This is a genomic window from Ruegeria sp. N8 (genome assembly GCF_056531325.1).
On record NZ_JBQFLQ010000001.1, the window covers coordinates 223,959 to 339,301 of the forward strand.

At 59.5% G+C, this 115,343-nt stretch carries 100 protein-coding genes and 5 tRNA genes (2 of these 105 cut by a window edge); 55 read left to right on the plus strand and 50 right to left on the minus strand.

Annotation, left to right across the window (positions count from 1 at the left end):
* Window positions 1-216, minus strand: the start of a protein-coding gene (locus ACR0C5_RS01170) for an ion channel (protein ID WP_170769812.1). Its footprint begins 219 nt before the window's first position; 216 of the gene's 435 nt are visible here — the first part of the coding sequence; the start codon lies at window positions 214-216; the stop codon falls past the left edge of the window.
* Between the two features lie 163 nt (window positions 217-379).
* Here ACR0C5_RS01170 and ACR0C5_RS01175 point away from each other — a divergent pair, with 163 nt between their 5' ends.
* From ACR0C5_RS01175 to ACR0C5_RS01185, 3 genes are read left to right on the plus strand one after another with little or no spacing between them, the layout of a single operon-like run.
* Window positions 380-1,027, plus strand: a complete 648-nt coding sequence (locus tag ACR0C5_RS01175; protein WP_170769813.1) for an ABC transporter ATP-binding protein — start codon at window positions 380-382, stop codon at window positions 1,025-1,027.
* The gene (locus ACR0C5_RS01180; RefSeq protein ID WP_480873938.1) at window positions 1,024-3,438 is read left to right on the plus strand and encodes an FtsX-like permease family protein; all 2,415 of its coding nucleotides are present in this window, start codon (window positions 1,024-1,026) and stop codon (window positions 3,436-3,438) included. The genes ACR0C5_RS01175 and ACR0C5_RS01180 overlap by 4 nt, the downstream gene beginning before the upstream one ends.
* Entirely contained in the window at window positions 3,428-4,468 is a 1,041-nt protein-coding gene (locus ACR0C5_RS01185; RefSeq protein WP_480873940.1) for a lipocalin-like domain-containing protein, read from the plus strand. The genes ACR0C5_RS01180 and ACR0C5_RS01185 overlap by 11 nt, the downstream gene beginning before the upstream one ends.
* On the opposite strand, the gene ACR0C5_RS01190 is transcribed toward ACR0C5_RS01185, so the two are convergent.
* From ACR0C5_RS01190 to ACR0C5_RS01200, 3 genes are all read right to left on the minus strand, one after another.
* Window positions 4,469-4,900 carry a universal stress protein gene (locus tag ACR0C5_RS01190; protein WP_170775899.1) on the minus strand — a complete coding sequence of 144 codons (432 nt, stop codon included), beginning with the start codon at window positions 4,898-4,900 and terminating at the stop codon, window positions 4,469-4,471.
* On the minus strand, window positions 4,897-7,515 hold the full coding sequence (locus ACR0C5_RS01195) for a TRAP transporter permease (RefSeq protein WP_480873943.1): 2,619 nt from the start codon (window positions 7,513-7,515) through the stop codon (window positions 4,897-4,899). The genes ACR0C5_RS01190 and ACR0C5_RS01195 overlap by 4 nt, the downstream gene beginning before the upstream one ends.
* A gap of 106 nt (window positions 7,516-7,621) precedes the next feature.
* Window positions 7,622-8,587 carry a TAXI family TRAP transporter solute-binding subunit gene (locus tag ACR0C5_RS01200; protein ID WP_480719396.1) on the minus strand — a complete coding sequence of 322 codons (966 nt, stop codon included), beginning with the start codon at window positions 8,585-8,587 and terminating at the stop codon, window positions 7,622-7,624.
* A gap of 386 nt (window positions 8,588-8,973) precedes the next feature.
* Between ACR0C5_RS01200 and ACR0C5_RS01205 the strand changes: the two genes are divergently transcribed.
* Entirely contained in the window at window positions 8,974-10,428 is a 1,455-nt protein-coding gene (locus ACR0C5_RS01205; RefSeq protein ID WP_237217533.1) for a BCCT family transporter, read from the plus strand.
* 127 nt (window positions 10,429-10,555) lie between these two features.
* Here the strand turns inward: ACR0C5_RS01205 and ACR0C5_RS01210 are convergent.
* Window positions 10,556-10,641, minus strand: a tRNA-Leu gene (locus ACR0C5_RS01210).
* A gap of 143 nt (window positions 10,642-10,784) precedes the next feature.
* On the opposite strand from ACR0C5_RS01210, the gene ACR0C5_RS01215 reads away from it, so the two are divergent.
* Window positions 10,785-11,363, plus strand: a complete 579-nt coding sequence (locus ACR0C5_RS01215) for a YqaA family protein (protein WP_170774174.1) — start codon at window positions 10,785-10,787, stop codon at window positions 11,361-11,363.
* Window positions 11,360-11,845 carry a disulfide bond formation protein B gene (locus tag ACR0C5_RS01220; RefSeq protein WP_170774176.1) on the plus strand — a complete coding sequence of 162 codons (486 nt, stop codon included), beginning with the start codon at window positions 11,360-11,362 and terminating at the stop codon, window positions 11,843-11,845. The genes ACR0C5_RS01215 and ACR0C5_RS01220 overlap by 4 nt, the downstream gene beginning before the upstream one ends.
* Here the strand turns inward: ACR0C5_RS01220 and ACR0C5_RS01225 are convergent.
* A complete protein-coding gene (locus ACR0C5_RS01225; protein WP_170774178.1) occupies window positions 11,815-12,402 on the minus strand; it encodes an HNH endonuclease in 588 nt (195 codons plus the stop codon). The genes ACR0C5_RS01220 and ACR0C5_RS01225 overlap by 31 nt on opposite strands.
* Window positions 12,403-12,611: 209 nt before the next feature.
* Between ACR0C5_RS01225 and ACR0C5_RS01230 the strand changes: the two genes are divergently transcribed.
* Both ACR0C5_RS01230 and ACR0C5_RS01235 read left to right on the plus strand, forming a co-directional pair.
* A complete protein-coding gene (locus ACR0C5_RS01230; protein WP_170774180.1) occupies window positions 12,612-13,217 on the plus strand; it encodes a pseudouridine synthase in 606 nt (201 codons plus the stop codon).
* A 31-nt stretch (window positions 13,218-13,248) separates the two neighbouring features.
* Window positions 13,249-13,674 (plus strand): VOC family protein, encoded by a 426-nt coding sequence (locus ACR0C5_RS01235; protein WP_170774181.1) that lies wholly within the window; start codon window positions 13,249-13,251, stop codon window positions 13,672-13,674.
* Window positions 13,675-13,676: 2 nt separating this feature from the next.
* Here the strand turns inward: ACR0C5_RS01235 and ACR0C5_RS01240 are convergent, their stop codons facing one another.
* The 3 genes from ACR0C5_RS01240 to ACR0C5_RS01250 are packed head-to-tail and all read right to left on the minus strand — an operon-like array spanning window position 13,677 to window position 15,319.
* Window positions 13,677-13,979, minus strand: coding sequence for a putative quinol monooxygenase (locus ACR0C5_RS01240; protein ID WP_480873948.1), 303 nt, complete (start codon window positions 13,977-13,979; stop codon window positions 13,677-13,679).
* Window positions 13,980-14,024: 45 nt separating this feature from the next.
* The gene (locus tag ACR0C5_RS01245) at window positions 14,025-14,690 is read right to left on the minus strand and encodes an alpha/beta hydrolase (protein ID WP_480873951.1); all 666 of its coding nucleotides are present in this window, start codon (window positions 14,688-14,690) and stop codon (window positions 14,025-14,027) included.
* Window positions 14,687-15,319 carry a DNA-3-methyladenine glycosylase family protein gene (locus ACR0C5_RS01250; protein WP_170774187.1) on the minus strand — a complete coding sequence of 211 codons (633 nt, stop codon included), beginning with the start codon at window positions 15,317-15,319 and terminating at the stop codon, window positions 14,687-14,689. Before ACR0C5_RS01250 ends, ACR0C5_RS01245 begins: the two co-directional genes overlap by 4 nt.
* 97 nt (window positions 15,320-15,416) lie before the next feature.
* Between ACR0C5_RS01250 and ACR0C5_RS01255 the strand changes: the two genes are divergently transcribed.
* Complete coding sequence (locus ACR0C5_RS01255; RefSeq protein WP_480873954.1) at window positions 15,417-16,643, plus strand: MFS transporter; 1,227 nt, start codon at window positions 15,417-15,419, stop codon at window positions 16,641-16,643.
* Window positions 16,644-16,646: 3 nt separating this feature from the next.
* Here the strand turns inward: ACR0C5_RS01255 and ACR0C5_RS01260 are convergent, their stop codons facing one another.
* Genes ACR0C5_RS01260 through cysS form a run of 3 tightly spaced genes read right to left on the minus strand, consistent with a single transcriptional unit; the run spans window position 16,647 to window position 20,457 of the window.
* Window positions 16,647-17,429, minus strand: a complete 783-nt coding sequence (locus ACR0C5_RS01260; protein WP_480873956.1) for a squalene/phytoene synthase family protein — start codon at window positions 17,427-17,429, stop codon at window positions 16,647-16,649.
* Window positions 17,426-19,060 (minus strand): citramalate synthase, encoded by a 1,635-nt coding sequence (gene cimA, locus ACR0C5_RS01265; RefSeq protein WP_480873959.1) that lies wholly within the window; start codon window positions 19,058-19,060, stop codon window positions 17,426-17,428. Before cimA ends, ACR0C5_RS01260 begins: the two co-directional genes overlap by 4 nt.
* A complete protein-coding gene (gene cysS, locus ACR0C5_RS01270) occupies window positions 19,060-20,457 on the minus strand; it encodes a cysteine--tRNA ligase (protein ID WP_480873962.1) in 1,398 nt (465 codons plus the stop codon). The genes cimA and cysS overlap by 1 nt, the downstream gene beginning before the upstream one ends.
* A 260-nt stretch (window positions 20,458-20,717) precedes the next feature.
* Here cysS and ACR0C5_RS01275 point away from each other — a divergent pair, with 260 nt between their 5' ends.
* On the plus strand, window positions 20,718-21,896 hold the full coding sequence (locus tag ACR0C5_RS01275) for a pyridoxal phosphate-dependent aminotransferase (RefSeq protein WP_480873965.1): 1,179 nt from the start codon (window positions 20,718-20,720) through the stop codon (window positions 21,894-21,896).
* A 5-nt stretch (window positions 21,897-21,901) separates the two neighbouring features.
* On the opposite strand, the gene ACR0C5_RS01280 is transcribed toward ACR0C5_RS01275, so the two are convergent.
* Window positions 21,902-22,441: an outer membrane protein gene (locus ACR0C5_RS01280; RefSeq protein ID WP_480873966.1), complete on the minus strand. Its 540-nt coding sequence runs from the start codon at window positions 22,439-22,441 to the stop codon at window positions 21,902-21,904.
* 392 nt (window positions 22,442-22,833) lie between these two features.
* Between ACR0C5_RS01280 and ACR0C5_RS01285 the strand changes: the two genes are divergently transcribed.
* Window positions 22,834-24,378 carry a trimethylamine methyltransferase family protein gene (locus tag ACR0C5_RS01285; RefSeq protein ID WP_480502413.1) on the plus strand — a complete coding sequence of 515 codons (1,545 nt, stop codon included), beginning with the start codon at window positions 22,834-22,836 and terminating at the stop codon, window positions 24,376-24,378.
* A gap of 300 nt (window positions 24,379-24,678) precedes the next feature.
* On the opposite strand, the gene ACR0C5_RS01290 is transcribed toward ACR0C5_RS01285, so the two are convergent.
* Window positions 24,679-28,293, minus strand: coding sequence for a vitamin B12-dependent ribonucleotide reductase (locus ACR0C5_RS01290; protein WP_480873969.1), 3,615 nt, complete (start codon window positions 28,291-28,293; stop codon window positions 24,679-24,681).
* Between the two features lie 531 nt (window positions 28,294-28,824).
* On the opposite strand from ACR0C5_RS01290, the gene ACR0C5_RS01295 reads away from it, so the two are divergent.
* On the plus strand, window positions 28,825-29,259 hold the full coding sequence (locus ACR0C5_RS01295; protein WP_170774202.1) for a hypothetical protein: 435 nt from the start codon (window positions 28,825-28,827) through the stop codon (window positions 29,257-29,259).
* Window positions 29,260-29,266: 7 nt separating this feature from the next.
* On the opposite strand, the gene ACR0C5_RS01300 is transcribed toward ACR0C5_RS01295, so the two are convergent.
* The 4 genes from ACR0C5_RS01300 to pdxH form a co-directional block, all read right to left on the minus strand.
* Window positions 29,267-29,343: transfer RNA gene (locus ACR0C5_RS01300), tRNA-Pro, on the minus strand.
* 43 nt (window positions 29,344-29,386) lie between these two features.
* Complete coding sequence (locus ACR0C5_RS01305) at window positions 29,387-29,854, minus strand: DUF192 domain-containing protein (RefSeq protein ID WP_480873972.1); 468 nt, start codon at window positions 29,852-29,854, stop codon at window positions 29,387-29,389.
* Window positions 29,855-29,860: 6 nt separating this feature from the next.
* A complete protein-coding gene (locus ACR0C5_RS01310) occupies window positions 29,861-30,367 on the minus strand; it encodes a cold-shock protein (RefSeq protein ID WP_174819482.1) in 507 nt (168 codons plus the stop codon).
* Window positions 30,368-30,509: 142 nt separating this feature from the next.
* A complete protein-coding gene (pdxH, locus tag ACR0C5_RS01315; protein WP_170788637.1) occupies window positions 30,510-31,115 on the minus strand; it encodes a pyridoxamine 5'-phosphate oxidase in 606 nt (201 codons plus the stop codon).
* A 136-nt stretch (window positions 31,116-31,251) separates the two neighbouring features.
* On the opposite strand from pdxH, the gene fabI reads away from it, so the two are divergent.
* The 5 genes from fabI to trpE all read left to right on the plus strand — a co-directional run bounded on the left by fabI (window position 31,252) and on the right by trpE (window position 37,258).
* Complete coding sequence (gene fabI / locus ACR0C5_RS01320; RefSeq protein WP_170774209.1) at window positions 31,252-32,058, plus strand: enoyl-ACP reductase FabI; 807 nt, start codon at window positions 31,252-31,254, stop codon at window positions 32,056-32,058.
* Between the two features lie 5 nt (window positions 32,059-32,063).
* The gene (gene gpt / locus ACR0C5_RS01325; RefSeq protein ID WP_170774211.1) at window positions 32,064-32,573 is read left to right on the plus strand and encodes a xanthine phosphoribosyltransferase; all 510 of its coding nucleotides are present in this window, start codon (window positions 32,064-32,066) and stop codon (window positions 32,571-32,573) included.
* Between the two features lie 62 nt (window positions 32,574-32,635).
* Window positions 32,636-33,811, plus strand: a complete 1,176-nt coding sequence (locus ACR0C5_RS01330) for an aminotransferase (RefSeq protein WP_480873976.1) — start codon at window positions 32,636-32,638, stop codon at window positions 33,809-33,811.
* A gap of 84 nt (window positions 33,812-33,895) precedes the next feature.
* The gene (locus tag ACR0C5_RS01335) at window positions 33,896-35,737 is read left to right on the plus strand and encodes a peptidyl-prolyl cis-trans isomerase (RefSeq protein WP_480873979.1); all 1,842 of its coding nucleotides are present in this window, start codon (window positions 33,896-33,898) and stop codon (window positions 35,735-35,737) included.
* A gap of 9 nt (window positions 35,738-35,746) precedes the next feature.
* Window positions 35,747-37,258, plus strand: a complete 1,512-nt coding sequence (gene trpE / locus ACR0C5_RS01340; RefSeq protein ID WP_170782456.1) for an anthranilate synthase component I — start codon at window positions 35,747-35,749, stop codon at window positions 37,256-37,258.
* Window positions 37,259-37,279: 21 nt separating this feature from the next.
* Here the strand turns inward: trpE and ACR0C5_RS01345 are convergent, their stop codons facing one another.
* The gene (locus ACR0C5_RS01345; RefSeq protein WP_480873982.1) at window positions 37,280-38,716 is read right to left on the minus strand and encodes a divergent polysaccharide deacetylase family protein; all 1,437 of its coding nucleotides are present in this window, start codon (window positions 38,714-38,716) and stop codon (window positions 37,280-37,282) included.
* A 194-nt stretch (window positions 38,717-38,910) separates the two neighbouring features.
* On the opposite strand from ACR0C5_RS01345, the gene ACR0C5_RS01350 reads away from it, so the two are divergent.
* From ACR0C5_RS01350 to lexA, 6 genes are all read left to right on the plus strand, one after another.
* Window positions 38,911-39,492 (plus strand): anthranilate synthase component II, encoded by a 582-nt coding sequence (locus ACR0C5_RS01350; RefSeq protein ID WP_480502421.1) that lies wholly within the window; start codon window positions 38,911-38,913, stop codon window positions 39,490-39,492.
* Window positions 39,489-40,508 (plus strand): anthranilate phosphoribosyltransferase, encoded by a 1,020-nt coding sequence (gene trpD / locus ACR0C5_RS01355; RefSeq protein ID WP_480873984.1) that lies wholly within the window; start codon window positions 39,489-39,491, stop codon window positions 40,506-40,508. The genes ACR0C5_RS01350 and trpD overlap by 4 nt, the downstream gene beginning before the upstream one ends.
* Window positions 40,505-41,317: an indole-3-glycerol phosphate synthase TrpC gene (trpC, locus tag ACR0C5_RS01360; protein ID WP_480873987.1), complete on the plus strand. Its 813-nt coding sequence runs from the start codon at window positions 40,505-40,507 to the stop codon at window positions 41,315-41,317. The genes trpD and trpC overlap by 4 nt, the downstream gene beginning before the upstream one ends.
* Entirely contained in the window at window positions 41,317-41,790 is a 474-nt protein-coding gene (gene moaC, locus ACR0C5_RS01365; RefSeq protein WP_480857200.1) for a cyclic pyranopterin monophosphate synthase MoaC, read from the plus strand. Before trpC ends, moaC begins: the two co-directional genes overlap by 1 nt.
* The gene (locus ACR0C5_RS01370; protein ID WP_480873990.1) at window positions 41,787-42,959 is read left to right on the plus strand and encodes a molybdopterin molybdotransferase MoeA; all 1,173 of its coding nucleotides are present in this window, start codon (window positions 41,787-41,789) and stop codon (window positions 42,957-42,959) included. The genes moaC and ACR0C5_RS01370 overlap by 4 nt, the downstream gene beginning before the upstream one ends.
* Window positions 42,960-43,034: 75 nt before the next feature.
* Window positions 43,035-43,733 carry a transcriptional repressor LexA gene (lexA, locus tag ACR0C5_RS01375; RefSeq protein ID WP_170782463.1) on the plus strand — a complete coding sequence of 233 codons (699 nt, stop codon included), beginning with the start codon at window positions 43,035-43,037 and terminating at the stop codon, window positions 43,731-43,733.
* Here lexA and ACR0C5_RS01380 read toward each other — a convergent pair.
* Window positions 43,727-45,760, minus strand: a complete 2,034-nt coding sequence (locus tag ACR0C5_RS01380; RefSeq protein ID WP_480873991.1) for a ComEC/Rec2 family competence protein — start codon at window positions 45,758-45,760, stop codon at window positions 43,727-43,729. The two genes, lexA and ACR0C5_RS01380, sit on opposite strands and share 7 nt — an antisense overlap.
* 78 nt (window positions 45,761-45,838) lie before the next feature.
* On the opposite strand from ACR0C5_RS01380, the gene gltX reads away from it, so the two are divergent.
* Entirely contained in the window at window positions 45,839-47,239 is a 1,401-nt protein-coding gene (gltX, locus tag ACR0C5_RS01385) for a glutamate--tRNA ligase (RefSeq protein WP_480874722.1), read from the plus strand.
* A gap of 121 nt (window positions 47,240-47,360) precedes the next feature.
* Complete coding sequence (gene gltA, locus ACR0C5_RS01390; protein WP_170774233.1) at window positions 47,361-48,656, plus strand: citrate synthase; 1,296 nt, start codon at window positions 47,361-47,363, stop codon at window positions 48,654-48,656.
* Between the two features lie 89 nt (window positions 48,657-48,745).
* On the opposite strand, the gene ACR0C5_RS01395 is transcribed toward gltA, so the two are convergent.
* Window positions 48,746-49,021, minus strand: coding sequence for a hypothetical protein (locus ACR0C5_RS01395; RefSeq protein WP_480873994.1), 276 nt, complete (start codon window positions 49,019-49,021; stop codon window positions 48,746-48,748).
* 157 nt (window positions 49,022-49,178) lie between these two features.
* A complete protein-coding gene (locus ACR0C5_RS01400) occupies window positions 49,179-50,243 on the minus strand; it encodes a PA0069 family radical SAM protein (protein ID WP_480873997.1) in 1,065 nt (354 codons plus the stop codon).
* Between the two features lie 302 nt (window positions 50,244-50,545).
* On the opposite strand from ACR0C5_RS01400, the gene ACR0C5_RS01405 reads away from it, so the two are divergent.
* Together ACR0C5_RS01405 and ACR0C5_RS01410 are read left to right on the plus strand one after the other, a co-directional pair.
* Complete coding sequence (locus tag ACR0C5_RS01405) at window positions 50,546-51,244, plus strand: corrinoid protein (RefSeq protein WP_170774239.1); 699 nt, start codon at window positions 50,546-50,548, stop codon at window positions 51,242-51,244.
* Window positions 51,245-51,325: 81 nt separating this feature from the next.
* Entirely contained in the window at window positions 51,326-51,985 is a 660-nt protein-coding gene (locus tag ACR0C5_RS01410) for a DUF1638 domain-containing protein (RefSeq protein ID WP_170788650.1), read from the plus strand.
* Window positions 51,986-51,991: 6 nt separating this feature from the next.
* Here ACR0C5_RS01410 and ACR0C5_RS01415 read toward each other — a convergent pair whose 3' ends face one another.
* Window positions 51,992-52,402 carry a SufE family protein gene (locus ACR0C5_RS01415; protein WP_170788651.1) on the minus strand — a complete coding sequence of 137 codons (411 nt, stop codon included), beginning with the start codon at window positions 52,400-52,402 and terminating at the stop codon, window positions 51,992-51,994.
* A gap of 138 nt (window positions 52,403-52,540) precedes the next feature.
* On the opposite strand from ACR0C5_RS01415, the gene ACR0C5_RS01420 reads away from it, so the two are divergent.
* Window positions 52,541-53,071, plus strand: coding sequence for a hypothetical protein (locus ACR0C5_RS01420; protein ID WP_480874001.1), 531 nt, complete (start codon window positions 52,541-52,543; stop codon window positions 53,069-53,071).
* A gap of 5 nt (window positions 53,072-53,076) precedes the next feature.
* On the opposite strand, the gene rnd is transcribed toward ACR0C5_RS01420, so the two are convergent.
* The 3 genes from rnd to purM all read right to left on the minus strand — a co-directional run bounded on the left by rnd (window position 53,077) and on the right by purM (window position 55,993).
* Window positions 53,077-54,234 (minus strand): ribonuclease D, encoded by a 1,158-nt coding sequence (gene rnd / locus ACR0C5_RS01425; RefSeq protein ID WP_480874004.1) that lies wholly within the window; start codon window positions 54,232-54,234, stop codon window positions 53,077-53,079.
* 119 nt (window positions 54,235-54,353) lie between these two features.
* Window positions 54,354-54,950: a phosphoribosylglycinamide formyltransferase gene (gene purN / locus ACR0C5_RS01430; RefSeq protein WP_480874007.1), complete on the minus strand. Its 597-nt coding sequence runs from the start codon at window positions 54,948-54,950 to the stop codon at window positions 54,354-54,356.
* Window positions 54,947-55,993 (minus strand): phosphoribosylformylglycinamidine cyclo-ligase, encoded by a 1,047-nt coding sequence (gene purM / locus ACR0C5_RS01435; RefSeq protein WP_480874010.1) that lies wholly within the window; start codon window positions 55,991-55,993, stop codon window positions 54,947-54,949. The genes purN and purM overlap by 4 nt, the downstream gene beginning before the upstream one ends.
* Before the next feature lie 107 nt (window positions 55,994-56,100).
* Between purM and ACR0C5_RS01440 the strand changes: the two genes are divergently transcribed.
* Window positions 56,101-56,177, plus strand: a tRNA-Ile gene (locus tag ACR0C5_RS01440).
* 455 nt (window positions 56,178-56,632) lie between these two features.
* On the opposite strand, the gene ACR0C5_RS01445 is transcribed toward ACR0C5_RS01440, so the two are convergent.
* Entirely contained in the window at window positions 56,633-57,952 is a 1,320-nt protein-coding gene (locus tag ACR0C5_RS01445; RefSeq protein WP_480874013.1) for an ATP-binding protein, read from the minus strand.
* Between the two features lie 44 nt (window positions 57,953-57,996).
* On the opposite strand from ACR0C5_RS01445, the gene ACR0C5_RS01450 reads away from it, so the two are divergent.
* The 3 genes from ACR0C5_RS01450 to ACR0C5_RS01460 all read left to right on the plus strand — a co-directional run bounded on the left by ACR0C5_RS01450 (window position 57,997) and on the right by ACR0C5_RS01460 (window position 59,266).
* Window positions 57,997-58,911, plus strand: a complete 915-nt coding sequence (locus ACR0C5_RS01450; RefSeq protein WP_170774255.1) for an MBL fold metallo-hydrolase — start codon at window positions 57,997-57,999, stop codon at window positions 58,909-58,911.
* A 75-nt stretch (window positions 58,912-58,986) separates the two neighbouring features.
* Window positions 58,987-59,061: transfer RNA gene (locus ACR0C5_RS01455), tRNA-Asn, on the plus strand.
* 130 nt (window positions 59,062-59,191) lie between these two features.
* Window positions 59,192-59,266: transfer RNA gene (locus ACR0C5_RS01460), tRNA-Asn, on the plus strand.
* A 19-nt stretch (window positions 59,267-59,285) separates the two neighbouring features.
* Here the strand turns inward: ACR0C5_RS01460 and ACR0C5_RS01465 are convergent.
* The 4 genes from ACR0C5_RS01465 to zwf form a co-directional block, all read right to left on the minus strand.
* Window positions 59,286-60,905, minus strand: a complete 1,620-nt coding sequence (locus tag ACR0C5_RS01465) for a long-chain-fatty-acid--CoA ligase (protein WP_170774257.1) — start codon at window positions 60,903-60,905, stop codon at window positions 59,286-59,288.
* Between the two features lie 148 nt (window positions 60,906-61,053).
* Window positions 61,054-62,661: a glucose-6-phosphate isomerase gene (gene pgi, locus ACR0C5_RS01470; RefSeq protein ID WP_480874016.1), complete on the minus strand. Its 1,608-nt coding sequence runs from the start codon at window positions 62,659-62,661 to the stop codon at window positions 61,054-61,056.
* Window positions 62,662-62,665: 4 nt separating this feature from the next.
* Window positions 62,666-63,337: a 6-phosphogluconolactonase gene (gene pgl / locus ACR0C5_RS01475; protein ID WP_170774261.1), complete on the minus strand. Its 672-nt coding sequence runs from the start codon at window positions 63,335-63,337 to the stop codon at window positions 62,666-62,668.
* Window positions 63,334-64,782 (minus strand): glucose-6-phosphate dehydrogenase, encoded by a 1,449-nt coding sequence (zwf, locus tag ACR0C5_RS01480; protein ID WP_170774263.1) that lies wholly within the window; start codon window positions 64,780-64,782, stop codon window positions 63,334-63,336. Before zwf ends, pgl begins: the two co-directional genes overlap by 4 nt.
* Before the next feature lie 163 nt (window positions 64,783-64,945).
* On the opposite strand from zwf, the gene ACR0C5_RS01485 reads away from it, so the two are divergent.
* Window positions 64,946-65,899 (plus strand): radical SAM protein, encoded by a 954-nt coding sequence (locus ACR0C5_RS01485; protein ID WP_480874021.1) that lies wholly within the window; start codon window positions 64,946-64,948, stop codon window positions 65,897-65,899.
* 85 nt (window positions 65,900-65,984) lie between these two features.
* The gene (locus tag ACR0C5_RS01490; RefSeq protein WP_480874024.1) at window positions 65,985-67,511 is read left to right on the plus strand and encodes a caspase family protein; all 1,527 of its coding nucleotides are present in this window, start codon (window positions 65,985-65,987) and stop codon (window positions 67,509-67,511) included.
* On the opposite strand, the gene ACR0C5_RS01495 is transcribed toward ACR0C5_RS01490, so the two are convergent.
* Window positions 67,508-67,777, minus strand: a complete 270-nt coding sequence (locus ACR0C5_RS01495; protein WP_170774269.1) for an usg protein — start codon at window positions 67,775-67,777, stop codon at window positions 67,508-67,510. The genes ACR0C5_RS01490 and ACR0C5_RS01495 overlap by 4 nt on opposite strands.
* Before the next feature lie 193 nt (window positions 67,778-67,970).
* On the opposite strand from ACR0C5_RS01495, the gene gyrA reads away from it, so the two are divergent.
* The gene (gene gyrA, locus ACR0C5_RS01500; RefSeq protein ID WP_480874027.1) at window positions 67,971-70,703 is read left to right on the plus strand and encodes a DNA gyrase subunit A; all 2,733 of its coding nucleotides are present in this window, start codon (window positions 67,971-67,973) and stop codon (window positions 70,701-70,703) included.
* Window positions 70,704-70,787: 84 nt separating this feature from the next.
* On the opposite strand, the gene ACR0C5_RS01505 is transcribed toward gyrA, so the two are convergent.
* The 4 genes from ACR0C5_RS01505 to ACR0C5_RS01520 form a co-directional block, all read right to left on the minus strand.
* Window positions 70,788-72,041 carry a DsbA family protein gene (locus ACR0C5_RS01505; RefSeq protein WP_480874030.1) on the minus strand — a complete coding sequence of 418 codons (1,254 nt, stop codon included), beginning with the start codon at window positions 72,039-72,041 and terminating at the stop codon, window positions 70,788-70,790.
* Window positions 72,042-72,120: 79 nt separating this feature from the next.
* A complete protein-coding gene (locus ACR0C5_RS01510) occupies window positions 72,121-73,590 on the minus strand; it encodes a carboxypeptidase M32 (protein ID WP_480874033.1) in 1,470 nt (489 codons plus the stop codon).
* 1 nt (window position 73,591) lies between these two features.
* On the minus strand, window positions 73,592-74,737 hold the full coding sequence (gene ctaA, locus ACR0C5_RS01515; RefSeq protein WP_480874036.1) for a heme A synthase: 1,146 nt from the start codon (window positions 74,735-74,737) through the stop codon (window positions 73,592-73,594).
* A gap of 59 nt (window positions 74,738-74,796) precedes the next feature.
* Window positions 74,797-75,540 carry an RNA methyltransferase gene (locus ACR0C5_RS01520; RefSeq protein ID WP_170752876.1) on the minus strand — a complete coding sequence of 248 codons (744 nt, stop codon included), beginning with the start codon at window positions 75,538-75,540 and terminating at the stop codon, window positions 74,797-74,799.
* Between the two features lie 153 nt (window positions 75,541-75,693).
* On the opposite strand from ACR0C5_RS01520, the gene ACR0C5_RS01525 reads away from it, so the two are divergent.
* The 4 genes from ACR0C5_RS01525 (at window position 75,694) to ACR0C5_RS01540 (ending at window position 78,893) form a co-directional block, all read left to right on the plus strand.
* Entirely contained in the window at window positions 75,694-76,311 is a 618-nt protein-coding gene (locus ACR0C5_RS01525; protein WP_170774279.1) for a thiamine phosphate synthase, read from the plus strand.
* A gap of 45 nt (window positions 76,312-76,356) precedes the next feature.
* Window positions 76,357-77,250, plus strand: a complete 894-nt coding sequence (locus ACR0C5_RS01530) for a PfkB family carbohydrate kinase (RefSeq protein ID WP_170774281.1) — start codon at window positions 76,357-76,359, stop codon at window positions 77,248-77,250.
* On the plus strand, window positions 77,247-78,152 hold the full coding sequence (locus ACR0C5_RS01535; RefSeq protein WP_480874039.1) for a pseudouridine-5'-phosphate glycosidase: 906 nt from the start codon (window positions 77,247-77,249) through the stop codon (window positions 78,150-78,152). Before ACR0C5_RS01530 ends, ACR0C5_RS01535 begins: the two co-directional genes overlap by 4 nt.
* Before the next feature lie 63 nt (window positions 78,153-78,215).
* Window positions 78,216-78,893: a DUF502 domain-containing protein gene (locus ACR0C5_RS01540; protein WP_170774285.1), complete on the plus strand. Its 678-nt coding sequence runs from the start codon at window positions 78,216-78,218 to the stop codon at window positions 78,891-78,893.
* Here the strand turns inward: ACR0C5_RS01540 and ACR0C5_RS01545 are convergent, their stop codons facing one another.
* Both ACR0C5_RS01545 and ACR0C5_RS01550 read right to left on the minus strand, forming a co-directional pair.
* A complete protein-coding gene (locus ACR0C5_RS01545; RefSeq protein ID WP_480874043.1) occupies window positions 78,894-79,919 on the minus strand; it encodes a patatin-like phospholipase family protein in 1,026 nt (341 codons plus the stop codon). It lies immediately after the preceding gene.
* A gap of 65 nt (window positions 79,920-79,984) precedes the next feature.
* Window positions 79,985-80,758, minus strand: a complete 774-nt coding sequence (locus ACR0C5_RS01550; protein WP_170782485.1) for a 3-hydroxybutyrate dehydrogenase — start codon at window positions 80,756-80,758, stop codon at window positions 79,985-79,987.
* A 293-nt stretch (window positions 80,759-81,051) separates the two neighbouring features.
* Here ACR0C5_RS01550 and ACR0C5_RS01555 point away from each other — a divergent pair, with 293 nt between their 5' ends.
* Window positions 81,052-82,866, plus strand: coding sequence for an extracellular solute-binding protein (locus tag ACR0C5_RS01555; RefSeq protein ID WP_480874046.1), 1,815 nt, complete (start codon window positions 81,052-81,054; stop codon window positions 82,864-82,866).
* Between the two features lie 495 nt (window positions 82,867-83,361).
* On the plus strand, window positions 83,362-83,598 hold the full coding sequence (locus tag ACR0C5_RS01560; protein WP_480874049.1) for a hypothetical protein: 237 nt from the start codon (window positions 83,362-83,364) through the stop codon (window positions 83,596-83,598).
* On the opposite strand, the gene ACR0C5_RS01565 is transcribed toward ACR0C5_RS01560, so the two are convergent.
* Window positions 83,587-84,210 (minus strand): helix-turn-helix domain-containing protein, encoded by a 624-nt coding sequence (locus tag ACR0C5_RS01565; RefSeq protein WP_480874051.1) that lies wholly within the window; start codon window positions 84,208-84,210, stop codon window positions 83,587-83,589. The genes ACR0C5_RS01560 and ACR0C5_RS01565 overlap by 12 nt on opposite strands.
* Window positions 84,211-84,275: 65 nt before the next feature.
* Here ACR0C5_RS01565 and ACR0C5_RS01570 point away from each other — a divergent pair, with 65 nt between their 5' ends.
* The 4 genes from ACR0C5_RS01570 to ACR0C5_RS01585 all read left to right on the plus strand — a co-directional run bounded on the left by ACR0C5_RS01570 (window position 84,276) and on the right by ACR0C5_RS01585 (window position 89,448).
* On the plus strand, window positions 84,276-85,793 hold the full coding sequence (locus ACR0C5_RS01570; RefSeq protein WP_480874053.1) for a class I adenylate-forming enzyme family protein: 1,518 nt from the start codon (window positions 84,276-84,278) through the stop codon (window positions 85,791-85,793).
* Window positions 85,790-86,449 carry a DsbA family oxidoreductase gene (locus ACR0C5_RS01575; protein WP_480874056.1) on the plus strand — a complete coding sequence of 220 codons (660 nt, stop codon included), beginning with the start codon at window positions 85,790-85,792 and terminating at the stop codon, window positions 86,447-86,449. The genes ACR0C5_RS01570 and ACR0C5_RS01575 overlap by 4 nt, the downstream gene beginning before the upstream one ends.
* Window positions 86,450-86,524: 75 nt before the next feature.
* Window positions 86,525-87,733 (plus strand): multidrug effflux MFS transporter, encoded by a 1,209-nt coding sequence (locus tag ACR0C5_RS01580; protein WP_170788672.1) that lies wholly within the window; start codon window positions 86,525-86,527, stop codon window positions 87,731-87,733.
* Between the two features lie 56 nt (window positions 87,734-87,789).
* Complete coding sequence (locus tag ACR0C5_RS01585; protein WP_480874059.1) at window positions 87,790-89,448, plus strand: hypothetical protein; 1,659 nt, start codon at window positions 87,790-87,792, stop codon at window positions 89,446-89,448.
* A 137-nt stretch (window positions 89,449-89,585) separates the two neighbouring features.
* On the opposite strand, the gene mfd is transcribed toward ACR0C5_RS01585, so the two are convergent.
* A complete protein-coding gene (gene mfd / locus ACR0C5_RS01590) occupies window positions 89,586-93,044 on the minus strand; it encodes a transcription-repair coupling factor (RefSeq protein ID WP_480874062.1) in 3,459 nt (1,152 codons plus the stop codon).
* Between the two features lie 21 nt (window positions 93,045-93,065).
* Entirely contained in the window at window positions 93,066-93,590 is a 525-nt protein-coding gene (locus ACR0C5_RS01595; RefSeq protein ID WP_480874064.1) for a component of SufBCD complex, read from the minus strand.
* A gap of 108 nt (window positions 93,591-93,698) precedes the next feature.
* Between ACR0C5_RS01595 and hemB the strand changes: the two genes are divergently transcribed.
* The 4 genes from hemB (at window position 93,699) to ACR0C5_RS01615 (ending at window position 98,549) form a co-directional block, all read left to right on the plus strand.
* The gene (hemB, locus tag ACR0C5_RS01600) at window positions 93,699-94,697 is read left to right on the plus strand and encodes a porphobilinogen synthase (RefSeq protein ID WP_480874067.1); all 999 of its coding nucleotides are present in this window, start codon (window positions 93,699-93,701) and stop codon (window positions 94,695-94,697) included.
* Between the two features lie 140 nt (window positions 94,698-94,837).
* A complete protein-coding gene (locus ACR0C5_RS01605) occupies window positions 94,838-95,410 on the plus strand; it encodes a lipid-binding SYLF domain-containing protein (RefSeq protein ID WP_170774306.1) in 573 nt (190 codons plus the stop codon).
* Between the two features lie 173 nt (window positions 95,411-95,583).
* On the plus strand, window positions 95,584-98,046 hold the full coding sequence (locus ACR0C5_RS01610; protein ID WP_480874069.1) for a penicillin acylase family protein: 2,463 nt from the start codon (window positions 95,584-95,586) through the stop codon (window positions 98,044-98,046).
* 107 nt (window positions 98,047-98,153) lie between these two features.
* Window positions 98,154-98,549, plus strand: a complete 396-nt coding sequence (locus ACR0C5_RS01615; RefSeq protein WP_170774310.1) for a nuclear transport factor 2 family protein — start codon at window positions 98,154-98,156, stop codon at window positions 98,547-98,549.
* Between the two features lie 3 nt (window positions 98,550-98,552).
* On the opposite strand, the gene hflX is transcribed toward ACR0C5_RS01615, so the two are convergent.
* The 4 genes from hflX to trkA all read right to left on the minus strand — a co-directional run bounded on the left by hflX (window position 98,553) and on the right by trkA (window position 103,104).
* Complete coding sequence (gene hflX / locus ACR0C5_RS01620) at window positions 98,553-99,824, minus strand: GTPase HflX (protein ID WP_480874073.1); 1,272 nt, start codon at window positions 99,822-99,824, stop codon at window positions 98,553-98,555.
* On the minus strand, window positions 99,824-100,063 hold the full coding sequence (gene hfq, locus ACR0C5_RS01625; RefSeq protein ID WP_005982826.1) for an RNA chaperone Hfq: 240 nt from the start codon (window positions 100,061-100,063) through the stop codon (window positions 99,824-99,826). The genes hflX and hfq overlap by 1 nt, the downstream gene beginning before the upstream one ends.
* A 126-nt stretch (window positions 100,064-100,189) precedes the next feature.
* On the minus strand, window positions 100,190-101,728 hold the full coding sequence (locus ACR0C5_RS01630; protein ID WP_480874076.1) for a TrkH family potassium uptake protein: 1,539 nt from the start codon (window positions 101,726-101,728) through the stop codon (window positions 100,190-100,192).
* Complete coding sequence (gene trkA, locus ACR0C5_RS01635; protein WP_170774316.1) at window positions 101,728-103,104, minus strand: Trk system potassium transporter TrkA; 1,377 nt, start codon at window positions 103,102-103,104, stop codon at window positions 101,728-101,730. The genes ACR0C5_RS01630 and trkA overlap by 1 nt, the downstream gene beginning before the upstream one ends.
* A 96-nt stretch (window positions 103,105-103,200) precedes the next feature.
* On the opposite strand from trkA, the gene ACR0C5_RS01640 reads away from it, so the two are divergent.
* Complete coding sequence (locus ACR0C5_RS01640) at window positions 103,201-103,680, plus strand: hypothetical protein (RefSeq protein WP_170782495.1); 480 nt, start codon at window positions 103,201-103,203, stop codon at window positions 103,678-103,680.
* Between the two features lie 12 nt (window positions 103,681-103,692).
* Here the strand turns inward: ACR0C5_RS01640 and ntrX are convergent, their stop codons facing one another.
* The 5 genes from ntrX to dusB all read right to left on the minus strand — a co-directional run bounded on the left by ntrX (window position 103,693) and on the right by dusB (window position 110,936).
* Window positions 103,693-105,102: a nitrogen assimilation response regulator NtrX gene (gene ntrX, locus ACR0C5_RS01645; protein ID WP_170782496.1), complete on the minus strand. Its 1,410-nt coding sequence runs from the start codon at window positions 105,100-105,102 to the stop codon at window positions 103,693-103,695.
* Window positions 105,099-107,387, minus strand: coding sequence for a sensor histidine kinase NtrY-like (locus ACR0C5_RS01650; RefSeq protein WP_480874079.1), 2,289 nt, complete (start codon window positions 107,385-107,387; stop codon window positions 105,099-105,101). Before ACR0C5_RS01650 ends, ntrX begins: the two co-directional genes overlap by 4 nt.
* Before the next feature lie 99 nt (window positions 107,388-107,486).
* Window positions 107,487-108,854 carry a response regulator gene (locus ACR0C5_RS01655; RefSeq protein ID WP_170774324.1) on the minus strand — a complete coding sequence of 456 codons (1,368 nt, stop codon included), beginning with the start codon at window positions 108,852-108,854 and terminating at the stop codon, window positions 107,487-107,489.
* 34 nt (window positions 108,855-108,888) lie between these two features.
* Window positions 108,889-109,956 (minus strand): two-component system sensor histidine kinase NtrB, encoded by a 1,068-nt coding sequence (locus ACR0C5_RS01660; RefSeq protein WP_170788681.1) that lies wholly within the window; start codon window positions 109,954-109,956, stop codon window positions 108,889-108,891.
* Window positions 109,953-110,936 carry a tRNA dihydrouridine synthase DusB gene (gene dusB, locus ACR0C5_RS01665; protein ID WP_480874082.1) on the minus strand — a complete coding sequence of 328 codons (984 nt, stop codon included), beginning with the start codon at window positions 110,934-110,936 and terminating at the stop codon, window positions 109,953-109,955. The genes ACR0C5_RS01660 and dusB overlap by 4 nt, the downstream gene beginning before the upstream one ends.
* A gap of 183 nt (window positions 110,937-111,119) precedes the next feature.
* On the opposite strand from dusB, the gene ACR0C5_RS01670 reads away from it, so the two are divergent.
* The 5 genes from ACR0C5_RS01670 to ACR0C5_RS01690 all read left to right on the plus strand — a co-directional run.
* Window positions 111,120-112,250, plus strand: a complete 1,131-nt coding sequence (locus ACR0C5_RS01670; RefSeq protein ID WP_480874085.1) for a bifunctional 2-C-methyl-D-erythritol 4-phosphate cytidylyltransferase/2-C-methyl-D-erythritol 2,4-cyclodiphosphate synthase — start codon at window positions 111,120-111,122, stop codon at window positions 112,248-112,250.
* Window positions 112,247-112,744, plus strand: a complete 498-nt coding sequence (locus ACR0C5_RS01675; RefSeq protein WP_170774333.1) for a phosphatidylglycerophosphatase A family protein — start codon at window positions 112,247-112,249, stop codon at window positions 112,742-112,744. The genes ACR0C5_RS01670 and ACR0C5_RS01675 overlap by 4 nt, the downstream gene beginning before the upstream one ends.
* The gene (locus tag ACR0C5_RS01680; protein WP_480874088.1) at window positions 112,741-113,223 is read left to right on the plus strand and encodes a CinA family protein; all 483 of its coding nucleotides are present in this window, start codon (window positions 112,741-112,743) and stop codon (window positions 113,221-113,223) included. The genes ACR0C5_RS01675 and ACR0C5_RS01680 overlap by 4 nt, the downstream gene beginning before the upstream one ends.
* Window positions 113,224-113,368: 145 nt before the next feature.
* The gene (locus ACR0C5_RS01685; protein WP_480874090.1) at window positions 113,369-114,550 is read left to right on the plus strand and encodes an ammonium transporter; all 1,182 of its coding nucleotides are present in this window, start codon (window positions 113,369-113,371) and stop codon (window positions 114,548-114,550) included.
* A gap of 129 nt (window positions 114,551-114,679) precedes the next feature.
* A protein-coding gene (locus tag ACR0C5_RS01690; RefSeq protein WP_170774339.1) for an orotate phosphoribosyltransferase crosses the window boundary here: on the plus strand, window positions 114,680-115,343 show its 5' portion. Its footprint extends 17 nt past the window's final position; 664 of the gene's 681 nt are visible here — the first part of the coding sequence; the start codon lies at window positions 114,680-114,682; its stop codon lies off the right edge, out of view.

Below are 115,343 nucleotides of genomic sequence, written 5' to 3' on the forward strand. Positions count from 1 at the left end.
AACGGCCCATAGCCAGACCTGAAACGTATGAATCAGAACGATAAACGCCAGCGCGGTACATAAAGGTGCTGCGATGGTAAAGAACCGTTTGCTCTGCTCCAACCGCAGAGAAAGCACTCGGATCACCTGCGTACACCAAGTCAGCAGCACGATCTCGATCAGGAAGCAAATCCCCAGATAAAGACTGCCCCAGACAATTTGCTCTGGTAATGTCATGCTCGCCCGTCTCATTGTGACCACTTGACCTCACCATGACGTGTTCAACAGGGCTGAACAACCCCACCTGCCCGGCTGCGACGAAAGGGTGCGAAATCAACTCTGGTCTGGACACCAATGCCGAAGGGTCCACATTGTGACGGACATCGTTAGAGGCTTGGAAATGCTGCTGAAGATCGACGACGTTCGGAAATCCTATCCGGGTGGTCGCCCCGTTTTGCAAGGGGTGACGCTGAACCTTGATCGCGGGCAAACTCTGGCGCTGACGGGCGAAAGCGGCAGCGGCAAGAGCACGCTTTTGAACCTTGTGGGCGCGCTTGATGGGTTCGACGGGGGCGAGATCACGCTGGACGGGACCGCTCTGTCCGGTTTGGACGATCCCGGTCGGGCGGCCTTGCGCCGTGAAAGCGTGGCATTGGTGTTTCAGCAGTTCAACCTGATCCCCTCACTGACCGTCGCGCAGAACCTAGCTTTTCACGCGCGGCTTGCGAACCGGCTGGATGCAGAATGGGTCGGTCATCTGGCCACGCGACTGGGACTGTCCGATTTACTGGACCGATACCCCGAGACCCTGTCGGGAGGCCAGCAGCAACGCGTCGCCATCGGGCGCGCCATGGCAACACGACCCAAGCTGCTGCTTGCGGATGAGCCGACGGGAAATCTGGACGAAACCGCCAGCGCCACGGTGCTGGACCTGATGCTGTCCCTGATCGCGGAAACCAAGGCTGCGCTGCTGCTTGTCACGCATTCACAGGACATTGCCGGGCGACTGGATCATCACGCGCATCTGTCTGGTGGGCGGGTGGCATGACGCGTGTCGTCCTGCTGGCTCTGCTGTCCCATTGGCGGGCGCATCGGTTGCAACTGGCCACATTGCTGATCGGCATCGCGCTGGCCACTGGCCTGTGGTCTGCGGTTCAGGCCATCAATGCCGAGGCGCGGGCCAGCTATCAACGCGCCAAAGATCAACTGCTGCTGGGCCGCTTCGACACGCTACGCAACCCTTCGGGGACGATCCCGATCGAACAATATGCAACGCTCAGACGCGCAGGTTGGCAGGTGGCCGCTGTGCTCGAAGGCTCGGTTCGTATCGGAGAGAACAGGTTCCGGTTGCTTGGTGTTGATATGGTCGCTTACCCGGCCTTGCCCGCTGTTACTCAGGTCGAAGAAGGGGCTGCCCCGCCTGACCCTGCCGATATGCTAACCGCACCGGGTCGCTTGCTGACAACGCCCCCAGTGGCCGACCGGTTGCAAAACCAGCAGTCTCTGCCGCCGGTCCTGATCAGTGACGCCCTGCCACCCGGTTTGATCCTGACCGATATCGGCGTGGCTGAAACCCTGCTGGACCGTCGTGGCCAGATCAGCCACCTGGTCGTATTGCCACAACAACCGAAGGGCCTGCCCGCTCTGCCAGAGATCACCCCCGATCTCGACCGTATCCCCGCTGCGAACCAATTGGACACCGCGCAATTGACCGACAGCTTTCATCTGAACCTGTCCGCCTTCGGGCTTTTGTCCTTTGCAGTGGGTCTTTTCATCGTTCATGGCACGGTTGGGCTGGCCTTCGCCCAACGGCGCGCGATGATCCGCACGGTGCGCGCCCTTGGCGTGTCGATGCGGCGGCTGGTCTGGACCATTCTGGCCGAGTTGGCCTTACTGGCCCTGATCGGCGGCGTGTTGGGTCTGCTGCTCGGGTTCTTTATCGCTGGTGCCCTGTTGCCAGATGTGGCCGCCACGCTGCGCGGTCTATACGGCGCGCCGGTCAGCGGGCAAATCAGCCTGCAACCACAATGGGCCTTGGCAGGACTTGCCATGGCACTGGGTGGTACCTTGCTGGCCAGCGGTCACGCCCTGCTTCGACTGGCCCACATGCCGCTGCTGTCCGGGGCAGGCGTTCAAGCCTGGCGCAGCGCGGCCTCGGGTCGGCGTGTAGTCGCGCTCGTCGGAGTTGCCGCGATTGCTCTCGGTATCGGCGCGCAATTGGCGATCGGAGGATTGATGGCTGGCTTCATCCTTGTCGCGGGCCTTCTGATCGGCTCGGCCCTACTGCTGCCGTTCCTTCTGTCCATCCTGTTACGCGGCTTCGGGGCTCGGGCGAACGGCCCCGTCGCACAATGGGTCTGGTCGGATATGCGCGCGCAACTACCGGGCCTTTCGCTAGCATTGATAGCCCTACTGCTGGCACTGGCCGCCAATATCGGCGTCAGCACGATGGTGTCGAGCTTCCGCCTGACCTTTACCGGCTGGCTCGATCAGCGTTTGGCCTCGGAACTCTACCTGACCGCCGCCGACGATGCGCAGGGCCAAGAGATCGCGCAGTGGCTTGCCCCTCAGGCTGATATGATCCTGCCCATTCGCAACACCGAAATAGCGCATGAAAGCGGTCCATTGTTCCTATACGGCGTTCTGGACCATCCGACTTATCGCGAGAACTGGCCGCTGATCGCCACGTCCGACGGCGCGTGGGACCAAGTGATGCAGGGGCGCGCAGTATTGATCAACGAGCAACTCGCCCGCCGTCAAAACCTCTGGCCCGGCGATGAGTTGGCGCTGACATCGGCGACCACCTTGCCCATCGCCGCCGTCTATTCCGACTATGGCAACCCAACCGGGCAGGCCATTATCGCAATGCCGCTTTTGGACATGATCGCACCGGGGATCGAGACACGGCAATTCGGCATTCGCATACCGCCCGAGCGTGCCTCGGCTCTGGCGCAGGAGTTGCGAGACCGGTTCGATCTGCCGTCGGGCGCCGTGGTTCAGCAAGCGGCGATCAAGGCGCAATCGCTGGCAGTGTTCGACAAGACATTTGTCGTAACCTCGGCACTGAATGTCCTGACGCTGGGTGTGGCCGGGTTTGCAATATTGACCAGCCTGCTGACCTTGTGGACCCAGCGCCTGCCCCAGATCGCGCCGGTCTGGGCGCTGGGGCTAACCCGGAATCGGCTGGCGTGGCTCGAGGTGCTGCGCAGTATCCTGATGGCCGCACTGACAGCAGTGCTGGCGCTGCCACTTGGGCTTGCACTTGCATGGGCCCTGCTGGCCGTCATCAATGTCGAGGCTTTTGGCTGGCGCTTGCCGATGTATCTTTTCCCTGCGGATTGGGCCTATCTTCTGGCGCTGACCATTCTGGCGGCTTTTGTTGCGGCCGCCCTGCCTGCCTTGCGCCTGCTGCGCCTGCCACCTGCGGACTTACTGAGGGTATTTGCCAATGAACGTTAGGGCTTGGTTTCTGATCGCCGTTCTGCTTCTACCCAATTTGGCTCACGCGCAAAGCTATGCGGGCCTAGGCGGATCTGCCGAAGGCTTTGCGATCCCCCAACGCGGATATCAATTTCAATTCCCGGCTGACCACGGCCCTCACCCCGACTACCGGATCGAGTGGTGGTACCTGACGGCCAATCTGCAAGGCGAGGACGGGCGCGATTATGGTATCCAGTGGACATTGTTCCGATCTGCATTGAAGCCCTTTCAAACAGATGGCTGGCAAAACCCACAGCTTTGGCTGGGCCACGCTGCCGTCACAACGCCTGACAACCATTTTCTGGCCGAGCGTCTCTCGCGCGGCGGCATCGGTCAGGCCGGAGTGACGGCCTCGCCGTTCGAGGCATGGGTCGATGATTGGTATATGCGAGGGGATGATCTGAACAGCTTGCAGCTGCGTGCCAGCGGCGCAGAGTTCACGTATGACCTGAGCCTGACAGCCCAAGGCCCGTTGGTGTTTCACGGGGCGGACGGATATTCCGTGAAATCCGCCGAAGGACAGGCAAGCCACTACTACTCGCAGCCCTTCTACAGTGTTGAGGGAACATTGCACCTGCCGGAAGGCAATGTCGCCGTGCAGGGTCAGGGCTGGCTGGATCGAGAATGGTCCTCGCAACCTCTGGCCGCGGATCAGATCGGATGGGACTGGTTCTCGCTTAGTTTTGACGACGGAGACAAGCTGATGGCCTTCCGTCTTCGTGGGACGCAACAAGATTTCACGGCGGCCACATGGATTGGCGCAGATGGCACCACAACCCCGTTGCCGGACGGGTCAACCCGTTTCACCCCGCTGGACACAGCGCGGATCGCAGAGCGAGACATCCCCGTTCGCTGGCGCGTTGAATTGCCTGAACGCGGAGTGGATGTCGAAGTCACGGCCCTGACGCCCAAAGCATGGATGGCAACGCGATTTGAGTATTGGGAAGGCCCGATCATGGTATCAGGCAGTCACACAGGGCGCGGCTACCTTGAAATGACCGGCTATTGATCAGCGCACGACGTAGACTGAGACTTCTGAGTGTCTGACGACGCGTGCTGCGTTTGGGCCGAGGAGGTAGTCTTTGAGGTCGGGCCGGTGTGCGCCGATGACGATCAGGTCGCTGCCTGCTTCTTTGGCCGTGTGCAGGATTTTCTGATAGGCCGTGCCCGTGGCGACCACATGGCGTACCTGTGCGTTGCGCGCTTCGCCCAGGACCGATTGACCCAGCGCCTCGAGCGCTTCTTGCGCTTTGGCCACGGCTTGCTCGTGATGCTCGGGCTCGAAGAAGCTGCCGACAAAGGATTCCCCAAAATCGGGCAGCACCGTAACAACATCAAGCTGAGCATTGTCGAGCTCTGCCAGCCGCGCGGCCTGACGTAGGACCTCGGCATCGGTTTCGGGCTTCCCGGCATCTACGGCACAGAGGACGGATTTGATCATGATGTTACCTCTTGTTCGCTTGTGCGGGCTGCACGGCTGCGTTGCAGGAAGGCGATGAAGCCCAGCAAGATCAGCGCCGGGATGAAGATCAGCTCTTTGGGGGGCTGGTTCTGGGGGGCCTGCACGGTGGTGATGCGGACGGGCTCGTCGGCGTAGTAGTCGAAGTTCGACAGCTCGTCCGAGACCGGGGTGCCGAACAGAGGCTCATCCAGCTTGACCAGGCCGTCCTCCTCAAGCGGCAACAGGCCAAGGGCGTCGATGCGGGCCGCACCATCACCCTCGTCGCCGACCGTCAGGACCACGGTGGTTTCGGTCATGTTGCCGGTGTCAAAATCGGGGCCCGCGACCTCGATCCGCAGGGTGCTGCCCGGTGCGGCGTCGCCCACGGCTTGCTCCAGCTGTGCCGGGTCGATCTGCGCGAAGGGTGGCGCGATGCGGTTCATGAAGAAGTCCGGACGGAACAGCGCAAAGGCGATCAGGATCAGCGCCACGCTTTCGTAGATGCGGTTGCGGGTCAGGAACCAGCCCATGGTGCCGGCGGTGAAGATCAGGATCGCGATGGTCGCAGAGATGGCCACCAGAATGCCCTGCACCCAGCCCACATCAATCAGCAAGAGATCGGTGTTGAAGATGAACACGAACGGCAGCGCCACGGTGCGCAGGCTGTAGAAGAAGGCGGTAAAGCCCGTCTTGATCGCGTCGCCTCCTGACACGGCAGCAGCGGCAAAGCTGGCCAGACCCACGGGCGGCGTCACATCGGCCATGATGCCGAAGTAGAACACAAACAGATGCACCGCGATCAGCGGCACGATCAGACCGTCCTGCGCGCCCAGTTCCACGACCACACCCGCCATCAGCGAGCTGACGACGATATAGTTCGCCGTGGTCGGCAGGCCCATGCCCAGAATAAGGCTGAGCAGGCCCACCAGCGCCAGCATGGCGATCAGGTTGCCGCCCGACAGGAACTCGACCAGATCGGCCATCACCTGCCCCACACCGGTCAGCGTCACGGTGCCCACAATCACGCCTGCAGTGGCGGTGGCCAGTGCGATGCCGATCATGTTGCGCGCGCCGTCGATCAGGCCGTTCCACAGGTCGGCCACGCCAGCCATGAAGGCATTGGCCGTGTCGCTTTCGCCCCGGAAGATCGACTTCAGCGGCTTCTGCGTCAGCAGGATCACGAACAGCAGCGATGTGGCCCAGAAAGCCGACAGACCTGGCGATTTCTGCTCGATCATCAGGAAGTAGACCAGCACGATGATCGGCAGCAGGTAATGCAGACCGGCCTTGTAGATCTCGGCAATGACCGGCAGCTCGACCTCTTTGGCGTTGGGGTCATCGGGGACGAGATCCTCGACGCCCGAGGCCAGTTTCAACAAGATCATATAGGCCACAACAACCAGCGCCGACAGCACCAGACCCGAGGCACCGGGGATCAGCGCAATCACCGCCTTGATCGGGTATTGGATGCCATAGCACAGCCCGGCAAAGCCCACAAAGAACAGCGCCATGCCACCGATCGTGCGGCCCATCGACACCACGCGGTTGCCCAGCGTCGGCATGTTCCGCTTCACCGCCTCCAAGTGCACGATATAGACCAGTGCGATGTACGAGATCGCCGCCGGCAGGAAGGCATGCGTGATCACCTCGACATAGGAAATGCCCACATATTCCACCATCAAAAAGGCCGCTGCCCCCATCACCGGCGGCATGATCTGACCGTTCACCGAAGAGGCGACCTCGACCGAGCCCGCCTGTTCGCTGGAAAAGCCCACCCGCTTCATCAGCGGGATGGTGAAGGTGCCGGTAGTCACCACATTGGCAATCGAAGAACCCGAGATCAGCCCGGTCGCCGCAGACCCCACCACAGCCGCCTTGGCCGGGCCGCCGCGCAGGTGACCCAGCGCGCCAAAGGCCATCTTGATAAAGTAATTGCCCGCACCCGCCTTATCCAAAAGCGCACCGAACAGCACGAAGAGGAAGACGAACTTGGTCGAGACGCCCAAAGCGATGCCAAACACACCTTCGGACGTGATCCACATATGGCTCATGGCCTTTTTCAGGCTGGCGCCCTTCCACTGGATCACCTCGGGCACCCAGGAGGATGAGCCAAAGAACACATAGGCCAGGAAAATCGTGGCAATGATCGCCATCGCCGGGCCAAGCGCACGCCGCGCGGCCTCGAACAGCAACAGCAACCCAGCCAGGGCCACCCATTTGTCCACGTCATCGGCCAACAGGCCATTGTTCACGACTTTTTCGTAGAAAATATAACCATAAAGCGCGATCACCGCACCCACCACGCCCATGATCCAATCCTGCACGGGGATGTAATTGCGCGGGCTGGATTTCAGCGCCGGATAGGCCGCAAAGGCCAGAAAGATCGCAAAGGCCAGATGGATCTGGCGCGAGTTGTTCACCACGCTGCCCGGCAGCAGCACATTCGACAAGGGCGAGGCCAGCACCACCTGAAAGACCGACCACAGCACCGCCACGATGGCCAGAAACAGCCCCACATTCCCCGCCGGATTGCGCGCGCCCGCGTCAGAGGACGCCACCAGATCCTGAAGCTCTTCCTCGGATAGCGGGCGGTTGGATTGTGTGTCGGAACTCATCTGGCGTCTCCCCGTCATATGGCCGTTTCGGCCTTATCGTCCACCCGGCTGCTCCGGGTGCAAAAGGGGCGCGCCCGTCACAGGCGCGCCCCACATCAGGTCCGGCTTACTGCAGCCAGCCTTTTTCCTTGTAGTACTTCTCGGCACCCGGATGCAGCGGCGCCGACAGACCGTCCGAGATCATCTCTTCGGGCTTCAGGTTCGCAAATGCCGGGTGCAGCTTTTTGAAATCGTCAAAGTTTTCAAAGACCGAGCTGACAACCGCATAGACCGCGTCATCGGATACATCCGCCGAGGTCACAAAGGTCGCGCCCACACCAAAGGTCGTGGTGTCGCCATCCGAGCCGCGATACATGCCACCGGGGATGGTCGCGGTGCGGTAGTAGGAATTGCCGTCGATCAGACCATCGATCGCATCGCCGGTCACGTTCACCAGAACGGAATCACACGCAGTGGTCGCCTCCTGGATCGAGCCCGACGGGTGACCCACGGTGTAGATCATCGCATCGATCTGGTTGTCGCACAGCGCCGCCGACTGCTCAGCCGCTTTCAGCTCCGAGGCCAGCTCGAAATCGTCCAGCGTCCAGCCCACGGCCTCAAGCACAACATCCATCGTGCCGCGCTGACCCGAACCCGGGTTGCCGATGTTCACGCGCTTGCCCTTGAGGTCTTCAAAGCTGGAAATCCCCGCATCCGCGCGCGCCACAACCGTGAACGGCTCAGGATGGACCGAGAACACCGCGCGCAGGTTCTCAAACGCGCCCGCATCTTCGAATTTCGAGGTGCCGTTGTAAGCATGGTACTGCCAGTCAGACTGCGCCACACCAAACTCCAGCTCACCCTCGCGGATGGTGTTGATGTTGTAAACCGACCCACCCGTCGATTCCACCGAACACCGAACCCCATGCTCCTTACGGCCCTTGTTAACCAAACGACAAATCGCGCCACCCGTCGGATAATAAACGCCCGTTACACCACCCGTGCCAATCGTGATGAACTCCTCAGCATAAGCCGCAGGCGACAAAAATGCGGCAACGACAGAGCCAAGGGCCAGTTTTCTGCTGTGTTTCATTTGAATAACTCCCATGTTTTTATTGTGTTTGAGAGAATTTTCAGAGCGCCCTGGCCGGGCACATGCACAAGCTTTGCACCGTTCAACCTGGCAACAGGGTCAAACATCTGAATTTTCTACGTCTCCCAACTGCTTCGACGTTTCATTCAGAGACCCGGCTTGTCAACCCCCGCCCGCAGCGCAACGTCCCGGCACCGCATATCTGAGGGCCGATGACGAAAATTCCCCTCAGTAGAACGGTCGACCCCCTTTTCGGCCGCTACGCAGCGCGACACAGTATGTCCCATGCTTTATTTCAAGCCGGGGATGGGATTAACTAAGCCTAACAGACCAGAAGGTGAAAAAACTTGGAAAACAACGGCCCAAGCCCGCTTTTGATTACTGCGTTGCTCCTCAGTGCCGCGATTGCCGGTTGGGGTCTCGCTGACCCTCAAGGGTTGGGCAGATTGGCTGAAACTGCGGTGGCCACTCAGTTCAACAGCCGCGGCTGGTTCATCATGCTTGAGGTCAGCGGCCTTCTTTTCGTGGCTATTTTCCTTGCCCTGTCCCGCTTTGGCGATATCCGTCTGGGAAGCGACGCGACCGAGCCCGAGTTCTCGACACCCGCCTGGATCGCGATGCTGTTTGCGGCCGGAATGGGTGTTGGGCTGTTGTTTTATGGCGCAGCCGAACCTCTGACTCATTTCGAGGTTCTCAAACAGTACAATAACGATGCCGAAGCCGCCAGCTATGCGATGTTCGTGACCTACCTGAACTGGGGCTTTCACGCATGGGCGATCTACGGAATTGTAGCGCTTGTCATTGCTTATTTCGCCTATCGTCGGGGTGGGTCAATGTTGCTAAGCGCACCCGTCGTCGAGGCGTTGGGCGATGTACGCTGGACTCGTGCGATGGGATGGATCTTTGACCTCCTGTCCATCGTCGCCATCGCGGTCGGCCTGGCCGGGTCAATGGCAATGGGTGTATTCCAGATACAAACCGGCGTGGCTGGCCTGATCGGAATAGATACGCCCGAGGTCCTGACCTACCCGGTGTTCATTGCGCTTTGTATCGCGTTCATCATCCCGCTACGAAAAGAGCTTGGAGATGGAATGGCGAAACTGTCGAACGCGGCGATGCTGATTGCCGTGGCCATGATGATTTATCTTTTGATTCTGGGCCCGACCTCATTTTTGATGAATGACATTGTCGCCGGATTTGGCCGCTACCTGTTCGAAGTTTTACCCGCTGGATTCTCGACGGCCGAATTTTTTGACGAAACCATCGTAAACTGGTTCCAAAGCTGGACACTGAACTACATGATCTGGTGGCTGGCGTGGTCGCCTTTTGTCGGCATATTCATCGCCCGGATCTCGCGCGGGAGAACGATCCGAGAATTTCTTGTCGGCGTGATCATAGCACCCACCCTGTTTTCGATACTTTGGTTCGGTATTTTTGGCGGCCTTGGCTTCTATGACGCCCTGCGTCAGGACGGGGCACTATCGGTTATCAACGCCCAGAATTTGGACGCAACCACGTTTGCCCTGCTGGAACGGTTCCCCTTGGATTCCATCACGCGGGCCGCGACCGTGTTGGCGGCGTTCTTGTTTGTCGTAACCAGTGTCGTCAGCGCCGGCTTCACTCTTGCCATGATCGGAACCGGCGGCGATCAGAATCCCTCGCCGCGTATTCGAACTGTCTGGGGTGCCATTCTCGGAGCGTTGGGGCTTGCGATGATTCTGGTCGGGGATATCGGACTTGTCCGCTCTATCATCGCACTGTCGGCCATCGCATTTGTCTTCATCGTTCCAGTTCTGGTGATCTGCCTGTTCAAATCCCTATCGCAAGAGGCCCGTTCATGAGCCAAGCCCTGATCGATACCGTTCTGAACGTGAACGTCTTTGCCTATATGGGATTTCTGATCTGGCTCGTGCTTCGACCCAAGAAATGACCCCTGTTCGGGTAAGGTATCAGAACAATTTGCGGAGGTGGTGCCCAAGGAGAGACTCGAACTCTCACGATGTTACCATCGGGGGATTTTGAATCCCCTGCGTCTACCATTCCGCCACTTGGGCAACGAACACTGGATTAGCGCCCATGGCCCAGAAGGTCCAGAGGCAAAAAACACCGCGCGAAAGGTTTGTTTAACCTGCAAGGTTGACGCCCCATAAAGCGCATGATTTGGCTGGCGGGGAATGAAACAGGATTTGAGCGTCTGATGCTGCGATCTCTTTACGACTGGACCCTTCGTCTAGCCGAACATCCGCACGCGCTGTGGGCGCTTGCCTTTGTGGCGTTCATCGAAAGCTCGTTCTTTCCGATCCCCCCGGACGTGTTGATGATTCCCATGATCATCGCCCGCCCGTCTCGCGCGTGGCTGATTGCCAGTGTCGCATTGGTCGCCTCGGTTCTGGGGGGAATGTTGGGCTATGCCATCGGGGCGTTCTTTTACGAAAGTATCGGTGCACCCATCCTTGAATCCATGGGCAAAGGCCACGCGATGGAGGAGTTCAACACCCGCTTCAACGATTTCGGCTTCTGGGCCGTGCTGGCTGCAGGTGTGACCCCCTTCCCATACAAGGTGATCACCATCATGTCGGGTTGGACAGGGATGCCGCTGGGCACGTTCATTGCAACCTCGATCTTGGCCCGCGCGCTACGGTTTTTTCTGGTGGCGGGTCTGCTGTGGGGCTTTGGCGAGCCCATCCGAGGTTTCATCGAAAAGCGCCTTGGTCTTATGTTCACCCTGTTCATCATTTTGCTCTTTGGCGGCTTTCTGGTGGTGAAATACCTATGACACGACGTACTCTGTTGATTTTCTGTGCGGCCGGCGGGTCGGCTGCGCTGTTGCTGGGGGCGTGGGGCTTTCAGTATCTTGGCGGTCTGGCACCGTGCAAAATGTGCATCTGGCAGCGCTACCCACATGGGGCCGCTGCCGTGATCGGCGCTTTGGCCTTGGCGCTGCCGCGCTTTGGACTGCTGCCGCTGCTGGGCGCGCTCGCCGCACTGGCCACCTCGGCCATTGGCGTCTTTCATGCGGGGGTCGAGCAAGGCTGGTGGGAAGGTCCGACAAGCTGCACGTCGGGCGATATCGGTGGGATGTCGACCAATGACTTGTTCGATCAGATCATGACCGCTCCGCTAGTGCGCTGCGACGATATCCCGTGGCAAATGCTGGGTTTGTCGATGGCTGGATGGAACGCCGTGATCTCGGCCGGGTTGGTGCTGATCTGGCTGGCGGCGTGGCGTCAGAACTCGTCCAGTTCCGCATCCCAGTAAAGGAAGTCGATCCAACTGTCATGCAGGTGATTGGGCGGGAATTTCCGCCCGATATTGCGCAACGCTTCGGCATCGGGCTGACGCGGAGGTTTACGCAAGCTCATCCCCGCCTGCCGCAAAGATTTCGACCCCTTTCGCAGGTTGCAAGGGCTGCACGCCGCCACAACATTCTGCCAACTGGTCACGCCACCTGCGGCGCGCGGCACCACATGGTCAAAGGTCAGATCACCCCGGCTGCCACAATACTGACAGCGGAATTCATCCCTCAGAAATAAATTAAAGCGCGTGAAGGCCACGCGCTTTCTGGGTTTTACGTAATCTTTCAGCACAACAACCGACGGTATTCGGATTTGGGTGCTGGGGCTTCGAACGACCTCGTCATATTCGGCCACGATATCCACCCGATCCAGCCAGGCCGCCTTGATCGCTTCTTGCCAGGGCCACAACGACAGAGGGTAGTAGGACAAGGGGCGATAATCGGCGTTCAAAACCAATGCCGGATGATGCCTCAGCGCACCGGGTTCCCTGACAAATTCGGTCCTGAAGTCTGCGTCCATATCAGAATCGCTCCTCGCTCTGCTCTGCCCGTTTGACATCAGAGCGGGGAACACCCGCCCCGGCCTTAACTTAACTATATATCGTGTTAAAACTCTGACAAGCCCCGAGTTTCCACAATATCTCGGGATTGGTTATTCCGAATCCGTAACAGAGACGTGACGGTTATCCACAGCTTGCGCCGCTGTGTCCTGCACGCTAAGGCGGGCCCATGGCCTGGTTCATCCGATTCAACAAACCTTTTGACGTGCTGCCGCAGTTCACCGACCGCGCCAATGAAGGCTCGCCGCGCAGTACCCTGTCGGATTTCATCGACCTACCCGGTGTCTACCCGGCCGGTAGGTTGGATCGGGACAGCGAAGGCTTGATGCTTTTGACAGACAATGGCCGTCTGCAGGCCCATATCTCAGATCCCAAACACAAAATGTCCAAAACCTATTGGGTTCAGGTTGAGGGGCAGCCCGACACCGCCGCACTGAAGGCACTTCGCGACGGGGTAGAGTTGAAAGACGGCGTAACGAGCCCCGCCAAGGCTCGTCTGATGGACGAACCCGAAGGGCTATGGCCGCGCACCCCTCCAATCCGGGTACGTCAGACGGTGCCGGATTGCTGGATCGAATTGATCCTGCGCGAGGGTAAGAACCGACAGGTTCGTCGTATGACGGCGGCTGTTGGACACCCTACCCTGCGCTTGATCCGTGCTCGTGTCGGCGACTGGGCACTGGACGGATTGCAGCCCGGCCAATGGGACAGCTTGCCCGAACCTGCGTTCAACGCGGCCCCACAACGTAAACGCGACCGCCGCACGCGCCGGTGACAAAAACCGCGATTTGTGATAGGCTTACGCCATGAAGATCACACCAGATATCCCGACCCCCAACGGTATTCTCGAGGCTGCGATCTATGTCGATGATCTGGACGCCGCTGAACGGTTCTATGGTGAGATTCTGGAGTTAGAAAAAATCCAGCGCATTGCCGACCGGCATGTATTCTATCGCGTCGGCGCTTCGGTTCTGCTGGTGTTCAACGCGGACGAGACCGAGAAACCGCCCCAGAACCCAGACTTGCCCGTGCCGCCGCACGGCGCGCGTGGACCGGGCCATGTGTGCCTGTCCATGCCGCGCGCGCAGATCGAAGCGATGCGCAAACATCTGCTGGACTGGAACGTGCCAATTGATGCGGAGTTCGACTGGCCCAACGGCGCGCGTTCGATCTATGTGCGCGACCCGGCAGGTAATTCGGTGGAGTTCGCAGAACCCCACCTGTGGGGCTGACCTTAGCTCAGTGGCTGTTTCTCACCACCCACAATCCGGCACACGCTGTTCGAGATCACGCCAACCTCGGCCAGAGCGGCCCGAAACGCCGCCATATGCGAAGTGGCGAAATGCGCCTCTAGCGCGGCTTGGCTTTCCCATTCTTCGTAGACACGAAACAGGTTGGGATGCCCCAGAATCTGGCTGAATTCATAAACGATACAACCCATTTCCTGCACCGTTTCCGACACCATTTCCTGCGCTGCTTTTGCAGCCTTTTCAACACCTTCTGGCGCGACCTCAACCACTCCTGTGACCACCAGCATTGCCAATCCTTTCTGGTTTAAACTCGTTCAGACCCAAATAGGGGTTCAAAGGCTCAGCTTATCGCGCATGAAGGCCAGTGCCACGCTCAGGCCATCGGGGGCGATCCCGTGGCCGGTGCCCTTCATGACATGGGCGTAGACCTCCTTGAAATCAGCGGCTTGCAGAGCTTCGGCGGCTTCGGGCAGAGACTGAGGCGGAACCACGTCATCAGCGTCACCATGCACCAGCAGGACCGGCATCCGACTGACGGTTTCATCGGACAGAAGATCTGGCTCCAGCAACCGGCCCGAGAAGGCCACGATCCCGGCGACCGGATCCTCGCGACGCGGGGCGACATACAGGCTCATCATCGTGCCCTGTGAAAACCCGAATAGAACCACCTGTTCAGGTAAAACGTCCTCGTCGACCATCAGCGCGTCAAGGAAGGCGTTGAAATCTTCGACCGCCATCTCCATGCCACGGCGCGCCTCTTCTTCGGAGGAGCCATCGATCCACGGGATCGGGAACCATTGAAATCCGTTGGGCATACCAGGGATTTGCTCGGGCGCGTCGGGCGCCACGAACAGCGTGTCCGGCAGGTGTTCACCAAGCGGATCGGCCAGACCCAGCAGGTCAGCCCCGTTAGCGCCATAGCCATGCACAAACACCACGACCGAGCGTGTGTCGCCCGAAACCGGCTCTTTTCGGAGCGCATTCAATACTCTAGTCATCTGATCCCTTCTCGTTCCTTGGCCACCCGGTAATAGGCCCACAGCACCCGCGCCGCAACCGAGCGCCAGGGCGACCACGCCTCGGCCATCTGTCGCAGTTCTTTGTCGGTCGGTCGCTTGGGCAAATCGTAGAGAATACGCGCGGCCTCTTGCAGCGCCAGGTCGCCGGGTGCAATCACATCGGCTCGGCCCAGCGAGAACATGGCATAAATCTCGGCTGTCCAGACCCCGATGCCGGGAACCTCGGTTAAAATAGCGACAACATCCGCATCAGGAAGGTCTCGTAATGCCTTGTAATCAATACGCGCCTCGGCCAGCGCGCGAGCATAGCGGATTTTCTGACGGCTCAACCCAACGCCGCGCAGGTCATCTTCCGTGGCCCACATGATCTTGCGCGGGCCGGTCAGTTTCGCCTCCTGCAAGCGCTTCCAGATCGCATTCGCCGAGGCCACACTGACCTGCTGGCTGACAATCGCGCTAAGCAGCTGCGCGAACCCGTCGGGCTTGCGACGCAAGGGCAACGGCCCCACCTGATCCAACGCATAAGCCATGCGCGGGCAGGCATCGCCCAGCCACTCGGCCCCTTCCCGCACACAGTCATTGGTTTCGATGATACGTCCGACGGACATGCGGGCCTCAGGCTGTTTGATTGCGCACACGTTAGGCTGCTTTGCCGCATATGCAACCCGCTTGTACAAGGCGGTTTTCGCGGCTACCCATAGGCGCATGACGATGACCGCCACCGCCCCCAATGACAACCAGGCCAAACGTAACGTGGCTGTGCTGGTCGCAGCCCAAGCCATGCTGGGTGCGCAGATGCCAATGGTATTCATCGTCGGCGGGTTGGCTGGTCAATCGCTGGCGACCAATGCCTGTTTGGCAACGCTGCCAATCTCACTGATCGTTCTGGGCTCGATGCTAGCGGCGACACCGATTTCGGCCATCATGCAACGCTGGGGACGGCGGACCGGGTTTTTGGTGGGCGCCACGGCGGGCGCGTGTGGCGGGCTGGTTGGGGCCTATGGCCTCTACCTCGGGTCGTTTCCGGTGTTCTTGCTGGGCAGTCTGTTGACCGGTGTCTACATGAGCGCGCACGGGTTCTATCGCTTTGCTGCTGCCGATACCGCGTCCGAGGCATTCCGGCCCAAGGCGATTTCATATGTCATGGCTGGCGGCCTTGCGGCCGCCATTATTGGCCCACAGATCGTCAAACTGACTTCGACTGCCTATGTGATTCCGTTCCTTGGCACCTATCTGGCGATCATCGCGCTGAACATCATCGGATCGGCCCTGTTCTTCTTTCTGGATATTCCAACGCCACCGAAAGCAGAAGAAGGCGCATCTACAGGTCGTACGCGCCTTGAGATGCTGAAAACCCCGCGCATCGCCGTGGCCATCATTTGCGCAATGGTGTCCTATGCGCTGATGAACCTAGTGATGACCTCGACCCCGCTGGCTGTTGTGGGATGCGGCTTCTCGGCCAATGATGCGGCGGATGTGGTGACCGGCCATGTGCTGGCCATGTATATCCCCAGTTTCTTTACCGGTCAGTTGATCGCGCGCTTCGGGGTGGAAAAAATCGTCGCCCTTGGCCTTGCCATTTTGGCAGGCGCCGGTGTCGTCGCGCTGCAAGGTGTTGAGCTAGAAAACTTTTTCATTGCCCTGATCCTGCTGGGCATTGGTTGGAACTTTGGCTTTATTGGCGCTACCACGATGCTAGCCGCCTCGCATGACGTAAGCGAGCGCGGGCGGATGCAGGGCCTCAACGACTTGTTGGTGTTCGGAGGCGTGACACTGGCCTCATTGTCCTCGGGCGGGTTGATGAACTGTTCGGGCGGATCCCCGGTTGAAGGGTGGACAGCCGTGAACCTTGCCATGATCCCACTGCTGACACTGGCCGGAGGCGCGCTGCTGTGGCTCGTCCTGCGCCCGGCCGAGCCGGAAACGGCCTGAAACCTACCAGCGTCCTCGGGCAACATTCCACATCAGTGACGCCCGCCGACGAATTTCGCCTTGCGCCAACGCACCGGCCGCAACGCGCTCGGGCTCTGCAATCGCTTTGCGCAACACCCAATCGGTCTGCCAACCTACATGCATCGCAGGGCATGCCTCGGGCGAAACACGCGATCTGTTCGCTCGTGCGGATTCTAAACGCTCCAACGCCGATCCCGCCAGCGCCTGCACCCCAGCAGGTGTCCCGTCCAACAATGGGATACGACCGCGTGCTTCAAGTTCTGGGATCGCCCGCAACCAGTTGGCAACGCCTACAGCATAACCAAAATCGCGCAGCAATTGCTCGTCGGCTTCACCCAAGGCTTGCGCCGAAGCGACCATCAGCGACCCTGCGCTTTGATACAGATAATTATCGAAATGCGCCTGATCCTCGAACGGGTCGCGGTAGATATCCCAGCGCCTTACAGCCACATATTCATCCAATGCGACAGCCAGATGTGGTGATAGAACGCGGGACAAGGGTGTGACGACCTCATGCCTGCGCACCGTGTTGCCTTCGGCAATCTCCTGCAACGCATCCCGCCACCATTGCAGACGCATCTCGGCAATCATGGTTTCCTGCGTGACCCAGGGCGCGCGCGCGACCTCGACATTCAGTGCATAGATCGGGAACAGAACAACCCGTGCGGCAACCGGAGCAGCCATCGCCGCCATGAACCGATCCGGATCGGCGCGATGCACCAGTGCCGCGCAGGCTTTTACGTCATCGTCAAAGGCAACGCTCACTCGGCCACCGCAGTCTGTCTTTCGCAATCACGCACCAGCTTCCACTGGATCGCATCCAGCAGCGCCTCGAACGAGGCATCGACTATGTTCGCGCTGACGCCAACGGTGGACCAGCGCCGCCCCTGCCCGTCTTCGCTGTCGATGATGACGCGAGTGACAGCCTCGGTCCCGCCTTGGGTGATACGCACCTTGAAATCCACCAGCCGCATATCGGACAGCACCTGCGAATATTGCCCCAGATCCTTGGCCAGCGCCTTGGCCAGCGCGTTCACCGGGCCGCGATCGCTGCCATCCTCATCCAGAGACTCGCTGACCGACAGCTTCTTTTCGCCGTCGACCTTCACCACGACCACGGCCTCGGACAGGCTAACCATCTTGTTATACTTGTTCTTGCGCCGCTCGACCGTGACCTTATAGCGCTTGACCTCGAAGAACTCTGGCAGTTGACCCAGCTCATCCCGCGCCAGCAATTCAAAACTGGCCTGCGCGGTGTCGTAGGAATAGCCCTCGGCCTCGCGCTGCTTAATCTTGTCAAGGATACGCCCTAGCGCCGGGTCGGCTTTTTCCACCGACAGCCCCGCCTCGGTCAGACGCTTGCGCAGGTTCGACTGGCCCGCCTGGTTCGACATCGGGATGATCCGCGCATTGCCGACCGCACCGGGGTCGATATGCTCATAGGTCGAGGGATCCTTGAGGATCGCACTGGCGTGCAACCCCGCCTTGTGGGCAAAGGCCGAGGCCCCCACATAGGCCGACTGCTTGCTGGGCACCCGGTTCAGGATATCGTCCAACATCCGGCTGATCCGCGTCAGCCCAGCCAGCGCCTGCGTGCTGACGCCGATGTCAAACTGCGAGGCATAGGGTTCTTTCAGCAACAAGGTCGGGATCAGAGCAGTCAGGTTCGCATTCCCACACCGTTCACCCAGCCCGTTCAGCGTGCCTTGTATCTGCCGCGCGCCTGCGTCGACAGCGGCCAGTGAACAGGCCACCGCGTTTTCGGTATCGTTATGCGTATGAATGCCCAACCGATCGCCAGGCAGTCCTGCGGCAATCACCTCAGACACGATGCGCGACACCTCGGCGGGCAGCGCACCGCCATTGGTATCGCACAGAACAACCCAGCGCGCGCCTGCGTCCAGCGCCGCCCGGCAGACTTCGACCGCATAGGCGGGATTGTCCTTGTAGCCGTCAAAGAAATGCTCGGCGTCAAACAGCGCCTCGCGCCCCTGCGCCACGATATGCGCGACCGAGGCGCGGACATTCTCAACATTCTCCTCCAGCGTGGTCCCCAACGCGTGGGTCACGTGGTAATCATGCGATTTTCCCACGAGACAGACGGCCTGCGTCCCCGCGTTCATAACAGCGGCCAAAACATCGTCATTTTCAGCCGAACGCCCCGACCGTTTGGTCATACCAAAGGCCGTCAACCGGGCCGAGGTCTTTGGTGCAACCTCGAAAAACGCGCTGTCGGTGGGGTTTGCACCAGGCCAGCCGCCCTCGATATAGTCCACACCCAGCTCATCCAGAGCCTTGGCGATCTGCACCTTTTCAGCGGTCGAGAACTGCACCCCTTGGGTCTGCTGCCCGTCGCGCAGCGTGGTGTCGTATAGATAAAGCCGTTCCTTCGACATTACACGCCCTCCAGCTTGGCAGCGTCAAACCCGGCCCCCGGCACAAGCTCCACACCGTCCTTGCTCATCCGCACTTCCAGCCCCGCCGTGACATAGGCCGCCTTCAGCCGGTCAACTTCCGAGAAGTCCTTGCTTTGCATCGCCTGGGCCCGCGCCTCGGCCAGACGCGCCGCATGGCCAGAAAGATCCGCTGAGCCCGTATCGGCCCAAGCGCCCATTTCAGGCTCCAACACCCCCAGAACCTGCGCACTGGCCAACAGGCCCGCTGCGTCACCCTCTGCCGCCAGACGGTGGAGTTCCGCGACAGCCCCCGCCGTGTTCAGGTCATCACTCAGCGCGGCGATCACCGAGGGGGCCGCGCTGGCGGCAGGCTCGATGCCCGCTGTCAGCGCTCGCCACTTGCGCAGCGTCGCCTCGGCCCCGCGGGCTTTCTTCTCTGTCCAGTCCATCGGCTTGCGGTAATGCGTCTGTAAGAAAACAAACCGGATCACCTCACCCGGAACGCCCTGATCCAGCAGATCATGTACGGTGAAGAAATTGCCCAAAGACTTGGACATCTTCTTGCCCTCAACCTGCAGCATCTCATTATGCAGCCAAACCCGCGCGAACTCGCCCTCGGGATGGGCGCAGCAGCTTTGCGCTATCTCGTTTTCATGATGCGGGAACATCAGGTCATTGCCGCCGCCGTGAATGTCAAAACTCTCTCCCAACAGCTCAAAGCTCATGGCCGAGCATTCGATATGCCACCCCGGACGCCCCCGTCCCCACGGGCTGTCCCAGCCGGGAAGCTCATCGCTCGAGGGTTTCCAAAGGACAAAATCCATAGGACTCTTCTTGTAGGGCGCAACCTCGACCCGCGCCCCTGCAATCATGTCATCAACCGACCGCCCCGAAAGAGCGCCATAACGCTCTTTCCAGCTGTCTACGGCGAACAGCACATGCCCCTCTGCAGCATAGGCGTGGCCTTTGTCGATCAGCCCTTCAATCATCGCGATCATCTGCGGAATATATTCAGTCGCACGCGGCATCTGGTTCGGCTCTAGTGCGCCCAACGCCCCCATATCATGCAGATACCAGTCGATCGTCTCATCCGAGCGTTCCTGCACCAATTGCTCCAACGTGCCCGGTGCGCCGGCCTTTTGACGCGCCAGGGCGGTCGCGTTGATCTTGTCATCCACGTCGGTAAAGTTACGCACATAATTCACGTGATCCGCCCCATAGGTGTGACGCAGTAACCGGTACAGCACGTCAAACACCACCACGGGCCGCGCATTGCCAAGATGGGCGCGGTCATAGACCGTCGGGCCACAGACATACATCCGCACATTATCAGCACTGATCGGCACGAAATCCTCTTTCGTCCGCGTCCGTGTGTTGTGCAGTTTGATCGTGGTCATCGGTCAGCTCCTAGGAACAACGTGGCGTCTCGCGTTGGCGCGGGCTTAGCAACTTGTCTCAGGGATGAAAACGAAAGAAACCGGCCCGCGTGATAAATCAGCAGGAAATGCAGCAGATAATGATGCAGTTCATCGGGTTCATAGGATGTGAGTATCACGCGCGCGCCACCACGCCAAGCCCCTGATTTCCGGCTCTGATCCGATTGACAATCGCAAGTCTCTCTGGCCCAACTCGCGTAAGACCGAGACGGAGACCGGCCATGAAACTGTCGCAGCGGATCACGCAGCTTACCCATGGCGGTAGCGACGGGTGGGGTGTGTTCTATCGCGCCCGCCGGATGATAAGTGAGGGACAAGCGGTTACCGAACTGACCATTGGTGAACATGACATTCGCACCGATCCGTCGATCTTGGCCGAGATGGAACAGTCTGCACGCCAAGGCCATACGGGCTACGCCATGGTGCCCGGCACCGAACTGCTGCGCGAGACGGTGGCCGCCCGCATTCAGACCCGCACCGGAGTCAATACAACCCGAGACAATATTCTGATCACGCCCGGAGGTCAGTCGGCCCTGTTCGCCGCGCATGTAGCCGTCTGTGACCCCGGTGATGTGGGCCTGTATCTCGACCCTTACTATGCCACCTATCCCGGCACGATCCGAGGGGCCGGAGCGGTTGCGCGTGTGGTTCAAACGACGGCAGAAGACGCGTTCCAACCACGGGCAGACAGGATCGACGCGGCGTCGGAGGGCGCTGTCTCACTTCTGATCAACTCGCCCAACAATCCCACTGGCATCGTTTATTCGCGCCAAACCCTGGAAGCCGTTGCGGAAGTCTGCCGCAGGCGCGACCTTTGGCTGATCTCGGACGAGGTCTATGACACCCAAGTGTGGGACGGCACGCATATCTCGCCCCGTGCACTGCCAGATATGCTCGCCCGCACGCTGGTAATCGGTTCGATGTCGAAATCCCACGCCATGACCGGATCTCGGTGCGGGTGGGTTGCCGGTCCTCCGGATGTGATCGAACACATGATCAATCTGGCCACGCACACGACATATGGCGTTCCTGGTTTCATTCAGGACGCTGCGGTTTTCGCGTTGAGCGCAGGCCCCGAGCTTGAGAACCGCATCGCCGCCCCTTTCCGCAGACGTCGCGAGCTGGCGATGGATATTCTGGCCGCGCAAAACACGGTCGGGTTGATTCCAGCCCAGGGCGCGATGTATCTGATGCTGGACATTCGCCCCACCGGCCTGAATGGCGAGGGATTTGCCAATGCCCTGCTGGATACACACGCGATTGCCGTCATGCCGGGCGAAAGTTTCGGCCAAGCCGCCGCAGGACATATCCGCGTTGCCATGACCATAGACGACGATCGTTTTACCGCCGCTTTGCGGACCATATGCTGCTTTGCAGCGGAGCTGAGTTCAGGGCGATAGTTGAATCAGAACCGGAACGTGGTGCGCAGGTTGAACACGTTAGAATCCAGCCCTCCTTCGGATTGGGTGGCATCGTCAAATTCCTGCCGCAACGCCTCACCACTGATGACGAACCGATCGTTGATCGGGTAAGCAACTCCAATGCCATAAACCGCAGCGGTGTCATCATCCGCCGAGGTCTCGGCCCGTGCAGCGCCAACCACGACATATCCCAATGCGGAGCCGAAATCGTACCCTCCGCGCAGCTTCAGCCGGGTCGTGCTGTCCAGACTGCCTTCATTTTGGCTTAACCCAAGGGACAGTCGGTTATATTCAAGCTCTCCGCCCAGAACGAAATTGCCGAAATCGAAATCATATCCGACATGCGGGCCAAAGCTGGTATCGCTTCCGCTTGACCCGTTGGACCCATCCGCATCCGCATAGCCAAAGCTGAAACCAGCATAGGCACCGCTCCAATCCTCAGCCGCAGCGGGGGCTGCGAGGGCCACCAAAATGGAGGCAAGGAATGCGCGGAACAGTTTCATCGCCTTGCGAAGGCCTTTCATAAAAAAATTTGAGTATTCTTCAGAGACTGGCACAGAACTGTATGCAAATGGTTAAAATTCAATTGAGATCACGAAAAGCTGTTAAACAAGTGACCGAAGTATAACAGATTTCCCGCAAAATGGGGTCTTTTCTTTACTTCACGTCACCTAAGCGATCTGACGACACGGATTGTTTCGCTTTTGACCCATCAGGTCGCAAACAGAACAGATTGCGACGTTTCGGATTGAAAGACTGAACGTCACGAAGCGAGGATCCGCATGCAAAGCGATGTTTGGAAAATCCGGTTGATCAGCCGTACAATCGGGGCGGATCGCGGTCGCGCGGCGCGGGGGCGTCCATTCGGGCGCTAATTGACGCCACCCTGTACGCTTTTCATCTATCGGATCCTGAAATGAACGACCAATCCCGTACATCCTCGCGCAGCGGCGGACGCGCCGCGCGCCGTGCTGCCCGCGCCACGGCCCTACCCGATCACCTGCGCCCAGTGCGCCCCGGCCTTGAGGGCGGTACGTATAAACCTCTGACCGCTCAACAGGTTGAGCAAATACACCAAGCCGCGCTGACAGCGCTGGAAACCATCGGACTTGCCGATGCACCGCAAAGCGGAATCGACTATCTGGTGGGCGCTGGCTGTACCTTGGGCGAGGACGGACGCATTCGGTTTCCGCGCGCACTGGTCGAGGATACGATCGCCAAGGCGAACCGCTCGGTAACCCTGCACAGCCGCGATGGGCAAACTGATCTGGAGCTGTCTGGTACCCGCGTCCACTATGGCACCGCAGGCGCCGCTGTCAGCATGGTCGATGTGGAGGGGCGAGAGTACCGCGATTCGACCGTGCAAGACCTGCACGACGCCGCACGCATCTGCCAGCAACTGGACAATATCCATTTTGTTCAACGCCCTATGGTGTGTCGTGACATCACCGACAATCTGGAAATGGATCTGAACACGGTCTATGCCGCTTGCTCCGGCACCTTCAAACATATCGGCACCTCGTTCACCGAACCTAGCCATGTAGCCCCCGCAGTGGAAATGCTGCACATGATTGCTGGCGGCGAGGACAAATGGCGTGAGCGGCCTTTCGTGTCGAATTCGAACTGTTTCGTAGTGCCTCCGATGAAATTCGCCACCGAAAGCTGCGAAGTGATGGAGGAATGTATCAAAGCTGGAATGCCGGTTCTGCTGCTCTCGGCCGGAATGGCGGGGGCGACCGCACCGTCGACTATCGCGGGAGCAATCGCTCAGGCGACGGCGGAATGTCTTGCAGGGTTGGTTTACGTAAATGCCGTAAGCCCTGGGGCCCCTGCGGTTTTTGGAACATGGCCATTTGGCTTGGACCTGCGCACAGGCGCGATGTCCATCGGGTCGGGCGAACAAGCGCTGCTGACCGCAGGCTGCGCCCAGATGCATCATTTCTACGATCTGCCGGGCGGTGCCGCCGCTGGTGCGTCAGATTCAAAATTGCCCGACATGCAGGCCGGATGGGAGCAGATGTGCTCGAACGTTATGGCCGGCCTGTCCGGGGTGAACATGGTCTATGAGGCCGCTGGTATGCACGCCTCCCTTCTTGGATTTTGCTTTGAAAGCCTTATCTTGGGGGACGATCTTATCGGTCAAGCGCAGCGCTGCGTGCGGGGGATCGAGGTTACGGACGAGACCCTTGCCCTTGATCAGATGGCCGAGGTCTGCATGGGCGGCCCCGGTCACTATCTGGGCACCGAAGCAACGCTCAGCCGGATGCAAGCCGATTACGTGTATCCGACCTATGGCGACCGAACGTCACCCAAAGAATGGGCCGAATTGGACAAGCCTGACCTGATCGCCAAGGCCACGGCCCGGAAAGAGGAAATCCTGTCCGCACCGTCACCCGCACGGTTCGATCCCATGCTGGACGCGGCGATTCGCGAGAAATTTAACATTCATTTGCCAACATAAGTATTTGAAAAAAAGGGGGCCGAGGCCCCCTTTAAGTTTCGCCATCCAGGCTCATCTCGTTGACCGCCCGGTGTTTTTTTGCCTGCGGCCTGGACTGCGCATGGGACGAGCGCACCCGTCCCGTGAGAGAGTGGGAAAGAGCAATATTCCGCCCCACCCTGTTCCCGGCCGACACGGGCATGTCGGCCGAGTGGAAAAAGGCATCGTAGGTAAGTCTCGGCGCCTTCTTCCGTTTTCGTCGGGACCGGGCATTCGGGGGAAAGCCCAGGTCCCTACACCCCGCCTGACGGGGCGTTTGCCTTAGCTACACCCGCTGGTCGCACCGCAGGTGTTGCATTTCATGCAGGTGCCGTTGCGCACCAGCGTGTAATTTCCACATTCACCACAGGGATCGCCCTCGTACCCTTGCATCTTGGCTTTGGTGCGAGCGTCCATGCCGGTCGCCACTGCAGTTTCAGCAGGCGCTTCGAACACGGCGGCAGGTTCCGCCATTCCGGTTGCATCCGCTTGCGGCGTGAACATGGCCAAATCCTGCGGCAACCGCTTGCGCAGATACCCGGTCGAGCTGATTTGCTTCAATACTTCCAATGACTTGGAGGCCGCGGTTTCACTGATTTCCGAGACGTTCGAGACACCTTCTTCCTCGCCCCGACCGATATCGTCGAAGGTCGCGCCTTCGGGCTTCACATGGGCCAGATCGGTGCGGTCCAGATAGCTGACAGCAAGCTCGCGGAAGATGTAGTCCAAGATCGACGTCGCGTTCTTGATCGAGTCGTTGCCCTGCACCATCCCCGCCGGTTCGAACTTGGTGAAGGTGAAGGCGTCCACGAACTCTTCCAGCGGCACGCCGTATTGCAGGCCGACCGAGACCGCGATGGCAAAGTTGTTCATCATCGCGCGGAAGCCAGCGCCTTCCTTGTGCATGTCGATGAAGATCTCACCCAACGAGCCATCCGAATACTCACCCGTCCGCAGATAGACCTTATGGCCGCCAACGATGGCTTTCTGAGTATAACCCTTCCGACGCTCGGGCATCTTTTCGCGGTGAGACCGGACGATTTCCTTGACGACGACCTTCTCGATGACCTTCTCGGCCAGCACGGCAGCTTTTTCGGCCGGTGTGCCGCTTTCCAGAACCTCGGCGGCCTCATCATCATCCTCAACCAATGCAGCGGCCAGAGGCTGAGACAGTTTCGAGCCGTCGCGGTACAGCGCGTTCGCCTTCACACCCAGCGACCACGACAACTCATATGCCTTCTGGCAGTCTTCGATGGTCGCGTCGTTCGGCATGTTGATCGTCTTGGAAATCGCGCCCGAGATGAAGCTCTGCGCCGCCGCCATCATGGTGATGTGGCTGTCAACCCCAAGGAAACGCTTACCTTTCTTGCCGCACGGGTTGGCGCAATCGAAGATGGAATAGTGTTCCTCTTTCAGGTGCGGCGCGCCTTCCAGTGTCATGGTTCCGCAGACGTGATCATTCGCCGCTTCGATATCCGCGCGGGTGAAACCCAAGTGACGCAGAAGGTCGAAAGTCGGGTCATTCAGCTTGGTGGCCGGGATGCCCAGAACGCCGGTGCAGAAATCCTCGCCCAATGTCCACTGGTTGAAGACGAACCGGATGTCGAACGCGCTTTCCAGTGCCGCATCCACCTTGGCCAGTTCATTCGGGCCGAACCCATGACCGGTAAGCGAGGTGTGGTTGATCCCCGGCGCGTTCCCGATGGTGCCGTGGCCGACCGCGTAGCCCACGATCTCTTCGATCTGAGACGAGGAATAGCCCAGCTTCTCCAGCGCCGAAGGCACCGAACGGTTGATGATCTTGAAGTAACCACCACCGGCCAGCTTCTTGAACTTGACCAGCGCAAAGTCCGGCTCAATCCCGGTGGTGTCGCAATCCATCACCAGACCGATGGTGCCGGTGGGGGCGATCACAGTGGCCTGCGCGTTGCGATAACCGTTCTTTTCACCCAGACTCAGCGCCTCATCCCAAGCGGACATGGCCAGATCGATCAAACGCTTGTCCGGGCAGTTGCCGTGGTCCAGAGGCACCGGCTTTACCGCCAGCTTCTCATAGCCCTCGGTCACACCTTGCGCAGCACGGCGGTGGTTGCGGATGACACGCAGCATATGATCGGCGTTCCGCTCATAGCCTTTGAACGCACCCAGCTCACCGGCAATTTCGGCAGAGGTCGCATAGGCCACACCTGTCATGATCGCGGTCAACGCGCCACAGATTGCCCGCCCCTCATCCGAGTCGTAGCTGTAGCCCATGTTCATCAGCAGACCGCCGATATTTGCAAAGCCCAGACCCAAGGTGCGGAAGTCATAAGACAGTTGCGCGATTTCCTTCGACGGGAACTGCGCCATGGTCACCGAGATTTCCAGCGTCAGCGTCCACAGGCGTGAGGCGTGCATGTAATCCGCCGCCTGGAACTCACCATCGTTGAGGAAGGTCAGCAGGTTCATCGACGCCAGGTTACAGGCCGTGTCATCTAGGAACATGTATTCCGAGCACGGGTTCGAGCCGCGGATCTCACCATCTTCTGGGCATGTGTGCCATTCATTGACCGTGTCGTGGAACTGAATGCCCGGATCGGCGCAGGCCCATGCCGCATGTCCAACCTTTTCCCACAGATCGCGGGCCTTAACGGTCTTTGCTACCTTACCATCTGTCCGGTTGATCAGCTCCCAATCGGCGTCTTTCTCAACGGCGGTCAGGAACGCGTTTGTCACCCGGATCGAGTTGTTTGAGTTCTGGCCCGAGACGGAGCTGTAGGCTTCTGAATCCCAGTCCGTATCATAGGTCGGGAATTCGATGCTGTCATGACCCTGCTTGGCATAATCCAGCACGCGCTTGATGTAAGTCTCGGGGATCGCGACCTTTTTGGCCTCGCGCACAGCCGTTTTCAGGCCGTCATTCTTGTTCGGATCATAAGCATCATCAGCGGCACCGTCCCAGCTGCGGATGGCCTCGAAAATGCCGTTCAGCATCTTCTCGTGCATCTTCGATCCGGCAACGATCGAGGCCACCTTCTGCTCTTCGATCACCTTCCATTCGATGAATTGCTCGATATCGGGATGATCTGCATCGACGATTACCATCTTTGCTGCTCGACGGGTTGTTCCGCCTGATTTGATCGCGCCAGCGGCGCGGTCGCCGATCTTGAGAAAGCCCATCAGGCCCGAAGACTTGCCGCCACCCGACAGCGCTTCGCCCTCAGCCCGCAGATGGCTGAAGTTTGTCCCGGTGCCCGAGCCATATTTGAACAGGCGCGCCTCGCGCACCCACAGATCCATGATGCCGCCTTCGTTCACCAGATCATCATCGACGGACTGGATGAAACACGCATGCGGCTGCGGGTGTTCGTAAGCGGATTTCGACTTGGTCAGCTTACCGGTTTTGTAGTCGACATAGTGATGCCCCTGCGCCGGGCCATCTATTCCGTAGGCCCAATGCAAGCCAGTGTTGAACCACTGCGGCGAGTTCGGCGCGGCACGCTGGGTGGCCAGCATGTAGCGCATCTCGTCAAAATAGGCGCGCGCGTCTTCCTCGGTCGAGAAATAGCCGCCCTTCCAACCCCAATAGGCCCATGCACCCGCCAGTCGGTCGAACACCTGTTTGGACGAAGTCTCACCTTCGAATTCCGCGCCATCCGCAGGGACCGAACGCCACAGGAATTCAGGTACATCCTTTTCTTTGACCTTCTTCAGCTTGGACGGAACACCAGCCTTGCGGAAATACTTCTGGGCGATGACATCACTTGCCACCTGGCTCCAGCTGGAGGGCACTTCGATATCATCCAGACGGAAAACAATCGTACCATCAGGGTTACGGATTTCTGACGTTGCCGAAACAAAGTCCAGCTCCGCATAAGCGTCTTGTCCTGATTTGGTGAATTTTCTGTCAATCTTCATGTCCGCCGCCCTAGATTCAATCACTTGTCCTTGTCGCCTCAAGTTCGAGAAAGCGAACCTTTGGCCGTGCCAGAAAATTGGGCGCAAGGAACCGGTCGCTGCCAATGGCAACGAAATTCCGTTTCAACGGTTGCACGTCTCTATGTTGTGCTTTCCGACCCTCGCCCTATGCCGCGCTCCGGATTTCCTACCAGATTTAGTGGCATCATATTCGGCCCATACAATCTGGCGTATTCGGCCATAGATCGTCAACGTCATTTTTCCGTCATTTTTGGAATCTTTTATATTGACCCAAGATCTCTCAAATGGCGCTGAACGGGGTGGGCCGATTCCTCCACAGGTTCATCCACGGGTTCAAATGGACCGGCGCAAAATTCTGCAGAACAATTAACCGTGATTTCCGGCACAGTTATCGGCATTTGATAAACCGAAGTTAAGATATCTAAACTCGAATAGAATCATCCCTGCGTTTGTTCGGCGCGAAAACAGCTTCGCCGACCAACGCAGCACGAAGTAAAGGTACGAGCAGAGATGTCGAAGATTGGAATCCTTCCCCTGATGGGACTGATCGTGGCCTGCACACCACAAGATGTGCCCCCTCCATCCCGCAGCGCGCAGTTTGAAACCTATCCCACGCGGCTGTTCGATACGTTCGAAGTCGGCTGTGATGGCCCTGGAGAAGATTTCAGGCGTGTCGGGAATCGCCTGTTCGAATGCACCGAGTTGCTGCCCCCCGAAACGACGGCCTTTCTGATTCTCAACTATGATGGTTACCCGCAGGATCTGCCCAAAAGCGTGATGCGCCTAACCTCGACCAAAAACTCCGGAGGATACCGCGTCGACGCTGAACTCTATTTCAACGTACCGCGCCAGAATGCGCCCGACATTCAGGTGCCCGTCGAAAGCGAACAATTGGACAAGGCCCTTACCGCGCTTTATCGCGCGATGGGCGGTGCTCCAGCTTGAAAGGAAGTGGTCGGGGCGGCAGGATTCGAACCTACGACCCCCTGTACCCAAAACAGGTGCGCTACCAGACTGCGCCACGCCCCGGACCGTGCGCCTTCCTAACGGGGCCGTTCTGATTTGAAAAGCCCTAACAGGGCCAAATTGCAGGACCTTGCGAAAAAACTTCGTGCTGCATCTGCGTGCCCGGTTCAATCAGGTAACGCCGCGCCAGCCCTGCGTTGATCTCCAACACGGCATAGACCGAATCACCGCCCTCAATCAGCGATAAATCACCGGGGATGGCATCACTATGCACATTCACGACCTCACCTGCGCGATTCACAAAAATCATATCCAGGGGAATCAGTGTGTTCTTCATCCAGAACGCGACCCGCTGCGGCGGATCGAAGATAAACAGCATCCCTGCCCGTTGCGGCATGGATTCCCGAAACATCAGACCGCGCGCACGTTCCTGCGGTGTCACGGCAAGTTCGATTTCGAAGCTGATCTGAGACTTTTCATTTTTCAGGTTCACGCGATCCGCGCTACAGGCCGCAAAGGCCGTTCCGGTCCATACCGATAGTATCGTCGCAGCAACCGAAAGAACCCTGATCATCATGCTCTAGCTATCAAGCGCGGATTCCCAGGCCAGAACCTGCGCGGCCATACGTCCACGTTTGCCATCGATCACCCGCATCGCCAAAGCCTCGCCCGGCTGCAAATCGGCCAAACCAGACCGGCGCAAAACCTCAATATGAAGAAACACGTCTTCGTCCCGACCGAACACATTGGCGAATCCAAATCCCTTGCCCTTGTCGAACCATTTTACGCGCGCAGCTTCCAATGGGGCTTCGGCTATGGCCACAGGGTCCAGCTCGGCGAAATCGGCAAGCATCATTGAGTCGGCGCGCGCCGGAGGATCTACGCTGATCACCTCGACCGCTTGAACACCGCGATCGGTGCGGTGCGTCATGATCTCAATGCCGGCACCATCCGCGACCGAGCTTTGGCCAAAATTCCGCAAGACATTTACATGCAACAGAATATCCGGGCCACCCTCATCGGACACAACAAAGCCATACCCCTTGGCAGGGTCGAACCATTTCACGTGTCCACGTACGCGGTACATGTTGTTCAGGTCGTCTGGCACAGTGTTCCTATCGCGCGTTTTAATAATTCGTTAAGGTTTTGATGTGTATGGGATTGCCCCACGATTTCAAGCTGAAAAAACCCTTTAAACTCCGAGTGTTGCATTTCGCGGCACGTGAATGTCATGGATTCAGCCTCTGTATCTGCCACTCAGTCTCTGCGTTTTCACGCCGCCACTGGAACCGATCATGCAAACGGAAGGCTCCGTCAGCCCAGAATTCGATCTCTGTCGGCTCCAACCGGTATCCACCCCAAAACGGTGGACGCGGTGGATTCGGCCCCAGCTTTGCGGTCACCTTTGCAACCTCAGCCATCAGAGCCGTCCGGCTGCTGAGCGGCTGTGACTGTTTCGACGCCCATGCACCCAACCGGCTTTTTAGGGATCGGGACGCATAATATTCATCCGCTTGTGGTCCGTTTTCCCGAGTTATTGTACCACGAACTCGGATTTGACGCCGCAAAGATTTCCAATGCATCACAAAAGCAGCTTTCCCGGCACTGTCCAACTCGGCCGCCTTGGTACTTTCGTAATTTGTGTAGAACACAAAGGCCTGAGCCTCGATCTCTTTCAGCAAGACCATCCGCACGTTTGGCATACCTGTCGAATCCACGGTTGCCAGGGCAATCGCGTTCGGATCGTTCGGTTCACTGTCCCTGGCGTCGTCCAGCCACCGCGCCGCTATTTCAAACGGATCGGTACCGGCGAAAATGCCGTCTCGTTCGCTCATTTCCATCCCCTGGAAACTCTTAATGTTCACCCTAGGGCGAGAACCCGCCACGGGCAAGAGCACACGGCCTTGATGCAGGCCATCCAATGGCATAAACCATCCCAACATAATGCGAAGGACAGGCGGAGAACCGAACATGTCAAATCAGTTGATGGCCGGCAAGCGCGGCCTCATCATGGGACTGGCGAATGACAAATCAATCGCATGGGGGATTGCCCGCGCATTGTCTGACGCAGGGGCCGAACTTGCGTTCTCGTATCAAGGCGATGCGCTGAAAAAGCGGGTGGACCCGCTGGCCGCTCAATTGGGCAGTGAAATCGTCCTGCCCTGCGACGTCAGCGACGAAGAGTCGATTGACGAACTATTCAACTCGCTTTCGCAGAAATGGGGACATTTGGATTTTGTCGTCCACGCCATCGGCTTTTCCGACAAAAACGAGTTGCGCGGCCGCTACGTTGATACTTCGCGCGCCAATTTCAAACTGACCATGGATGTCTCGGTCTATTCCTTCACCGCAGTAATGCAGCGGGCCGAGAAGATGATGACCAATGGCGGCAGCGCGGTCACGCTGACCTACTACGGCGCAGAACAAGTCATGCCCCACTACAACGTCATGGGTGTGGCCAAGGCGGCGCTTGAGGCCTCGGTCAAATACCTGGCCGAAGATCTTGGCAAAGACGGCATTCGCGTGAACGCGATCTCGGCCGGCCCGATCAAGACGCTGGCAGCCAGCGGGATCGGTGATTTCCGCTATATCATGAAATGGAACGAATATAACTCGCCCCTGCGCCGCAACGTGACCATTGATGACGTCGGCAACTCAGCCCTCTATCTGCTGTCTGACCTCAGCGGAGGCGTAACCGGTGAGAATCTGCACGTGGATTCAGGTTATCACATCGTCGGCATGAAGGCCGTTGACGCACCAGACGTTGAAAAAGGTTAATATCCATGAGCGCCAAGGACCGCCTGCCCCACGAAAAAGGCTTTCACATCAGTTGGGATCAGATTCACCGCGACTCGCGCGCTCTGGCCTGGCGTCTGGACGGGCAAGGCCCCGAAGATGGTGCCTGGCGCGCCGTTGTCGCCATCACGCGCGGCGGCATGGCCCCGGCGATGATTGTCAGCCGTGAGTTGGACATCCGCACCGTCGACACGATCAGCGTCCGCTCTTACCACCATCAGGAACAAGGCGAAGCCGAAGTTCTGAAGGCCCCGGACGCCGGCCTGATGGGCGACGGCACCGGCGTATTGATCATCGATGACCTGGTCGACAGCGGCAAAACCCTGGAACTGGTCCGGGACATGTACCCCAAGGCGCATTTTGCCACTGTCTATGCCAAACCCAAAGGCCGCCCGATGGTTGATACTTTCATCACCGAAGTCAGCCAGGACACATGGATATTCTTCCCATGGGATATGGCCCTGCAATATGTCGAACCCTACCGGGGCACCGACTGATCCTTCTTCTGTTCAAAAACACCTCGGAGCGCGAGGCAGAGCCTCGCAAAAAATGATCCGCCATGCCCCAAACCCGTACCCGCGCCACCTTCCCCCCTCCGGTGATGGAGGCGCGCCGCTGGCTTGAGGGCGTGGACTTCACTCAAGACCGTCCTCTGATAAATGTCAGCCAAGCAGCCCCGGTCGATCCGCCGCCGCTTGCCTTGCGTCAGGCCATGGCCGAGTTTGCCGTTAGTGAAGACAGCGCACATCTCTACGGGCCCGTGCTTGGAAACCCCGAACTCCGGGCCGAACTTGCCCAACAAATCGGCACCCATTACGGCGCGGACCTTTCGCAAGATCAGGTCGCCATCACTTCGGGTTGCAATCAGGCTTTCGCCGCCACTATCTCGGCCATCACCGACGAAGGGGATGAGGTCATTCTACCAACCCCATGGTACTTCAACCATAAAATGTGGCTGGATATGGCAGGGGTACGCAGCATCGCGTTGCAAACCGGGGACGATTTGCTCCCCGACCCCGAGGCTGCGCGCGCGCTGATTACTGATAAAACACGTGCGATTGCTCTGGTGACGCCGAACAATCCGGGTGGCGTCGAATACCCGGCGGAACTGGTCCGCGCCTTTTACGATCTGGCGCAAGAGGCCGGAATTCGCCTGCTGGTCGATGAAACCTACCGTGATTTCGACAGCCGCAGCGGCCCGCCCCACGACTTGTTCCAACAACCCGGTTGGGACGAGACGCTGGTGCATCTCTATTCCTTTTCGAAATCCTACCGTCTGACCGGCCACAGGGTCGGCGCAATCGCGACCAGCCCAAACCTTCTGGCCGAGATCGAAAAATTCCTCGACACCGTCGCCATCTGCCCCGGTCAGATGGGTCAATTCGCGGCCCTTTGGGGAATGCAGAACCTGTCGCAATGGGTCGCCGGAGAACGGGATGAGATTCTCGACAGACGCGCCGCCATTCAGGACATGTTGCCCGATCTTGCGGAAAAGGGGTGGAAACTTCTGGGGCTAGGCGCTTATTTCGCCTATTTCGAACACCCGTTCGACTTGCCCTCGGACGAGTTGGCCAAACGCATGGTGGCCGAAACCGGCATCCTGCTTTTGCCCGGCACCATGTTCATGCCGCAGGACGATCCAGCCGGCAAGCGGCAGGTCCGCATCGCCTTTGCCAATCTAGACCGCAAAGGCTTGCGCCAATTGTTCGATCGGCTGACCGACGCTACCTTCTGAGCTTGCCCCCCGCCGGTCCGCGTCGTATTCAAGGCCGCAACCGACAGGGCAGCAATCTGCCACAAAACCACAAATGAGGGCACCATGGCCGCAGGCATGAAAAACCTTTCAAAGACCTTTGTCTGGATCCTGATGGGTCTTTTGATGCTGGGCCTTGCCGGGTTCGGGGCCACAAGCCTGACCGGAACCGCGCGCAGTGTCGCGCAGGTAGGCAACGAAGATATCTCGATCAACGATTATGTGCGTGAGCTTCAACGCGAAATCCGCGCCGTCGAAAGTCAGACCGGGCAACCGATGCAAATCTCGCAGGCGCATGAGTTCGGGCTGGACCAGCTTGCCCTCTCGCGCCTGACCGCGCTTGCCGCGCTGGATAATGAGGTCGGTCTGCTGGGCCTTTCGATCGGGGATGAGAACCTGCAGAAGGAAATTCTGGCCATCCCGGCCTTTCAGGGGGTGGATGGAAGTTTCGACCGCGACTCGTATGAGTTTCAGCTTGATCAGGTTGGCCTGACCGACAGCGAATTCGAATCCGATCTGCGCAAGGAATCTGCACGCACCATCGTGCAGGGCGCGATCATGGGCGGCGTCGAGATGCCCCAGACCCTGACAGATGTGATGACCAATTTCGTCGGCGCGCGACGCAGCTTTACTGTTGCGACCGTCAGCCCGGACGCCCTGTCTGAGCCAATCGGACAGCCCACCGATGCGCAGGTTCAAACTTTTTACGACGACAATGCCGACCTTTTCACCCTGCCCCGCACCAAGCGGCTGACCTATGCAATACTGTCACCCGACATGCTGCTGGACAGCGTTGAGGTGGATGAGGACGCGGTGCGCCGCCTCTATGATCAGCGCTCGGAGGAATTCCAACAGCCCGCGCGACGTTTGGTCGAACGTCTGCCATTTTCGGACGAGGCCGCTGCCGAGACTGCCATGGCGCAAATCGCTGTCGGCGGCACAACGTTCGAAACTCTGGTGCGCGACCGCGATCTTGAACTCAGTGATGTCGATCTGGGTGACGTGACCCGGGACGATATTGGCGACGCGGCCGACGGCGTATTTGCCGCCGAACTGGACGATGTTGTTGGCCCCCTTCCGTCGCCTCTGGGCCCGGCACTGTTCCGCATCAACGGCACGCTGGCGGAAAACATCATTGCGTTCGAAGACGCCGCTCCAATTTTGCGTGAAGAACTGGCCGCTGACCGTGCCCGCCGCCAGATCGAGGCGCAAGCCGAAGACATCAACGACCTGCTGGCGGGTGGTGCCACCTTGGAAGAGCTGGTGGGCGAGACTGAGATGGAACTGGGCCAGATCGACTGGACTCGCCAAAGCGAAGATGGCGTGGCCGCTTATGACGGGTTCCGCGTTGCCGCACAGGACGTGATCGAAGGCGATTTCCCCGAAGTTGCGTTCCTTGAGGACGGCTCAATCTTTGCCCTGCGACTGGACGAAGTTCTACCCCGCCGCCCGGAACCGCTGGACAGCGCCCGTGATCGCGTGATTGGCGCTTGGGTGCAGGCAGAGACGGACAAGGCGCTGGAAGAGCAGGCCAAAACCGTTCTTGCACAGCTTGAGAGCAATGGCGATTTCACTGAAACTGGCCTGCCCTTCCGCGTGGAAAACGCCCTGACCCGGACCGCTTTTCTGGATGACGTTCCCGCAACCTTCATGTCGGACGTGTTTGACATGGAACTGGATGAGTTGCGCGTGATCCCTGGCACTGGTTCTGCCTTTGTTGTGCGGCTCGAAGAGCTTTTGCCGCCTGATGAGACAGACGAGTTGCGTCAGGCACGCGAAGCCCTTGCGGCGCAGTTGAACCAAGCTCTGGCTCAGAATATTTTCGACGCCTATGTCCGTGACGCGCAGGTTCGCGCCCGTCCCGTCGTGGATCAACAGGCCCTGAACGCTGTCCAAGCGAGCTACTAAGAGACCCCTATGGCCTTGACTCCTGAATACGACAGCTTCGCCCGCGCCTATGAGGCAGGCGAGAACCAGGTCGTTTACACCCGATTGGCCGCTGATCTGGATACGCCGGTGTCGCTGATGCTCAAGCTGACGGGCGCGCAGAAAGACGCGTTCATGCTGGAATCAGTGACAGGCGGCGAGGTGCGCGGCCGGTACTCGATCATCGGAATGAAGCCCGATCTGATCTGGCGTTGCCGGGGGGAAGCGTCCGAACTGAACCGTTCCGCCCGCTTCGACCCCGAAGCTTTCGATCCGCAAACCGGCAATCCCATGGACAACCTGCGGGCATTGCTGGCCGAAAGCCGGATCGACCTGCCCGATGATCTGCCGCAGGCCGCTGCCGGGCTGTTTGGATATCTGGGCTATGACATGGTGCGGCTGGTGGAATACCTGCCCAATGTGAACCCTGATCCTCTTGGGCTGCCTGATGCGGTGATGCTGCGCCCGTCAGTCGTAGCTGTGCTGGACGGCGTCAAGGGCGAGGTTACGGTTGTTTCTCCCGCCTGGGTCAGCGAAGGGCAATCGGCCAAAGCGGCCTATGCACAGGCCGCCGAGCGTGTCATGGACGCCGTGCGGGATCTGGAACGCGCCATGCCTGCTGAATCGCGCGATCTTGGCGATGCATCGGAAGTCGCGACTCCGCAGTCGAACTTCACCAAGTCCGGCTACATGGAAGCGGTTGAAAAAGCCAAGGAATACATCCGCGCGGGCGATATCTTTCAGGTCGTCCCGGCGCAGCGCTGGACGCAGGATTTCCCCCAGCCGCCCTTTGCGCTCTACCGTTCGTTGCGTCGGACCAACCCGTCGCCCTTCATGTTTTATTTCAACTTCGGCGGATTTCAGGTCGTTGGCGCCAGCCCAGAAATTCTGGTGCGCGTCTTCGGCAATGAGGTCACGATCCGTCCCATCGCTGGCACCCGCCCGCGGGGTGCGACGCCCGAAGAGGACAAGGCGAATGAGGTCGACCTGCTGGCCGACAAGAAAGAACTGGCCGAGCATCTGATGCTGCTGGATCTGGGCCGCAACGATACGGGGCGCGTGTCCAAGATTGGCACTGTCCGCCCGACCGAAGAGTTCATCATCGAACGCTACAGCCACGTGATGCACATCGTCTCGAACGTGGTCGGAGAGCTGGCCGACGACAAAGACGCGCTGGACGCCTTCTTTGCCGGTATGCCCGCCGGGACCGTCTCAGGCGCACCGAAAGTGCGGGCGATGGAGATCATTGATGAGCTGGAACCCGAAAAGCGCGGTATCTATGGCGGCGGTGTCGGCTATTTCAGCGCGGGGGGCGACATGGATATGTGTATCGCCCTGCGCACAGCCATCGTGAAGGATCAAAAGCTTTACATCCAAGCCGGGGGCGGTGTGGTCTATGACAGCGACCCTGAGGCCGAGTTCATGGAAACAGTCCATAAATCCAACGCCATCCGCCGCGCTGCTGAGGATGCGGCGCGCTTCACCGGTTCGGGCAATAGCTGAAAATAGGCGCAGTTAACGCGCCTATTGAACCTGTCGCTTCATCACGGCCGAGATCGGTGCCATTGTCACGCGACCGCCACGATCCTCCAATCCCCAAACCAACAATGCCGAGATCGTGTCGGGGCGCAAACGACCCAACATCACAACCGAACCTTCTTGCCCGGCCCGAAAGGCCGCTTGATCCAGAAAGCGACGCATCACTTTCGGCTCCTGACGCGCACCGTCGATATCACGGAAGATTACGCTGGACGGAATGCCATTCCGCGCGGCCAGTTTCTGCACCGTGTTCAACCCATTGTCTTGAGTGATCAACCCACGACCAGTGCCGCCTGCGATAGCCGCAACTTGATCAGCCAGCTTGCGGTTGCCCTGAATCCCCGTATCGACCCCTTCAAGGATGCCAACCGTTTCAGGTAGCATATCCAGCCATACAGACAGCGAGACCTCGGCATCCTGCGCGCTGGCTTCTTTGGGCAGGTCCGCCATCGCCAGAACCTCAAATCCTGCCGCGCGGTAACGGGCCATCTTTTCCGCAGCTTCGGGGTCGGACGGGCTGATGGCAAAGCTGATCGGATAAGGGAAGTCCTGCAACGCTTCGGCCCCATACGCGCCTTCGTCATCGATCAGAATGATCGACATCAGTGGCACCGAGCCGGGTTGGTCGAATTCGGCGGCATAAGCCTCGATCGGCTTGTTAGAAACTGGGGCCGCGTCGGCAGTTTCATCAACGGGTTCACCGCCGTCTCGCTCGGTCAGGGGAACAACGCGCCGGCCGACGCCCTGCGTCCCCTCGGTGGCCTGATCGGCCCCGATCTGTGGCACAGCGGCAATACGCGGCAGGGTACGGGGCGGTTCTTCATCCTTCGGCTCAACCGCAACGGGGTCTTGCGTTTCCGGTTCCGGCTCAACTGCGGCCACCTCGGGCAGCGGCTCGGAAACCGGAGTGTCTTCCGCTGGCGCAACCTCTTCCACAACCACCTCTTCGACAGGGGCCGGAGGTGTCGGAGCCTCCTCAATAACAGCAGGCACGTCTTCGGCCAGCGGAGCCTCGGCCAGCGCTTCAGGAACTTGAGGAGAGGTCGGAGCCTGTGGGGCAACAGGAGCTTCAGTTGCAATGGCCACGTCGGTGGTTTCAACCTGCTCGGCGCTGTCCACCTGAACGGCGGTCTCATTCACTTCGGGGACAGTGTTCGGCGCGTTTTCAACTTCGGACAGCCCCGCCACAGTGTCGGGCGCATCCGCCGGGGCCGGATCAGGGGCAGGCAGCGTTAAAACATCGGCATCGGCGATCGTACCAACCTCGGCCTCGGTCACTTGCGCGGCTTCGATTTCGGCCGGTTCAGGGGCTTTTTCAACCACCTCCGGTTTTCGCGTCAGGGGGGTATTCAGCGACAACGCCGCGCCCAGCAGCAATACAACGACCGCACCTGCGATCATTCCACCCACAAATCCGCCCATAATAATTGCCTCTCGTCCAATTCCTGCGTCGACTGTCAATGTGCCGTCTTCTGCGACACTCACCTTGCAGGCGCGTCAGGTCGGATGTCCTCTTGACGCTGCCCCGCAAGCCTGAGCATGTATGTCCCGACATTATATCGCGGCTCGGGGCTGCATCGCCAGTCCGAAATGCCCAATCTAAGACAAGTGCTCACATGCTGCTGCTGATCGACAACTACGACTCGTTTACCTACAACCTCGTCCACTATTTGGGCGAACTTGGGGCCGAAATGGTGATCCGGCGCAACGACGCTTTGGATGTGCAAGAAGCGATGGCCATGAACCCGACAGGCATCTTGCTCAGCCCTGGCCCCTGTGATCCTGATCAGGCCGGCATCTGCCTGGCTCTGACCAAGGCCGCGGCAGAAACGCAGACACCGCTGATGGGTGTGTGCCTTGGACATCAGACCATCGGTCAGGCTTTTGGTGGCGACGTCATCCGCTGTCACGAGATCGTCCACGGCAAGATGGGCACCATGCACCATACAAGCAAAGGTCTGTTCGCAGGGCTGCCATCGCCGTTTGAGGCGACGCGCTATCACTCGCTGGTTGTGGACCGTAACACCCTGCCCGACTGCCTTGAAATCACGGCAGAATTGGAGGACGGTACCATCATGGGTCTGCAACATAGAGAATTGCCCATTCATGGCGTTCAGTTCCACCCAGAATCCATCGCATCCGAGCACGGCCACGCCCTGCTCAAGAATTTCCTGTCCGAGATGAAAGTTCCCGCATGAGCGACGCTCTGAAACCGCTGATCGGGGCCGCCGCCGACCGGCCCCTGACCCGCGCCGAGGCTGAACAGGCCTTTGGCATTCTGTTTGACGGTGCTGCCACGCCCAGCCAGATCGGCGGGCTGCTGATGGCCATGCGCACCCGGGGCGAAACAGTCGAGGAATACGCCGCCGCCGCCGCTGTCATGCGCGCCAAATGCAACGCAGTCCAAGCGCCCGAGGGCGCGATCGACATCGTCGGCACTGGCGGAGACGGCAAAGGCACTCTGAACATCTCGACCGCAACCGCTTTTGTGGTTGCCGGCGCCGGGGTGACAGTAGCTAAGCACGGAAACCGCAACCTCAGCTCGAAATCCGGGGCCGCTGATGCGCTGGGACAGTTGGGGATCAACGTTATGGTCGGCCCGGAAACAGTTGAAAAGGCGCTGCAAGAGGCCGGGATCGGGTTCATGATGGCCCCGATGCACCACCCGGCGATCGCCCATGTCATGCCCACACGGCAAGAGCTTGGGACGCGCACGATCTTCAATATTCTTGGCCCGCTGACCAACCCCGCAGGCGTCAAACGGCAACTGACTGGCGCGTTTAGCCGCGATCTGATCCGCCCGATGGCTGAGACTTTGGGTCTATTGGGCGCCGACCGCGCGTGGTTGGTGCATGGATCCGACGGAACGGATGAGTTGACCATCACCGGTGTAAGCTGGGTTGCCGCGCTAGAGGATGGACGCGTCAAAGAGGTCGAATTGCACCCCGAGGACGCTGGCCTGCCGGTTCACCCTTTCGAGGACATCTTAGGTGGCACACCCGAAGAAAACGCGGTTGCGTTCCGAGCATTGCTGAACGGCCAACCATCGGCCTATCGGGATGCGGTTTTGCTGAATGCCGCAGCCGCGCTGGTGGTTGCGGATGCAGCCTCGGACCTCAAGGACGGGGTTGCCAAGGCAGCCGAGAGCATCGACAGCGGAAACGCGAAAGACAAAATTGCCATGGTGGCCCGTATTACTCAGGAGGCCGCATGACCGGGACGGTACTGGATAAAATCAAAGCCTATAAGCTTGAGGAAGTTGCATCAGATAAGACGCATAAATCACTGGAAACGCTGGAAGAACAAGCGCGAGAAGCCGGTGAAATACGCGGGTTTGCAGCAGCCATTCAGACCGCCGCCCGCACAGGGTATGGCCTGATTGCAGAGATCAAGAAAGCCAGTCCATCCAAGGGCTTGATCCGTCCCGATTTTGACCCACCCGCCCTGGCCACAGCCTATGCGGAGGGTGGGGCCACTTGTCTGTCCGTATTGACCGACACACCCAGCTTTCAGGGCGACAAACCGTTCCTAACCGCTGCGCGTGCCGCCTGTTCGCTGCCTGCACTGCGCAAGGATTTCATGTATGACCCCTATCAAGTAGTCGAAGCGCGTGCGCTGGGGGCAGATTGTATCCTTATCATCATGGCCTCGGTCGAGGACGCTCAGGCCGCAGAGTTGGAACAGACCGCTTTCGACTGGGGCATGGACGTTCTGATCGAGGTGCATGACGAGGAAGAGCTTGAGCGTGCGACAGGCCTCAAAAGCCCACTGATCGGGATAAACAACCGCAATCTCAAGACGTTCGAGACAACTCTTGATACCACCCGTCGCTTGTCAAAACTGGTGCCCGGCGATCGCACTATTGTCTGCGAAAGCGGTCTAAGCACCCCCGACGACCTTGCAGATATGGCCCGCTATGGTGCGCGCAGTTTCCTGATAGGCGAAAGCCTGATGCGGCAAGGCGACGTCGCCTCGGCTACGCGCCACCTGCTGGCCAATCCTCTCATCCCCGGAGTGATGTGATGCCGTTAACTCATTTCGACGCACAGGGTCAGGCGCATATGGTCGACGTGTCTGAAAAGGCGGTTACAAATCGGGTCGCCGTTGCTTCCGGACACATTAAAATGGCGCAGGAAACCTTTGATTTGATATCAGAAGGCCGGGCCAAAAAGGGCGATGTTCTGGGCGTGGCCCGACTGGCCGGAATCATGGGCGCCAAGAAAACACCGGACCTTATCCCACTATGTCACCCGCTGCCTGTCACCAAGGTCGCGGTTGAACTGACGTTGGACCCAGAATTACCCGGTGTGCAGATTGAGGCGACCGTCAAGACCTCGGGCCAGACGGGCGTCGAGATGGAAGCGTTGACGGCCGCCTCGACCGCCGCCTTGACCGTCTATGACATGACCAAGGCTGTGGACAAGGCGATGGAGATCGGCGGCATTCGCGTATTGCTGAAAGATGGTGGTAAATCAGGGCGATACGAGGCGTCATGATCTCAGTCGAAGACGCCCGCGCGCTGCTGTTCAAGCTGGTTTCGCCCCTGCCGTCCGAAACCGTTTCCTTGGCAGACTCTGCAGGCCGGTGCCTGGCCGCTGACGTCGTTTCCACACGGGATCAACCACCCTTTGCGGCCTCGTCGATGGATGGTTACGCGGTCAAAGCCGCAGAGGTCGAACTGCACGCCATGTTCAAGGTCGTGGGCGAAGCTGCAGCTGGGCGGCGGTTTCAAGGTACAGTGGGTCCGGGACAAGCCGTGCGCATCTTCACCGGCGCGCCCGTTCCTGACGGGGCCGATTTCGTCGTGATCCAAGAGGACACCGACCGGCGCGGCGATCTGTTGACCATTGCCGACGAGCCAGGGGAGAAGACGAACATTCGCCCTGCCGGGGCCGACTTCAAAAGCGGCACAAAAATATGCGCGCCCAAACAGTTACGACCCGAAGATGTTGCGCTGATGGCCGCAATGAACATTGCGGAAGTACCCGTCGCCCGCAAGCCGGTTGTCGCGCTGATCTCGACCGGCGACGAATTGGTCATGCCCGGAGAGATCCCCGGCCCTGACCAGATCATCGCGTCCAACACTTTCGGCCTCAAGGCGTTGCTCGAGAAGACCGGAGCACATGTGCGAGTCCTGCCGATAGCGCGCGACACGCAATCGTCTCTGGAAACCGCGTTTGGTTTGGCTGAAGGGGCCGATCTGGTCGTGACGATCGGTGGCGCATCGGTCGGTGATTACGACTTGGTCTCTGATGTCTCAAGCAATTTGGGGATGGAGCGCGCCTTCTACAAGATCCGGATGCGTCCCGGGAAGCCTCTGATGGCCGGACGATTAGGGCAAAGCGCGATGGTTGGACTGCCGGGAAATCCCGTGAGTGCAATGGTTTGCGGCTATCTCTTCCTTGTTCCGATGATCCGCCGGATGTTGGGAATTGGAAAGGTTCTTCAACCCTTCCGCACTGCAAAACTGGCGGCCGATATCAGCCAGAACGGGCCACGTGAACACTACATGCGCGCCGTTTTGGATTATGAAGGCATCCGCGCCTGCGATGATCAGGACAGTTCGCTGCTAAGCGTTCTAGCACAAGCCAACGCCCTGTTAGTGCGCCAGCCCCATGACCCTGCGCGCTCGGCTGGGGACGAGGTTCAGTACCTGCCGATCTGATGCACCAAAACCATTGACACAAAACGTGAACATGCGTAGAACAAAAGAAAACGCATGACCGACGAGGTGTGAGCAATGCTGACCAAGAAGCAGTTGGATTTGTTGGAATTCATCCACAAACGCGTTCAAGCGGATGGTGTTCCCCCCAGTTTTGACGAGATGAAGGCGGCGCTGGACCTGCGGTCCAAGTCCGGCATCCACAGATTGATCACCGCGCTCGAGGAACGCGGCTTTATTCGTCGCCTCGCCCACCGCGCCCGTGCGATTGAGATTGTGAAACTGCCCGAAAGCCTTGGGGGTGAGCCTACGGCCGCATTCAAGCCGCGTGTGATCGAAGGCGACAGGCCCGATGGCCCGCGCCCAGCCAATTTTGACCCCGTGACCGTTGACGCAATGGAATTGCCCGTCATGGGTCGCATCGCCGCCGGTGTCCCGATTGAGGCGATCAGCCATGTCTCGCACCGTGTTGCAGTGCCGGGTACAATGGTCTCTGGCAAGGGTGAGCATTACGCGCTTGAGGTGCGGGGTGATTCCATGATCGACGCCGGAATCAATGACGGGGACGTCGTGGTGATCCGAGAAACCTCGGTCGCGGATAATGGCGATATCGTCGTGGCGCTGGTCGAAGATCAGGAAGCCACACTAAAGCGGTTTTTCCGGCGTGGGCATGCGATTGCGCTTGAGGCCGCGAACCCCGCCTACGAAACCCGAGTGCTGCCCGAGGACAAGGTCAAGGTACAAGGCCGGTTGGTCGGCCTGATCCGAAGCTACTGAGCCCGTTTGTCGCCGCGTGTTTTCGGAGACCACAGCCGGTCTCCGACAATCTTTCGGCTGGTCATGACCTTACTTCCAGACAGGGCAAGACTGCCGGTTTGTAAAAGCCGCGCAGGATCATAGAGATCACAGTCCCCCTTCAGATCAACCTCTACGGCAGCAATCACGATCTGGTTCGACGTGCAGTCCCCAAAACCCGAGGCTGCTCGTTTTCCCGTCAGGTGAATCAGCTCTTTCCCGCGCCATGAATACCGCTGGATAGCACTCGGCTCAGGCCAACGCGCCGCGGCATTGGGCTGCCCCACCCCGTCCCCATCGTTTTCCAGCCAGACCGTCGCAATAAATCCGCTGCCTTTTTCCTTGCTCAGCGCGCGGCCTTGATCGGTCATGACGCCCACCAGCCCGCCTGAATCAGCAATCAGAACCTCGGGGCGTTGGCCTTGCCCCCACAGCAAAAAGGCAGCCGCCACGGCGCTGACCCCCAGCCATCTTGAACGCCCTTGCCAAAGGGCGATCCACAACGCTCCACATGCACAGAGAGGCAGTACGTAACCGGGCGGGCTTGCGACATGTCCAACGGCGCCCTCCAACCCCGAGACCCGTTCGGACACCAGCAATATCCACTCCAGCCCAAGCCCCATTACTCCCAGCGCCAGTGATTCCAGCCCGAAGGGGGCCAGCAAGGCAGCAACCACCGCGGCAGGCACCACGACCATGCCCATGACTGGCACGGACAGCATGTTTGCCACCAGGCCATAGTGCGACATCGTGTTAAAATGCGCCGCTCCGATCGGCGCCGTCGCCAGCCCTGCAATTGCAGAGGACATAAACAACCCGGCTACTGATTTCAGCCATTTTGGTCCAGGCAACGGCCCGACATCGCGCAATTGGCCGAAGACAGCCACCAAAGCGGTGGTGGCAGCAAAGGACATCTGAAAACCGGGGCTCAACAGCGATTCCGGCCGCAGAATCAATCCGATCAGCGCGGCAACGGCCACCGCGCGCAACGAAATGGCCCGGCGGTCGATGAGTACCGCCCCTAGCATGACGCTGGCCATGACAAAGGCACGCTCGGTCGCAACGCTACCGCCTGACAGCATCAGATAGACCGTCGCCGCGATCAGCGCCCCGATCGCGGCCAGTTTGCGCACAGGCCATCTGAGCGCCAAGACGGGCACTGCTGACAGGCCGATACGAAGCGCAAGATACACAAAGCCCGTCAACAGCCCCATATGCAGGCCCGAAATGGCCAGAAGATGCGCCAGGTTGGATGCACGCAGGGACTCCAACGTGCTCTGACCCATACCGCTGCGATCTCCGGTGGTGACGGCTGCGGCGAAACCTCCGACCTCACCAGGCAGGATGGATCGGACATGCCCGGATATCGCCATACGCCACGCTGTGATCTGCACCCCTTCGGGATTTGCTGCGGCAATCGTCAGGACCGGTACGCGTGTATATCCCACCGCGCCGAGGCTTTGAAACCATGCATGGCGGCGAAAGTCGAAACCACCGGGCTCCACCGGACCTTGCGGTGGCGACAGATGCCCTGTGGTCATGATGCGCTGCCCCGGTTCGATCTGCGCCACTGGGCCATGTAGCGAGAGCCGGACGCGCTGCGGCCGACGATCCTTGGGCACATCCCCTATCCGCACCCGATCCAATGTCACCCGCAGCGCATCCGACGCAGAGCGGTCAATGGCGACGACCCGCCCCTCGACCGGGCCATAGTATCGCCACGACAAAACCGGCTCTGCCACCGTATGGGCGCGGATACCGGCCAGTATGAACCCGACCGCGATCAGCGCCCCCCCGATTGCCAACGAGGCCCAGCCGGATCGTGCCTTGCGGGCTAACCCCCAAGCCGCAATAACGACCGCGCCGAGACAGACGTAGACTTGCCAAGCCGGTTCGAACCGGAGCGAGAAATACAGACCGATCCCCATCGCCAGACACACAGGAGACCATGGAAACAGGTACCCGGTCTGGTTCAGCAATGCGGCTTCGACCCGGGCCAGAACACGCATGGTTGCCCCCGTCCCTCAGCCTCGTTAGACAGGCGCCAAACTATGCCCGACACGGTTACCAAAAGGTTAATCCACACAATGTCCGATCAGGTCGTCACCCGTTTCGCCCCCTCGCCCACCGGTTTTCTACATATCGGCGGCGCGCGCACCGCGCTGTTTAATTGGCTTTATTCCCGTGGCCGCGGTGGCAAGTTCCTGCTGCGGATCGAGGACACCGACCGCGAGCGCTCGACCCCCGAGGCGACGGCAGCCATCCTGCAAGGTATGGCGTGGCTGGGTCTGGACCATGATGGCGATGTAATCAGCCAGTTCGAGGGCGCGGCGCGTCATGCCGAAGTGGCCAACCAGCTGCTGGCCGAGGGCAAGGCGTATAAATGCTTTGCCACCCAAGATGAAATCGCCGCCTTCCGCGAACAAGCGAAGGCCGAGGGCAAATCGACCCTGTACCGCAGCCCCTGGCGCGACGCCGACGCCGCGACCCATCCAGACGCACCTTTTGTGGTCCGCATCAAGGCCCCGCAGGACGGCGCGACCGTGATCCGCGATCAGGTTCAGGGGGACGTGACCATCCGCAACGATCAGTTGGACGACATGATCCTACTGCGTTCGGACGGGACACCGGTTTATATGCTGGCCGTGGTGGTGGACGATCACGATATGGGGGTGACCCACGTGATCCGGGGCGACGACCACCTGAACAACGCAGCGCGTCAGATGATGATCTATCAGGCCATGGGCTGGGACGTTCCAGTCTGGGCCCATATCCCGCTTATCCATGGGCCCGACGGCAAGAAACTGTCGAAACGCCACGGCGCGTTGGGCGCTCAGGAGTATCAGGCCATGGGCTATCCTGCCGCCGGCATGCGCAACTATCTGGCGCGCCTGGGCTGGAGTCACGGCGATGACGAGTTTTTCACCGACGCACAGGCGAAGGAATGGTTCGATCTGGACGGGATCGGCAAAAGCCCGGCCCGGTTCGATCTGAAAAAGCTAGAAAATCTGTGCGGGCAACATATCGCTATCTCGGACGATGCTGCACTGCGGCAGGAAATCGAAACTTACCTTGATGCGGCCCAATTGCCAGCGCTAACCGATACACAATCGAGTGATCTGGAACGTGCGATGTATTGCCTCAAGGATCGGGCCCGCACCTTCCCGGAACTGCTTGAAAAGGCCCATTTTGCCCTGACTTCCCGCCCCATCCAACCAGATGAGAAAGCGGCCAAGGCGCTGGCATCAGTATCCGATGGTATACTGAATGAATTGACGCCGCAGTTGCAAAATGTTAGCTGGTCGCGGAGCGAACTGGAGGAAGCCTTGAATTCCTTTGCGGAAGCCAAGGGCGTCAAGTTCGGCAAGCTGGCGGGGCCGTTGCGCGCCGTCCTGGCGGGTCGGGCCGTAACTCCTTCGGTTTTTGACATGATGCTTGTGCTGGGCCAGGAGGAAACTCTGGCGCGGCTATCTGATGCAGCGAACTAAACCCGATCTTCACATTTGGGTAACGCTGCTCCGCTAACACCCGGACTGCGCGCGTGCGCGCATCCGTTGCCCGCAGGATCGGACAGCGTTCCGTTTTGCGCAAGATTGAGGAAGGGAAAATATGACCGACAGCAACAAATCAGCCACTCTTACCGTGCATGGCGAAACATATGAGCTGCCGATTCATTCGCCGACTGCCGGGCCTGATGTGATCGATATCCGCAAGCTGTACGGCACTGCGGGTGTGTTCACCTATGACCCCGGCTTCACCTCGACCGCCAGCTGTGACAGCACAATCACTTATATTGATGGCGAAAAAGGTGAACTGCTGCACCGTGGCTATCCGATTGACCAGCTGGCAGGCAAATCCCACTTCCTCGAGGTTTGCTACCTGCTGCTGTACGGAGAGCTGCCGACCGCGCCCGTTCTGGAAAAATTCGAATCCACCATCACGCGTCACACCATGCTGCACGAGCAGATGCAGTATTTCTACCGTGGATTCCGTCGCGATGCGCACCCGATGGCGATCATGGTTGGTGTCGTCGGCGCAATGTCGGCCTTCTATCACGATTCAACCGATATCTCGGACCCTCATCAGCGCGAGGTTGCCTCGCATCGCCTGATCGCCAAGATGCCGACCATCGCGGCCTGGGCATACAAATATCACACCGGTCAGCCTTTCGTATATCCGCGAAACGATCTGGACTATGCGTCGAACTTTCTGCGCATGTGCTTTAGCGTCCCGGCCGAGGAATATGAGGTGAACCCGATCCTCAGCCGGGCGATGGACCGCATCTTTACTCTCCACGCCGATCACGAGCAGAACGCCTCGACCTCGACCGTGCGTCTGGCCTCAAGCTCGGGTGCCAACCCGTTTGCCTGTATTGCGGCTGGCATCGCCTGCCTGTGGGGCCCTGCCCATGGTGGTGCGAACCAGGCATGTCTGGAGATGCTGGAAGAAATTGGCTCGGTCGAAAACATCCCCGAATACATCGCCCGCGCCAAGGACAAAAACGATCCGTTCCGTCTGATGGGCTTTGGCCACCGCGTCTACAAGAACTTTGACCCGCGCGCCAAGGTGATGAAACAGTCCGCCGACGAAGTGCTGGATCTGCTGGGTATCGAAGACAACCCGAAGCTGCAGGTTGCCAAGGCGTTGGAAAAGCAGGCTCTGGAAGATCCGTATTTTGCCGAGAAAAAGCTGTTCCCGAACGTGGACTTCTATTCGGGCATCATCCTCGAGGCGATGGGCTTCCCGACCTCGATGTTCACGCCGATCTTTGCCCTGTCGCGCACCGTGGGCTGGGTCAGCCAGTGGAAAGAGATGATCGCCGATCCGCAGAACAAGATCGGTCGTCCGCGTCAGCTGTATCTGGGCGAGACCACCCGCGACTACGTCGATATCGAAAATCGCTGATATACATTATCAAAGTAAAACCCCGCTACCTGGCGGGGTTTTTCATTTTGACAGCACCCGCTCAGTGGGCGAAATCGGGACGTTTCCGCCTATTTCGGCATGACCTTGCTTAGCGCTTTGATCGCGTCGTCCATTTTCTTTTTCGCATCACCGACCTTTTTGTGTAGCGTGCCGATTTTGGCCGCAACTTTGGACAGCTCTATCGTCGCCGGGCCCATCGCCGAGACATTGCCGCCCTTGATGATGTCATTGTATTTCGACAGGTCTTTGTTGGCCTTATCCAATTCTTGTTGTGATTTATGATAGACCGCCGTTGCGGCCTGCATCTTCTTCGCAGCTGCTTCGATTTCCTTGGGGGTACCCATCTTTTCCACCTCAATAGTAACCTCAGCTTCGGGAGATATAGGGGCAGCCACGAGATATCCAGATGTGTTTCATCGCATGGCCAAAACTTAATATTCCCGTAAAAACAGACACCTAAAAGCCAATGTTTAGCCGCAGAAAAACCACGACCTTTTGGGTTCAAAACAGAGCGAGCTGATCCCCCGGTTGAGCTGGTCTGGCAAACAGATCGCTTCGCAGGGGCGGCATGCGCGTCGCAAGCCCAAGCCGTTTGACAGCCAAAGCAAACCGCTTTGCGATCAGCGCGGCATACTCGCCCTCACCGCGCATCCGATGGCCCCAGCGCGGGTCGTAGTCTCGACCGCCATGCATTTCACGCAGTTTGGACATGACCTTTTCCGCGCGTGCGGGTTCGTGGTCGTGCAACCACTCTTGCCACAAGGTGGACACCTCCCGCGGAAGACGCAGCATGATCCAGCTTGCCGCATCCGCACCTGCGTCCCGGCCAGCCTCCAGCAGCGCCTCCAATTCATGGTCGGTCAGGCCCGGAATCAGGGGTGAGGTCATGACCCGCACTGGCACCCCTGCCCCGGTCAACCGGCGAATGGCCGCCAGACGGCGGTTCGGTGACGGCGCGCGTGGCTCCATCCGGCGGGACAGATCGGCGTCCAGAGTGGTCAGCGAAATTCCAACCCGCACCAATCCGTCCTGCGCCATCTCTGCCAGGATATCCAGATCGCGTTCGATCAGGGCCCCTTTGGTAACGATCCCAATGGGATGCCGGAAGTCCCGCAATACGGACAGACATTCCCGCGTGATCCTCAAATCCCGCTCAATCGGTTGATACGGATCCGTATTTGTCCCCAGCGCAATGGTTGCCACCTTGTAACGCGGCGATGAAAGCTCTTTACGCAAGACAGCAGCCGCATTAGGCCGCGCGATCAGGCGGGTTTCAAAATCCAACCCCGGAGACAGCCCGAGATAGGCATGAGACGGGCGGGCAAAGCAGTAGACGCAGCCGTGCTCACACCCCCGATACGGGTTGATCGAGCGGTCAAACGGCAGATCGGGCGACCGGTTATAGGTGATCAGACTGCGCGCGACTTCTGTTCGCACTTCGGTGCGCAGGGGCAGCAGATCTTCCTCAAGCTCCCACCCATCCGTGCAGGTCTCGGTCTCGAATTGTTCGAACCGGCCTGCTGCGTTGGTTGCGACACCGCGGGCTCGGACATGCGGTCGCGACATATTTTGTTTCCCTTTTGTTCTCACTCTCAAATTAGGCTCGAACCGCCGGAATCGCAAGGCCTGGTTACCATCCCGCAAGAGTTTTCAAACCTTTGCACCGCCCCTCGATTTGACTGAAACCTGAAACCAATTCAGGATGATCTTGCGGGAAATGACGTCGAGTTGATTGAGATTTTGCCGTATAGGTCGGTCTCGGAACCGCCAAGGTCGCAATCGTCACAGTCTGGATGCGACGTTTTGGCCAAAACGGAAAAAATGCCACCAACGGGCGCTATGCCCGAACAGCCCTAGGGAAACGCCCCATGTCCGATGAAGAAGACATCGTCCTGTCCGAACTGAACGACGACGAACTTGTCGAACAGATGTTCGACGACCTGTACGACGGTCTGAAAGAAGAGATTGAAGAAGGTGTGAACATCCTGCTGGAACGCGGATGGACCCCTTACGACATCCTGACCAAGGCGCTGGTTGGCGGTATGACCATCGTGGGTCACGACTTCCGCGACGGCATCCTGTTTGTTCCCGAAGTTCTGCTGGCCGCAAACGCGATGAAGGGCGGCATGGCCATCCTTAAGCCGCTACTGGCCGAAACCGGCGCACCCCGCGTCGGCAAAATGGTGATCGGAACCGTGAAGGGCGACATCCACGACATCGGCAAGAACCTGGTGTCGATGATGATGGAAGGCGCCGGCTTCGAGGTGGTCGATATCGGCATCAACAACCCGGTCGAGAACTATCTGGAAGCGCTGGAAACCGAAAAGCCCGATATTCTGGGCATGTCGGCCCTGCTGACCACGACCATGCCCTACATGAAGGTTGTGATCGACACGATGGTCGAGCAAGGCCTGCGCGAAGAATACATCGTTCTGGTCGGCGGCGCGCCCCTCAACGAAGAGTTCGGCAAAGCGATCGGCGCCGACGGCTATTGCCGTGACGCAGCCGTCGCCGTGGAAATGGCAAAGGACTTCGTCTCGCGCAAGCATAACCAGCTGGCGGGTTGATCGGACCTACACTCCGAATTCAAGGCCGTCCGGCAACCGGGCGGCTTTTTTTGTTTAACACCCAAGGCCCATGGGGGTGACATGACACAGGAACGGGTTCCCGATGACAGCAGCCTGACCACGGATGGCTATCAAAGCCACTCGGAACAAGGGCGTATCCTGTTGCTGGCTTGCGGCGCACTGGCCCGCGAGATTCTGGACCTCAAGAAGCGCAACGGCTGGGATCACATGGCCCTGACCTGCCTGCCCGCCATCCTGCACGTCCACCCCGAACGGATCACACAGGCCGTGCAAGAAGCGGTGGCCAAGCACCGCGATCAATATGACGCGGTCTATGTGGTCTATGCCGATTGCGGCACCGGTGGTCTGCTGCAGAAAGCCTGCGCCGAGTTAGGCGTCGAAATGATCAAAGGCCCGCATTGCTATTCTTTTTTCGAAGGCAATGATATCTTTGATGCACGGGGCGAGGATGAAACGACTGCCTTTTACCTGACCGATTTCCTGGCCCGGCAATTCGATGCCTTTGTCTGGAAACCGCTGGGTCTGGATCGCCACCCCGAGCTGCGGGATATGTATTTCGGCAATTACACCAAGCTGGTCTATCAGGCCCAGACCGACGACCCAGCCCTGACCGCGCGCGCCAAGGACTGCGCCGACCGCATGGGGCTGACGTTCGAGCGGCGCTTTACCGGCTATGGAGATCTGGAGACGACACTGGCGGATTGGGCCAAGCGCGGCTGAGGTCCGTCAGGCGTTTTCCTGCGCCACCTCGCGGATGCGCTCGATCATAGCACGCAAACCGTTGGACCGTTGTGCTGACAGGTGATCGTTCAAGCCCAATCGCGCCAGCTCTCCGCCTGCGTCTACTTTGGGCACATCAGCGACGGGCAGACCGTTGTACAAAGACCGCAACACCGCAATCAGGCCCCGCACGATCAGCGCATCGCTATCCCCATCGAAGTGAAAAACGCCACCTTCGATCACTGGGTGCAGCCAGACTTGGCTGGCGCAGCCATGCACCTTTGTGGCAGGCACTTTAAGGGCATCTTCCAGCGGCTCCATTGCCTTGCCCTGCTCAATCACATGGCGGTACCGGTCTTCCCAGTCCTCCAGAAACTCGAAATCCTCGACGATTTCTTCAAAGGCAGGCGTTGCCATAGTGCGACGGTCCTTTCATTGCATTCACATTCGTGACCTATGCCGCCGACCCCGGCCTGTCCAGACCCGGTTTGGGTTTTCAAAGCAAGGAATTTGCGTTAGGCCAGTGCGGGGAATACCGCTCAGAGCTTTGGATCCATGCAAAAAACACTGTCTGTTCTTCTGGTCGCTACACTTACCTTGTCGGCTTGCAGCGGGTGGCGCGACTCGCGCGCGAATCCAAGCAACTGGTTTGGGTCCAGCACATCGACGCCTGCACCGACCGAAACAGCGGCCTACGACCCAAATGCGCTGGTGCCCCAACAGCGCGAGCGCGTAAGGCTGTTTGGACGCCCGGAACCCGAGGACAACAGCGTACCCATCGCGCGCATTGACCAGTTGCGCATTGATCCCACACCCGGCGGCGCGATCATCTTCGTATCCGGAACGGCCGCGCGGCAAGGCGCGTTTGGAGCCCAGCTTGTCCCTGTTGAGAGCGAAGAAAACGCGAAGAACGGCGTTTTGGAGTACACGTTCCGCGTCAGCTACCCAAGCTATGCGACCAATCAGGGGACAGATCGTTCGCGCAAAGTGACGGACGCCACCAACGTGACACGGGATGATCTGGCTAATATCCGGCTGGTGCGGGTCATAGGTCAGCAAAACGCGCTGGAATCGCGGCGTCGATAAGCCTCTTACAAAGCCACGACTTTGACGGTCTGGCCTTGTGCAGCCAGGGCAATCTTACCCTCGCACAGCTTCAGGGCATCTTCACCGAACACTTCGAAACGCCAACCCGACATCGCTGGCAAATCCCGCTCGCCCGAGGCTATCTGATCCAGTTCTGAGCTGGTTGCGATCAGCTTGGCCGCCACGCCCGAGCTTTCAGTCTTGGATTTTAGCAACACGCGCAGCAGATCGGCGAGGGCTGGATTAACCTTTAGTTTGTCGCGGCTGTTATCCACGCGCGGCATCTGTTCGGGGGGGCAGTTCACACCCTTTTTGACAGCCGCCAGAATACCTTCGGCAATCGCGCCCTTGCGCGCTTCGCGCAGCAGCAGGCGCGATCCGCCCAGATCAGAAGGCGACTTGGGCTTGGTCGAGGCCAGCTCGATCAGCGCGTCATCCTTGAACACCCGGCTGCGCGGGACATTGTTTTGCTGCGCATAGGCCTCGCGGAAATGCGCCAGTTCCCGGACGACTGCCAGAAACTTGGCCGAGTTCGTGCGGGTCTTGACCCGCTTCCACGCGTCTTCCGGTCGAATGTCATAGGTATCCGAATGGGTTAGCGTGCGCAGTTCCTCGGCCACCCAATGGTTACGCTGGGTCTTTTTAAGCTCTTTGGCGAGATATTCGTAGATTTGCCGCAGGTGGGTCACATCAGCCAAAGCATAGGTCTTTTGCGCATCAGACAGCGGACGGCGCGACCAGTCGGTAAAGCGCGAGGTTTTGTCCAGCCCCTGCTTACAGATCTTGCGCACCAAGGTTTCATACCCGACCTGCTCACCGAACCCGCAGACCATCGCGGCAACCTGTGTGTCAAACAACGGCGCCGGAAAGACACTTGCTTCGACCCAGAAAATCTCAAGATCCTGACGGGCGGCGTGAAAGACCTTGACCACATCCTCGTTTCTGAACAGGTCATATAGTGGTTCCAACGACAGACCATCGGCCAGAGGGTCGACCAGCACCGCGCTGTCTTCACCCGAGGATGGGACGGCAAGCTGAACCAGACAGAGTTTCGAATAATACGTGCGCTCGCGCAGGAATTCGGTGTCTATTGTCACATAGTCATGGCTTGCGGCGGCCTCGCAGAAATCGGCCAGCTCTTGCGTCGTTGTCAGGGTCTTCATGCGCGGTCGTGTTCTTGCTCTTGTTCTTCTTGGTGACTGCCCGTCGCTTTCATACCGATCCGAGCGCTTGTGCAGACCATAGGCCGAATAACACGGGCGTGTAAATCACCCTGCATAGATCACGGCAGCAACACGGGTGTCCGATCACCGCTCGCATAACGTCGAAGCACAGCGGGATAGAGCTTGTGTTCGCAAACCAGCACACGCGCGGCCAAAGCTTCGGGCGTATCGTTAGCGTCAATCTGCACACGGGCCTGACCCAGGATCGGGCCGTCATCCAGTGCCGCCGTCACCTCATGCACCGAGCATCCGTGTTCGGCATCGCCTGCCTCGATCGCGCGGGCATGGGTGTTCAAACCCTTGTATTTCGGCAACAGTGAAGGGTGGATGTTCAGCATCCGGCCCTGAAACCGCGATACGAAATCACCGGTCAGAACACGCATGAATCCCGCCAAACAGACAATATCGGGCCCCGCGGCCTCGAGCGGTTTCAGCAGCTCCGCCTCGAACGCAGCGCGGTCGCCTTTGAACGGGCGGTGATCTATCGCCGCAGTGGGAATGCCCCGCGCGGCGGCCTTTTTCAAACCGCCCGCTTCCGGGTCGTTGGCCAGAACCAGGCAGGGTCGCGCGGGATGATCTCCGGTCATGGAATCAACCAGCGACACCATGTTGGACCCCCCGCCCGAGATCAGGATGGCGACGCGCTTATGGCTCACAACAGCTTGCCAGTGTAGGCCACGCCGGGCGCGTCGGTGACGGACCCGATGCGCGAGACGGTTTCGCCAGCTTCGACCAGCAAAGCGGCCAGATCATCGGCGCAGTCTTCGGCACAGACGACGATCATGCCAATGCCACAGTTAAAGGTTTTGAGCATCTCTGCTTCGGCAATCCCGCCGGTCTCGGCCATCCAACCGAAGACGGGCGGCAAATCCCAAGCGTTCAAGTCGATCTGAGCGCCCAACCCCTCGGGCAGGACACGCGGCAGGTTTTCTGTCAGACCGCCACCGGTGATATGGGCCAGCGCGTGAACGCCCCCTGCCCGGATCGCTTGTAGCGCCTGTTTGACATAAAGACGCGTGGGCGTCAGCAGTGCCTCGCCCAGCGTACCGTCGCTAAACGGCGACTCGGCGTCCCATCCCAGCCCAGAAATCTCGACCAGTTTGCGCACCAAAGAGTAGCCGTTGGAATGCACCCCGTTCGAGGCCAGACCCAGCAACACATCTCCCTGCTGCACACCTGCGGGCAGATGCGCGCCACGCTCCATCGCGCCGACCGAGAATCCGGCCAGATCAAAATCGCCATCGGGGTACATGCCGGGCATTTCCGCCGTCTCACCACCGATCAGGGCGCAGCCAGACTGCACGCAACCTTCAGCAATGCCTTCAATGATCCGAGCGGCCGTGTCGGTGTCCAGCTTGCCAGTGGCGAAATAGTCGAGGAAAAACAGCGGTTCAGCGCCCTGACAAATCAGGTCGTTGACACACATGGCCACCAGATCAACACCCACGCCATCAACCACGCCGGTATCAATGGCGATGCGCAGCTTGGTGCCAACGCCGTCAGTCGCGCCGACTAGAATCGGGTCGGTGTAGCCCGCATCCTTGAGATCGAACAGAGCACCAAATCCGCCCAACCCGCTCATCACACCGGAACGGTTGGTCCGCTTGGCCGCAGGCTTGATCCGGTCAACCAGAGCGTTGCCTGCATCAATATCAACACCCGCGTCCGCATAGGTGATTCCGTTCTTGCCCGCTGTCATGGCCAACCCCTCATGAATGGTTCCCGCGCGGGTTAGTCGATTGTGGAAGATGTTGCAACGGTCAGGCTTGACGCGGGCGTTCACCGTGATAGTCAAAGCGCTCAGGCGGGCCTGTAGCTCAATTGGTTAGAGCAGAGCGCTCATAACGCTTTGGTTGCGGGTTCAAGTCCTGCCGGGCCTACCAAAATCTGCCATAACTGGATACGAAGCCGAGCGGTCATAGAAACTTCCTGACCGCAAACACCAGGCCTTGCCTCTGGGTTTCAATAGTTCAGAGCGCGATAGTGTAAAAACTCACAGACTTCATAAAACGAGTCGCAGGGTTCAAACCAGCCCATGGCCACAGCGCCAACCACAGCGCCAATACCAACAACAAAAAACCAATTCACAACAACCACCTCGCTTTGAAAAGCGATACCCGACACCCACAACCTCAAATATTAACTGAACTTTAATACACTCAGAGTCCCACCGTCTCTAACGGAATTCCCCATAGCGCGTTCATTTTGCGTTAATATATACACAATTTGACAGGTTTTGGCTACTTTGTTCTTGAATTCGAATAAGATGGCTTGATCTCTTAGTCTCTAGACAGGGCCATATGACCCGATTCCGTCGCGCCAAACGCTATTGGAACTTCTAGCGCGCGATGATGATATCCGCGCTCAGCCCGCCAAGCCTTTCACTCTTTCCCAGCCGCAATACACCACCATGCGCGCGGGCGATATCAGCGACGATCGCCAGCCCTAGACCCACGCCGCTGCCCTTGTTCTGGTTGCGTGCCGGATCAAGCCGCGAAAACGGCTTCACCGCTTCGGTCCGATCTTCAGGCGCGATGCCGGGGCCATCATCCTCGACCCGGATTCGCAAAGTTTTGGCGGTCAACGAGAGGCTCAATTCGGCCTTGTTGCCATAGCGCACAGCATTGCCAATCAGGTTTTCGACTGCCCGCCGGATCGCGGTCGGACGCAGCATGGCCTGCCCTTCCCCATCGGTTGCAACCAAACGCGCGTCGTAACCCGCGCGCTGTGCGTCATCAACAATCACTTGCAGCAAATGGCGCGGATCAACCTGTTCCGGTGCACCCTCGGCTGCACCGCGTGAGAATTCGAGGAACGCATCCAGCAGCAACTGCATCTCGTCTACATCCTTTTGCAGAGGTGCGGCTTCATCTTCGGGCAGCATCGACAATCCCAGCTTGAGCCGGGTCAGAGGTGTACGCAGATCGTGGCTTACACCGGACAACATCAGGGTGCGCTGTTCGATTTGCCGCTCGATCCGGGCGCGCATGTCCAAAAACGCGCTCCCCGCGGCGCGTACCTCAATCGCGCCACCTGGCGAATACGGTACCACCCGCCCGCGCCCAAATGCCTGGGCCGCATCCGCCAGGCGGGTGATGGGCCGAAGTTGGTTGCGCATGTATAGAAACGAGATCGTCGTCATGACGACTGCGAAAAATACCATCGTCACGATCAACTGATGTGGTGCGGCCGGGGACAGGCGGCGGCGATCTAGCACCAGTTCGAACGGGCCCAGATCGGTTTGAAGATACAGGCGCGCCTCGTCACCGCTGGGCAAAGCCACTGCCGTCAGTTGTGGCAGCTTGGCGTGTAATTCCGCTGCAACTTGCGGCGCGATAAAATCATACCAGCGCCGCATTCCGACCGCAGGACGTTCATCAATACCCAGAAACCGCGCTTTCATATCCAGGGCAACAAGGTCCTGCCGTATGGCGGCAAGCGCCTGCAACTGCGTCTCAGCCCCCTCCATCGTTTCCAGAATCAGCGTGACTTCGCGCGCCGAGGAGGTGGTCATCTGTGCCGTCACATCCTCAAGGTGTTTTTGCAGAAAGGCGATACCGACCACCAGCAACAAAACTACAACCGGCAACACCAGGATGATGGCCGCCCGCGCGTACAGGCTGCGCGGCATATAGGATTTGAGCCAGGCACTCGACATGCGCTAAACCTAACGGGCTGATCGGACAAGAGAAAGAGCACAGAATGCAGGCCCCCGACGATTTCAATCCACCCGCCGGTCAGGCTTTCGAATTGCAGCCCGGCCTCAGGCGCATTCTGGCCCCGAATCCGTCGCCTATGACCTATCGAGGCACGAACACCTATCTGCTGGGCACGCGGGACTGTGCCGTTATCGACCCAGGCCCCCTCAGCGATGTGCATCTCGAGGCGATTCTGTCCGCCCTGACCCCCAGCCAGCGCATCAGCCATATCATCGTCACGCATACGCATCTGGATCACTCTCCGCTTGCCGCCCCTCTGGCCCTGCGGACCGGCGCGCCGGTTCTGGCCTTTGGCGGCCCCGAGGCCGGGCGCAGCGCTGTGATGCAAGAGCTCGCCCAAAAAGGGCTGACCGGCGGCGGAGAGGGCATCGACACGGCCTTCCGCCCTGATATCGAACTAACCGATGGGCAGGTCATCACGGGCGATGACTGGCAGCTAGAGGTCATTCACACACCAGGCCACCTTGGCAATCATATTGCGCTGGGTTGGGGGCAGACCTGTTTCACCGCAGATCACGTCATGGGGTGGGCGAGTTCCCTGGTTTCGCCACCGGATGGCGACCTGACGGATTTCATGCAAGCCTGTCACCGTCTGCGCGCCGGCGACTGGTCGGTGTTTCACGCCGGGCACGGCGCGCCGATCACCGACCCTGCCGCCCGGTTGGACTGGCTGATCCAACACCGCACAGCGCGTGAGGCCCAGATTCTGTCCGCATTAGAGGATCGTCCCGGCACAGCCCGCCAGCTGGCAGAGAGGATCTACACCGAAACCCCCGCCGCACTGCTTCCGGCCGCGACGCGCAACGTATTTGCTCATCTGGTCGATTTAACAGTCAGATCAATGGCTTCGCCCAAAGGTGTGCTGTCCGTCGAGGCCGAGTTCACCCGATTACCATAAGGCGTAAACTTTTTCGTCATTTGATGCCGATCCCCTCTGGACGGCAAATTTCGGTGTTGTTATACGGCCCTCAGTTCCGGCGTAGCTCAGCGGTAGAGCAGTTGACTGTTAATCAATTGGTCGTAGGTTCGATCCCTACCGCCGGAGCCAAATCCACCTTCAAAACACACAGATTTGGCGCGAAACATTTGCCTTCACGCGGGCCAAGTTTTTTCGTCGAAAAAACTTCACCATCCCCTCTGGACGACAGAGATTGTGATTGCTATACGGCGCGAACCGTTCCGGCGTAGCTCAGCGGTAGAGCAGTTGACTGTTAATCAATTGGTCGTAGGTTCGATCCCTACCGCCGGAGCCATTCTTCCCAAGCGCAGACCTCAACCCGTCAGGGCGTCTTCGAAATCCACGCGCAGGTTGCGTTTCAGAACCTTGCCCGTTGCGTTCAGTGGCAAAGCATCAACAAAGACAACCTTATCCGGCACTTGCCATTTGGCGATCTTGCCGTCGAAAAAGGCCAGCAGTTCTTCCTCGCTCGGCTCTGCGCCGTCGGCTTTCACCGCCACCAATAGGGGGCGTTCGTCCCATTTCGGATGCGGTACCCCGATGACGGCAGCCGTTGCCAGCTTGGGATGGGCAACGGCGATGTTTTCCAGCTCGACCGAGCTGATCCATTCACCGCCCGATTTGATGATGTCTTTGGACCGGTCCCGGATCGTCATATAACCATCCGCATCCAGCGTCGCCACATCGCCCGTGGCAAACCAACCATCCTGCAACAGATCCTGATCCTGCATCTGGAAATAGCTGTCCAACACCCACGGCCCGCGCACCATCAGATCGCCCTGCGTTTCGCCATCGCGCGGCAACTCATTGCCGTCATCGTCCACGATCTTCAACTCGACACCATAACAAGGGCGACCCTGGCTTTCGCGCAGTTTGTGCTGCGCTTCGATCGGCAGTTTCGCATGTTTCGACAGCGGATGGTTGGCAGTACCAAGTGGGCTCATTTCGCTCATGCCCCAGGCGTGGATGGTGTCCACGCCGTAGACCTCGCGGAAGGTCTCGATCATCGACGGTGGGCACGCGGCCCCGCCAATGACCGTGCGTTCCAGAGTTTCCAGTTTGCTGCCCGATTCCTGCGCGTAAGCCAGCAGCCCCTGCCAAATCGTCGGCACACCCATGGCGAGCGTCACTCCATATGTGTCGATCAGCTTGACCAGAGCTTCGCCGTGCAAGTCTGGCCCCGGCAAAACCATGCGCGACCCGGACATCGCGCAGGCATAGGGCGAACCCCAGGCGTTCACATGGAACATCGGCACCACCGGCAACACGACATCCATAGCCGAAAACCCGATAACATCGCGCGTGTTCGAGCCAAAGCTATGCAGCACTGTCGAACGATGAGAATACAGAACACCCTTAGGGTTCCCGGTCGTGCCCGAGGTATAACACAGGCTGGACGCGGTATTTTCATCAAAGCTGGGCCAATCAAACCCGGCATCCCCGGTCTCGATAAACTCATCATAGAACTGAACACCCGGCACCTGCGCGATCGCATCCTCGTTGCGCGGGCCCATCAGCACGAAATGCTGCACTTCGGTCAGATGAGAATGCAGCGCGGCAACCAGAGGGATAAACGTTGCATCAAAGAACAGCACCCGGTCCTGCGCGTGGTTGATGATATAGGTCAACTGCTCAGGGAACAGACGGGGGTTGATAGTGTGGCACACGAACCCGGCGCCTGAGGTGCCATAGTAGATCTCAAGATGGCGCCGGTTGTTCCAGGCCAGCGTCCCGATCCGTGCTTGGGGTTCAAGCCCCAATGCCGTCAGCGCAGAGGCCAGTTTCCGTGCATTGGTCGAAACTTCGGACCAGTTGGTTTCCGTCACCGTTCCGTCCGTTTCGACGGAAACAATCTCGGTCTGACCATGGTAGCAATCAGCGTGCTTGATCAGCGACGAGATCAGCAACGGCTGCGTCATCATTTGTCCCAGCATGGACATCCTCCCTTGGTGGTGGCCGCTTCTGTTCGGCGGCCCCTTGTTCTGGCCCGACGTTAGCGTCGGGACGGTCAGGACAAATCCTGCCAATCATTTAATTGTCTGACAATAAAAGAATGCAGCCTGCCGCTACGGCAAGCCGATTTTACTCACCCCGCTGACGCAACGCATAGGCCACCAACGCGGCGGTCGACCCGTCTTTGCCTGCGGTGTCCTCTTCGCCATCCACGATCGGACCCAGTGAGGTCGCAAGCTCTTTCCCCAGCTCGACCCCCCATTGATCGAATGAGTTGATGCCCAGCAAGACGCCCTCCACAAAGACGCGATGTTCATACAGCGCAATGATTTGGCCCAGAACAAACGGAGTAAGCTGCGGGTAAATCAGCGTGGTGGACGGGCGATTGCCCGGAAAGACGCGATGCCGGGCCTGACGGTCCAGTTCGGCCCCTTCCAGACCTTTGGCGGCCATGCGGTCGCGGGCTTCGTCCAGGGACCGGCCGCGCATCAGCGCCTCCGACTGAGCCAGACAATTTGCCAGTAGCAAACGATGATGATGGGCCAGCTCGGGCTCGTGCCCTTCTGCGGCAACCATGAATTCGCAGGGGATCACATCTGTGCCCTGATGGATCAACTGGTAAAAGGCGTGCTGGCCATTGGTGCCGGGCTCGCCCCAGACCACGGGGCCGGACGCAACCTCTAACGCTGTGCCGTCCATCGCGACGGATTTACCGTTCGATTCCATCTCAAGCTGTTGAAAATATGCAGGCAGGCGCAGCAATCGCTGGTCATAGGGCAGAACCGCGCGGCTGGCATGGCCCAAAACCTGCCGATGCCAGATACCGACCAGCGCCAGCATCACCGGCACATTGTCGGCCCACTCCGCGGCGCGGAAATGGACGTCCATGGACTGGCCACCGCGCAGGAATGCATCAAAGGCATTCGATCCCACGGCGATCATCACAGGCAGGCCCACCGGCCCCCAGACCGAATACCGCCCCCCGACCCAATCGGCGAACCCGAACACACGCTTTGCCGGGATGCCAAAGGCCTGTGTCTTGTCCAAAGCGCTGGAAACGGCTGCGAATTGACGGGCCGGATCGCCGCCACCTTCGGACATCCACGCCCGTGCAGTGCGGGCATTGGTCATCGTCTCGATCGTGGTGAAGGTCTTCGAGGCGACGATCACCAACGTTCGCGTCGGGTCCAACTGGCGCAGAGTATCCGCGATATGCGCCCCGTCCACATTGGACACATAGTGCAGCCGGGGGCCGTCATGATAGGGTGACAGGGCGTGCGTCGCCATTACGGGCCCCAGATCGGACCCGCCAATGCCGATATTCACAACGTCGGTAAAGCTGCCCCCTGCCCCGGTGTAAGTGCCGCCGCGCACCTCTTCGGCGAAGACTCGCATCCGGTGAAGCGTGTCCAGAACGTCGGGCATGACGTCCAGCCCGTCGACCTCGACCGGGCCGCCATCAAGGTTGCGCAGCGCCGTGTGCAACACCGCGCGCCCTTCGGTTTCGTTGATCTTGGCGCCTGAGAACATCGCCTCGCGCCGATCCGCCAGACCGGCGTCATCGCAGAGCTTGATCAGCGCCGCGCGGATATCGCCGTCAATCTGGGTCTTGGAATAGTCAAACAGCATATCCCCGGTCGAGGCCGAGAACTCCTGCGCCCGGTTCGGGTTCTGTTCGAACAGATCCAGAATGGTTTTTGTGCTGCCCGAAAGGGTCTTGAGGTCGGCCAGTTTCATTGCATCACTCCGCCCAATGGACCATCATGCCGGACAACACAGCGGCAATCGGAGCCTCTTCCGGCGGTAGCGCCATGGCTTTGTTCAACGCCTCGCGCTTAGCAGAGCCGAAAATGACCAGATGCTTGGACAAGGCACCGTCCAGCACTGGGGCCGTCAGCGAGATACGCGCCTCAGGCTGCGTTTCGGTACGGGCGATGGTCAAGGGCGGCGCGTGGCTGTCCAAGGCAGCCGCCAACCCCGCCATCCCCGGAAACAAAGACGCCGTGTGCATATCCTCACCCATGCCCAGCACCAATACGGACAGGGGCAGAACTGGCGTGATCAGGCTTTCGATCTCGGGCAGCACTGCCTCTGGGTCTTTTCCTTCCACGAACAGCGGCACGTATTGCGCGACCGAGGCGCGGTTGGTCAGCAAACGTTCGCGGATAAGTCGTTCGTTTGAACGGTCGCTGTCACCGGGCACACAGCGTTCATCGGTGGGCAGGACGCGCACGCGGTCCCAATCCAAATCGGCCGCGCATAACCCGTCAAAGACCGGCCCGGGCGTGGTGCCGCCGGGCACCGCAAGTGAGACCATATCGTGGTGCAGCAAGGCGGCCTCAAGATCTCCGGCCAACGCATTGGCAACGTCGATGGCCAGCATGTCCCTGTCGGGGTATTCCTGTATATTCATGGGTTTATTCCTTGCCAGCGGCGACCGTCCCGTTTCATCAGCAGCTCGGCGTCGCCCGGTCCTGTGCTGCCACTATCATAAGGTTTCGGCACATCACCACGTGCCTGCCATCCGGCGATGATGGGATCGGTCCAGGCCCATGCGGCCTCGACTTCATCCCCACGCATGAACAAGGTCTGGTTACCCCGGATTACGTCCATAACCAGCCGCTCATAGGCATCGGGCGGGTCCTGATTTTCCGGCCCCAGCGCCTCGGCAAAGCTCATATCTAATGGCACATCGACCAGACGCATACCGCCCGGGCCCGGCTCCTTGATTGTCACTTTCAGCGTGATGCCCTCATTCGGCTGCAACCGGATCGACAGCACATTCGCGTGACGCCCCGCATCAGCACCGAATATCGAGTGCGGCGCGTCCTTGAACATCACGTTGATCACCGAGGAGCGCGCCACCAGCCGCTTCCCCGTGCGCAGATAGAACGGTGTGCCCGCCCACCGCCAATTGCTAACATGCGCCTTCAACGCCACATAGCTTTCCGTGGTCGAGCGTTCATTGCCCACGACCTGGCGATAGCCCGAGCCCTCACCCTCGAACTGGCCGCGCACAATGTGATGCGGCTCGACCGGGTCCAGAGCGCGGATGACCTTCAGCTTTTCGTCCCGCACCGCGTCTGGGTCGAACTTCGCTGGAGGCTCCATTGCGATCAGGCACAAAAGCTGCATCAGGTGGTTCTGCATCATGTCACGCATGGCGCCTGCGCGGTCATAATACTCTTCCCGCCCATCAATCCCAACGGATTCGGCCACCGTGATCTGGATGTGATCGACGTATTGGCTGTTCCAGAGCGGTTCGAACAGCATATTCCCGAAACGAACGGCCATAAGGTTCTGGACCGTCTCCTTGCCCAGATAATGGTCAATCCGGTAAATCTGGTTCTCGGAGAAATGCGCGGCCAGAGTAGCGTTCAAAGCCTGCGCGCTGTCTAGGTCATGGCCAAAAGGTTTTTCGACCACGATCCGCGTCAGGGGTGTGATCAACCCGTGCGCCTCGATCCGTTCGGCCAGCGGACCAAACAGGCGCGGCCCCACCGAAAAGTAAAAGGCCCGCACTCGACCGGGCTTTAGCCGGCGGGCCAGATGCCCCCACCCTTCATCCGAGACCCCATCCAGCGCCACATAGTCCAGCCGCCGCAAAAACGACTCGAGCGCCGAGACGTCCTGACATTGCTTCGCCGCGTGAGTCTTGAGCGATTCGCGCACCAAATCGCGGTACCCGTTGCTGTCAAATCCCGTGCGCGCAGCACCTATGATTTGGGCACCGTCCACCCATTGCCCGGCGCAAAATCTGCGGAACAGCGCCGGCAGGATCTTACGCTGGGCCAGATCACCGGTTCCGCCAAAAATGACCAGATCAAAGGGATCAACAGGGATGATGCGAGAAACCATGTGTTTTCCTTACCTTGACCGCTGGCGCATGTCCAATGTTAGCGCAATCATTTGTTCAGAAACCCTCATCTTCAAAATTCTGTCAGGATGTCCGTGTCGCACTTAACGAACCCGCCCCAACCGTCTAAGTCAGTGCAATGACTTCAAAGAACCGGATACCGGAATGAAAGACAACGTCGCAAGCGCTGCCAATATCGGCAAGTTTCAGGACAAATTGGTGACAGCCAATGGACAAACCCGCGCGTCGGTGGCGTTGAAGAACCCCGAAACGCTGTGGTTCAACACCGGCACGCTGTGCAATATCGAGTGTCAAAACTGCTATATCCTCAGCAGCCCTTCCAATGATGCGCTGGTCTATATCACCGCCGATGAGGTGCGCGATTATCTAGAACAGATAGAAGAACGCAACTGGCCGGTGCGCGAGATCGGGTTTACGGGTGGTGAACCCTTCATGAACCCCGAGATGATCGAAATGACCCGTGCCGCGCTTGAGCGTGGGTTTGAGGTTCTGATCCTGACCAACGCGATGGCACCGATGATGCGCCGCAAGATGCGCGAAGGGCTGCTGGAACTGCAACGCACGTATGGCGACAAGCTGACCCTACGCATTTCGGTCGATCACTACCGCCCCGACCTGCATGATGAAGAACGCGGCAAGGGCAGTTTCGAAAAGACCGTGACCGGCATGGAATGGCTGCGCGACAATGGGTTTCGCATGGCGGTTGCCGGACGGACGGTTTGGGGCGACAGCGATTCTGACAGCCGCGCCGGATATGCCGCATTTTTTGACCAGCACGGCTTTGACATCGACGCACAGAACCCGGCACAGACAGTGCTGTTCCCGGAAATGGACGAATCCGTCGAAGTGCCCGAGATCACGACGGCCTGCTGGGGCATTCTGGACAAGTCACCTGACGCAGTGATGTGTTCGAACGCTCGGATGGTGGTCAAGCGCAAAGGCGCAGAAAAACCCGCCGTTCTGGCCTGCACCCTGCTGGCCTACGAGCCCGAGTTCGAAATGGGCTCGACCCTGGCTGAGGCCGAGGCGGACGTGCATCTCAACCACCCACATTGCGCCAAGTTCTGCGTATTGGGTGGCGCCAGTTGCTCGGGCTGAGACGCCGCTAAGTAAACAAAGTCACTGAGGCGAGCCCCCGTCATCCGCTATAAAGTCAGTGGATGTTGGAAAACCGGGGCTTGAAATGAAGTGGCTGATTTCCTTTTGGTTCATAGTTTGGGCTGTTCCGCTTTGGGCGCAGGACCGGTTGGCGCTGGTCATCGGCAACAATCAATACGAGTCGGTCCCTGTCCTGCAAAAAGCCGTTGCCGATGCCGAAGCGGTGTCGCGGCAGCTTCGGGCATTGGGGTTCGAGACGTTCGAGGGGTTGAACCTGGACCGGCGCGGCATGAACCAACGAATCTCGGAATTCACCGCGCAGCTTGAGGCAGGGGATACAGCTTTTGTTTTCTTCGCCGGGCATGGAGTTGAAATTGACGGCGAGAACTATCTTCTACCCACGGATATCGAAACCCCCTTTGCTGGTGAGACCGATTTTGTCAAATCCGAATCCATCGCCCTGTCGAATCTGCTGAACCGCGTGCGTAGCACCGGGGCGCGGACATCAATCGCCATTATCGACGCCTGCCGAGACAACCCGTTTGAAACCACTGCCGGACGTAGCATCGGCGGCACCCGCGGTTTGGGTCGCATCGACGCGCCGCAAGGCATGTTCGTGATATTCTCGGCCGGGGCGGGCCAGATGGCGCTGGACCGGCTGCATGATAACGAGGCCGAACCAAACTCGGTCTTCACCCGCGCCTTGCTGCCACGTCTGGCGCAACCGGGGCTAGAGCTGCGCAGCATGGTCGCCGATCTCAGGCGCGAAGTCCGAGATCTGTCTCGCACCGTGCAGCACAATCAAGTCCCAGCTTACTATGATGAGCTGTTGGGCGAGTTCTATTTCACCCCGGCCGCTGTCGCCGCGCCTTCCGTCGATACGGTCACGCCGCCGATTGAAAAGATGCGCGCCGATCTGGAATTAGCCCGGTCCGTCGGTACGGTTTCGGCGCTGGACACGTTTCTTGAGACATACGCGGACCAGTCCACTGACTATACCTATGAAATCGCGTTGCAATTGCGTGCAGGGCTACAGGACCCCGAGACCCCTGCACCCGCTGTCATTCAGGATTCAAAGCAGGTGATGCAGGCGACTCAAGCGGCCTTGAACGCGCTGGGATGCAATGCGGGCGGGGCCGATGGAGTCGCAGGTCCCCGTACCAAACGCGCCTTTGCGGATTACCGGCGCGCCAGCAAATCCAATCTGGGTGCGGACGATCTGGGCACGCGGCACGCGCTGGACGAACTGGAAGGCAAAAGCGGCACTATCTGCGTCGCAGCACCTGCACCTACAGCCCCCCGCACCACAGCATCTTCGGCCGTGTCCCTAAGCGGAAGTTGGAGCTTCAAAGCAACCTGCGCGCTGGTCGTCAAAGTGACCGGTTCAGTTAGGTACACCAGTGCGGGTAGCAACAAATTCACGGGCAGCCTGACGGATTCGTTGGGGCAAAAAGCCAACACGGTCGTCTACCTTAACGAGCAAGAGCTTAACGGAACGGATTATTTCCCCGGCATCACCGTGACATGGCGCGGCCGCCTGTCCGAGGATGGCAACAGCTTTACCGGATCGGGATCGACCGGCTGCTCGGTCTATGCTTGGCGGGTCGGCTAGTTTACCCGAAACTCACCCACCATGTTGCGCCATTCACCGGGCGCGATCATCTTGCGGTGCGTGTAGCGCACCGAATGCAGTGGACCTTCAATCTCACGCTGCCAGAATTCGATGAAATCGAACAGTTTCGGATGATCCGGGGCAAGATCGTAATCCTGCCAGATGAACGTGTTTAGGACGTGGATATAGTCGGGCATATGGTAGAAGAATTCCGCCGTCGTCAGCCCGTACCCTTTCAGCATCAATTCGGTTTCGCTTTGCGTCATATAGACCCCCAATTTCTTGCAAGGTCTCTTCAGGGTAGCACGCAAACCCCCTAACAGGCTGATAACAATATGTTACCCAGCTGTTACCGTGGCTTTTTTGCCGGAAAGGATCAGCTTGCTTGCACCTTATGTGCCGGGTCTGATAGAGTGCATCCACAAGATATAGACCCAAGCTAAAGATCGGGCAGTTTACGTGAGCGATACGCCAGAAACCCCAGAAAACATGGATGAAACCCCGCCCGAGCGTCCCGTCTATGACGGTCCGACGGTGTCAATCGAATCCGAGATGCGCACCTCGTATCTGGACTATGCCATGTCGGTCATCGTCAGCCGCGCGATCCCCGATCTGCGCGACGGGCTGAAACCGGTGCATCGGCGGATTCTGTATGCCATGCACGAAACCGGGAACACCCACGACAAGGCCTATCGCAAATCGGCCCGTCCGGTCGGCGATGTGATGGGTAAATACCACCCGCACGGTGACAGCGCGATTTATGACGCGCTGGTGCGGATGGCGCAGGATTTCTCGATGTCGCTGCCACTGCTGGACGGTCAGGGCAACTTTGGCTCGATGGACGGCGATAACCCGGCGGCCATGCGATATACCGAAGTGCGGATGGACAAGCCCGCCGCCTCTCTGCTGGCCGATATCGAAAAAGAGACGGTCGATTTTCAGGACAACTACGACGGCAAAGATAAAGAGCCGACCGTCCTGCCCGCCCGGTTCCCGAACATGCTGGTCAATGGTGCCGGCGGTATCGCCGTGGGTATGGCGACGAATATTCCGCCGCATAACCTTGGCGAGGTGGTTGATGCCACGCTGGCGCTGATCGACGATCCGGACCTGACGTCGGAGCAACTGATCGAATACGTCCCCGGCCCTGATTTCCCGACCGGCGGCGTCATGCTGGGTCGGTCCGGTGCGCGCAAGGCTTATCTGGAAGGCCGTGGCAGCGTCATCATCCGCGCCAAGACCCGCGTGGAAGAGTTACGCAAGGACCGCTACGCCATCGTCGTGGATGAGATTCCCTATCAGGTGAACAAGGCCTCGATGATCGAAAAGATCGCCGAGGCGGTGCGTGAAAAACGCATTGAAGGCGTGGCCCATGTGCAGGACGAATCCGACCGCAACGGCGTGCGCGTCGTGGTGGAACTCAAGCGCGACGCGACGCCCGAGGTGGTGCTGAACCAGCTTTATCGTTTCTCGCCGATGCAGACATCGTTCGGCTGTAACATGCTGGCCCTGAACGGTGGGCGGCCCGAGCAACTGACCCTGCGCCGGTTCCTGACGTCGTTCATCGACTTCCGCGAAGACGTCGTCGCCCGCCGTACCGCCTATGACCTGCGCAAAGCGCGCGAACGCAGCCATATCCTGTGTGGCCTGGCTGTGGCCGTTTCGAACGTAGACGAAGTGGTTGCCACCATCCGTTCGTCGGCTGACGCGGCTGAGGCGCGCGAGAAACTGATGACGCGCCGCTGGCCTGCGGCCGAGATCGAGGGCTACCTGCGTCTGATCGACGATCCTCTGTCCAAGATGAACGACGACGGCACCTATAACCTAACCGAGGTTCAGGCCCGCGCCATTCTGGAACTGCGCCTGCAGCGACTGACCCAACTGGGCGTCAAAGAGGTCACGGACGAGCTGGAGCAACTGGCGGCCAAGATCAAGGAATACCTCGATATCCTGTCCTCACGCGAACGGATCATGTCGATCATCGGCGATGAGCTGCGCGAAGTCCGTGAGCAGTTTGCGGTCCCCCGTCGCACCGAAATTGTCGATTGGTCGGGCGACATGGAAGACGAGGACCTGATCGAGCGGGAAGACATGGTCGTAACCGTCACCTCGGGCGGTTATATCAAGCGCACGCCGCTTGCCGATTTCCGGGCGCAAAAGCGTGGCGGCAAGGGCTTGTCGGGAATGCAGACCAAGGAAGAGGACGTAGTCACCACCCTCTTCGTGGCCAACACCCATACGCAGCTGCTGTTCTTCACCACGGACGGCATGGTCTACAAGCTCAAAACCTGGCGCCTGCCGCAATCCGGGCGCACCGGCAAAGGCAAGGCGATCGTCAATATCCTGCCGATCCCGACCGGTGTCTCCATCGCAGCCATCATGCCAGTGGATGTGCCGGATGAGGAATGGGAAAACCTGCAGATCATGTTCGCCACCAGCGCGGGCACCGTGCGGCGCAACCGCCTGTCGGATTTCACCAACGTCAAGCGCAATGGCAAAATCGCCATGAAGTTCGAGGACGAGCACGCCGACACCAAGCTGATCAACGCGCGCATCTGTTCCGAAGATGACGACGTGATGCTGGTTACCAAATCCGGCCGCGCGATCCGCTTCCCGTCCACGGATGTGCGGGTGTTCAACAGCCGATCCTCGGTTGGTGTGCGGGGCGTGCGCCTGAACGGCGAGGATGAGGTTGTTTCGATGTCGATCATCCGTCACTTCGACGCGAGCTCGGACGAGCGCGCGGCTTACCTCAAGATGCGCCGCCTGATGGCCGGTGTCACCGATGAGGCCGAGGGCGATGACGAGGAAGGCAACGCAGATAGTGTTCTGCCGCAGGAACGCTACGCCGAGATGTCGGCAGCCGAAAATTTGATCCTGACGATCACCAAGGGCGGTGCAGGCAAGCTGAGTTCCAGCCACGATTACCCCGTGCGCGGGCGTGGTGGCATGGGTGTCGCAGCGATGGACAAGGCCATGCGCGGCGGCGATCTTGTGGCCTCGTTCCCGGTTGAGATCGACGATCAGATCATGCTGGCCACCTCCAAGGGGCAGTCGATCCGGGTGCCGGTTGACGGGATTTCCTTCCGGTCGCGCAGCGCAGGCGGCGTGCGGGTGTTCAACACCGGCAAGGGCGAAGAAGTCGTCAGCGTCGCTTGGATCGCCGATCAGGGCGATGAAGAGGCCGAATAGTCCAAAACCATCTGGTGACCTCGCCGCGCAACCCATGTTAAGCGGCGAGGTCATACTTTGACACATACGTTGCGGGATGGCTTGTTAAGCTTGTGCTCGCATAAGATCCTGAAGCACCCAAAGCCTGTCCTGACCCCAAACGCTTTGGCCGTTCAGATGAAAGCTGGGAACCCCCCAAAGCCCGATTTGGAGAAGACGTTCCTGGTTGGCCTCGACCCGGGTCCGCCAGTCAGAAGTGCCAATCAATGTCTTGGCCGTTTGCCATTCCAAACCCGCTTGACGCACGACCTCCGCAAGCCCGGTATCGGTGCTGGCATCCAATCCTTGGGCCCAAGCGCCGGTCATGAAAGCCGCGCAATATTCCGGCAGGCGACCCTCGGCTTCGGCATAATCCAATAGGGCGTACCCCCTTTCAATGCCCGCGCCCAAAGGGTCGCTAATACGACCAAACGGGATGGCCAGACGCCGCGCTTCGCGCGCGCAATCCCCTAAAATATATGATGATTTCGCTTTGGGAACGGGCAGTCCACGCATCAACATCGGAAGCACCGGACGCAAGATCAAACGCGCATTGGTCCGCGTGGCTAGATCGCGTACACGGTCGAAAGCCAGATAGGAATACGGGCTTCGAAACGAGAAAAAGAACTCCAGTTCCTGCCCTGTTGCATCTGGGAAGGGCTCGGAATAGTCCGGCACAATGGGCGGGTGCGACGGCCCAAGCCCAAGCGTCGCCAAACGCCCGTCCAGGTATCCAAGCCGGTCCGGCCCCCAATAGCATTCGCCCCCATACGCAAAGCTGCCGCCAAGGTAGTGCCCGGCGGCGGCAAGAGCCTGATCCCCTGCCCGCCGCGCCACATTCGGATCAGAGTGCGCCCCTTCGGGGATATCCAGACCGGACCACAGCGCAGTGCTGATTTGCAGTGCTTTTGAGGCGAAGTCCTGATCACCCAACAGGGCCGCAAGACGCTGCTCGGCTTGCGCAAAACCCGCGTCAGACGGGGCCGGCTGCTGTGGCGCTGCAAACCCTAAACGTCGCGCCCATCGCACAGTGTCGGCCCATGAATTCTGCCAGTATTCGGTGGGCAACGGCTGGATATCCGAAGCCGGGCGCGAGATCAGATGCGGCTCGATCTGGACATCAAATTTGTTCTGTAACTTAAGCAAAAGCTGCAGGCTGAGGTGGCAATAGGGATCAGCAACGTCGTGAAAATACTGTACGGTATGAGGCTCGCCGCTGAGCCTCCGTCGCACCTCGGCAATACGCTGCCTTGCGCCGTGCAGGCCCTCGCTGGTCAGCACAACCGCCGCTTGGGTTTTCAACTTGTTTTTGATCGACACGTGCCCCTCCCAAGTCGCCTCTGGGGCACTCTATCGTCTGGCACAAAGATTCCCACGGCCGAACACTGAAACGTGAGGGTCAGAGGCCGTAGAGCTTGCAGAATTTGTCTTCCAGATACGTCAGCAACGGCTCTGGCCCCGGTTCAACCCCACTGGCGCGGGTTATGACCTCGCGCGGGGCATAAAGCCCGCCATGGCGCTGCAGGTTCTCGCGCAGCCAGCCGGTTGCGCCCGTCGAGTCACCTTGCGCAAGCTGCGCGTCCAAATCTGGTAGCGCCGCGCGCAGCGCCTCATACAGGCATCCGGCGTAGACATTGCCCAGCGAGTAGGTCGGGAAATAGCCAAACAGCCCCACCGACCAATGCACATCCTGTAAGCACCCGTTTGAAGGCTTGTCGACCGCATAGCCGAAATCGGCCTTGAAACGGTCATTCCAAGCGGCTTCCAGATCGCTGACCTGCAGGTCTCCGGCCATCAGGGCGCGCTCCAGATCAAAGCGCAGCATGATGTGCAGGTTATATTGCACCTCATCCGCCTCGGTTCGGATATAGCCGTTATGAACACCGTTGACGGTGGCATAGAATGCGTCGGCGTCACTAATCCCGAAATCGCCAAAGGCCGCTGTCATCTGATCGAACAGCCAGCCGGTGAACGCACGCGAGCGGCCCAGCTGGTTTTCATAAATCCGGCTTTGGCTTTCATGCACGCCCATCGACACCCCACTGCCCAGCGGGGTCAGCGCATAAGCTTGGTCGATGCCTTGCTCATAAGCGGCATGGCCGACCTCATGAATAGTCGAGTAGAAGCAGTTGAACGGGTCGGTTTCGCTGGTGCGGGTGGTGATGCGCACATCCAACCCACTGCCCGAGCTGAACGGATGCACCGCCTTGTCCACGCGGCCCGTGTTCAGGTCATAGCCGAAGGTGGTCGCCAGTTTCTGCGACAGGCGCATCTGGGTTAGTTCGTCAAAAGTGCCGGTCAGGGCTTGCGGCGCGGGGCGATCCAGAACAGCGGCGCGCAGGGCCACCAGACGCGGGCGCATCTGGTCGAATATCTCGGCAATTTGAGTGCCCGTGGTGTAGGGCTCATAATCCTCGACCATGGCGTCATAGACGTCACCGCCTTGCGCCAGCGCCGCGCCCTCTTCACGTTTCAGGGCAACGACCTCATGCAGCACGGGCAGGAACGTGGCCACGTCTTCGTCCGCACGGGCTTGCGCCCATTTGCCCTGCGCAGCGGATGTGACACGCGCAATTGCCTTGGCCAGATCGGCGGGCACCTTGACCGTGCGCTCATAAGACCGGCGGATTTCTCGGATCTGCGCCTTTCCAGCTTCATCCTGCGGGTCGGCCTGTTCTAGCCACTCGGCCACGCGCGGATCAGACCGACGCGCGTGCAGAACAGCTTCGATGGCGGCCATTTCTTCTGCCCGTTGCGGGGCCGCTCCGCGCGGCATCACCGTTTCCTGATCCCAGCCCAAACGCCCGGCAATCTGCCCCAGCGCCGAAGTTTCGCGTTGAAAGGCCATCAGGTCGTCAAAGGCGGTCATGTCAGACTCCGCGGATCGAGGTTGCGATTGGGTAAGCGGTCAGGAAACGCGCGCGCAGGATCAGGGTCCAGACGACCACGGCCATGAACTGATGGACAATCGCGATCTGCCACGGCGCAGCATAGACCACGGTCACAATCCCGATCACCACTTGCAGCGCCAGCGCTGCAAAAGCCGCGTTAAAGGCAAACCGCGTCTGCGGATGTGCGCTGGAGCCGCCGCGCCTCCAGACGATGAAGCCGAAAATCAGCAGCAGATAGCCTGCACAGCGGTGAATGAACTGCACCAGACCGGGGCTTTCGAAAAAGTTCCTCCACATCGGCTCTAGCATCGTTGCATCGGGCGGCAAAAGCTGCCCGCCGATCAGAGGCCAGTCGGTATAAGAGCGCCCCGCGTCTATCCCGGCGACCAGTGCGCCAATCAGAATTTGCAGGAATGCGAAATGCATCAAACCGGTCGAGAGAGAGAACAGCTTCGCCTCTTTCGTGCGGCGGGCCTGCATCAGGTCGCGCTCCCCGCGGCCCAGTTCAAAAATGTACCACGCCAGGAACCCGAGAATCACAAAGGCCAGCCCCAGATGGGTGGCCAGGCGGTAGCTGGCAACGGCAGTCATCCCCTCGCCCTGTGTCACGCCCGAGGCGACCATCCACCAACCGACAGCCCCCTGCACCCCGCCCAGAACGCCGGGGATCAAAAGCTTACTAGTCCAACCCGTAGGGATTTTCCGCGCGGCCAAGAAACCAAAGAACCCGATGGCCCAGACCAGACCGATCACGCGGCCCAGCTGACGATGACCCCATTCCCACCAGTAGATGAATTTGAAATCGTCCAGCTCCATCCACTGGTTCTGGATGCGCCACTGGTCGATTTCCTTGTACTTGTCGAACTCGGATTGCCAATCCGTCTCGGACATCGGCGGGATAGCCCCGGTGATCGGTCGCCACTCAGTAATCGACAACCCGCTATCGGTCAGGCGCGTCAGGCCACCCACAGCGATCATCACCACGACCAGCGCGAACAGCATCATCAGCCACGCCCGGATTGCCTTGCGCGCGCCGCCCCGGCCACGGTCGATCATACCGGGCTGAACCGCCTCTTGTTTCTGGTCGCCCGAGACCTCTTCGAAGATGCTGCGCTTGCCGCTCATGCTGTCCTCATGTCCTTGTTTCGTCGCACGCTAGGGTGAAGCGGAAGATAGGTCCAGCCTTAGCCCTTGTCCTTCCAGCGGACCATCTGCCGCATGATCCCGTGCAGCATCTGCACATCGGCCCGCGTCATCCGCATACGCGACCACAGGTTGCGCAGGTTGGTCTTCATCCCTTCGGCCTTTTCAGGCGGGTAGAAAAACCCCGCCTCTTCCAGCCGGTCCTCGTAATGTTCGACCAGTTTTTCAACCTCGATCCCTGTCGCCCAATCGCCCTTGCCCAAATCAGTGGCCTCATGCACCACATCGGCACTTTGGCGCATCCACTCATAGGCAGTCAGCAGCACACATTGCCCGAGGTTGAGCGAGGCATATTCGGGGTTCACCGGGACCGAGATGATGGCGTTGGCCTTGGCGATATCCTCATTCTCAAGTCCCGCGCGTTCGGGGCCAAACAGTACGGCAACCTTTTCGCCCGCCGCAACTTTTTCAGCGGCAATCTGCATGGCGCGTTCGGGGCTGTAGACCGGCTTGGTCAACCCGCGCTGACGTGCCGTGGTGGCGAAGACAAAGGTGCTGTCAGCCAACGACCCGGCCAGATCGTCAAAAAGCTGCGCCTCATCCAGCAACCGCCCCGCCCCGCTGGACATGGCCACAGCCTTGGGGTTCGGCCAACCGTCACGTGGCGCAACAATCCGCATCCGGTCCAACCCGAAGTTCCACATCGCCCGCGCGGCAGCACCGATGTTTTCGCCCATCTGAGGGCGCACGAGCACAAAGGAAGGCTGGGATTTGTCGCTGGGCATGGCTGTCTCCGAAAGTTCCGCTTGCTGTAATCGGCGCTTTGGCGCAGGGCAAGCCGTCCGGGAGGCCAAATGCGCCAATATCCGGCATAAAAGTTTGCTTCCCCGGCCCAATCCGCTAAACCGCGCCAAAGACTGAAAGCGAAGGACGCGCCAATGGACACCCCCGAGCAGCCGCAGATTTACCTGATCACCCCGCCCACGATCACCCTGAGCACCTTCCCCGAGCAGTTGGGCCGCGTGCTGGACAGCACCGAGATCGCCTGCATCCGCCTCGCCTTGGCGGGTAGCGACGAAGACACCATCGCCCGCGCCGCCGATGCCTGCCGCGAAGTCGCGCACGCACGGGATGTGGCGATCGTGATCTCGAACCATGTCCTGCTGGCGCAGCGGCTAGGGCTGGACGGGGTGCATCTGGATGACGGTGCGCGCTCGGTCCGGGCGGCGCGCAAAGAACTGGGCGCGGATGCCATCGTCGGCAGCTTTTGCGCGGCCTCCAGCCATGACGGCATGACCGCAGGTGAGCATGGCGCGGACTACGTGGCCTTTGGCCCGGTGGTTACATCGGCCTTAGGCGACGGCACCATTGCAGAAAAAGACCTGTTCCAGTGGTGGTCGGAAATGATCGAGGTTCCGGTTGTGGCCGAAGGCGGTTTGACCCCCGACCTGATCCGCGAGCTGTCGCCGCACACCGATTTCTTTGGCATTGGCGACGAGATCTGGTCCCAGGACGATCCTGTTGCCGCGCTGAAAGCCCTGACCGACGCGATGTGAGCGTTATCCCTTGCACCTGCCGTGACGCTGCGGCATGACACGGGCATGACTCAGACTAGCGAAATCCTGTGTATCGGATCGGTCTTGTGGGACGTGATCGGGCGGTCTGCCAGCGCCATGCGGCAGGGGTCAGACGTGCCGGGGCGGATCACCCGCCTGCCCGGCGGCGTGGCCATGAACATCGCCATGACACTGGTGCGGTTCGGTATGACGCCTACACTGCTGACCGCAATTGGCCGCGACCCTGAAGGCGACGAACTGGTCAATGCCTGCGCACGGCTGGGCATGGTCACGGATCACGTCTACCGCTCGCAGGATTTGCCGACCGACCGCTATATGGCTGTCGAAGGTGCCAATGGTCTGATCGCCGCCATCGCCGACGCGCATTCGCTTGAGGCTGCTGGGGCCAAAATCCTACGCCCGCTGATGCACGGACCGTTGGGCTACGAGAACACACCGTTTGAAGGCCCCATCGCATTGGATGGCAACCTGACGCTAACTTTGCTGGAAGAAATCGCCCAAAGCCCGGCCTTCGCAAAAGCCGATTTGCGCGTGGCCCCGGCCTCACCCGGGAAGGCCGAGCGCCTGCTGCCCTTCCTCAAACACGCCCGCGCGACGCTCTATGTGAACCTCGAAGAGGCCGGCATCCTGTGCCAGCGCGAATTCACCGATTCCGAATCCGCCGCCAAAGGTCTGCTGGATCGCGGCGCCTTGCGAGTGCTGGTCACAGATGGCGGCAACTCGGCCACCGTAGGCACCGCAGATGAGATTCTGACCCAAACACCCCCGTCCGTTCTGGTGACACGCGTAACCGGCGCGGGCGACACTTTCATGGCGGCGCATATCGCGTCCGAGGCCGCCGGGGCCGCCCCCGACGCTGCCCTGACCCGTGCCTTGCACGCCGCCGCTACTTACGTTTCCGGAGAAACCCCACTGTGATCGACATCCAATACTCGGCCGAGGTCCGCGCCGCCAAAGACGCAGGCCAGCCCATCGTTGCGCTGGAAAGCACCATCATCACCCACGGGATGCCCTACCCTCAGAACATCGAGGTCGCGGCGCAGGTGGAACAGGATATCCGCGATGCAGGGGCCGTTCCAGCAACGATTGCGGTTATCGACGGTGTGCTGAACGTGGGGCTGGAAGCGGATCAGCTCAAAGCGCTTGGTCAGGCGCAAGGTGTCGCCAAAATCTCGCGCGCGGACATGGCGGCCTATATCTCGACCGGCGGGACCGGAGCTACAACTGTCGCCGCCACAATGATCGCAGCGCACTACGCTGGAATTCCGGTCTTCGCCACCGGCGGGATAGGCGGCGTGCATCAAGGCGCCGAAACTTCTTTCGATATTTCAGCGGACCTGCATGAGTTGGCTCAAACCCCTGTGACTGTTGTGGCCGCCGGTGCAAAAGCCATCCTCGATCTGGCCAAAACGCTCGAGGTTCTTGAAACGCTGGGCGTCCCCGTCATAGCTCACGGGCAGGACGAATTCCCCGCCTTCTGGTCCGCCAAATCCCCTTATGCCGCGCCATTGCGTATGGACACCGCCGAAGCCATCGCCAAGGCCCACGCCACTCGCCGCGCCCTTGGGCTGCCTGGCGGGCAACTCGTAGCCAACCCAATCCCCGACGCAGATCAGATCCCGGCCGAGGAATTGGCCCCGATCATCGCCTCTGCCCAAGCGGACGCCGACGCGCACCGGATCACCGGCAAAGGTGTCACCCCTTACCTGCTGCAGCGCATCTATGAACAGACCGAGGGGCGTTCACTGACCGCAAACATCGCATTGGTTAGAAATAACGCAAAATTGGCCGCCAGAATCGCCCGCGCCCTGTCCGAGTGAGCAAAGCTATTGTACCAAGGCCCCGGACTGCTTAACTAAATCGGCAAATCACTCAGGACCACAATGAACACGCCCTTTGACGAAGAACCTCACCGCGGACCGGGCCTGTTTTCCCGGCTGCGCGCGTCATTTCTGACGGGCATCGTTGTCATTGCGCCGGTCTGGCTAACCGTCTGGCTGATCTGGTCCGTGGTTGGCTGGATCGACAGCGCCGTCCTGCCGCTTGTGCCGCAGCAATTTCACCCGGAACAGTATGTAGGAATCAATCTGCGCGGCGTCGGCGTGGTGATATTCCTGATCTTCACGGTGATCGTCGGCTGGATCGCCAAAGGCATTCTGGGCCGGTCGCTGATCCATTTCGGCGAAAGCGTCGTGAATCGGATGCCAGTGGTTCGGTCGGTCTATTCCGGGATCAAACAGATCTCGGAAACGGTTTTCGCGCAAACCGAACGGTCGTTTGAAAAAGCCTGTCTCATCCAATATCCCCGCCGTGGTATCTGGGCTATCGGCTTTGTCTCGACCACCGCGCGGGGCGAGGTCAGCGACCGTGCCGAAACCGGCGGTGCACTGCTCAGCGTCTTCGTGCCCACAACACCGAACCCGACCTCCGGTTTCTTGCTGTTTTTCCCTGAAGAGGACGTGATCCTTCTGGACATGTCCATTGAGGACGCCGCCAAACTGGTCATTTCAGCCGGCCTGGTCTACCCAAACGAAAAAGACCCGACCCAGCCGCCCGAGTAATCAGCCGAACATCTCCGGCAGGTTGACAGTGCTTTGCTGGCCCAAATCCGCCTTGTGATCGGTCAGAAACCGACTAGCAGCCCGACGCCCAGCCTCTTTCAGCTTATGTAGGATGACCGGGTTCGGCACCGTCTTGGTCGCCACGGAAAGATCATTCATCAGCTCATCATCCGCGATCATATGCACCAACACGCGGCTCATCTCACCCGCCTGCAACTTGCCCTCGGCCAACAGACGCTGTACGAAACTGATCGCCCGCAACTCCCGAAACAGGGACGAGTTGAAACTGATCTCATTCACCCGATTCTGGATTTGCTGCGGGGTCTTCGGCACCTCGTCACGCTCCAGCGGGTTGATATTCACGATCACAACATCATCGGGCAAACCTTTGTCAAACAAAGGGTAAAGCGCCGGATTGCCGGTATACCCACCGTCCCAATAGGCCTCAGTCCGCCCCGTTTTTGGATCGAAAATCTCCACCGCCTGAAACAAGGTCGGCAAACAGGCCGAAGCCAAAATCGCATCGGTCGAAATCTCGTCCCCCGTAAACACTCGGATCTTGCCACTGCGCACACAGGTCGCACACACAAACAGGGCTGGTCCCAGATCCGCACAGACCTCATCAAAGTTGAAGCGATCAATCACCGACTCCAACGGGTTCTTGTAGAACGGCCCGTATGCATAAGGCGACACCAACCGCGACCACGTATCCCCCACAGAAAACGGCAGGGAATACTCCATCGCCTGCGCGACCTGAGCAGGCTCAACGGCCTGCATCCAATTGGCCAACCGCACGTCGCCCACGGCCCCCATACGCGCCCAAAGCCCGTTCAGGTTGGCCCGCGCACCATCGCGCCCATCCCGAACCATACCTGACTTGTACGCGGCACCATTCAAAGCCCCGGCCGAAGTCCCAGTGATCGCAGCGACCTCGATATCCTCTTCGTCCAAAATCCGATCCAGCACACCCCAGGTAAACGCCCCATGTGCACCACCGCCCTGCAGGGCCAGATTGATCCTCTTCACAACGCTCACCCCTTCTTCTGTTCAAAAATACCTCGGGGGTGTGGGGGCCGAGCCCCCACGCAGTCTCACAACGCCGTCCAACCGCCATCCACGGAAATCGTCGTGCCGGTGATTTGCGCTGCAGCGTCCGAGCACAAAAACACCGTTGTGCCTCCCAACTGCTCAACCGTGGCAAACTCTTTCGACGGTTGCCGCTCCAGCATCACATTCTTGATCACGTCATCGCGGCTCATGTCATATTCCTTCATCGTATTGGGAATTTGCGCCTCGACCAGCGGGGTCAACACGTAGCCCGGACAAATGGCATTGCAGGTAATCGGTTCCTGCGCCGTCTCCAGCGCCACGGACTTGGTCATACCCACTACACCGTGCTTGGCTGCGATATAGGCCGCCTTGTAGGGCGACGCCGTCAAACCATGGGCAGAGGCGATGTTGACCACACGCCCCCACCCGGCCTTGCGCATCATCGGCAAAGCGGCGGCCGTAGTGTGAAAAGCCGAGTTCATGTTGATCGCAATGATCGCATCCCATTTGTCGACTGGGAACTGATCAATCGGCGCCACATGCTGAATACCCGCATTGTTGACCAGAATATCGCATACGCCCACGGTCTCGATCAGCGCCCGGCACTCGTCGCCTTTAGACATATCGGCCTTGACATAGCGCGCGTTTGTTCCCGTCTGATCCGAGATCTCGGCAGCCAGCGCGTGATCCTCGTCGCGGTCGGTGAACGAGTTCAACACCACATCCGCCCCGGCCTTCGCCAACTCGCGTGCGATACCCAATCCAATACCTGAATTTGACCCTGTGATAATTGCCGTCTTGCCCGAAAGGCTCATGGTCGCTCTCCCTCAAAAACCGAATTTCAGCCACAGTGCCATGCTGCACCTGCAAAGAAAACGGCGAATGACAAAAGCACGAAACAGCGCCAAAAATCTGCACAAAAAAAACGCCCGCACGAAGCGGGCGTTAAGTTATTGAGGCAGGTTTCATACAGGCAAGAAACCTATCGAGCAGTGCACCCTTTATAAGCAATTCCACGCCTCCGTCCAAGCTAAAAGTTTGAAAATAAGAAAAATCATCGGTACGATGAATCCCAACAAAATAAGGCCAGAGCAGGATTGTTTCCAAAATGCGCCCCAATATTCTCCGCCCCATTCGCCCTGTGATCACGGGAATCACCCTGCTTTTGAGCAGTGCTATCGCTAACGCAGAATCGGCTCATGGCATAGCTATGTATGGCGCGCCCGCGCTACCACCGGATTTTGTGTCATTGCCTTACGTGAATCCCGACGCGCCAAAAGGCGGCAAAGTCGTTTTTGGAAATACCGGCGGCTATAACAGTTTGAACCCGTTTGTGCAAAAAGGCACCCCACCCTGGCAATTGCGATTTTGGACCCATGAAAGCCTCATGGGGCGATCCTGGGATGAGCCATTCTCGTTATACGGGTTGTTGGCCGAATCGGTTGAAACAGCACCAGACCGTTCTTGGGTCGAATTCACCCTGCGCGAAAACGCCCAATTTTCAGACGGAACTCCGGTGACTGTCGAAGATGTGATCTGGTCGTACGAGATTTTGGGCACCGAAGGCCACCTGCGATATCGCGGATTGTGGGGCAAGATCGACAGTATCGAACAGACTGGCCCGCGCTCGGTTCGGATCACCTTTAACGACCCCGACCGAGAGCTGGCGCTCATCGCCGGTCTGCGCCCGATCCTTCATAAGGCACAGTGGGAGGGCAAGGATTTCGCAGACGCCACCCTGCATGACATCCCCGTCGGCACCGGCCCCTATGTGATCGATGACTATGAGGCCGGCCGCTATGTCACCCTGCGCCGGAACCCGGACTATTGGGGCGCGGACATCCCGTTCCGACGCGGAACCATGAACTTGGATGAGATGCGGATCGAATTCTACGGAGACGGCACGGTCCTGTTCGAGGCCTTCAAGGCCGGTGCTCTGACCGCCGTGCGCGAATTCAACGCCGACAAGTGGGACACGCAATACACCTTCCCCTCGATCCAGCGTGGCGACGTGATCAAAACTGAAATCCCGCATGGCAAACCTTCGGGAATGACGGGCTTTGTCATGAATACCCGCAAGGCCCCGTTCGATGATTGGCGTGTGCGCGAGGCGTTGACCCTTGCCTTCAACTTCGAATTCATCAACGACACGATCACGGGCGGCGCACAGCCCCGGATTACCTCGTATTTCTCGGGCTCGGATCTTGCCATGCAATCAGGCGAAGCATCGGGCCGAGTCGCTGAATTGCTGCAACCCTTTGCAGACACGTTGCCGCCTGGCGTGCTTGAGGGTTACAGCCTACCCGAAAGTGACGGATCAGCGCGTAACCGGTCCAATATCCGCAAAGCGACCGCTCTGCTGGCCGAGGCTGGTTGGACCATTCAGGACGGCGTGCTGCGCAATGCAACTGGCGATGCCTTTACCCTCACCGTCCTTCTGCAACAGGGTGACACCGAAAGCGAAACGGCGATCGAGATTTACAGTCGCGCGCTGGAGCGTCTGGGTATTCAGGTCACGACCGAGATGGTCGACAGCGCCCAATATACGGGTCGCACTTCCGAGCTGGACTTCGACATGACCTTCTTCCGCCGGGCACTGTCACTGTCTCCGGGCAACGAACAGCGGCTCTATTGGGGCAGCGAGAACGCCGACACGCCGGGGACGCGTAACCTGATGGGCGTTGCCTCGCCTGCGGTAGATGGGATGATCGACGCCATGCTTGCCTCGGAAAGCCGCGAGGATTTCGTGGCCGCCACCCGCGCCTTGGACCGGGTTCTGACCGCCGGGCGCTATGTCATCCCGATCTGGAATTTCGACGTTGGCCGCATCGCCCACGCGAAAGAGCTAAAATTCCCCGACACTCTGCCGATTTACGGGGACGGGCCGGAATACATGCCGCAGGTCTGGTGGTTCGAAGAATAGCCCAAATGGGGCGCTTTCGCGCCCCATTCCGCCCTCCGAGCCAAGGTCTGATCTCGCCCGTCGCAGCCTTTCGGCGAAAATTGGCACATTCGGTTTTCTGACGACATAGAGTAGTCACTGTTTTCACTACCACAAAATCTGCGGGTCCGCGAATTTTCGTCCAAAATCGGCGCAGTCTCAAAAAGAGCTTTACCGAATACATCTTTGCCGCTAGCCTTCGGCCTATACTTCGCTCTGTGTGATAAGATTTTTGCTTTTATTCTTGAACTTTAGCCAATTTCGTACCCCGCAGCGCTTCTGAGAAACGGACCTGCCTCCACTCACTCCAACCTTAGGTCCGACAGCCCGTTGCGGTGCGGCTGCAACGGGCATTTCCATTCCGAAAACACGCAAGCGCAAGGTGCGACATTTTGTCATGCACGGGGCCGCGCAGGGGCTTCGTAACCTGAATACAGGCCGGGCAGCCTTGAAACCTGGAAACCGGAAAGCTTGCACATGCTGAACTGGACTGACCTGACGCAAGACTGGGATGCGATGTACGCACGCGCCAAACGGCGGTTTCCGAACCTGCGCGATCAGGATAAGCGAAAGCTGGGCAAGGATCGCAAAGGGTTCGAAGCCTACCTGGCTGAGCGACACCAATTGACCGTAAACGAAGCCCATGAAGAGCTAGAGGATTTTCTGTTCACAGAAGGTCTGAACCGCGAATTCAGCAGCACGTTACGTAAGTGACGTTACCCACAGGATCGTTGCATCCTCTTCGCTGACAGACACGACGTTGTGGCCCATGCTGCCGTCGTAATAGGCGCTATCACCGCGACGCATCTCAACCGGTTCATAGAATTCCGTATACAGCCGCACGACGCCGGTCAGGACATACAGAAACTCTTCACCATCATGGCGTACCCAGCCCTCGAACTCGTCCATCGAGCGGGCCCGTACGCGCGCACGGTAGGGCAGCATCTGTTTCTTGGTCAGTGTTTCCGCCAGCAACTCATGTTCGTAAGTCGCGGTCGCATGTGCCGCACCCTGACCCATCCTGGTGACAGACATCCGCCCGATCACCTGTTCGCGTTGCGGGGGCGTGAACAACTGCGGCACCGAGATCTCAAGCCCAACCGCCAACTTCTTCAGCGCGTCATAGGTGGGCGACATCTGACCGTTTTCAATCTTGCTAAGCGTCGAACGCGCCAGTCCTGCCTGCGTGGCCGCCTGTTCCAGCGTCCAGTTGCGCGCTTTGCGCAATTCGCGGACACGGGCGCCCAGATCCAACGGCTCAAGCTCGGTATGGTCTCCGGATTCCCGCGCGATGCGGATCAGCGATGTCTGCTCTTGGGTGCTCATGCGTTTTTCTATAGGGCCAGCCCGTCCTGCTTGCAACGCGTCAGACGTCACGTTAGCCAAGGTCCATGTTGTCTGTCTTCGATCAAGGCCCGCCACCAGCTTGCCCCGTACCATTCAATTTGGCTGCGCATGTGTTGCGTCACGCGGATGATTTTGCGGAAAAGACCGCTTTGTCAGTGCTGGGTGCGCAGAGCGCGCAACATTGGACTTATGCCGCGTTGAAACGCGCCATACTGGGCACAGGCGCCGGCTTGCTGCAGGCGGGTCTGTTCCCGGGTGATATCGCGTTGATGCGGTTGGGAAACACGGTTGATTTTCCGATTGCGTATCTGGGCGCAATTGCGGTGGGGATTGTCCCCGTTCCAACCTCGTCTCAACTGACCGAGCCAGAAACGACGAAAATCATTCAGGATCTGAAACCAGCGGCTGTGCTGCGTGACCCATCGGTGGCTTGTGCTCCTCATCCAGTTCAAGTTTCCTTGTCCGACCTGACCATGATGCGGGACCTCGCACCCGCCACAGTCCAGATGGGCGACCCCGAGCGTTTGGCTTATGTCGTCTACACCTCCGGCACTTCGGGCAAACCCCGCGCCGTTGCCCATGCCCATCGAGCGATCTGGGCGCGGCAGATGATGGTCGATGGCTGGTACGGGTTGCGCGAAGATGACCGGTTGTGCCACGCGGGTGCCTTCAACTGGACCTATACGCTGGGCACCGGGTTGATGGATCCCTGGACAATCGGTGCCACGGCGCTGATCCCAGAACCGGGCACCGATCTGACCGCCCTGCCCGGCTTGCTGCGCGACCACCAAGCCACGATCTTTGCCGCCGCTCCGGGGGTGTTCCGCAAGATCGTATCGTCCCCTGATAACCTGCACCTGCCCGATCTACGCCATGGATTGTGCGCCGGGGAAAAGCTGTCGCCTACGCTGCACCATGCCTGGATGCGCGCCACGGGAACCGAGCTGTTCGAAGCTTACGGTATGTCCGAATGTTCGACCTTCATCTCCTCCAGCCCTAACCATCCGGCACGGGGAGAGTCATTGGGACAACCGCAACCCGGTCGTCGCGTTGCGATTCTGGGGCCCGACGGCCCTGCACCGCGGGGTCAGGCAGGCATCATCGCCATCCACCGTTCGGACCCCGGCCTGATGCTGACCTATCTGAACGCCCCGGTCGAGGCGCAGGCGCGAATGCAGGGCGACTGGTTTTTAACCGGAGATCAGGGGGCGATGGCCGTTGACGGCCAGATCACTTATCTGGGGCGCGACGATGACATGATGAACGCGGGCGGCTATCGGGTCTCACCGATTGAGGTCGAAGCGGTGCTGTCGCAATACCCAGGCATCGCGCAGGTCGGAGCGGCAGCGCTTGAGGTCAAACAGGACACTTTTCTGATCGCCGCTTTCTATACCGGGCCGGAAGAACTGGACGAGGCGGACCTGCGCACCTATGTGGAAGCAAATCTGGCGCGCTACAAGCAACCGCGCGCCTTTATCTATCTGCCCGAACTGCCGACCGGTGGGAACGGCAAACTCCTGCGCCGGGCGCTTCCGGCCTACTTCAAGGCGAGCCAACAATGACCCAGACCGTCAAGCTTGATATCATGTCCGACCCGATTTGCCCGTGGTGCTATATCGGCAAGACCCATCTGGACAAAGCGCTGGCCGCGATCCCCGACCACCCCTTCGTCATCGAATGGCACCCGTTTCAACTGAACCCCGACATGCCTGATGACGGCATGGATCGTCGTGAATATCTGGAGCGTAAATTCGGCGGCAAAGAAGGCGCCGTGCGGGCCTATGCGCCGGTGGTCGAACATGCCGAGAATGCCGGGCTGAAGATCGACTTCGAAGGCATGAAGCGCACCCCAAATACGCTGGACGCGCACCGCCTGATCCATTGGGCCGGGATCGAGGGCAAGCAAACCGAGGCCGTGGACGCCCTGTTCGACGCCTATTTCGTCCAGGCGCGCGATATCGGAGACCATGAGGTTCTTGGCGATATTGCAGACAGCATCGGCATGGACGCCGCCGTAGTGTTGAAACTGTTGAAGTCAGACGCCGACCGTTCGGATATCAGCAACCGCGACAGCCACTCGCGCCAAATGGGCGTGAACTCGGTCCCGACCTTCATCGTGGCCAACCAGCACGCCGTTCCCGGTGCGCAGCCGCCCGAGATGTGGGAGCGCGTGATCGCGGACATCATGTCTCAACTTGAGGCCTCCCCTGCAAATTAGCACAGGTCTGTGTGCATTGGCATGACTGGCGCCCCCTGACCGCGCGTGATAGCGCGAACGGGTCAGGAGGGCACCATGGCCAGTCGCATGTCTCGCGGAGAGTTCGTCGCACTTGTCGCAATGATGTTTGCAACAATTGCGTTTTCCATCGATTCGATATTGCCTGCGCTGCCCGATATCGGCGCACAGCTTAGCCCCGATGACACCAACAAGGCGCAACTGATCCTGACATCCTTTGTGCTGGGTATGGGTATCGGCACCTTTTTCACCGGCCCGTTGTCGGACGCTTTCGGGCGCAAACCTGTAATCTATGTAGGCTCGGCCCTTTATATCCTTGCCGCTGCCGCCGCATGGGCAAGTTCTTCGCTGGAAATGCTGCTGCTGGCCCGCGTTCTGCAAGGTGTCGGCAGCGCCGCGCCGCGTGTGGTCGCCATGGCCATAATCCGCGATCTCTATTCCGGGCGCGAGATGGCGCGGATCGTCTCCATCGCCATGATGATTTTCACTTTGGTCCCGGCCATTGCGCCCATGATGGGCGCCGGCGTGATCGCCTTGGCCGGTTGGCGCGCGGTCTTTGTCTCCTTCATGCTGTTTTCGCTGATCACCATCATATGGATGGGCCTGCGTCTGCCCGAGTCGCTGACGCCCGAAAACCGCCGCCCCTTGCGCTTGCCGCTAATGCTGGATGCCGCCCGCGAGATGTTCAGCCACCCCACGGTGCGCCTGTCAATCATGGTGCAGACCCTGTGCCTTGGCATGCTGTTTACCATGTTGACCATGGTCCAGCAGGTCTATGACGAGATCCACAACAGCGCCCACAGCTTTCCCTTCTGGTTCGGCTTTGTGGCACTGATGTCGGGCTCGGCCAGTTTGCTGAATGCGACCCTTGTTGTGCGTCTGGGCATGCGGCGGTTGGTGACTTGGGGGCTGGGCGGTCAGATTCTGTTCACCTCATCCGTGCTGCTGCTGAATTCGTTCGACCTGTCGGCCAACCTGTCCTTTGCGCTATTCGTCAGTTGGCAGACAGCGGTGTTCTTCATGGCCGGAATGACCATGGGCAACCTCAACGCCATCGCGATGGAACCGATGGGCCATATCGCGGGCATGGCGGCTTCGGTGATCGGTTCGGTTTCAACCGTTCTGGCCGCGCTGATCGCTGGCCCAATCGGTCTGCTCTTTGACGGTTCGATCCTGCCTCTGGGCGCGGGTATACTGACCATGAGCACATTGGGTTTCGGCCTGATGCTGCATATGGGCCGGATCGAAAACAGACTACTCGTCTGATCTGTGCAGCCAGATTGAAACGCGCTAACCTCCGCTCGACCCGAGGGGAGACTGAAATGAGCGACTATTACGATCTGGGCCCATATTCCTGCCCGATCACTACGACTTCACCCGACGCGCAGCTTTGGTTCGATCGGGGGCTGAACTGGACCTACGGTTATAACCATGACGAGGCCGTCGCCTGTTTCCAGCGCGCTGCCGAGGCCGACCCGGACTGTGCCATGGCCTTTTGGGGTATCGCTTATGCGGCGGGTCCTAACTATAACCTTCCCTGGGATTTGCGAGATGACCGCGGGAAGAAAAAGTCGCTCGAGCAAGCCTATGACGCAGCGCAGCAGGCACTGGCTCTGGCCTCAATCTGCAACCCGGTCGAACAAGCGCTGATCAGCGCCCTACCCGCCCGCTATCCACAGCGCGAACCAATTCCCGACATGCACAGCTGGGATCATGACTTTGCTGAAGCCATGCGTGACGCCTTTGCCGCCCAGCCCGGCAATCTGGACCTGCGCACCATTTATGTCGAAGCGCTATTGAACCTCACCCCTTGGAAAATGTGGGACCTGAAGACAGGCCTACCCGCCGAAGGTGCAGCAACGTTTGAGGCGCAAACCACGCTGGAAGACGCCATGGCCGACGATCCCGCAGCCATGTCTCATCCCGGCCTGCTGCACCTTTACGTGCACCTGATGGAAATGTCGCCAACCCCGGAAAAAGCGCTCAAGGCTGGCGACGTGCTGCGCAGACTGGTTCCCGAGGCCGGGCACCTGGTACACATGCCCACCCATATCGACGTTCTGTGCGGCCACTACCACAATGTCGTTCAGTGGAACCAGCAGGCTTCGGTCGCGGACCTGAAGTATTTCGAGCGCGAAGGCGCCTTCACGATCTATACCGGCTACCGGCTGCACAATTACCACTTCACAATATATGGCGCGCTCTTTCTGGGTCAGATGGCACCGGCTCTGGCCGCAAATCAGGCAATGTGGGACACTACGCCGGAAGAGATGCTGCGGATCGAAAGCCCTCCGATGGCCGATTTCTTCGAAGCCTATCTGTCCATGAAACCTCACATCCTGATCCGCTTTGGTCGCTGGGCCGAGGCCAAAGCGCTAGACCTGCCGGATGACCCCGACCTCTACCGAACGCTCACGGCCACAACCCACTATGCCCGCGCACTCGCCCATGCTGCGACCGGAGAGGTTGCCGAAGCCGAAGCGGAAGAAACCCAGTTCCACGCCGCCAAAGCCCGCGTGCCCGAGGCCCGCCGCCTGCACAACAACCGGGTCATCGACCTACTGGAAATCGCCAGTGAAATGCTGCGGGGTGAGATCGAATACCGCAAAGAAAACTATGTTGCGGCATACGCGCATCTGCGGCGTTCGGTCGAACTGGATGATACGCTGCCTTACGACGAGCCATGGGGCTGGATGCAGCCCACCCGCCACGCGCTTGGGGCGCTTTTGTTCGAACAAGGTCACGTGACCGAGGCCGAAGCCGTATACCGGGAAGATCTGGGTCTGGGCGGAACGCTCAGCCGCGCCTCGATCCACCCGGACAACGTCTGGAGCCTCAAAGGCCTGCATGATTGCCTCAAGGCGCGGAATGAAACGCTCGAAATCCAACAGATCAAACAACGGCTGGACCTCGCTCTAGCTCGGGCCGATCGGGCGGTCGCAGCCTCGTGTTTCTGCGCCCAAGCCGCGATGCAAAGCTAAATCGCGCTAAAGCGCGATGCCTCCGGCGGGGATATTTTTAGCCAGATGAAGCTGGGATCCCCTGTTCATCTGGCCTTAAATATCCCGGGGGAGTCGCGCGACACGCGCGACGGGGGCAGCGCCCCCTTCCACCGGTTTCAACTGGTTTTGGACTTCTTTTTCTGGGCGATGACTTTCTCGGCCAGATCACGGGCAATCGCAAACGCCCCCTTGATCTTGTCACCGTCATTCTTCCAGTCCCGCCGCACCACAATCTTGTTGTCTTTGACCTTAGCCATGCCACGTTGGTTTTGGATGAACTCGACCAGCCCTTGCGGGGACGCGAATTTGTCGTTGTGGAACTGAATGGTAGCACCCTTTGGGCCCCCATCCAGCTTGGCGATACCTGCGCGTTTGCACATGGCTTTGATGCGAACGACCAGCATCAAGGTGTTTACCTCTTTCGGCAATTTGCCGAACCGGTCGATCAGTTCGGCGGCGAAGCCTTCCAACTCGACCTTGGTCGACAGCGAGGACAAACGGCGATAAAGGCCCAGACGCACGTCTAGATCGGGTACGTAGTCGTCGGGTATCAGAACCGGGACACCCAGATTGATCTGCGGCGCCCATTGATCATCGGCATCCGACAGCCCTTCCATCTCGCCCGCTTTGATCTTGGCAATCGCCTCTTCCAGCATCGACTGATAAAGCTCGTAGCCCACGTCGCGCATCTGGCCGGATTGTTCTTCGCCCAGCAGATTGCCCGCGCCGCGAATGTCCAAGTCCTGAGAGGCCAGCGTGAACCCGGCGCCCAGCGTGTCCAGCGAGCCCAGAACCCGCAGGCGTTTCTCGGCCGTCGCTGTCAGGCGGGCACGAGGCTTGGTGGTCAGGTAGGCGTAAGCGCGGGTTTTTGAGCGCCCCACCCGACCCCGAATTTGATAGAGCTGCGCAAGGCCGAACATGTCGGCGCGGTGTACGACCATCGTGTTCGCGGTAGGAATATCAAGCCCGCTTTCCACAATCGTCGTGGCCAGCAATACATCGTATTTGCCGTCGTAGAAGGCGTTCATCCGATCATCAAGCTCACCTGCCGCCATCTGACCGTGGGCGACCACATAGGTCAGTTCCGGCAGTTGTTCCTTTAGGAACTCTTCGATCTCAGGCAAGTCCGAGATACGCGGGACCACGTAGAAACTCTGCCCACCGCGATAGTGTTCTCTCAGCAAGGCCTCGCGGATGGTGACCGCGTCGAACTCGCTGACATAGGTGCGGATGGCTAGGCGGTCGATGGGCGGTGTACCAATTATCGATAGGTCGCGCACGCCTGTGAGGGAGAGTTGCAATGTCCGCGGGATCGGCGTGGCTGTCAGGGTCAGGACGTGGATGTCGCTGCGCAGCTGTTTCAAGCGTTCCTTGTGACCGACACCGAAATGCTGTTCCTCGTCGATGATCAGCAGGCCCAGATTGTTGAACCGGATGCCTTTGGCCAGTAGAGCATGGGTGCCGATCACGATATCCACCGTGCCGCGTGCCAGACAGTCGCGGGTTTGCTGCGCCTCTTTGGCCGACACGAAACGCGACAATTGCCGAACCTCAAGCGGAAAGCCACGGAAGCGTTCTTTAAACGAGACCGCGTGCTGTCGGGCCAGCAGCGTTGTCGGCGCGATCACCGCGACCTGAACGCCTGACATGGCGGCGACAAAGGCGGCGCGCATTGCGACCTCGGTCTTGCCGAAACCCACATCGCCACAGATCAGGCGATCCATCGGCGCGCCGGAATGCATGTCTTCCATCACCTCGGAAATCGCGCGCAGTTGGTCGTCTGTCTCTTGATAGGGAAAACGAGCGCTGAACTCTTCCCATGCGTGAGGCGGCGGATCCATCACAGGAGCCTTTCGCAATGCGCGTTCGGCTGCGATACGGATTAGCTTGTCCGCCATCTCGCGGATGCGCTCTTTCAGCTTGGCCTTTTTGGCCTGCCATGCGCCGCCGCCCAGACGATCCAGCAGACCTTCGTCATGGCCGTATTTCGACAGTAGTTCGATGTTTTCGACCGGCAGGTACAGCTTGGACTGTTCGGCGTATTCCAGCAGCAAGCACTCATGGGCAGCACCAGCGGCGGTGACGACCTCCATCCCCTGATAGCGGCCGATGCCGTGATCCACATGCACCACGAGATCACCGGGCGTCAGGGATTGAGTCTCAGTCAGGAAATTTTCGGCCTTGCGGCGCTTCTTTGGCTGGCGGATCAGGCGGTCGCCCAGCACGTCCTGTTCAGCGATAACGGTCAAGTCGGGGGTTTCAAACCCATGCTCCAGCGCCCAGACGGCCAGATGCAGGCCCCGTTTGCCGACGCGGGTGCCGTCGGAGACAGGGATCGCCTCGGCCAAGCCTTCGTCTTCGATCAACCCGGTCAGACGTTCGCGCGCGCCTTCGGAATAGGAGGCGATCAGCACCGGGCCTTGGGCCATCTTGTCGGTGATGTGCGCGGCCAGAGCGCCAAACAGGCTGATGCTTTCCTGCTGCCGCTCAGGCGCAAAGTTACGCCCGATCCGCCCGCCCGCGTCGATCACACCCGGCCCACTGGCCTGTGGCAGCGGGCTGAATTGCAGCACCCGACGATCACCGACCGCTTGCTCCCATGCGGCATCATCCAGATAGAGCAATCCAGGCGGGGTCGGCTTATAAACCGTATCCATTCGGGACCGGTTTTCCAGCGCCAAACGCCGGGTCTCATACTGATCAGCAATCGTATCCCACCGCGCCAGACGCGCGGGTGTGACCTGATCATCCACGGTGATCGTTGCGTCGGGAAGGTAATCGAACAGCGTTTCCAGCTTTTCGTGAAAGAAGGGCAGCCAGTGTTCAATGCCCTGATGTTTGCGCCCTGCGCTGACCGCCTCGTACAGAGGGTCATCGGTGCCCGCCGCGCCGAACTCGATACGATAGTTCTGGCGGAAGCGCGTGATGGCGGCATCGTCCAGAATGACCTCGGACACCGGAGCCAATTCTACTACGTCCAGCTTTTCGGTGGTGCGCTGCGAGACGGGATCAAACCGGCGTGCGCCGTCCAGAACGTCTCCGAACAGGTCCAGCCGCACGGGGCCGGTTTCGCCCGGAGGGAAGATGTCGATGATGCCGCCGCGAATGGCATAGTCGCCGGGTTCCATTACCGTGGGGCTTTGGGTGAAACCCATGCGGACAAGGAAGTTGCGCAGCGCGGCCTCATCCACGCGGTGGTCCACACGTGCGGTAAAGGCCGCCTCGCGCAGAACCTCGCGCGCGGGCACCCGTTGGGTGGCCGCGTTCAACGAGGTCAGCAGCACAAACCGATCGGGCATCTGATGCACCAACGCCGCCAACGTCGCCACGCGCGCGGCTGCGATATCTGCGTTGGGCGAGACCCGGTCATAGGGCAGACAATCCCAGCCGGGAAACACAAAGACCGGCATATCCGGCGCAAAAAAGGCAAGGGCTGCGCGCATCGCCTCTAGCCGTTTGTCGTCGCGCGCCACATGACACACCGGCCCGCCGGACCGGGCGATCTCGTTCAGGACAAGCTGTGCGTCAAACCCTTCGGGGGCGCCGCCAACCGTGACATGGTTCGGAGCCTTCATCGCCTAACCTTTCCGAATTCTCTATCCCAGAACGCCGATGGAAAAGTTCTGATACATACCCCAAAGCGAGGTAATCAAGATCGAAATCATCCCCACGATCTGCGTATAGATCCTGCACCGCATGAGGGTTTTCGCCACAAAGGCCAATTCAGGTTCAACCCGGCTCAACTTGCGCGCGGCCGAGATATTGATGAGCGTTACCAACACCAGTGGAAATATCAGTAAAAACACCGCCTGCGCAAATTCCACGCCATAGACAAAGCCCAGCATGGCCAGCCCGGTGAAGAAAAAACAACTTAGCCCCAGCAGCGCAAGTCCCGACACCTCGACAATATAAAGCAGCCGATTGCGGTTGATCCGGACGATGTCCAGCAGATCCTGCTCGCTCTGCCCCCCGATCCGGCGGGCGCGCTGAACCAGATCAAACGGCACACCCATCGACCAATGGCTGGCGGTCGACCACAAAACGGCCAGCCCGATCCAATACCACAGGTTCGAAAAGCTGCGCATATCGATGATTTCGAAAATCGAAGAAAATAAGTCCACGCGTCAGCCCTTTAATTCACTGTCCTGAGGGACCCGCGTCGATCGTTACCCTTGAGACTACGCCGAATTCATGCCACCCAATGCACGAATATTCAAGGAGAGCGCGACATGAAACCGACCATCGCCCCTTATCCCCTGACGCGCTTTCGCCGGGCCCGCCAGTCCGAAGCCATCCGCGGACTGGTGCGCGAGAACAGCCTGTTGACCGATGATCTGATCTGGCCGGTGTTTGTGCGCGATGGGGAAGGCGTGGAAGAACCCGTGCCTTCGATGCCCGGTGTCGTCCGCCGCTCGGTCGATATGATCGCACAAGCCGCTGTTGAGGCTCAAGCATTGGGGATTCCGGCGATTTGCATCTTTCCCTATACCGACCCAAGCTTGAAAACCGAAGATTGCGCCGAGGCGTGGAACCCCGACAATCTGTCGAACCGGGCGATCCGTGCCATCAAGTCCGCCGCCCCTGATATCGCGGTTATGACGGACGTCGCGCTGGACCCTTACAACATCAACGGTCACGACGGATACGTCGTGGATGGCGAGATTGTGAACGATCAGACCGTCGAGGCACTGGTCAAAATGACGCTGGCGCAGGCCGAGGCCGGGGCTGATATCATCGGACCATCGGACATGATGGACGGACGCATCGGGGAAATGCGCCGTGCTTTGGAAAACGCCGGGCATCACAACGTGATGATCCTCAGTTATGCCGCGAAATATGCCAGCGCTTTTTACGGGCCGTTCCGCGATGCCGTGGGCGCATCGGGTGCGCTGACCAGAGACAAAAAAACTTATCAAATGGATCCCGCCAACTCGAACGAGGCTTTGCGATTGATCGAGCGCGATCTGACCGAGGGCGCAGACATGGTGATGATCAAACCCGGGATGCCCTATCTGGATATCTGTCGCCGTGTGAAGGACGCCTTTGGCGCGCCCACTTATGCCTATCAGGTGTCAGGCGAATTCGCGATGGTTCAAGCGGCGGCGCAAAACGGTTGGATCGATGGAGAAAAGGTGATGCTGGAAAGCCTGCTGGCCTTCAAGCGCGCGGGCTGTGACGGCATCCTGACCTATTTCGCGCCCACGGTCGCACGCCTCTTGCAAGGATAAAATTCCAGTGTGACGCGGTTTTTCGCCGATTGTGATGAGTGCGGCGGCAGCTTTCCCGTGACAGGACGCCGCAATCGGCGTAGTCTTCCACATAAGATCGGGATCACCCGGCAAATCAGGCAGTTATACAGAGAAAACATATGAGCAGTTCCAACCTTCCCCGACTGAACCGTCGTGGCTTTGCGCTTGGCATGGCCGGTCTGACCGTGACCGCCGCCTGTGGTAATGGCGTCGGCAATTCCAATGCGGCAACGATCGACGCTCGCGTCGATGCGACGTTGACCGAAATGTATGCGAGCTATCCCAACACTGTTGAGATCGCCAACAAGGCTAATGGTATGCTAGTCATGCCACTGATCACCGAAGCAGGTTTTGTCTTCGGCGGCGGTTTTGGGCGTGGCGCGCTGCGCATCAACGGGGCAACAGTAGACTACTACTCAGCCGTCAAAGGCACCGCCGGCTTACAGATCGGCGCCCAGCAGTATGCGCATGTTCTGTTCTTCATGACACAAGATGCGCTGAACGACTTCCGCCGCGCCAGCGGTTGGACCGCCGGAGCCGACATCGGCTACGTGGTCAGCGATCAGGGTGACAGCCTTTCGACCGACACGACGACACTGCGCTCGCCTGTTCTGGCGGCTGTGTTTGGTCAAGCGGGTCTGCAAATCGGGGCGACCGTCGAGGGCACAAAATATACGCGGATCATTCCGTAAAGCTGAAATACCACCCCCTCGCTAAGTGCCCGTCATGGCCCAACGGTTGTGGCGAGGTTTCGCGTTTCTAAAGCAGAGTTAACCCTGCATATTTCGTGGCGTTCCTCTTTCGGTTGGTACAGCCTTCCTTTACTCTGCGAACAAGGTTTGACGGAACGGATTATGGACCGCAGATGGGTATAGTTTTTCGCTGGTTGGTGCGTATCACCTCGGCCCTTGTCATGTTGACGTTGGGGGCTGTGCTTCTGGTTTATTTCTTGGCCAGCCAATCCCTGCCCGAGTATAACCAGACCGTTGCCGTGCGGGGCGTGACCGCTCCTGTCGAAATCGTACGAGACACCGCAAATGTACCCCATGTTCTGGGTCAATCCGACCCGGATGTATTCTTTGGGCTGGGCTACGCCCACGCGCAGGATCGTTTGTGGCAGATGACCGTCATGCGCCGCACCGCCCAAGGTCGCCTGTCCGAGGTCTTCGGTGCACGCACGGTCAATATCGACAAGCTGCTGCGCCGATTGGACCTGTACGGTCTGGCGCATCGCTCGTTTCAGGTACAGGACGACTATACCAAAGCCGCCTTGCGGGCCTATGCGGCGGGCGTGAATGCGCGTTTGGACGAGATCAACGAAATGGCCCTTGGCCGCGGCGCGCCCGAGATGTTTCTGTTCAACGCCCCCGTTTCGCCTTGGCAGCCCGGAGACAGCCTTGCCGTCATCAAGCTGATGGCGCTGCAACTGTCCGGCCACCTTGAGGACGAGGTGCTGCGAGCGCGCACTTCGCTTATGCTGAACGACTCGGCTCGGTTGGCCGATATCCTGCCCGATGTACCCGGTGCCGGGATCGCGGCTCTGCCGGAATATGCCACGCTCTTTCCCGGCCTTCCGCGCTATGCCCAAGGCACGCCGATGCCCGATAGCCCGCTGTCACCTTTCCCCAAGCGCGGCCTTGCAGGCGCGTCCAACGCGTGGACAGCTGCCCCCTCACGCTCGGCTATTGGCGGCACGCTGTTGGCCAATGACCCGCATCTGGGTTTCACCGCACCCGGCGTATGGTATCTGGCGCGGTTGGAGCTGGCCAAAGGCGGCGTGATCGGCGCGACAATCCCTGGTGTGCCTGCGGTCATGGCCGGGCGCAGTGATCGGCTGGGATGGGGACTGACCTCGTCCTATCTGGACGATCAGGATGTGCATATCGAACGGCTCAACCCCGACAACCCCGAGGAATACGAAACACCGGACGGGTTCAAAGCCTTCCGCGCGCGCCCCTCGATCATCGAGATCAAGGACGAAGCCCCGATCACCCTGACCCTGCGCTGGACCGAGAACGGGCCTGTGCTGCCCGGCAGCCACTATGATCTGGAAACGATCACTCCACCCGGTCACGTGACTTCATTGTCGTGGACCGCGCTGAGTGCGCAGGACACCTCCATGTCCGCCGCATTGGCCCTGATGAATGCCAACAGCGTGCGGCAAGGGATCGAAGCAGCCGAGGGCTATATCGCTCCGTCACAGAACCTATCGCTGGTCGATCGGACCACCATCGGGATGAAACTGATCGGGGCCATGCCACGCCGCGCCCTGCGCAACCAAAGCCGGGGCCGTATCCCGACGCCCGGCTGGCTGAACGAGAACCGCTGGCAAGGTCGCCTGCCCTATGCCGACAACCCCGAATTTGTGGCCCCGGCGGGCGGCATTTTGGGCAATACCAACAACAAGATCATCGACCGTCCCTTTCCCGAACATGTTTCATACGAATGGGGCGACACACAGCGCATTCACCGCTGGCAGCGTTTGATGCAATCGCGCGAAGTGCACACCCGCGACAGCTTTATCGAGGCGCAGCTAGACACGGTCAGTTTCACAGCCCGCTCGCTTCTGCCGCTGATCGGTGCGGACCTGTGGTTCACCGGTGCCTCTGCACCCGAAGGCACGCCCGAACGCCAGCGCCAGATCGCGCTTGGTCTGCTGGCCGAATGGAACGGCGAGATGAACGAGCACCTGCCCGAACCGCTGATTTATGCCGCCTGGTTGCGGGCGCTACAAATCCGCCTGATCTCGGACGAGCTGGGCCCGCTAGCCGCGGAATACAAACATGTCGAGCCGCTGTTCATCGAGCGCGTCTACCGCGACATCGACGGCGCGGCAGTTTGGTGTGACGTCCGTCAAAGCGCACCGGTCGAAACCTGCACTGACATGGCGCGACTGGCGCTGGACGATGCGCTGATCTGGATTTCCGAGAAATACGGTGGAGCGCTGGAATCTCTGCGTTGGGGCGATGCACATCAGGCCACCCATGATCACCCGGTTCTGGGCTCGGTTCCGGTTCTGCGGTTCTTCGTAAATATCCGTCAATCCACCAGCGGCGGCGACAATACTTTGCTGCGGGGGCGCACCTCGGGCGAACGGCCAGACCCATTCCAGAACGTACATGGCGCGGGGTATCGGGGCGTCTATGATTTCGCCGACCCTGACAGCTCGGTCTTTATCACGGCCACAGGTCAGTCGGGCCATTTCCTGTCGCGCTACTATGACGATCAGGCGCAGCTGTGGCGGCGCGGGGAATACATCCCAATGTCGCTGGACCTTGATCTGGCGCGTGCGGCGGCGGTCGGCGTGACCCATCTGACCCCGCGCTGACACCGGGTTTTAGGCAAGACATTGCCCTGAAAACAAGGTTTCGTGGACGCAGACCCTTGTTCTGGCTTACGATCTCAAGGTGAAACGATTTGAGACCGGGGGAATTGATGGCCAGTATTAGAGATACGATGAACAATCTTGCGCGCGACTATGCAATCGCGTGGAGTTCAGGCGACCCGGACGCCGTTGCAAGTTTCTATGCACCCGACGGGCAAATCATCATCAATCGGGGCGAGCCCATTGTCGGTCGCGCTGCGGTGGCCGAGATGGCACGCGGGTTCTATGCCGACTTCCCGGATCTTGAAGTGCGCTGCGACATGCTGCGTTGGGCGGGGAGCCACGCCATCTTTGTTTGGACCCTTGAAGGGCACCATGCACAGACCGGCAACCACGTCGTTGCCCGAGGCTGGGAAGAATGGGAACTGACCGCGGATAACAAGGTCAAATCCTCGCTAGGCTGGTTCGATGCTGACGATTACCAGCGGCAGATCGACGGGGCATAACACCTAGAGGGCGGCGAACTGCGCCGCCTGTTTATCCGTCCACAAGACGGTGATCTGAAAGCCATCCTCAGTCTGCTCCTCGGACCGCACGACGTCCTGACGGAACAGCCACGCGCGTTTGTCGCCCTCGGCAAAGCTGAGCGTCAGGGTGATCTCGTGACGGACGCCTTGCAGCTTGGTGGCGATCTCGGTCAGCAGCGCGTCAACCCCGTCGCCAGTCACCGCCGAGATGGCAAAAACCGCAGGATCACGCTCGGCGCGGGCTATGGCGGCTTCGCGATTTTCGGCGGTCAACAGGTCGATCTTGTTCCAGACCTCAAGCCGAGGGCGCGCGTCATCCACACCCAGCGAGGTCAGGATCGTTTCGACATCGCGGGCCTGTTCGTCAGTCTCTTCATGGCTGATGTCGCGCACATGCACGACGATATCCGCGCCCAACACTTCCTCGAGCGTGGCGCGGAAAGCCGCCACCAGCTCGGTCGGCAGGTTCGAGATAAAGCCCACCGTGTCTGACAGGATCACCTCGGGGCCGTCGGGCAGCTCTACCCGGCGCATGGTCGGGTCAAGCGTGGCGAACAACATGTCCTTGGCCATCACCTCGGCCCCGGTCAGACGGTTGAACAGAGTGGACTTGCCCGCGTTGGTATAACCCACTAACGCCACAATCGGATACGGCACCTTGGCACGGGCCGCACGGTGCAGGGTGCGGGTCTTGACCACCTTCTGCAACTGCCGCCGCAAGCGAACAAGTTGTTCGTCAATGGCGCGCCGGTCGGCTTCGATCTGCGTCTCGCCGGGGCCGCCGACAAAACCCAATCCGCCGCGCTGTCGTTCAAGGTGGGTCCAAGCGCGCACAAGACGGGTGCGCTGGTAGCTGAGCGCGGCCATCTCGACCTGAAGCACACCCTCGCGGGTACGGGCGCGGTCGCTGAAAATCTCAAGGATCAGCCCGGTCCGGTCGAGGATTTTGACCTTCCACGCTTTTTCGAGGTTTCGTTGCTGAACGGGTGTCACCGGGCCGTCGATCAGCACCAGCTCGATTTCATTGTCGTGTAGCCGATCGGCAAGTTCTTCGATCTTGCCACTGCCAAACAGCAACCCGGCTTGCGCCCGCGGAAGGCGCACGATTTCAGAGCCGACCACGTCGAGGTCGGGCAACGCGGCGGCCAAAGCAACCGCTTCTTCCAGCGCCGGTTCGGGGACACGGCGCTGTTCATCTGACTTGATTTCCGGATGCAGCACCCAGGCACGGGTGCGCGTCCTGTCATGTTCCATCAAGAGGCGTCTTCGCCCTCATACAGGTTGATCGGCTGTGATGGCATGATGGTCGAGATCGCATGCTTATAAACCAGCTGCGACTGTCCGTCGCGGCGCAACAACACGCAAAAGTTATCAAACCACGTGATCACACCTTGCAATTTCACACCGTTGATCAGGAAAATTGTGACCGGGACCTTTGCCTTACGTACATTGTTCAGGAACGCGTCCTGCAGATTCTGTCTGTCCGAAGCCATATTTTTATAAACTCGCCATTGTTCTTGCAACGCGCTGCGGACCAACGCGCTCCCTCTGGCGGAGTATGGAGTGTCGTTAACCGAGTTTCCAGATGAAAAATCAATCATTAACACGAGTGTTGATTCTCAGTCCCGCCAGAGCGTGGGCGTGATCAAGGCGATAATGGCCAGAGTCTCCAATCTGCCAATCACCATCGCCGCGCACATGGTCAGCTTGGCGCTTGACGAAAGGTCAATCAGGCGCAGGGGCACATCGGTCGCCAGTTCGATCAGCGGACCCGTGGTGCTGAGCGCCGCGACCGTCAGCACCATCGCCTGTTCGAACCCCGCCCCCATCGCAGCAAGCAACATATTGAACAGCGCGGCGGTCAGCGCGAACATCATCAAGAAGATCCACGCAATGAATGCTCCATCGCTTTGAATACGTCGGTTGCCGCCGCCCACCCCACTGACCGAGGACGGGTAGATCAGCCGGTCAATCTCGCGCGCGCCGTTCAGATAGAGCGCAAACACGCGCAGCAGTTTGACCCCACCGGCGGTCGTGGCAACCCCGCCGCCGATCAGGGCAATGCCCATCAGGATCAGACCCGGCGTGCCAAGACCCGACAGTTGCTGCGCATCGTTCCAGTTCGCACTTTCAAACCCTGCCGTGGTCAAAAAGGACAAGCCTGTAAACAACATGCCCCAAATCACATTGACCGCCTGCATCGGTTCTAGCCGGTTGCCGATCTCATTGACCCCCAGCCAAACCCGGACGAACAAAAGCGTTGCGACTGTGCCGACAATCATCAGACCAATGCGAAATTCGGGATCCTTGTCCAAGCGTGAATAACCGGTTGTTGCCGTGTCGGTCGAAAAGGTCAGGCGAGACAAGGCGAAGAAAAGAAACAAGAACAGGATCGCCTCACCCGTGAACCCGGCCTGCGCACCCTCCATACCGCCGACCGGAGAAATCCCCGAGGTCGCCATCGTTGACATGGCGTGGCAGATCGCAGTCAGCCCTTGTTCGCCCGCAATCAACAGCAGCAGGCAAATCACCAAGGTCAGGCCGGCATAGATCGGTGTCAGCGTCCGCGCGACTCGGATCAGACGGCCACGCGGATCGACCTTTTCGCTTTGCGCCACGCCCGAGACCGGGCGACCGGGCTGCCCGCGCGCCGTAACCTCGAACCCGCCTAGCGACAGAGGGGCCAGGATCGCGGCAGCTGAAATCCACATCAGCAGGCCGCCCATCCACCCGACTTGCGCGCGCCAGAAATGCAGAGGCGCGTTCAGACGATCGGGGTCGGGAAACAGGTCGGCGCCGGTCGTGGTCAGCGCGCTGACCATGTCGAAATAGGCGTTCAGAAAGGTGGTATTCCCCAAAGCGTCATGCAGGGGGATTGCCAGATAAAGGGGCAAAACGGTGAAACTGGCCAGCAATACCGCTAACTGCCCCAAGGTCCCCCTGCGCGGTACACGGTTCGATGAGGCCAAAGCAATGATGGCCACGATGAACAGCCCAAGAAACCCCGAATAGAAGAACGAGCGCGAGGTGTCGTGATCATCCAGAACCAGCGCATAAATCGCGGGTATCCACATGGACAGCGCGGCAATAGCCCAGATCAGCAGAAACAGCGGCAAGCGCCGCACCAATCCGATCCGCTGTGTCCGCGCGCGCTCCATCAGAAGAAATCAATCGAAACCTGCATCAAGCGCTCGACCTCGGGCACGTCCTTGGCCATGGCAAAGATCGCCAGCACGTCTTTCTCTTCGATCCGCAGGCTGCCCGTGGGGCGCAGCAACTCATCCCCTTTGCGAACAGCCCCGACCAGAACGCCCTCGGGAAAGTCGATGTCACGCAGCCTTTGCCCCGCCATGGGAGAGGTCGACAGAACCTCGGCCTCAATCACCTCGGCCTCGGCATCGCCGATGGAATAAACCTGCCGCACGCGCCCATGGCGGATATGGCGCAGGATCGAGCTGACAGTGGTGGCGCGCGGGTTGATATAGGCGTCAATGCCCAAAGGTCCCATCAAGGCCACCATGCTGGGATCATTGATCAGTGCAATCGCCAGCGCACAGCCCTCGGCCTTGGCCCGCACGGCGGCCAGCAAGTTGGCGCGGTCGTCGTCAGTGACGGCCAGCATAGCGTCGGCACGCTCGATCCCGGCCTCGCGCAACAGCGCGGAGTCCAAGCCATCGCCGTTCAGAACAATCGTGCGCTCCAACGCTTCGGCGGCCAGTTCGGCACAGCTGCGGTCACGTTCGATGATCTTGGCGCGCACCCGGCTTTCGCGTTCCTCAAGCGTCCTCGCAACCTCGAGCCCGACATTACCGCCGCCCACGATGACCACGCGGTCCTGTTTCTTTTGCGCCTTGCCGAAAACCTCCATCGTGCGGTCGACGTCTTTTACGTTGGCAAAGACATAGCATTCGTCACCAACGAACAACTGGTCCTCGGACTCCGGGGCAAACAGAGTCCCCTCGCGCCGCACCCCAACCACGATCGAGCTGAGTGTCGAGAACAGATCGGTCAACTGACGTAGGGGCGTGTTTACGATCGGGCAATCCTCGTCAATGCGGATGCCCAAAAGCTGCGCCTGCCCGTCCATGAACATCTCGGTATCAAAGGCCGAAGGGGCCGAAAGGCGGCGCATGGCGGCGGCGGCCACCTCGCGTTCAGGGCTGATGACCACGTCGATGGGCAAGTGATCGCGGCGATACAGGTCGGAATGGATGGCCTGTAAATAGGATTTAGACCGCAATCGGGCAATCTTGCGCTGGATCGAAAAGACAGAATGCGCCATCTGACAGGTGACCATGTTCACCTCATCGGAATGGGTGGCGGCGATGATCATATCCGCATCACGGGCGCCCGCGCGCTGAAGTACATCAGGATAGCTGGCAAAGCCGGCAATACCCTGAACGTCCAGTGTTTCCGTGGCGCGACGCACCAGGTCCGGGTTGTTGTCAACCACTGTAACGTCATTCAGTTCGCCCGACAGATGCCGCGCAATCTGCCAGCCAACCTGACCGGCCCCGCAAATGATGACCTTCATATACCTGGCCCTTCTGCCTGAAAGGATTGAATGACAGATGGCCCCAAAACGGTCAATCGAATTGTCATTTCCGCCTGCCGAGGGCAAGATAAGCCTATGAAAACAGTTGCCCGTTTCCTGATACCTGTCTTTGCGTTGACCTCATGCGGTCCGCTTTCGATGTATTACCAAGAAGGCGCAAGCGTTTCGCGTGTGCAGACCGAGACTACACAATGTCAGGTTCAGGCACTGGATGACGCTCCGGTGGCGACCCAGGTGCGTCAAGGCCCCCCCACCTATTGGCCGGGCCGTACCCGCTGCGACGGGCGCGGCAATTGTTATCGCACAGCGGGATGGTGGCAGCCTGGGCAGATCTACACCGTGGACGTCAATAAAGGCCTACGCGACCGTGTTGAAGCACAGTGCATGGCGGCCAAAGGGTATCGCCCGATCAGCCTGCCACCGTGCAAGCAACGGATAAAAGCCAGTGTCCCAGCCGCACGCACAACCCAATTTCCGCCAATCGGAACCGAGTCCTGCTTTGTCAAATTCGACGACGGATCGTTTCAGATCATCACACCCGGCCAGACGGGGTAATGGACCGGCGGATTATTCCGCCGGCTCCGGTTCATCCAGTTGCGCCACCCGCGCGCCCGATTTGTTCGATGTTACCACACCCAGTGATTTCAGCTTGCGGTGCAGCGCGCTGCGCTCCATCCCAACAAAGCTGGCGGTGCGGCTGATATTGCCGCCAAAGCGGTTGATCTGGGTCAGCAGGTATTCCCGCTCGAACGCCTCGCGGGCTTCGCGCAACGGCAAGGTCGCCAGCGCGCCAGACAGGACAACGCGGCCGGAATCGTCGGCCTTTTCATCCTCGGTCGGCAGCTCCTTAGCCTCGATCGGCCCCGTGCCGTCGCCCAGGATCAGCACCCGTTCGATCAGGTTTTTCAACTGACGCACATTACCCGGCCATGTCATGGTCTGCAGCAAGGCCACCGCTTCTTCGGAAATCTCGCGAACCGGCAGGCCCTGCGTTTCGTTGCACATCTCGATGAAATGCTGGGCCAAAACCGGAATATCTTCGCGCCGATCCTCAAGCGAGGGCACGTCGATCGGCACCACATTCAGCCGGTGATACAGTTCCTCGCGGAAGCGATCAGCGGCAATCTCGGCATCCAGATCCTTGTTGGTGGATGAGATCACGCGCAAATCCACCCGAACCTTGTCCGACCCGCCGACACGTTGGAATTGCTGGTCGACCAGCACGCGCAGGATTTTGGACTGCGTGCCCAACGGCATATCCGCGACCTCGTCGAAATAGACCACACCGCCATGCGCCTCTTCCAACAGACCTGATTCCACCCCCCGGTCCGAGGATTCGCGGCCAAACAGAACTTCTTCCACGCGCTCTGGTTCGATCCCGGCGCAGTTTACGGTCACGAAGGGCGCGTTGGCACGGTTTGAATGCGCGTGGATATAGCGCGCCGCGATCTCTTTGCCCGACCCTGCCGGGCCGCTCAGCATTACGCGGCCGTTCGATTTTGTGACCTTGTCCAACTGCCCCTGCATCGCTCGGAACGAGGCGGATTTGCCGATCATGTCGGAATTTGTCACCTCTTTGCGCTTGAGCGAGGCATTCTCGCGGCGTAGACGCGATGTTTCCATTGCGCGGCGGATGACCACCATCAACTGGTCAATATTGAAGGGTTTTTCGATAAAGTCATAAGCCCCCTGCTTGATCGCCGCGACCGCAATTTCGATGTTGCCGTGGCCGGAAATAATCACCACCGGCACATCCGGGTTGTCACGTTTGACGGCTTTCAAAATATCGATCCCGTCCATCCGGCTATCCTTCAGCCAGATATCCAGAATCAACAGCCCCGGCGGTTCCGAGTTGATCTGGGCCATGCACTCATCCGAGTTGCCCGCCAAGCGGGTCGTATAGCCCTCGTCCTCCAGAATGTCGGACACCAGTTCGCGAATATCGCGTTCGTCATCTACGATCAGAATGTCGCTCATCTTTGGCCTGCTTTCAGTTTGTTTGTTTGAATTGCCTGCTTTTGGGGCGCGTCAGACGGGGAAAAATTACCCGCTGGTAAACGGATCACGGCCATCGCGCCAAAATGGTCCTGTCCGTCGAAGACCGGCGCATCTTCTAAAGTCAGCGCGCCGCCATGCTCTTCGATAATCTTTTTGACGATGGGCAGGCCCAAACCTGTCCCGGCGTCCCGCGTTGTCACATACGGCTCGAACAGGCGCGCCCGATCTTCGGGCAAGCCAATACCGTTGTCTGCAATGGTGATGACGGTACCCGCGTCATCGCGTTCTACGTCCACTTTGATTTGTGGCTTCAGGTTCTCGGGGGGGCTTTTTTGCTTAAGGGTTTCTATGGCTTCCCCGGCATTCTTGATCAGGTTCGTCAGAGCCTGGTTCAACATCGTCGCATCTAGATCAGCTGGAATCGGATCATCTGGCAATTGCGCTGTGATCTCGACATCGGGCTGCCCTGATTGCTGCAACAAAACCGCCTCGCGTACCAGATCGACAACGTTTTCCTCACGCCGATCGGGCTCGGGCATCCGTGCGAATTTTGAGAATTCGTCCACGATCCGCCGCAGATCATTGGTCTGCCGTACGATCACATCGGTCATGGATACAAGGCTATCGCAATCCTCTTCATCCAGCTTCCGCGAGAATTTGCGTTTGATCCGCTCGGCGCTCAGTTGGATCGGGGTCAGCGGGTTCTTGATCTCATGCGCAATGCGTCGCGCCACGTCGCCCCACGCGGCCATCCGCTGCGCGCTAACCAGATCGGTCACGTCATCAAAGGCGACAACATAGCCTTCCAGCCCGCCATCCTCACCCCGTCTGGTTGCCATCCGCACCAGCAGGTTTTCAAGACGGCCCTTGCGCGTCACCTTGACCTCACCCTGAACGGCTTCCTGCCCGCTTTCCTTAAGGCTTTCGAACAAGGGAAGAAACTCGGGCACCGCTATGCCAATCGCCAGCGTTTCGTCCCCGCGCGACCAGTCCAACAATCGTTCCGCCGAACGGTTCACCAGTGTAACGCACCCATCGGGATCGACACCAACAACGCCCGACGTGACCGAACTGAGCACCGAATCGAACAACCGACGACGACGTTCGATCTGGCGGGTATTTTCTAGCAGAGTGTCGCGCTGTGCATTGAGTTGCCGCGTCATCTGGTTGAAATAACGTCCCAATATGGCAATCTCATCGTCGCTGGCTTCTTCGATGACTTGAACGCTCAGATCACCGGCCCCCACACGTTGCGCCGCTGTAGTAAGCCGTCCGACGGGACGCGACAGGCGCTCGGCAAACCACATACCCAGCGACATCGCCGCCAAGATCAAAATGACCGCAAATCCCAGATAGAGCAGACCAAATTCAAACAGTACCCTGCCCCGTTCGCTTTCAAGCTGTTGATAGAACTGCACCGTTTCCTTGGTGTCATCCAGCAGCGTCAACAACTGACCATCCACCTCGCGGCTGACATAGAGATACCGGTCCAGATAGGCGCGTAGCGGCACAAGCGCCCGGAATTCGCTGTTTTGCCAATCGTCGATGATCAGAAGGCCTGTGTCAGAGGCCTCTACGATCTGCTCGGGCGTCGGTGCCTCATAGTTGAATAGGTATGACCGGTCGCCGCGCGACTTTATTTCCCCTGCTCCGTCAATGACATAAGCCTCACGCAGCCCACGCTGAATTTGCGATTGTCCTTGCGCAAGAACCGCGCGCAATTCCGCGTCCGAGATATAAAAATCCACCGCGCGCGCATTGTTGAGGTACAGCGCCAGAACCGTCGCGTCCTGCCGCAAACCTTCGCGGTGCTCCTGCTCATAGGCTTCGGCGGCGGTCAGGGATGAGCCAACAACCTGCCTCACCCGGTCCGAGAACCAGCCCTCGAGACCGATATTTACCGTCAGGCCAGCGAAAATCGCCACCGTCACTGTCGGCACCAGTGCGAGCAGGGTAAAGGCACCAATCAAACGCAGGTGCAGACGCGATCCGGCCGATTTCGCCCGGCGCGCGGCGATCAAACTGCCCAATTGGCTGAGAACCAGCGCAGCAACCACCAGCACATAGACCAGATCTGCCAGCAGAATCAGGCGCAGCGACGGCGCGGTTGTGCCCAAGTCAAAGGGACCGATGACCAGATAGGTCACCAACGCCAGAATCGGGCCCAGAAGAACCAGACCCAAGGTGCTAATATTGCGCAGCTTTCGGGATTTCCGCCACCGATTAATCGATAGGATCAGCCCGCTCTGTGCTCGGGATGCCACCGTCTGCCCTCATCCTGATGCGCCGTTTTCACGGCAAACCGCCATATTTCGTGGTCCTTGTCGGGGTTGAACCCGAATGCCACGCTTTGTGTGGCGATATTACATCAGTTTGCGGCGGCGTGTCACCTGAATATCGAGGTCTGTGATCTTTTTCCGCAGCGTATTCCGGTTAATCCCCAGAAGATCAGCACATTTTGCCTGATTTCCGCCGGTTGCATCCAGGGCCAACTCGATCAGAGGGGCCTCTACCTCGCGCAGGATGCGTTGATACAGGCCCGGCGGCGGCAGAATATTGCCGTGCAAGTCGAAATACCGCCGCAAGTGACGCGCGACCGAAGTCGACAGTTTCTCGCGCTCACCATCGCCCAGAACAGGTTCGGCTTCGGGCTGGCTGCCCAGAACCGCCTCGACCTCGGATTTCGAGATTTCGTCGGCGCGGCTGGTCAGGCTGAGGCGACGGATCGCGTTTTCCAACTGTCGCACATTGCCCGGCCACGAATAGCGCCGCACCAGCTCTACCGCATCCGGGCTGAGCCAGCGTTTGGTGCCGTGTTCGCGCTCTTCCCGCGCCAGAAAGTGGTCGGCCAAAAGGGTGATGTCATCCACACGTTCGCGCAGCGCAGGCACGTGGATTGTAGCGCCGCACAGACGGTAATACAGGTCCTGACGCACGCGTCCGCTCTCCATCGCGTCAGTCAGGTCCGACTGGCTGGTGGCCATAAAGCGTGGGACGTGGTCGCCGGGCGTGTCCATCATGCGGACGATGCGAGCCTGCAGTTCATCCTCGATATCGGCAATCTCGTCGATCAGCAACGTCCCACCTCGAACCCGCGCCATCACCCGTGCAGGACCTTCCAGATCGCGCAAATCAGCGGCTGTTGCCGTGACAAAGGGCAATGTGCGGCGGTCTGAGAAATCATGAATAGCCCGTGCAATCAATGATTTACCTGTTCCACTTTCACCAGATATCATCACCGAAAGATCAGTGTTCATCACCCGTGCGACCAACCGGTACAGCGCCTGCATCACCGGCGTCCGTCCGACCAGAGGGAGTTCTTCTGGGCGGTCCTGCGCCGGTTCGCTGGCGTCGGTTTGCACGCGCTGTTTCTGCTCCAGCGCCCGCGCGGTCCGTTTCATCAGATCAGGCAGGTCAAACGGCTTGGGCAGATAATCATAGGCATCGGCCTCGGCCGCCTGAATCGCCGTCATGATCGTGTTCTGGGCCGAGATCACGATGACAGGCAGGCCGGGTCGGTCCTGCGCGATCTTGGGCAGCATCTCCAGGCCATTGCCATCCGGCATAACGACATCTGAGATCACCACATCGCCTTTCCCTTCGCCAACCCAGCGCATCAGCGTGGTCAACGAAGAGGTCGCGTGCACCTTGCACCCCGCCCGCGTCAGGGCCTGTGTCAAAACGGTGCGGATCGTGCGGTCGTCATCTGCGACCAGTACTGTTCCATCCATTGGGTGCTCTCCTTAAGCTCTTGTCGGCTTTGTCCTACGTTGCATCCTTCGGTGCCCGCCTCAGCGAGATACGAAACACCGTGCGGCCCGGCACCGAGTCGGCGGAAATCCAGCCGTCATGGTCCGAGATGATCTTGCTCACCAGCGCCAGCCCGAGGCCGGTGCCGTTTTCCTTGCCCGACACGAAAGGGTCGAAAATATCGCTACGGATTTTCTCGGGCAGGCCCGGACCATCGTCGATGATCTCAACCTGCAGGGGCAACGAATGGCCCGAGCCATCGCTGCGCCGCAGGCGGAAGGAATGTTCGAAATACGTCCGCAGACGAATGGTTCCGCCTTTGGAATCAGCTGCTTCCGAAGCATTCTTCAACAGGTTCAGAATGACTTGTAGAAATTGATCGGGGTCGCCATAGGCCAAAGGCAACGAGGGATCGTAGTCCTCGATAATCTTCATATGCGCGCCGAACCCCAGCAACGCAGAGCGTCGCGCGCGGTCCAGAACGTCGTGGATATTGACAGGTTTGAAGTCGGGCTCCGACAGGTTTCCGAATTGCTCGACCTGTTCCAGCAGCTTTACAATTCGACGGCTCTCGGCAACGATAAGATCTGTTAACTCAAGGTCTTGCTGAGAGATATTCATGCTCAGCAATTGCGCAGCGCCGGTGATGCCGGCCAGCGGGTTCTTGATCTCATGCGCCAACATCTCGGCCATACCAATCGCCGACTGCGCCGCCGATTTAACCGTATTGCCCCGCGTCATCCGTCCCGCCAACTCGCGCGGTGAGATAATCATGATCATCGACCCCGGATGCCCAACCAAAGGGGCAATCTGTAGCGCGCATTGCAGCGGCGCACGATTACCCGATCCCGCATCTACATCATTCACGAACAGGGGTGTTCCCTGTGCCCGCGCCCGCTCGAACGCTTCCTCGAGAGGGGCATCAACCGCGATCTGATCCCACACCGGGTGCCCGATCACCGATTTACGCGAGGCGTTCAGGAAGCCCTCTCCGGCTGAATTGACGTCGGATATCCGATCGTCGCCATCAATGATGAAGGCTGGTACCGGAAGCGAAGTCCAAATACTCTGGTCCGAATTCATGCAACCGCCTCCACTTGCGTCCCAAGCGCGTCACCCAGCAGGCGGATCACCTCATCCGTATCGCGAGAAGTCAGAACAGCGCGGCGCAAGGCTGCGGGCGTTCTAGCCTGATCCATGTACCAACCCAGATGCTTACGCGCGACGCGCAGACCCAGATCGGTACCGTAAAAGCCCAGCATCGCCTGATAATGCGTTCGCACCATCTCGATCAGGTCATCGCCCTGCGGCACCACCGGTGCCGGCGCGCCATAAAGATCGTGGCATACCTGCGCCAGGACCCAGGGCTGACCCTGAGCGCCACGCCCGATCATGACGCCATCCGCGCCTGACTGGTTCAGAGCTATTCCCGCTGTTTCTGTATCCACGATATCCCCGTTTGCAATAACGGGGATATCGACCGCCTCTTTCACCGCACGGATGGCCTGCCAGTCCGCCTGCCCCTTGTAGAACTGACAGCGCGTGCGCCCGTGGATAGTCACCATTTGCACGCCTACCTCCTGCGCGCGCCGCGCGACGTCCGGCGCGTTCAGTAACTTGTCGTCCCACCCCAACCGCGTTTTCAGCGTGACCGGAACATCGACCGCCGCGATCACCGCCTCGATCAATGTCAGCGCATGATCCGGCGTTTTCAGCAGCGCCGAACCGGAATAGCCATTCGTTACCTTTTTGGCGGGACACCCCATGTTGATGTCGATCACCCGTGCGCCCCGATCAGCGACCTGCCGGGCGGCCTCGGCCATCCAATGCGCCTCGCGCCCGGCCAGTTGAACGGCGGTGTTTTCCACGTCGGCCGACAGCTCGGCCCGTTCGCGCACGCCGGGTTTGGCCTGCACCATTTCCTGACTGGCGACCATCTCACTAACCACCATGCCCGCGCCAAAGCGCATCACCAGATCGCGGAACGGGCGGTCGGTGATTCCGGCCATCGGGGCCAGCAGAACCGGAGGGGTCAGGTCTTTTTCAGCGAGTTGCAGTGTCAACGTGCTTAATCCTTGGGCAGATGCGACTTTGATATCGAATTGAGCGTATATGAACAACAAATCGGCAACTGAAAAGCCCGCAAAATCATCACATGCTTAATTTTTAGGCGAGTTAACGCGGGTGATTGCCTCTGCATTCACCGCACCCTAAACATTGCCCTGAATTTGCCGGAGACACTCCTTATGACCACCGCCGCCATTATCGTTGCCGCAGGACGCGGCCTGCGGGCCGGAGGGGGTATCCCGAAACAATGGCGGCCTCTAGCCGGACGCCGCGTCGCGGACTGGACGATCGAGCGGTTTCATGAGCACGTCGATCATATTGCGCTAGTTCTATCACCTGATGACCAAGAAGCGTGGGCAGAGCTCGCCGAGTCGGGCCTGATTCTGACCGCAGGCGGCGAGGATCGCGCGGGATCGGTGCGCAAGGGGCTGGCCGCCCTGAGCGGTTTGGATGTGACCCGCGTTCTGATCCACGACGTCGCCCGCCCCTGTGTCAGCACGCAGATTATTCGCAACGTGTTGCAAGCGTTGGAAACTCGCCCTGCAGCAGCCCCCGGATTGGCGATGACAGACGCGCTCTGGACCGGAGATGGCGCAACCGTCACCGGCACACAAGACCGCAGCGGCCTGTTCGCCGCGCAGACGCCGCAGGGCTTTCACTATGACGCTATCGTCGCGGCCCATGCTGCGTATTCCGGCAGTGCCGCAGATGATGTCGAGGTTGCTCGGGCCGCTGGTTTGGACGTGGCCATCGTGCCTGGCGATGCGGACAATATCAAAATCACACGGCCCGAGGATTTTGCCCGGGCGGAACGCATATTGGGAACGAAAATGGATGTAAGGCTGGGCAACGGGTATGACGTGCATCGCTTTGGCGACGGGGATCATGTAATCCTCTGCGGCGTGCAGGTGCCGCATGATCGTGGGCTGCAGGGGCATTCGGACGCTGATGTGGGAATGCACGCCGTAACCGATGCGATCTATGGCGCGCTGGCGCAGGGCGATATCGGCCAACACTTCCCGCCCTCGGACCCAAAATGGAAAGGGGCCACCAGCGAGATTTTCCTGCGCCATGCGGTCGAACTGGCCGCGACGATGGGATACGCGATCTCGAATATCGATTGCACACTGGTCTGCGAATACCCCAAGATCGGCCCCCATGCCCAGGCGATGCGGATCGAGATGGCTCGGATTATGGGGCTGCGGACCGATCAGATCTCAGTCAAGGCGACCACATCAGAGCGGCTGGGCTTCACTGGCCGCAGCGAAGGTATTGCTTCTCTGGCTACAGCCTGTCTGGTGAAATCATGAACGCGGCACAATTGATCGGAACCGTCTGTGGCGTGGGTTATCTACGCCCTGCGCCCGGTACATGGGGATCGCTCGCCGCCCTGCCCTTGGCGTGGGTCTTGCATACACTGGGCGGCTTTCCCCTGCTGGTGATCGCCACGCTTGCGGTGTTCTTCGGCGGCCTCTGGGCCACCCGCGTGATGACTGCAGGGCAAGACGACCACGACCCGTCCGAGATCGTCATAGATGAGGTCGCAGGCCAGTTCATCGCGCTCTGGGCGATTTCCTACCCCTCGTGGGCGCATGGTATTGATATAACCGCCCTCTGGCCCGGCTGGGTTGCAGGGTTCGTGCTGTTCCGGCTGTTCGACATCACCAAACCCGGCCCGGTGGGTTGGGCGGATCGCAAGGGAGATGCGATGGGCGTGATGCTGGACGATGTGATCGCCGGGGTGTTTGCCGCCATCGGCGTGCTGATCCTGGCCGGGATCGCGCACGGGGTGTTGGGACTTTGATCGTCGCCGCGTTACTGGACCGCGCCAAGGCGCAAGGTGTGATGATTGCCACTGCTGAAAGCTGCACTGGTGGCATGGTAGCGTCTGCTCTGACTGATATCCCCGGCAGCTCGGCCGTAGTGGACCGCGGCTTTGTCACCTACACCAACGCCGCCAAACAACAGATGCTGGGCGTGAAGGCTGCGACGCTGAATGCTTACGGCGCAGTCTCGGAAGAGGTCGCACGCGAAATGGCCGAAGGCGCGCTGCATCATTCACAGGCACAACTTGCCGTGTCGATCACAGGCATTGCAGGCCCCGGCGGGTCCGAGTTCAAACCCGAGGGCCGTGTCTGCTTCGGCCTTGCCGCCGATGGTTTGCACACACGATCTGAGACAGTTGAATTTGGTCCGTTGGGTCGGGAAAACGTCCGGCGCGCGGCTCGAGATCACGCGCTTGACCTGCTTTCTCAGGCGCTTTCTAGTATTGCTCAAAAATAGGGCATGTTGCTCTGATCGCCGCCCATTTAATCACCTTTTCACAAAAAGCCCCGAAAACAGGCTGCTTTTTGTGATGTTGCCTCTTTTTTCCTCGTCCCTGATCCGCTTCAAGCCGCGCCACGCAAGTTGAAGAGGAGACCGGCCGATGAATGGAGCCGATACAGCCTGGATCATTGTGGCAACCGCCTTGGTCCTGTTCATGACATTGCCGGGCCTCGCCCTGTTCTATGGCGGCCTTGTGCGCGCCCGCAACGTGCTGAGCGTGTTCATGCACTGTTTCTCGATCGCTTGTTTGATGAGCATCCTGTGGCTGGTCGCAGGCTACTCCATCGCGTTCGGCGACGGTGGATCGGGCCTGTGGGGCGGTCTGGGCAAGGCCTTTCTGAACGGTGTCGATGCAGACAGCCTGTCGGGCACGCTGCCCGAGGTTCTCTTCTTCGCCTTCCAGATGACCTTTGCCATCATCACCCCCGCGCTGATCGTCGGCGCATATGTCGAGCGCGTGGGCTTTGGCTTTGTGCTGACCTTCTCGGGCCTGTGGATGTTGCTGTGCTATGCGCCGGTGGTGCATTGGATCTGGGGCGGCGGGATGCTGACCGATGGCGGAATTTTGGGCGAGGTCGGCGTGCGTGACTTTGCAGGCGGCATCGTGGTGCATGAAACCGCCGGTCTGGCCGCGCTGATCATCGCCGTGGTTCTGGGCCCGCGCCGCAACCGCACAACGCCGCCGCACAATCCGGGCTTTGTCATGATCGGTGCCGCGATGCTGTGGGTTGGCTGGTTCGGCTTCAATGGCGGTTCGCAACTGGCCGCTGACGGCGGTGCTGCGATGGCGATGACCGTGACGCATATCTCGGCCGCGACTGCCTCTCTGTCTTGGGCGCTGTATGAGCGGATTAAGTACGGCAAGGCCTCGATGGTCGGTCTGGTGACAGGTACGATCGCCGGCTTGGCCTCGATCACACCCGCCTCGGGCTATGTGGATCCGGTTCAGGCGCTGATCATCGGTGCCGTGGCCGGTGTGTTGTGTCAGGAAGCCGTCAATGTCATTCGCAACGTTCTGAAAATCGACGATACGCTGGATGTATTCGCCGTACATGGCGTCGGCGGCATCTTTGGCACGCTTATGATCGCCGTCTTTGGCCTGGGCGCCTGGACTGCACAGTTGGGTGGCCTGGTCATTGTAGGTGTGTTCACAGTCGTTGTGACCTTTGTACTGATCAAACTGGTCGCGCTGATCACTCCGCTGCGGGTGGATGCAGAGACCGAGACCAATGGCCTCGATCTGTCGGTGCATGGTGAGCGCGCTTACGACATGACAAGCTGATCGCGCGTCAATCTGAATGTGCATAGCGGGCCCCTTGCGGGTCCGCTTTTCTTTTGTCCGCCCCCTCGACTCTGTGCCCTGCGGCGGGCTATCAGCCCGCAACGTGTTATCAGCCCAGAGGTTTGCATCATGATCCCCAGCTCGTACCCCGACAGCACCGAAATCGCCCGCCTGACCGCGCGCATGCTGCTGGAGATCAAAGCCGTCCACTTCAACGCGCGCGAGCCGTTCACACTGGCCTCTGGCCTGCCCAGCCCGACCTATATCGACTGCCGCAAGCTGATCTCATACCCCCGCATCCGCTCGACCCTGATGGACTTCCTGACCGTCACCGTGATGCGCGAAGCTGGGTTCGAGGCGTTCGACAACATCGCAGGTGGTGAAACCGCAGGTATCCCCTTTGCCGCCATGGTCGCCGAGCGGATGGCCCTGCCGATGACCTATGTGCGCAAAAAGCCCAAGGGCTATGGCCGCAATGCCCGGATCGAGGGTGCAATGTCCGAGGGTGAGCGCGTTCTGCTGGTCGAAGATCTGACCACCGACGGCGGATCAAAGCTGTCCTTCGTGGATGCGATCCGCGACACCGGGGCGACCTGCGGCCACACGGCGGTGATCTTTTACTACGGCATCTTCCCCGAGACCGAGAAAACCCTGGGCGATCACGGTGTGAAACTGCATCACCTGTGCACTTGGTGGGATGTTTTGGCCGAAGCAAAAGCGCAGAAAGCCTTTGATGCAGAGACACTTGACGGTGTCGAAGCCTTCCTGAACGACCCGCGTGGATGGCAGGAAG

Coding starts and splice junctions, on each gene's coding strand:
- pgi (WP_480874016.1), bottom strand. CDS start 62,661: ATGAAACTGGCCGACCTCAAGACCCTTTCGGGCAGCACAAAAACCATT.
- ACR0C5_RS01370 (WP_480873990.1), top strand. CDS start 41,787: ATGATCTCAGTCGAAGACGCCCGCGCGCTGCTGTTCAAGCTGGTTTCG.
- ACR0C5_RS01290 (WP_480873969.1), bottom strand. CDS start 28,293: ATGAAGATTGACAGAAAATTCACCAAATCAGGACAAGACGCTTATGCG.
- ACR0C5_RS01570 (WP_480874053.1), top strand. CDS start 84,276: ATGTTGTCTGTCTTCGATCAAGGCCCGCCACCAGCTTGCCCCGTACCA.
- trpE (WP_170782456.1), top strand. CDS start 35,747: ATGGCCTTGACTCCTGAATACGACAGCTTCGCCCGCGCCTATGAGGCA.
- ACR0C5_RS01410 (WP_170788650.1), top strand. CDS start 51,326: ATGACACAGGAACGGGTTCCCGATGACAGCAGCCTGACCACGGATGGC.
- ACR0C5_RS01310 (WP_174819482.1), bottom strand. CDS start 30,367: ATGTACCGCGTACGTGGACACGTGAAATGGTTCGACCCTGCCAAGGGG.
- ACR0C5_RS01395 (WP_480873994.1), bottom strand. CDS start 49,021: ATGGGTACCCCCAAGGAAATCGAAGCAGCTGCGAAGAAGATGCAGGCC.
- ctaA (WP_480874036.1), bottom strand. CDS start 74,737: ATGAGCGGCAAGCGCAGCATCTTCGAAGAGGTCTCGGGCGACCAGAAA.
- ACR0C5_RS01685 (WP_480874090.1), top strand. CDS start 113,369: ATGAATGGAGCCGATACAGCCTGGATCATTGTGGCAACCGCCTTGGTC.
- trkA (WP_170774316.1), bottom strand. CDS start 103,104: ATGAAGGTCATCATTTGCGGGGCCGGTCAGGTTGGCTGGCAGATTGCG.
- ACR0C5_RS01350 (WP_480502421.1), top strand. CDS start 38,911: ATGCTGCTGCTGATCGACAACTACGACTCGTTTACCTACAACCTCGTC.
- ACR0C5_RS01200 (WP_480719396.1), bottom strand. CDS start 8,587: ATGAAACACAGCAGAAAACTGGCCCTTGGCTCTGTCGTTGCCGCATTT.
- fabI (WP_170774209.1), top strand. CDS start 31,252: ATGTCAAATCAGTTGATGGCCGGCAAGCGCGGCCTCATCATGGGACTG.
- ACR0C5_RS01555 (WP_480874046.1), top strand. CDS start 81,052: ATGCGCCCCAATATTCTCCGCCCCATTCGCCCTGTGATCACGGGAATC.
- ACR0C5_RS01255 (WP_480873954.1), top strand. CDS start 15,417: ATGACGATGACCGCCACCGCCCCCAATGACAACCAGGCCAAACGTAAC.
- ACR0C5_RS01495 (WP_170774269.1), bottom strand. CDS start 67,777: ATGACGCAAAGCGAAACCGAATTGATGCTGAAAGGGTACGGGCTGACG.
- ACR0C5_RS01540 (WP_170774285.1), top strand. CDS start 78,216: ATGAACACGCCCTTTGACGAAGAACCTCACCGCGGACCGGGCCTGTTT.
- hemB (WP_480874067.1), top strand. CDS start 93,699: ATGAAACCGACCATCGCCCCTTATCCCCTGACGCGCTTTCGCCGGGCC.
- moaC (WP_480857200.1), top strand. CDS start 41,317: ATGCCGTTAACTCATTTCGACGCACAGGGTCAGGCGCATATGGTCGAC.
- ACR0C5_RS01520 (WP_170752876.1), bottom strand. CDS start 75,540: ATGCCCAGCGACAAATCCCAGCCTTCCTTTGTGCTCGTGCGCCCTCAG.
- pdxH (WP_170788637.1), bottom strand. CDS start 31,115: ATGAGCGAACGAGACGGCATTTTCGCCGGTACCGATCCGTTTGAAATA.
- zwf (WP_170774263.1), bottom strand. CDS start 64,782: ATGGTTTCTCGCATCATCCCTGTTGATCCCTTTGATCTGGTCATTTTT.
- ACR0C5_RS01245 (WP_480873951.1), bottom strand. CDS start 14,690: ATGACTAGAGTATTGAATGCGCTCCGAAAAGAGCCGGTTTCGGGCGAC.
- ACR0C5_RS01450 (WP_170774255.1), top strand. CDS start 57,997: ATGCAGGCCCCCGACGATTTCAATCCACCCGCCGGTCAGGCTTTCGAA.
- ACR0C5_RS01345 (WP_480873982.1), bottom strand. CDS start 38,716: ATGGGCGGATTTGTGGGTGGAATGATCGCAGGTGCGGTCGTTGTATTG.
- ACR0C5_RS01610 (WP_480874069.1), top strand. CDS start 95,584: ATGGGTATAGTTTTTCGCTGGTTGGTGCGTATCACCTCGGCCCTTGTC.
- ACR0C5_RS01295 (WP_170774202.1), top strand. CDS start 28,825: ATGTCGAAGATTGGAATCCTTCCCCTGATGGGACTGATCGTGGCCTGC.
- ACR0C5_RS01575 (WP_480874056.1), top strand. CDS start 85,790: ATGACCCAGACCGTCAAGCTTGATATCATGTCCGACCCGATTTGCCCG.
- ACR0C5_RS01275 (WP_480873965.1), top strand. CDS start 20,718: ATGAAACTGTCGCAGCGGATCACGCAGCTTACCCATGGCGGTAGCGAC.
- ACR0C5_RS01675 (WP_170774333.1), top strand. CDS start 112,247: ATGAACGCGGCACAATTGATCGGAACCGTCTGTGGCGTGGGTTATCTA.
- ACR0C5_RS01195 (WP_480873943.1), bottom strand. CDS start 7,515: ATGAGTTCCGACACACAATCCAACCGCCCGCTATCCGAGGAAGAGCTT.
- ACR0C5_RS01550 (WP_170782485.1), bottom strand. CDS start 80,758: ATGAGCCTTTCGGGCAAGACGGCAATTATCACAGGGTCAAATTCAGGT.
- ACR0C5_RS01510 (WP_480874033.1), bottom strand. CDS start 73,590: ATGACCGCCTTTGACGACCTGATGGCCTTTCAACGCGAAACTTCGGCG.
- ACR0C5_RS01490 (WP_480874024.1), top strand. CDS start 65,985: ATGAAGTGGCTGATTTCCTTTTGGTTCATAGTTTGGGCTGTTCCGCTT.
- ACR0C5_RS01630 (WP_480874076.1), bottom strand. CDS start 101,728: ATGGAGCGCGCGCGGACACAGCGGATCGGATTGGTGCGGCGCTTGCCG.
- ACR0C5_RS01560 (WP_480874049.1), top strand. CDS start 83,362: ATGCTGAACTGGACTGACCTGACGCAAGACTGGGATGCGATGTACGCA.
- ACR0C5_RS01405 (WP_170774239.1), top strand. CDS start 50,546: ATGTCCGATGAAGAAGACATCGTCCTGTCCGAACTGAACGACGACGAA.
- ACR0C5_RS01335 (WP_480873979.1), top strand. CDS start 33,896: ATGGCCGCAGGCATGAAAAACCTTTCAAAGACCTTTGTCTGGATCCTG.
- pgl (WP_170774261.1), bottom strand. CDS start 63,337: ATGAATATACAGGAATACCCCGACAGGGACATGCTGGCCATCGACGTT.
- ACR0C5_RS01175 (WP_170769813.1), top strand. CDS start 380: ATGCTGCTGAAGATCGACGACGTTCGGAAATCCTATCCGGGTGGTCGC.
- trpD (WP_480873984.1), top strand. CDS start 39,489: ATGAGCGACGCTCTGAAACCGCTGATCGGGGCCGCCGCCGACCGGCCC.
- ACR0C5_RS01670 (WP_480874085.1), top strand. CDS start 111,120: ATGACCACCGCCGCCATTATCGTTGCCGCAGGACGCGGCCTGCGGGCC.
- ACR0C5_RS01585 (WP_480874059.1), top strand. CDS start 87,790: ATGAGCGACTATTACGATCTGGGCCCATATTCCTGCCCGATCACTACG.
- ACR0C5_RS01330 (WP_480873976.1), top strand. CDS start 32,636: ATGCCCCAAACCCGTACCCGCGCCACCTTCCCCCCTCCGGTGATGGAG.
- ACR0C5_RS01220 (WP_170774176.1), top strand. CDS start 11,360: ATGACACGACGTACTCTGTTGATTTTCTGTGCGGCCGGCGGGTCGGCT.
- rnd (WP_480874004.1), bottom strand. CDS start 54,234: ATGAAGACCCTGACAACGACGCAAGAGCTGGCCGATTTCTGCGAGGCC.
- ntrX (WP_170782496.1), bottom strand. CDS start 105,102: ATGAGCGACATTCTGATCGTAGATGACGAACGCGATATTCGCGAACTG.
- ACR0C5_RS01415 (WP_170788651.1), bottom strand. CDS start 52,402: ATGGCAACGCCTGCCTTTGAAGAAATCGTCGAGGATTTCGAGTTTCTG.
- ACR0C5_RS01485 (WP_480874021.1), top strand. CDS start 64,946: ATGAAAGACAACGTCGCAAGCGCTGCCAATATCGGCAAGTTTCAGGAC.
- trpC (WP_480873987.1), top strand. CDS start 40,505: ATGACCGGGACGGTACTGGATAAAATCAAAGCCTATAAGCTTGAGGAA.
- ACR0C5_RS01400 (WP_480873997.1), bottom strand. CDS start 50,243: ATGTCGCGACCGCATGTCCGAGCCCGCGGTGTCGCAACCAACGCAGCA.
- gpt (WP_170774211.1), top strand. CDS start 32,064: ATGAGCGCCAAGGACCGCCTGCCCCACGAAAAAGGCTTTCACATCAGT.
- ACR0C5_RS01285 (WP_480502413.1), top strand. CDS start 22,834: ATGAACGACCAATCCCGTACATCCTCGCGCAGCGGCGGACGCGCCGCG.
- hflX (WP_480874073.1), bottom strand. CDS start 99,824: ATGGAACATGACAGGACGCGCACCCGTGCCTGGGTGCTGCATCCGGAA.
- ACR0C5_RS01190 (WP_170775899.1), bottom strand. CDS start 4,900: ATGATCAAATCCGTCCTCTGTGCCGTAGATGCCGGGAAGCCCGAAACC.
- lexA (WP_170782463.1), top strand. CDS start 43,035: ATGCTGACCAAGAAGCAGTTGGATTTGTTGGAATTCATCCACAAACGC.
- ACR0C5_RS01215 (WP_170774174.1), top strand. CDS start 10,785: ATGCTGCGATCTCTTTACGACTGGACCCTTCGTCTAGCCGAACATCCG.
- mfd (WP_480874062.1), bottom strand. CDS start 93,044: ATGAAGGCTCCGAACCATGTCACGGTTGGCGGCGCCCCCGAAGGGTTT.
- ACR0C5_RS01465 (WP_170774257.1), bottom strand. CDS start 60,905: ATGCTGGGACAAATGATGACGCAGCCGTTGCTGATCTCGTCGCTGATC.
- ACR0C5_RS01180 (WP_480873938.1), top strand. CDS start 1,024: ATGACGCGTGTCGTCCTGCTGGCTCTGCTGTCCCATTGGCGGGCGCAT.
- ACR0C5_RS01235 (WP_170774181.1), top strand. CDS start 13,249: ATGAAGATCACACCAGATATCCCGACCCCCAACGGTATTCTCGAGGCT.
- ACR0C5_RS01580 (WP_170788672.1), top strand. CDS start 86,525: ATGGCCAGTCGCATGTCTCGCGGAGAGTTCGTCGCACTTGTCGCAATG.
- ACR0C5_RS01250 (WP_170774187.1), bottom strand. CDS start 15,319: ATGTCCGTCGGACGTATCATCGAAACCAATGACTGTGTGCGGGAAGGG.
- ACR0C5_RS01420 (WP_480874001.1), top strand. CDS start 52,541: ATGCAAAAAACACTGTCTGTTCTTCTGGTCGCTACACTTACCTTGTCG.
- gltA (WP_170774233.1), top strand. CDS start 47,361: ATGACCGACAGCAACAAATCAGCCACTCTTACCGTGCATGGCGAAACA.
- ACR0C5_RS01445 (WP_480874013.1), bottom strand. CDS start 57,952: ATGTCGAGTGCCTGGCTCAAATCCTATATGCCGCGCAGCCTGTACGCG.
- gltX (WP_480874722.1), top strand. CDS start 45,839: ATGTCCGATCAGGTCGTCACCCGTTTCGCCCCCTCGCCCACCGGTTTT.
- purM (WP_480874010.1), bottom strand. CDS start 55,993: ATGACAGCGGGCAAGAACGGAATCACCTATGCGGACGCGGGTGTTGAT.
- ACR0C5_RS01280 (WP_480873966.1), bottom strand. CDS start 22,441: ATGAAAGGCCTTCGCAAGGCGATGAAACTGTTCCGCGCATTCCTTGCC.
- ACR0C5_RS01240 (WP_480873948.1), bottom strand. CDS start 13,979: ATGCTGGTGGTCACAGGAGTGGTTGAGGTCGCGCCAGAAGGTGTTGAA.
- ACR0C5_RS01660 (WP_170788681.1), bottom strand. CDS start 109,956: ATGAATTCGGACCAGAGTATTTGGACTTCGCTTCCGGTACCAGCCTTC.
- ACR0C5_RS01655 (WP_170774324.1), bottom strand. CDS start 108,854: ATGGATGGAACAGTACTGGTCGCAGATGACGACCGCACGATCCGCACC.
- ACR0C5_RS01305 (WP_480873972.1), bottom strand. CDS start 29,854: ATGATCAGGGTTCTTTCGGTTGCTGCGACGATACTATCGGTATGGACC.
- ACR0C5_RS01225 (WP_170774178.1), bottom strand. CDS start 12,402: ATGGACGCAGACTTCAGGACCGAATTTGTCAGGGAACCCGGTGCGCTG.
- ACR0C5_RS01185 (WP_480873940.1), top strand. CDS start 3,428: ATGAACGTTAGGGCTTGGTTTCTGATCGCCGTTCTGCTTCTACCCAAT.
- ACR0C5_RS01640 (WP_170782495.1), top strand. CDS start 103,201: ATGAAAACAGTTGCCCGTTTCCTGATACCTGTCTTTGCGTTGACCTCA.
- ACR0C5_RS01380 (WP_480873991.1), bottom strand. CDS start 45,760: ATGCGTGTTCTGGCCCGGGTCGAAGCCGCATTGCTGAACCAGACCGGG.
- ACR0C5_RS01615 (WP_170774310.1), top strand. CDS start 98,154: ATGGCCAGTATTAGAGATACGATGAACAATCTTGCGCGCGACTATGCA.
- ACR0C5_RS01605 (WP_170774306.1), top strand. CDS start 94,838: ATGAGCAGTTCCAACCTTCCCCGACTGAACCGTCGTGGCTTTGCGCTT.
- ACR0C5_RS01565 (WP_480874051.1), bottom strand. CDS start 84,210: ATGAGCACCCAAGAGCAGACATCGCTGATCCGCATCGCGCGGGAATCC.
- hfq (WP_005982826.1), bottom strand. CDS start 100,063: ATGGCTTCGGACAGACAGAATCTGCAGGACGCGTTCCTGAACAATGTA.
- ACR0C5_RS01230 (WP_170774180.1), top strand. CDS start 12,612: ATGGCCTGGTTCATCCGATTCAACAAACCTTTTGACGTGCTGCCGCAG.
- ACR0C5_RS01525 (WP_170774279.1), top strand. CDS start 75,694: ATGGACACCCCCGAGCAGCCGCAGATTTACCTGATCACCCCGCCCACG.
- ACR0C5_RS01530 (WP_170774281.1), top strand. CDS start 76,357: ATGACTCAGACTAGCGAAATCCTGTGTATCGGATCGGTCTTGTGGGAC.
- cimA (WP_480873959.1), bottom strand. CDS start 19,060: ATGTCGAAGGAACGGCTTTATCTATACGACACCACGCTGCGCGACGGG.
- cysS (WP_480873962.1), bottom strand. CDS start 20,457: ATGACCACGATCAAACTGCACAACACACGGACGCGGACGAAAGAGGAT.